The organism is Methylobacterium sp. AC690, from assembly GCF_979256535.1.
On record NZ_CEEDOX010000006.1, the window covers coordinates 56,720 to 169,076 of the forward strand.

General features: G+C 69.1%; 109 protein-coding genes (2 of these 109 cut by a window edge). 35 read left to right on the top strand and 74 right to left on the bottom strand.

From position 1 onward, the window contains the following. On the bottom strand, positions 1-421 hold the 5' portion of the coding sequence (locus AC0IY1_RS08690; protein ID WP_471769155.1) for a DUF488 domain-containing protein. It extends 11 nt beyond the left edge of the window; only the first 421 of its 432 coding nucleotides appear in the window; its start codon is at positions 419-421; the stop codon falls past the left edge of the window. Between the two features lie 215 nt (positions 422-636). On the opposite strand from AC0IY1_RS08690, the gene AC0IY1_RS08695 reads away from it, so the two are divergent. Next, positions 637-1,506 carry a glycoside hydrolase family 25 protein gene (locus tag AC0IY1_RS08695; protein ID WP_055953202.1) on the top strand — a complete coding sequence of 290 codons (870 nt, stop codon included), beginning with the start codon at positions 637-639 and terminating at the stop codon, positions 1,504-1,506. A gap of 72 nt (positions 1,507-1,578) precedes the next feature. Here the strand turns inward: AC0IY1_RS08695 and trhA are convergent, their stop codons facing one another. The 7 genes from trhA to AC0IY1_RS08730 all read right to left on the bottom strand — a co-directional run bounded on the left by trhA (position 1,579) and on the right by AC0IY1_RS08730 (position 6,695). Continuing rightward, positions 1,579-2,259: a PAQR family membrane homeostasis protein TrhA gene (trhA, locus tag AC0IY1_RS08700; protein ID WP_103709241.1), complete on the bottom strand. Its 681-nt coding sequence runs from the start codon at positions 2,257-2,259 to the stop codon at positions 1,579-1,581. Positions 2,260-2,365: 106 nt separating this feature from the next. Next, positions 2,366-2,572, bottom strand: coding sequence for a hypothetical protein (locus AC0IY1_RS08705; RefSeq protein WP_055953196.1), 207 nt, complete (start codon positions 2,570-2,572; stop codon positions 2,366-2,368). Between the two features lie 221 nt (positions 2,573-2,793). Beyond that, positions 2,794-3,921: a COX15/CtaA family protein gene (locus tag AC0IY1_RS08710; RefSeq protein ID WP_471768946.1), complete on the bottom strand. Its 1,128-nt coding sequence runs from the start codon at positions 3,919-3,921 to the stop codon at positions 2,794-2,796. A gap of 55 nt (positions 3,922-3,976) precedes the next feature. Then, complete coding sequence (locus tag AC0IY1_RS08715; protein ID WP_156375676.1) at positions 3,977-4,129, bottom strand: hypothetical protein; 153 nt, start codon at positions 4,127-4,129, stop codon at positions 3,977-3,979. A 79-nt stretch (positions 4,130-4,208) separates the two neighbouring features. After that, positions 4,209-4,490 (bottom strand): hypothetical protein, encoded by a 282-nt coding sequence (locus AC0IY1_RS08720; protein ID WP_471769157.1) that lies wholly within the window; start codon positions 4,488-4,490, stop codon positions 4,209-4,211. Beyond that, the gene (locus AC0IY1_RS08725; protein ID WP_103709243.1) at positions 4,487-4,672 is read right to left on the bottom strand and encodes a hypothetical protein; all 186 of its coding nucleotides are present in this window, start codon (positions 4,670-4,672) and stop codon (positions 4,487-4,489) included. The genes AC0IY1_RS08720 and AC0IY1_RS08725 overlap by 4 nt, the downstream gene beginning before the upstream one ends. Before the next feature lie 214 nt (positions 4,673-4,886). Further along, positions 4,887-6,695: an adenine deaminase C-terminal domain-containing protein gene (locus tag AC0IY1_RS08730; RefSeq protein ID WP_471768948.1), complete on the bottom strand. Its 1,809-nt coding sequence runs from the start codon at positions 6,693-6,695 to the stop codon at positions 4,887-4,889. A gap of 348 nt (positions 6,696-7,043) precedes the next feature. Here AC0IY1_RS08730 and AC0IY1_RS08735 point away from each other — a divergent pair, with 348 nt between their 5' ends. Further along, positions 7,044-7,298, top strand: coding sequence for a hypothetical protein (locus tag AC0IY1_RS08735; protein WP_055953825.1), 255 nt, complete (start codon positions 7,044-7,046; stop codon positions 7,296-7,298). 70 nt (positions 7,299-7,368) lie between these two features. Here AC0IY1_RS08735 and AC0IY1_RS08740 read toward each other — a convergent pair whose 3' ends face one another. The 9 genes from AC0IY1_RS08740 to AC0IY1_RS08780 all read right to left on the bottom strand — a co-directional run bounded on the left by AC0IY1_RS08740 (position 7,369) and on the right by AC0IY1_RS08780 (position 15,918). Beyond that, positions 7,369-7,584 (bottom strand): alkylphosphonate utilization protein, encoded by a 216-nt coding sequence (locus AC0IY1_RS08740; RefSeq protein ID WP_055953181.1) that lies wholly within the window; start codon positions 7,582-7,584, stop codon positions 7,369-7,371. Positions 7,585-7,595: 11 nt separating this feature from the next. Next, positions 7,596-7,799: a hypothetical protein gene (locus tag AC0IY1_RS08745; RefSeq protein WP_055953178.1), complete on the bottom strand. Its 204-nt coding sequence runs from the start codon at positions 7,797-7,799 to the stop codon at positions 7,596-7,598. Between the two features lie 93 nt (positions 7,800-7,892). Beyond that, the gene (locus tag AC0IY1_RS08750) at positions 7,893-8,657 is read right to left on the bottom strand and encodes an SOS response-associated peptidase (RefSeq protein WP_471768950.1); all 765 of its coding nucleotides are present in this window, start codon (positions 8,655-8,657) and stop codon (positions 7,893-7,895) included. A gap of 145 nt (positions 8,658-8,802) precedes the next feature. After that, on the bottom strand, positions 8,803-10,491 hold the full coding sequence (locus AC0IY1_RS08755; RefSeq protein ID WP_471768952.1) for a methyl-accepting chemotaxis protein: 1,689 nt from the start codon (positions 10,489-10,491) through the stop codon (positions 8,803-8,805). Positions 10,492-10,584: 93 nt separating this feature from the next. Further along, positions 10,585-11,589 carry a magnesium transporter CorA family protein gene (locus AC0IY1_RS08760; protein ID WP_055953169.1) on the bottom strand — a complete coding sequence of 335 codons (1,005 nt, stop codon included), beginning with the start codon at positions 11,587-11,589 and terminating at the stop codon, positions 10,585-10,587. 10 nt (positions 11,590-11,599) lie between these two features. Next, positions 11,600-12,460, bottom strand: a complete 861-nt coding sequence (locus AC0IY1_RS08765) for an SDR family oxidoreductase (protein WP_055953166.1) — start codon at positions 12,458-12,460, stop codon at positions 11,600-11,602. A 3-nt stretch (positions 12,461-12,463) separates the two neighbouring features. Next, entirely contained in the window at positions 12,464-13,282 is an 819-nt protein-coding gene (locus tag AC0IY1_RS08770) for an SDR family NAD(P)-dependent oxidoreductase (protein ID WP_471768954.1), read from the bottom strand. Between the two features lie 53 nt (positions 13,283-13,335). After that, a complete protein-coding gene (locus AC0IY1_RS08775) occupies positions 13,336-14,094 on the bottom strand; it encodes an enoyl-CoA hydratase-related protein (RefSeq protein ID WP_471768956.1) in 759 nt (252 codons plus the stop codon). Positions 14,095-14,154: 60 nt separating this feature from the next. Beyond that, positions 14,155-15,918 carry an acyl-CoA dehydrogenase gene (locus AC0IY1_RS08780; protein ID WP_471768958.1) on the bottom strand — a complete coding sequence of 588 codons (1,764 nt, stop codon included), beginning with the start codon at positions 15,916-15,918 and terminating at the stop codon, positions 14,155-14,157. 123 nt (positions 15,919-16,041) lie between these two features. Between AC0IY1_RS08780 and AC0IY1_RS08785 the strand changes: the two genes are divergently transcribed. Continuing rightward, positions 16,042-17,055 carry an L-threonylcarbamoyladenylate synthase gene (locus AC0IY1_RS08785; RefSeq protein ID WP_471768959.1) on the top strand — a complete coding sequence of 338 codons (1,014 nt, stop codon included), beginning with the start codon at positions 16,042-16,044 and terminating at the stop codon, positions 17,053-17,055. Between the two features lie 199 nt (positions 17,056-17,254). On the opposite strand, the gene greA is transcribed toward AC0IY1_RS08785, so the two are convergent. From greA to AC0IY1_RS08825, 8 genes are all read right to left on the bottom strand, one after another. Continuing rightward, positions 17,255-17,716, bottom strand: coding sequence for a transcription elongation factor GreA (gene greA, locus AC0IY1_RS08790; protein WP_471768961.1), 462 nt, complete (start codon positions 17,714-17,716; stop codon positions 17,255-17,257). Positions 17,717-17,758: 42 nt separating this feature from the next. Further along, complete coding sequence (gene acuI, locus AC0IY1_RS08795; RefSeq protein WP_471768963.1) at positions 17,759-18,745, bottom strand: acrylyl-CoA reductase (NADPH); 987 nt, start codon at positions 18,743-18,745, stop codon at positions 17,759-17,761. Between the two features lie 106 nt (positions 18,746-18,851). Beyond that, a complete protein-coding gene (locus AC0IY1_RS08800) occupies positions 18,852-19,439 on the bottom strand; it encodes a hypothetical protein (protein WP_471768965.1) in 588 nt (195 codons plus the stop codon). 193 nt (positions 19,440-19,632) lie between these two features. Then, complete coding sequence (locus AC0IY1_RS08805) at positions 19,633-20,640, bottom strand: cell wall hydrolase (RefSeq protein WP_471768967.1); 1,008 nt, start codon at positions 20,638-20,640, stop codon at positions 19,633-19,635. Positions 20,641-20,810: 170 nt separating this feature from the next. Beyond that, positions 20,811-21,074: a hypothetical protein gene (locus AC0IY1_RS08810; protein WP_055953142.1), complete on the bottom strand. Its 264-nt coding sequence runs from the start codon at positions 21,072-21,074 to the stop codon at positions 20,811-20,813. Positions 21,075-21,301: 227 nt separating this feature from the next. After that, positions 21,302-23,974 (bottom strand): pyruvate, phosphate dikinase, encoded by a 2,673-nt coding sequence (ppdK, locus tag AC0IY1_RS08815; RefSeq protein WP_103709255.1) that lies wholly within the window; start codon positions 23,972-23,974, stop codon positions 21,302-21,304. A gap of 147 nt (positions 23,975-24,121) precedes the next feature. Then, positions 24,122-24,274, bottom strand: coding sequence for a DUF3096 domain-containing protein (locus AC0IY1_RS08820; RefSeq protein ID WP_471768969.1), 153 nt, complete (start codon positions 24,272-24,274; stop codon positions 24,122-24,124). 49 nt (positions 24,275-24,323) lie between these two features. Continuing rightward, a complete protein-coding gene (locus tag AC0IY1_RS08825) occupies positions 24,324-24,965 on the bottom strand; it encodes a L,D-transpeptidase (RefSeq protein ID WP_055953136.1) in 642 nt (213 codons plus the stop codon). A 247-nt stretch (positions 24,966-25,212) separates the two neighbouring features. Between AC0IY1_RS08825 and AC0IY1_RS08830 the strand changes: the two genes are divergently transcribed. After that, the gene (locus AC0IY1_RS08830; RefSeq protein ID WP_055953133.1) at positions 25,213-25,659 is read left to right on the top strand and encodes a VOC family protein; all 447 of its coding nucleotides are present in this window, start codon (positions 25,213-25,215) and stop codon (positions 25,657-25,659) included. A gap of 26 nt (positions 25,660-25,685) precedes the next feature. On the opposite strand, the gene AC0IY1_RS08835 is transcribed toward AC0IY1_RS08830, so the two are convergent. Continuing rightward, positions 25,686-26,129: a cyclic nucleotide-binding domain-containing protein gene (locus AC0IY1_RS08835; protein ID WP_055953129.1), complete on the bottom strand. Its 444-nt coding sequence runs from the start codon at positions 26,127-26,129 to the stop codon at positions 25,686-25,688. 293 nt (positions 26,130-26,422) lie between these two features. On the opposite strand from AC0IY1_RS08835, the gene AC0IY1_RS08840 reads away from it, so the two are divergent. After that, a complete protein-coding gene (locus AC0IY1_RS08840; protein ID WP_055953126.1) occupies positions 26,423-26,617 on the top strand; it encodes a con-10 family general stress protein in 195 nt (64 codons plus the stop codon). A gap of 125 nt (positions 26,618-26,742) precedes the next feature. On the opposite strand, the gene AC0IY1_RS08845 is transcribed toward AC0IY1_RS08840, so the two are convergent. Both AC0IY1_RS08845 and AC0IY1_RS08850 read right to left on the bottom strand, forming a co-directional pair. Further along, complete coding sequence (locus AC0IY1_RS08845) at positions 26,743-27,054, bottom strand: hypothetical protein (RefSeq protein ID WP_471768972.1); 312 nt, start codon at positions 27,052-27,054, stop codon at positions 26,743-26,745. Positions 27,055-27,563: 509 nt separating this feature from the next. After that, the gene (locus AC0IY1_RS08850; RefSeq protein WP_055953119.1) at positions 27,564-28,367 is read right to left on the bottom strand and encodes a response regulator; all 804 of its coding nucleotides are present in this window, start codon (positions 28,365-28,367) and stop codon (positions 27,564-27,566) included. Between the two features lie 180 nt (positions 28,368-28,547). Between AC0IY1_RS08850 and AC0IY1_RS08855 the strand changes: the two genes are divergently transcribed. After that, positions 28,548-28,772, top strand: coding sequence for a NepR family anti-sigma factor (locus tag AC0IY1_RS08855; protein ID WP_146056345.1), 225 nt, complete (start codon positions 28,548-28,550; stop codon positions 28,770-28,772). A 143-nt stretch (positions 28,773-28,915) separates the two neighbouring features. Here the strand turns inward: AC0IY1_RS08855 and AC0IY1_RS08860 are convergent, their stop codons facing one another. From AC0IY1_RS08860 to AC0IY1_RS08900, 9 genes are all read right to left on the bottom strand, one after another. Then, positions 28,916-29,092: a DUF1328 domain-containing protein gene (locus AC0IY1_RS08860; protein ID WP_003599466.1), complete on the bottom strand. Its 177-nt coding sequence runs from the start codon at positions 29,090-29,092 to the stop codon at positions 28,916-28,918. Positions 29,093-29,272: 180 nt separating this feature from the next. Further along, positions 29,273-29,473 (bottom strand): hypothetical protein, encoded by a 201-nt coding sequence (locus AC0IY1_RS08865; RefSeq protein WP_471768974.1) that lies wholly within the window; start codon positions 29,471-29,473, stop codon positions 29,273-29,275. Positions 29,474-29,587: 114 nt separating this feature from the next. After that, complete coding sequence (locus AC0IY1_RS08870; protein ID WP_471768975.1) at positions 29,588-30,784, bottom strand: dienelactone hydrolase family protein; 1,197 nt, start codon at positions 30,782-30,784, stop codon at positions 29,588-29,590. 139 nt (positions 30,785-30,923) lie between these two features. After that, a complete protein-coding gene (locus AC0IY1_RS08875; RefSeq protein WP_471768977.1) occupies positions 30,924-31,127 on the bottom strand; it encodes a hypothetical protein in 204 nt (67 codons plus the stop codon). Between the two features lie 91 nt (positions 31,128-31,218). Next, positions 31,219-31,659 (bottom strand): response regulator, encoded by a 441-nt coding sequence (locus AC0IY1_RS08880; RefSeq protein WP_471768979.1) that lies wholly within the window; start codon positions 31,657-31,659, stop codon positions 31,219-31,221. A gap of 154 nt (positions 31,660-31,813) precedes the next feature. After that, positions 31,814-32,617: a dienelactone hydrolase family protein gene (locus tag AC0IY1_RS08885; RefSeq protein ID WP_471768981.1), complete on the bottom strand. Its 804-nt coding sequence runs from the start codon at positions 32,615-32,617 to the stop codon at positions 31,814-31,816. A gap of 190 nt (positions 32,618-32,807) precedes the next feature. Beyond that, a complete protein-coding gene (locus AC0IY1_RS08890; RefSeq protein WP_471768983.1) occupies positions 32,808-33,338 on the bottom strand; it encodes a hypothetical protein in 531 nt (176 codons plus the stop codon). Between the two features lie 137 nt (positions 33,339-33,475). Further along, the gene (locus tag AC0IY1_RS08895; RefSeq protein ID WP_471768984.1) at positions 33,476-33,973 is read right to left on the bottom strand and encodes a DUF192 domain-containing protein; all 498 of its coding nucleotides are present in this window, start codon (positions 33,971-33,973) and stop codon (positions 33,476-33,478) included. An 11-nt stretch (positions 33,974-33,984) separates the two neighbouring features. After that, positions 33,985-34,602 carry a cold-shock protein gene (locus AC0IY1_RS08900; RefSeq protein ID WP_471768986.1) on the bottom strand — a complete coding sequence of 206 codons (618 nt, stop codon included), beginning with the start codon at positions 34,600-34,602 and terminating at the stop codon, positions 33,985-33,987. 301 nt (positions 34,603-34,903) lie between these two features. Between AC0IY1_RS08900 and AC0IY1_RS08905 the strand changes: the two genes are divergently transcribed. Then, positions 34,904-35,893 (top strand): acetyltransferase domain-containing protein, encoded by a 990-nt coding sequence (locus tag AC0IY1_RS08905; RefSeq protein WP_471768988.1) that lies wholly within the window; start codon positions 34,904-34,906, stop codon positions 35,891-35,893. A gap of 25 nt (positions 35,894-35,918) precedes the next feature. Here the strand turns inward: AC0IY1_RS08905 and efp are convergent, their stop codons facing one another. Next, positions 35,919-36,485 carry an elongation factor P gene (gene efp, locus AC0IY1_RS08910; RefSeq protein ID WP_055953091.1) on the bottom strand — a complete coding sequence of 189 codons (567 nt, stop codon included), beginning with the start codon at positions 36,483-36,485 and terminating at the stop codon, positions 35,919-35,921. Between the two features lie 182 nt (positions 36,486-36,667). Between efp and epmA the strand changes: the two genes are divergently transcribed. The 3 genes from epmA to AC0IY1_RS08925 all read left to right on the top strand — a co-directional run bounded on the left by epmA (position 36,668) and on the right by AC0IY1_RS08925 (position 39,334). Beyond that, positions 36,668-37,720, top strand: coding sequence for an EF-P lysine aminoacylase EpmA (gene epmA, locus AC0IY1_RS08915; protein ID WP_471768990.1), 1,053 nt, complete (start codon positions 36,668-36,670; stop codon positions 37,718-37,720). Further along, positions 37,717-38,769 (top strand): lysine-2,3-aminomutase-like protein, encoded by a 1,053-nt coding sequence (locus tag AC0IY1_RS08920; RefSeq protein ID WP_471768991.1) that lies wholly within the window; start codon positions 37,717-37,719, stop codon positions 38,767-38,769. Before epmA ends, AC0IY1_RS08920 begins: the two co-directional genes overlap by 4 nt. 115 nt (positions 38,770-38,884) lie before the next feature. Beyond that, positions 38,885-39,334 (top strand): Tellurite resistance protein TerB, encoded by a 450-nt coding sequence (locus AC0IY1_RS08925; protein WP_471768993.1) that lies wholly within the window; start codon positions 38,885-38,887, stop codon positions 39,332-39,334. A gap of 3 nt (positions 39,335-39,337) precedes the next feature. Here AC0IY1_RS08925 and AC0IY1_RS08930 read toward each other — a convergent pair whose 3' ends face one another. Further along, entirely contained in the window at positions 39,338-39,730 is a 393-nt protein-coding gene (locus AC0IY1_RS08930) for a phage holin family protein (RefSeq protein WP_471768995.1), read from the bottom strand. A 104-nt stretch (positions 39,731-39,834) separates the two neighbouring features. Beyond that, complete coding sequence (locus tag AC0IY1_RS08935) at positions 39,835-41,259, bottom strand: DEAD/DEAH box helicase family protein (protein WP_471768997.1); 1,425 nt, start codon at positions 41,257-41,259, stop codon at positions 39,835-39,837. Positions 41,260-41,441: 182 nt separating this feature from the next. Here AC0IY1_RS08935 and AC0IY1_RS08940 point away from each other — a divergent pair, with 182 nt between their 5' ends. After that, positions 41,442-42,083, top strand: a complete 642-nt coding sequence (locus AC0IY1_RS08940; RefSeq protein ID WP_471768998.1) for a hypothetical protein — start codon at positions 41,442-41,444, stop codon at positions 42,081-42,083. A gap of 6 nt (positions 42,084-42,089) precedes the next feature. On the opposite strand, the gene AC0IY1_RS08945 is transcribed toward AC0IY1_RS08940, so the two are convergent. Further along, on the bottom strand, positions 42,090-44,144 hold the full coding sequence (locus AC0IY1_RS08945) for a methyl-accepting chemotaxis protein (protein WP_471769000.1): 2,055 nt from the start codon (positions 44,142-44,144) through the stop codon (positions 42,090-42,092). A gap of 505 nt (positions 44,145-44,649) precedes the next feature. On the opposite strand from AC0IY1_RS08945, the gene uvrA reads away from it, so the two are divergent. The 3 genes from uvrA to AC0IY1_RS08960 all read left to right on the top strand — a co-directional run bounded on the left by uvrA (position 44,650) and on the right by AC0IY1_RS08960 (position 49,930). After that, positions 44,650-47,625, top strand: a complete 2,976-nt coding sequence (uvrA, locus tag AC0IY1_RS08950) for an excinuclease ABC subunit UvrA (protein ID WP_471769002.1) — start codon at positions 44,650-44,652, stop codon at positions 47,623-47,625. Between the two features lie 511 nt (positions 47,626-48,136). Continuing rightward, positions 48,137-49,096, top strand: coding sequence for a transporter family protein (locus AC0IY1_RS08955; RefSeq protein ID WP_055953068.1), 960 nt, complete (start codon positions 48,137-48,139; stop codon positions 49,094-49,096). A 255-nt stretch (positions 49,097-49,351) separates the two neighbouring features. Beyond that, positions 49,352-49,930, top strand: coding sequence for a fasciclin domain-containing protein (locus AC0IY1_RS08960; RefSeq protein WP_055953065.1), 579 nt, complete (start codon positions 49,352-49,354; stop codon positions 49,928-49,930). A gap of 94 nt (positions 49,931-50,024) precedes the next feature. Here the strand turns inward: AC0IY1_RS08960 and hflX are convergent, their stop codons facing one another. From hflX to AC0IY1_RS08980, 4 genes are all read right to left on the bottom strand, one after another. Next, entirely contained in the window at positions 50,025-51,440 is a 1,416-nt protein-coding gene (hflX, locus tag AC0IY1_RS08965; protein ID WP_471769004.1) for a GTPase HflX, read from the bottom strand. 113 nt (positions 51,441-51,553) lie between these two features. Further along, positions 51,554-51,808 carry an RNA chaperone Hfq gene (hfq, locus tag AC0IY1_RS08970; RefSeq protein ID WP_003600267.1) on the bottom strand — a complete coding sequence of 85 codons (255 nt, stop codon included), beginning with the start codon at positions 51,806-51,808 and terminating at the stop codon, positions 51,554-51,556. 154 nt (positions 51,809-51,962) lie between these two features. Next, positions 51,963-53,333, bottom strand: coding sequence for a nitrogen assimilation response regulator NtrX (gene ntrX, locus AC0IY1_RS08975; RefSeq protein ID WP_471769005.1), 1,371 nt, complete (start codon positions 53,331-53,333; stop codon positions 51,963-51,965). Beyond that, a complete protein-coding gene (locus AC0IY1_RS08980) occupies positions 53,330-55,600 on the bottom strand; it encodes a sensor histidine kinase NtrY-like (protein ID WP_471769159.1) in 2,271 nt (756 codons plus the stop codon). Before AC0IY1_RS08980 ends, ntrX begins: the two co-directional genes overlap by 4 nt. A gap of 310 nt (positions 55,601-55,910) precedes the next feature. Between AC0IY1_RS08980 and AC0IY1_RS08985 the strand changes: the two genes are divergently transcribed. Both AC0IY1_RS08985 and oxlT read left to right on the top strand, forming a co-directional pair. Continuing rightward, a complete protein-coding gene (locus AC0IY1_RS08985; protein ID WP_471769007.1) occupies positions 55,911-57,509 on the top strand; it encodes a gamma-glutamyltransferase family protein in 1,599 nt (532 codons plus the stop codon). Positions 57,510-57,608: 99 nt separating this feature from the next. Then, complete coding sequence (gene oxlT, locus AC0IY1_RS08990; RefSeq protein WP_471769009.1) at positions 57,609-58,883, top strand: oxalate/formate MFS antiporter; 1,275 nt, start codon at positions 57,609-57,611, stop codon at positions 58,881-58,883. A gap of 198 nt (positions 58,884-59,081) precedes the next feature. Here the strand turns inward: oxlT and AC0IY1_RS08995 are convergent, their stop codons facing one another. After that, positions 59,082-59,975 (bottom strand): LysR family transcriptional regulator, encoded by an 894-nt coding sequence (locus AC0IY1_RS08995; protein ID WP_471769011.1) that lies wholly within the window; start codon positions 59,973-59,975, stop codon positions 59,082-59,084. Between the two features lie 219 nt (positions 59,976-60,194). On the opposite strand from AC0IY1_RS08995, the gene AC0IY1_RS09000 reads away from it, so the two are divergent. Both AC0IY1_RS09000 and AC0IY1_RS09005 read left to right on the top strand, forming a co-directional pair. Continuing rightward, entirely contained in the window at positions 60,195-60,665 is a 471-nt protein-coding gene (locus AC0IY1_RS09000; RefSeq protein ID WP_103709360.1) for a 2,4'-dihydroxyacetophenone dioxygenase family protein, read from the top strand. Between the two features lie 382 nt (positions 60,666-61,047). Continuing rightward, a complete protein-coding gene (locus tag AC0IY1_RS09005) occupies positions 61,048-62,391 on the top strand; it encodes an MFS transporter (protein WP_471769013.1) in 1,344 nt (447 codons plus the stop codon). Between the two features lie 5 nt (positions 62,392-62,396). Here the strand turns inward: AC0IY1_RS09005 and AC0IY1_RS09010 are convergent, their stop codons facing one another. Genes AC0IY1_RS09010 through dusB form a run of 4 tightly spaced genes read right to left on the bottom strand, consistent with a single transcriptional unit; the run spans position 62,397 to position 66,723 of the window. Next, entirely contained in the window at positions 62,397-63,008 is a 612-nt protein-coding gene (locus AC0IY1_RS09010; protein WP_471769015.1) for a DUF6886 family protein, read from the bottom strand. A 26-nt stretch (positions 63,009-63,034) separates the two neighbouring features. Then, positions 63,035-64,498: a nitrogen regulation protein NR(I) gene (gene ntrC, locus AC0IY1_RS09015; protein ID WP_471769017.1), complete on the bottom strand. Its 1,464-nt coding sequence runs from the start codon at positions 64,496-64,498 to the stop codon at positions 63,035-63,037. A gap of 9 nt (positions 64,499-64,507) precedes the next feature. Then, positions 64,508-65,662 carry a two-component system sensor histidine kinase NtrB gene (locus AC0IY1_RS09020; protein ID WP_245436047.1) on the bottom strand — a complete coding sequence of 385 codons (1,155 nt, stop codon included), beginning with the start codon at positions 65,660-65,662 and terminating at the stop codon, positions 64,508-64,510. After that, positions 65,659-66,723: a tRNA dihydrouridine synthase DusB gene (dusB, locus tag AC0IY1_RS09025; RefSeq protein ID WP_471769019.1), complete on the bottom strand. Its 1,065-nt coding sequence runs from the start codon at positions 66,721-66,723 to the stop codon at positions 65,659-65,661. Before dusB ends, AC0IY1_RS09020 begins: the two co-directional genes overlap by 4 nt. 182 nt (positions 66,724-66,905) lie before the next feature. Here dusB and AC0IY1_RS09030 point away from each other — a divergent pair, with 182 nt between their 5' ends. From AC0IY1_RS09030 to AC0IY1_RS09040, 3 genes are all read left to right on the top strand, one after another. Further along, complete coding sequence (locus AC0IY1_RS09030; RefSeq protein ID WP_471769021.1) at positions 66,906-68,201, top strand: bifunctional 2-C-methyl-D-erythritol 4-phosphate cytidylyltransferase/2-C-methyl-D-erythritol 2,4-cyclodiphosphate synthase; 1,296 nt, start codon at positions 66,906-66,908, stop codon at positions 68,199-68,201. Continuing rightward, positions 68,198-68,701 (top strand): CinA family protein, encoded by a 504-nt coding sequence (locus AC0IY1_RS09035; RefSeq protein WP_471769023.1) that lies wholly within the window; start codon positions 68,198-68,200, stop codon positions 68,699-68,701. Before AC0IY1_RS09030 ends, AC0IY1_RS09035 begins: the two co-directional genes overlap by 4 nt. A 261-nt stretch (positions 68,702-68,962) precedes the next feature. Continuing rightward, a complete protein-coding gene (locus AC0IY1_RS09040) occupies positions 68,963-70,750 on the top strand; it encodes an ABC transporter ATP-binding protein (protein ID WP_471769025.1) in 1,788 nt (595 codons plus the stop codon). 19 nt (positions 70,751-70,769) lie between these two features. On the opposite strand, the gene AC0IY1_RS09045 is transcribed toward AC0IY1_RS09040, so the two are convergent. The 9 genes from AC0IY1_RS09045 to AC0IY1_RS09085 form a co-directional block, all read right to left on the bottom strand. Continuing rightward, positions 70,770-71,225 (bottom strand): type II toxin-antitoxin system RatA family toxin, encoded by a 456-nt coding sequence (locus AC0IY1_RS09045; RefSeq protein ID WP_471769027.1) that lies wholly within the window; start codon positions 71,223-71,225, stop codon positions 70,770-70,772. Between the two features lie 7 nt (positions 71,226-71,232). Next, positions 71,233-72,195, bottom strand: coding sequence for a lipoyl synthase (gene lipA, locus AC0IY1_RS09050; RefSeq protein ID WP_055953027.1), 963 nt, complete (start codon positions 72,193-72,195; stop codon positions 71,233-71,235). A 130-nt stretch (positions 72,196-72,325) separates the two neighbouring features. Continuing rightward, positions 72,326-72,610, bottom strand: coding sequence for a GlsB/YeaQ/YmgE family stress response membrane protein (locus tag AC0IY1_RS09055; protein ID WP_471769029.1), 285 nt, complete (start codon positions 72,608-72,610; stop codon positions 72,326-72,328). A gap of 137 nt (positions 72,611-72,747) precedes the next feature. Further along, positions 72,748-74,187, bottom strand: a complete 1,440-nt coding sequence (gene lpdA, locus AC0IY1_RS09060; RefSeq protein WP_471769031.1) for a dihydrolipoyl dehydrogenase — start codon at positions 74,185-74,187, stop codon at positions 72,748-72,750. 86 nt (positions 74,188-74,273) lie between these two features. Then, positions 74,274-75,710, bottom strand: a complete 1,437-nt coding sequence (locus tag AC0IY1_RS09065; protein ID WP_471769033.1) for a pyruvate dehydrogenase complex dihydrolipoamide acetyltransferase — start codon at positions 75,708-75,710, stop codon at positions 74,274-74,276. A gap of 46 nt (positions 75,711-75,756) precedes the next feature. Further along, entirely contained in the window at positions 75,757-76,038 is a 282-nt protein-coding gene (locus AC0IY1_RS09070; protein ID WP_055953798.1) for a DUF5076 domain-containing protein, read from the bottom strand. A 59-nt stretch (positions 76,039-76,097) separates the two neighbouring features. Then, positions 76,098-77,540: a pyruvate dehydrogenase complex E1 component subunit beta gene (locus tag AC0IY1_RS09075; protein WP_471769035.1), complete on the bottom strand. Its 1,443-nt coding sequence runs from the start codon at positions 77,538-77,540 to the stop codon at positions 76,098-76,100. A 100-nt stretch (positions 77,541-77,640) separates the two neighbouring features. Further along, positions 77,641-78,735 (bottom strand): pyruvate dehydrogenase (acetyl-transferring) E1 component subunit alpha, encoded by a 1,095-nt coding sequence (pdhA, locus tag AC0IY1_RS09080; protein WP_082513052.1) that lies wholly within the window; start codon positions 78,733-78,735, stop codon positions 77,641-77,643. Between the two features lie 143 nt (positions 78,736-78,878). Beyond that, the gene (locus tag AC0IY1_RS09085; protein ID WP_055953008.1) at positions 78,879-79,190 is read right to left on the bottom strand and encodes an FtsB family cell division protein; all 312 of its coding nucleotides are present in this window, start codon (positions 79,188-79,190) and stop codon (positions 78,879-78,881) included. An 80-nt stretch (positions 79,191-79,270) separates the two neighbouring features. Between AC0IY1_RS09085 and AC0IY1_RS09090 the strand changes: the two genes are divergently transcribed. Further along, positions 79,271-80,158, top strand: a complete 888-nt coding sequence (locus tag AC0IY1_RS09090) for a LysR substrate-binding domain-containing protein (RefSeq protein WP_245436049.1) — start codon at positions 79,271-79,273, stop codon at positions 80,156-80,158. Positions 80,159-80,264: 106 nt separating this feature from the next. Next, positions 80,265-80,717: a manganese-binding transcriptional regulator MntR gene (mntR, locus tag AC0IY1_RS09095; RefSeq protein ID WP_471769037.1), complete on the top strand. Its 453-nt coding sequence runs from the start codon at positions 80,265-80,267 to the stop codon at positions 80,715-80,717. A gap of 28 nt (positions 80,718-80,745) precedes the next feature. On the opposite strand, the gene AC0IY1_RS09100 is transcribed toward mntR, so the two are convergent. The 3 genes from AC0IY1_RS09100 to AC0IY1_RS09110 are packed head-to-tail and all read right to left on the bottom strand — an operon-like array spanning position 80,746 to position 87,460. Then, a complete protein-coding gene (locus AC0IY1_RS09100; RefSeq protein WP_471769039.1) occupies positions 80,746-81,663 on the bottom strand; it encodes a transglutaminase family protein in 918 nt (305 codons plus the stop codon). After that, positions 81,660-84,179: a circularly permuted type 2 ATP-grasp protein gene (locus AC0IY1_RS09105; RefSeq protein ID WP_471769041.1), complete on the bottom strand. Its 2,520-nt coding sequence runs from the start codon at positions 84,177-84,179 to the stop codon at positions 81,660-81,662. The genes AC0IY1_RS09100 and AC0IY1_RS09105 overlap by 4 nt, the downstream gene beginning before the upstream one ends. Further along, positions 84,176-87,460, bottom strand: coding sequence for a transglutaminase family protein (locus AC0IY1_RS09110; protein WP_471769042.1), 3,285 nt, complete (start codon positions 87,458-87,460; stop codon positions 84,176-84,178). Before AC0IY1_RS09110 ends, AC0IY1_RS09105 begins: the two co-directional genes overlap by 4 nt. A 403-nt stretch (positions 87,461-87,863) precedes the next feature. Here AC0IY1_RS09110 and AC0IY1_RS09115 point away from each other — a divergent pair, with 403 nt between their 5' ends. Then, a complete protein-coding gene (locus tag AC0IY1_RS09115) occupies positions 87,864-89,012 on the top strand; it encodes a zinc-binding metallopeptidase family protein (RefSeq protein ID WP_103709290.1) in 1,149 nt (382 codons plus the stop codon). Positions 89,013-89,040: 28 nt separating this feature from the next. Here the strand turns inward: AC0IY1_RS09115 and AC0IY1_RS09120 are convergent, their stop codons facing one another. From AC0IY1_RS09120 to AC0IY1_RS09140, 5 genes are all read right to left on the bottom strand, one after another. After that, the gene (locus AC0IY1_RS09120) at positions 89,041-89,436 is read right to left on the bottom strand and encodes an acyl-CoA thioesterase (protein ID WP_103709365.1); all 396 of its coding nucleotides are present in this window, start codon (positions 89,434-89,436) and stop codon (positions 89,041-89,043) included. A gap of 79 nt (positions 89,437-89,515) precedes the next feature. Then, on the bottom strand, positions 89,516-89,644 hold the full coding sequence (locus AC0IY1_RS09125) for a hypothetical protein (RefSeq protein WP_280137543.1): 129 nt from the start codon (positions 89,642-89,644) through the stop codon (positions 89,516-89,518). A gap of 189 nt (positions 89,645-89,833) precedes the next feature. Then, entirely contained in the window at positions 89,834-90,130 is a 297-nt protein-coding gene (locus tag AC0IY1_RS09130) for a hypothetical protein (RefSeq protein ID WP_055952987.1), read from the bottom strand. A gap of 150 nt (positions 90,131-90,280) precedes the next feature. Beyond that, positions 90,281-90,466 (bottom strand): YegP family protein, encoded by a 186-nt coding sequence (locus AC0IY1_RS09135; RefSeq protein WP_471769043.1) that lies wholly within the window; start codon positions 90,464-90,466, stop codon positions 90,281-90,283. 144 nt (positions 90,467-90,610) lie between these two features. Then, positions 90,611-92,098, bottom strand: a complete 1,488-nt coding sequence (locus AC0IY1_RS09140) for a DEAD/DEAH box helicase (protein WP_055952981.1) — start codon at positions 92,096-92,098, stop codon at positions 90,611-90,613. Positions 92,099-92,498: 400 nt separating this feature from the next. On the opposite strand from AC0IY1_RS09140, the gene AC0IY1_RS09145 reads away from it, so the two are divergent. Both AC0IY1_RS09145 and AC0IY1_RS09150 read left to right on the top strand, forming a co-directional pair. Continuing rightward, the gene (locus AC0IY1_RS09145; RefSeq protein ID WP_471769045.1) at positions 92,499-93,917 is read left to right on the top strand and encodes a lipopolysaccharide biosynthesis protein; all 1,419 of its coding nucleotides are present in this window, start codon (positions 92,499-92,501) and stop codon (positions 93,915-93,917) included. Further along, a complete protein-coding gene (locus AC0IY1_RS09150; RefSeq protein ID WP_471769047.1) occupies positions 93,914-95,137 on the top strand; it encodes a GNAT family N-acetyltransferase in 1,224 nt (407 codons plus the stop codon). The genes AC0IY1_RS09145 and AC0IY1_RS09150 overlap by 4 nt, the downstream gene beginning before the upstream one ends. Before the next feature lie 16 nt (positions 95,138-95,153). On the opposite strand, the gene AC0IY1_RS09155 is transcribed toward AC0IY1_RS09150, so the two are convergent. The 5 genes from AC0IY1_RS09155 to AC0IY1_RS09175 all read right to left on the bottom strand — a co-directional run bounded on the left by AC0IY1_RS09155 (position 95,154) and on the right by AC0IY1_RS09175 (position 97,614). Further along, positions 95,154-95,930: a prephenate dehydrogenase/arogenate dehydrogenase family protein gene (locus AC0IY1_RS09155; RefSeq protein ID WP_471769049.1), complete on the bottom strand. Its 777-nt coding sequence runs from the start codon at positions 95,928-95,930 to the stop codon at positions 95,154-95,156. Between the two features lie 216 nt (positions 95,931-96,146). Further along, positions 96,147-96,536: a tautomerase family protein gene (locus tag AC0IY1_RS09160; RefSeq protein WP_471769050.1), complete on the bottom strand. Its 390-nt coding sequence runs from the start codon at positions 96,534-96,536 to the stop codon at positions 96,147-96,149. 38 nt (positions 96,537-96,574) lie between these two features. Then, positions 96,575-96,928 (bottom strand): hypothetical protein, encoded by a 354-nt coding sequence (locus AC0IY1_RS09165; protein WP_471769052.1) that lies wholly within the window; start codon positions 96,926-96,928, stop codon positions 96,575-96,577. 15 nt (positions 96,929-96,943) lie between these two features. Next, a complete protein-coding gene (locus AC0IY1_RS09170) occupies positions 96,944-97,198 on the bottom strand; it encodes a hypothetical protein (RefSeq protein WP_471769054.1) in 255 nt (84 codons plus the stop codon). A gap of 134 nt (positions 97,199-97,332) precedes the next feature. After that, complete coding sequence (locus tag AC0IY1_RS09175) at positions 97,333-97,614, bottom strand: hypothetical protein (RefSeq protein WP_471769056.1); 282 nt, start codon at positions 97,612-97,614, stop codon at positions 97,333-97,335. A 199-nt stretch (positions 97,615-97,813) separates the two neighbouring features. On the opposite strand from AC0IY1_RS09175, the gene sseA reads away from it, so the two are divergent. The 9 genes from sseA to AC0IY1_RS09220 all read left to right on the top strand — a co-directional run bounded on the left by sseA (position 97,814) and on the right by AC0IY1_RS09220 (position 109,032). Then, on the top strand, positions 97,814-98,662 hold the full coding sequence (sseA, locus tag AC0IY1_RS09180; RefSeq protein ID WP_471769058.1) for a 3-mercaptopyruvate sulfurtransferase: 849 nt from the start codon (positions 97,814-97,816) through the stop codon (positions 98,660-98,662). Between the two features lie 9 nt (positions 98,663-98,671). After that, a complete protein-coding gene (locus tag AC0IY1_RS09185) occupies positions 98,672-99,526 on the top strand; it encodes an urease accessory protein UreD (protein ID WP_471769059.1) in 855 nt (284 codons plus the stop codon). A gap of 250 nt (positions 99,527-99,776) precedes the next feature. Next, positions 99,777-101,582: an allophanate hydrolase gene (gene atzF / locus AC0IY1_RS09190; protein ID WP_471769061.1), complete on the top strand. Its 1,806-nt coding sequence runs from the start codon at positions 99,777-99,779 to the stop codon at positions 101,580-101,582. A gap of 92 nt (positions 101,583-101,674) precedes the next feature. Beyond that, positions 101,675-103,900, top strand: coding sequence for a glycosyltransferase family 2 protein (locus tag AC0IY1_RS09195; protein ID WP_471769062.1), 2,226 nt, complete (start codon positions 101,675-101,677; stop codon positions 103,898-103,900). Positions 103,901-104,000: 100 nt separating this feature from the next. Beyond that, complete coding sequence (locus tag AC0IY1_RS09200) at positions 104,001-105,323, top strand: SLC13 family permease (protein ID WP_471769064.1); 1,323 nt, start codon at positions 104,001-104,003, stop codon at positions 105,321-105,323. Positions 105,324-105,488: 165 nt separating this feature from the next. Then, entirely contained in the window at positions 105,489-105,890 is a 402-nt protein-coding gene (gene sdhC / locus AC0IY1_RS09205) for a succinate dehydrogenase, cytochrome b556 subunit (protein ID WP_055952945.1), read from the top strand. Between the two features lie 12 nt (positions 105,891-105,902). After that, positions 105,903-106,316, top strand: a complete 414-nt coding sequence (gene sdhD / locus AC0IY1_RS09210) for a succinate dehydrogenase, hydrophobic membrane anchor protein (protein WP_055952942.1) — start codon at positions 105,903-105,905, stop codon at positions 106,314-106,316. A gap of 29 nt (positions 106,317-106,345) precedes the next feature. Continuing rightward, positions 106,346-108,166, top strand: coding sequence for a succinate dehydrogenase flavoprotein subunit (gene sdhA, locus AC0IY1_RS09215; protein WP_471769066.1), 1,821 nt, complete (start codon positions 106,346-106,348; stop codon positions 108,164-108,166). Between the two features lie 62 nt (positions 108,167-108,228). Further along, positions 108,229-109,032 carry a succinate dehydrogenase iron-sulfur subunit gene (locus AC0IY1_RS09220; protein ID WP_055952937.1) on the top strand — a complete coding sequence of 268 codons (804 nt, stop codon included), beginning with the start codon at positions 108,229-108,231 and terminating at the stop codon, positions 109,030-109,032. A 149-nt stretch (positions 109,033-109,181) separates the two neighbouring features. Here AC0IY1_RS09220 and AC0IY1_RS09225 read toward each other — a convergent pair whose 3' ends face one another. Further along, entirely contained in the window at positions 109,182-112,346 is a 3,165-nt protein-coding gene (locus AC0IY1_RS09225; RefSeq protein ID WP_471769068.1) for a multidrug efflux RND transporter permease subunit, read from the bottom strand. Between the two features lie 3 nt (positions 112,347-112,349). Continuing rightward, positions 112,350-112,357, bottom strand: the 3' end of a protein-coding gene (locus tag AC0IY1_RS09230) for an efflux RND transporter periplasmic adaptor subunit (RefSeq protein WP_471769161.1). The gene runs 1,291 nt beyond the window's last position; 8 of the gene's 1,299 nt are visible here — the last part of the coding sequence; its start codon lies beyond the right edge, outside the window — the gene reads right to left on this strand; the stop codon is at positions 112,350-112,352.

Sequence of the window (112,357 nt, forward strand, 5' to 3'; positions counted from 1 at the left end):
GGTCCACGGTCGCGAAGCCCCGCGCCTGCATCCGCTCGGCGAGGACGCGGCGATGGCAGCGTGCCGGCTCACGCTCGAAGCAGAGCAGGCAGATCGGCGTGCGGTCGGCCAGGGTACAGAGTTCGTCGAGGGCGAGTCCGCCATCGGCGGTGTCGAGCACCTCCTCGCAATAAATGCGCCGCATCAGGGCCGCGTCGTCGGCGCGTGCCGCCTGGCGCCCGGCCTTCGGCGTGCCGAGGCTGCGGGCATGGGCGTAGCTGATGCCGGCGTCCTCCAGGCTGATGCGCAGGGCATTCTTTGAAAAGCCGCGCTTGCGGGAATTCGCCACGGCGCGGACATCCGCCAGGGTCCCCACCTGCGCATCCCGCAGGGCGGCGATCAGGCGCTCGGAATCGAGGCCTTCGTACCCGATGGTGAACAGAACCTTCACGGCACTCTCCTGTGTCCCAAACCCGCAGGCACGGCCTGCACTTAGGGGGTGGAGACCGTGGGGGCCAGGGTGGACGTCCACCGGCTATGTGGCGCGCCCGACACGGCTTCCGGAAATCCGCCGCATTGCCGTCAAAGGTCTGTTAACCGCGCCCGGGCCATCCCTTAGCCATTGGTAGCGCGTAGAAGCTGGTGGGTCGGGCAACGATGCGGCTGTGGAACGGGACTGCCCCGGCACGTCAGAACGAGCGTGCGCCGCTGACCGCTTGGCGCGCCGGATTGCGGCGCGGCGCGGCGGTGGCCGTGCTGTCCGCCCTGGCGGCCTGCTCGGGCACCACGGATTTCTATCCGACCAAGGGCGATGCCAAGCCCCATCCCGGCGTTGCGCGGGCCAAGCAGCACCCGGTCCAGGGCATCGACATCTCGAAGTGGCAGGGTCCCGTCGATTGGATGTCGGTGCGCGCGGCCGGCACCCAGTTCGCCTTCATCAAGGCGACCGAGGGGGGCGACCACGTCGATGAGCGGTTCCGCACGAACTGGGACGGGGCCGCGCAGGCCGGCGTGCCGCGGGGCGCCTATCACTTCGTGTTCTGGTGCCGCTCGCCGCAGGACCAGATGGCCTGGTTCAAGAAGAACGTCCCCAACGACCCGACCGCCCTCCCCCCCGTGCTCGACGTGGAGTGGAACGGCCATTCGCAGCTCTGCCCGAAGAAGCTGCCCAAGGCCCAGGCCCTGTCGATGATCCGCTACATGCTCGATGAGATGGAGCGCTACACCGGCAAGCGGCCGATCATCTACACCGACATCACCTTCCACAAGGACGTCCTCGAGGACGAACTGCCGGACTACCCGCACTGGGTCCGCTCCACGGCCGCCGAGCCGGAGCAGCGCTACGTCAAGCGCAAGTGGATGTTGTGGCAGTTCACCTCCACCGGGCGGGTGCCGGGCGTGCGCGGCGACGTGGACCGCAACGCCTTCTACGGCACCCCCGCCGAGTGGGCCTCGTTCCTGTCGACGGATTGCGATCCGCGCGAGCACCGCAACCTCGCCGACCGTGGCCTCTGCACGGACAAGTGAGGCCCAGAGGCAAGGGGCGCCGGTCGTGTCCCGTCGACGCGCGATGCCCCTGCCCCGGGACCGGGGCGCCCGTCAGGCGCCCGCGTTCATCACGGTCGCCATCACCGTTCCATAGTGACAGGCCGTGGCGGCGAGCACGAACGCGTGCCAGATCGCATTCTGGTACGGCAGGCTGCGCCAGACGTGGAAGATCACCCCGAGGGAGTAGAGGATGCCGCCGAACGCGAGCATCCAGAGCGCATCGCTGCTGAGCCGGCCGATCACCGCGTCGTAGGCGACGACCCCGCTCCAGCCGAGGGTGAGGTAGAGCCCGATCGACGCCCGATCGTAGCGGCCGGGCAGAAGCAGCTTGAGGGCGATGCCGATCGCCGCCACCAGCCAGACCGTGCCGAGCAGGCTCCAGGCCGGCAGACCGTCACCGACCAGGGCCACCAGGGGCGTGTAGGTGCCGGCGATCATCAGGTAGATCAGGGCATGGTCGGCCCGCCGCAGCAGCCACTTGCGCCGCGAGACCGGCCACATGTTGTAGGTGGCCGAGACGCCGAGCATCGAGACGAGGCCGGCCGCGTAGATCGTGACGCCGGCGCGCTCGAGAAGTGAGAGCGGCGAGAGCGCGGCGATCACCACGATGGCGATGGCACCCGCGACGCCGAGGGCGACACCCACGACGTGCACGGCGCCATCCGCCAGGATTTCTTTCCGGGTATAGTTCCAGGTCACTCCCGATGGGCGTCCGTCGTCCGCTAAAAGCATCGCCGACCTCCGGTATTTGCGTAGAGGCTACGCTTCAACCTGTTGCCGCGTTCCCAGCGACAACTACCGAGTTGGAGCCATCAACAGGAATCTCTTCGGGCGAGGACTAGCCCGGAAGGATGTGCGGATAGCGGTTGGCAATGGCGACGGCCCAGACGGCGCCGAGCAATCCCGTCAGGCCGAGGGCCAGCCAGGCATGCTTGCCATGGCGGCGCGTCGCAGGGGTCGGGTTCGGACGGGCGGCGGGGGGTATCCGGGTCTCGGGGGTGGTCCGCTCGGATGCGGGCGTGCGCCGGGTCTCGGTATCCTGCATGCAGGGGTCGTCCTCTCGCGGTTCAGGGGCGCCAGACACGGGGAGGCCGCGGGCCTCCGGCCGCGTCGTGACGGGGGTCGAACGTGCGGGGACCAGAGTGGTTCGTTGCAGTGCGGTCGCGATGTGGTGATCCGCACATGGCGGGCCGCGACGGCGGATGGGGCACTGGCGCGAGGCGCCGAGCCGGTCGCGCGCTCCGCCCGATCAGGCCGCCGTGTCGATCACGCCGTCCTGCCTGTGAGCGATTCGTAGCCGAAGGGGGTCGACGGACGCCCGAGGGGCGCCGCGACGTCGGAATGGGCCGCCCGTCGGGCATGAACGGTCGCCATCGTCAGCACCGCCATGGCGAAGACCTGATGGGCGAGCGCGGCCCAGAGGGGTACGGCCAGCAACAGGGTGGTGATGCCGAGGACGGCTTGGGTGAGGACGAGGGCGGCGATGCCGGTCGCCCGGCGCGCCATGCCGGAGCCCGGGCGCGTTCGGCGGGCATCGAACGCATGAACGAAGGCGACCGCCAGGAGCAGATAGGCGGTGAGGCGGTGGTTCACCTGCACCAGGGCGAGGTTGTCGACGAAATTCTCGATCCAGGGCGTTCCGGCGAAGAGGTCCGCGACCGGAGGGATGAGGTGCCCGTCCATGGTCGGCCAGGTGTTGTAGAGGAGGCCGGCCTTCGAGCCCGCCACGAGGCCGCCGAGGAAGATCTGCACGACGACGAGGGCCATGATGGCCAGGGCCGTGCGGCGCAGGCGGGATGGATCGGCTTCGACGGCGGTGTCCGGCGCCCGCAATCCGGCCGCGAGCCAGACCAGGCCAGCCAGGATCAGGCTCGCGGTGGTGAGATGCAGGGCGAGCTTGAGGGGCGCCACGGCCGTCATGCCGGGCTGCAGGCCGGAGGCGACCATGATCCAGCCGATCGCGCCCTGGAGTCCGCCCAGGACGCCGAGCCCGAGGAGGCCGAGGCCGAGGCGCCGGGTCAGGGCGCCGCGCCACCAGAACCAGAGCAGCGGCAGGAAGAAGACCAGGCCGACGATGCGGCCCAGGAGGCGGTGGCCCCATTCCCAGGCGTACAGGACCTTGAAGTCCGACAGCCCCATGCCCTGGTTCAGGATGCGGTACTGGGGCGTATCGCGGTATTTCTCGAACTCCGCCGCCCAGGCCTCGGGCGAGACGGGCGGGATCGCCCCGGTGACCGGCCGCCACTCGGTGATTGAGAGCCCGGAGCCGGTGAGGCGCGTGGCGCCGCCGACGGCCACCATACCGACGACAAGGGCGGCCAGGACGTAGAGCCAGATCCGCACGCCCCGCTGTCCGGGAAACACGCCGGTCGCCTGTTCGCCTGCTCGCACCACGTCGTTCCTCGCATCCCGCACGGGCGCCGGACGGCGCGCCTCGGATGGATGCGGGTTAAGCGAGGTAGGCGCTGTGGGCAACGCTCAGCGACGACGCACCGCCGGGGGCCAGGGTCTCGGCATCCAGGTCGCGCTGGCGGCTGAGCGACAGCATCTCGAGCACGGCGATGACGATCCAGGGCCCCGCGATCCCGATGAAGAACGACATGCCTGCGAATCCTCCTGCGCGCCGCGCGCCACACCGAGAATAGGTGACGCACGGGGTTCGGCAAGACGAAACGCTGCCGTCAGAGGGCGGTGCGCGCCAGCTTCCAGACCAGGAAGGCCAGGACGCCCGCGCCGAGGCAGCGCCGCCAGGGATTCACGCCGCGCACGATCTCGTCGACGGCCCACCACGCCAGGGCTGCCGCACCGAGCCCGCGGAGGTAGGGGCCGATCCGGCCGCCGGGACCGTCGAGCCACCCGAGCACCGCGCAGCCGATGAAGATCAGCAGCGGGGCGTTCGGCCATTGCCCGATGGTGATCGCACCGGTTCGCCGGTTGCGAAAGAACCAGTCGATCGCGTTCAGGTCGGCACCCCGCTCTCGGCCTTGCGGGCCGGGGCGCAGATCTGCGGCGACACCTTGTCGAGATGCTCGCAGGCATTGCGCAGGTACCAGGCCCGCAGGTCGGGCTGGCCTGGAGCCACGTACATGCCGACGAGCACGAAGGCGACCGCGCCGACGATGATGAGGGTGAGAAGACTACGCATCGGAGCAACTCCCAGGAGCGGTCTGGCGCCCCTTCCGTCCACCCTGCCGTCCGGGCGATCCCCGGATCGGGTGAGCCCTGGACAAAGAAACAGCCCGCGCGCCGATCACGGCATGCAGGCTGTGTAAGCTTGGGAGGATCGAGAGGCTGTTGAGACCTGCCTGACAACGGGCGGATCCCGCCGGGGTTCCCGTCCTCGGAGTCGGAAAAAAGCGTCAGGCCGCCTCGAACAGCGGCACGATGCGCATCCCCGGCACCAGGACGAGCCCCTTGTCGGTGATGCGGATCTCCGGGATCACCGAGAGCGGGATCAGGTTGAAGCCCATATACGGGATGGTGCAGCCCGCCCGCATCCAGGCCTCCTTCAGAACCCGCACCTCCTCGGCCACGGCGGTGACGCGCTTGTCCGACAGCAGCCCCGCCACCGGCAGCGGCACCAGGGCGACCACGGCTCCGTCCTCGACCACGCAGACACCGCCCTGGATCGCGCTGAGCGCAGCGAGGGCGACGCGCATGTCGGCCTCGTTCAGACCCGCGACGATGACGTTGTGCGAATCGTGGCCGACGCTGCTCGCCACCGCGCCCCGCCTCAGTCCGAAGGCCCGCAGCAGCCCGTGGGCGACGTTGCCGGCGCGGCCGTGGCGCTCGATCACCGTCACGAAACAGAGGTCATTGGCCGCCAGCGTCGCGGGCCAGTCGGGCCCGGGCACGAGGTCGACGACCTCGTGGGTGAGCTCGATGCCCGGCAGCGTGGTGCGGATCGCGTTGATCCGACAAAGGCCCGTCGGGAGGTCCGGGATCAGGGCCGGCAGCGGATCGGGCAGGTGCATGGTGGCGTAGGCCGGTGCCGGATAGCGGTAGGGACGCGACAGGGCGGCGTCGAGCAGGGGCGTGATCCGGCGGTTCTCGACCACCAGCGCGCCGCCGTACCAGGTGGACTGGGGGACGAGGTCGTCGTCGAGGAGGACGAGGTCGGCCCGGCGCCCGCCGCCGAAGCCGCCGATCTCGCCGTCGAGGCCGTAGCGGGTGGCGGGGTGCAGCGAGCCCATCGACCAGGCCTGGACCTTCGGAATGCCCATGCGCACCGCCTCGCGCACGACCCAGTCGAGGCCGAAGGCGAGGAGGTCCTGCGCGTCGCGATCGTCGGTGCAGACGCAGATCCTCTTGGCCGCGGCGCCGTAGTCCAGGATGGTGCCGATGGCTTTCGGCAGGCTGTGCCAGGGCGTGGTCGGCGGGCCGCCGCGCAGGTAGATCCAGACGCCGGCCTCCAGGAGGTCGTCGGCGATGTCGCGATCGATCGCCTCATGGGTATCGGTGACACCGCTGGCGGCGTAGGCCGCCACGAAGTCGCGCCCGTAGATATGCCCCGAGACCGGGCGTCCGCGCTCCAGGGCGGCCCGGATGATGGCGTGGGCGCGGGGATCGCCCTCGCAGACCGCGACGAAGTCCATCTTCTCGCCGAGGCCGATCGCCTCCGGCCAGGCATCGAACAGGCCGGCGATCTTGGCGGCATCGAGGTCGCCGCCCGCGGTCTCCAGCTCGGGCGAGGTCGCCGGCACGGTGCTCGGCACCGTCAGGTAGATGTTCAGGGGCGCCGCGCGGGCATCCTCCAGCATCCAGGCGATGCCGTCGGTGTCGAGGACGTTGCCGATCTCGTGGCTGTCGCAGACGATCGTGGTGGTGCCGTTGAGGAGCGCGGCCTCGGCATAGGCACAGGCCGTGACCATGCTGCTCTCGATGTGCAGGTGCGGGTCGACGAGGCCCGGGGCCAGGAGACCCCCGCCGAGGTCGCGCCGCGGCGCGCCGCCCCGGTAGGTTCCGGCCGGCTTCACCGCCGCGATCCGCCCGCCGGCGATCCAGACTTCGCGATCCGGCAGGATGCGCTCCGAGTAGGTCGAGAGCAGGCGGGCGCCGGTGAGGACACGGTCGGGCTCCGCCCGGCCCGAGGCCACCGCGGAGAGGTGTCGCGTCATCCGGCTCAACGGTTCGACGGAGAAGCGCGTCAGCGGTCGCGTGTCGGTCATGCGATCTCCCGGGTCCTGGGACTTGGCGTGCACCGGCGCCGCTCTGCCGGCCCAGCCGCCTCGGCGGCGCACGCATCGTGCCAGACGGCGTGCGTGCCGGACAGGCGCCGCGGCTCGGCGAACAGGCGCCGCGGCTCGGCGAACAGGCGCCGCGGCTCGGTGAAACGGGTTGCCAAGCGGGAGCGGTGGCACCATCTAGGAGACACACCGATCGCGACCCCGCGTCGCTCGATCGGAGACGGCCACGAGGCCGGGCCTGGGTGACGCCGGATGTACGCGCACCTGCCCCGCCCATTCGTGGCTGTCGGCGTCTCTTCCCCACCCCTGCAGTTCGAGCATCGTCCCGTCATGGCCAAGCGTACCAAGTCGAAACCGCAGGAGCGCGGCTCCGTCCTGTTCGACGTCGTCTATGACGACGAGTCCCGCGCCTCCAACCGGCGCGTCCCCATGGAGATCCTCGGCGGCCTCGACGGCGACGAGCCGGCCCGCCAGCTCATCGAGGATCAGGACCGTGCCATCTCGGAGAAGTCCGGCCGGCCCCTGCGGGCGATCCGCAGCCTGACCCGCTCGCCCGCCCGCGTCTCCACGGCCACGGACGAGTAGGCCCGCGCCGCACCGGCCTGTGGCGCGGGGCCGGCGAGGCCCCGCCGCAGGCCGGCTTGGGCAACCCGCCTCAGGCCTTCTTGAGGAATTCGGCCCGCAGCACGAGGCCCTTCACCTTCTCGGCGTTGCACTCGATCTCGGACGGGTCGTCGGTCAAGCGGATGTTCTTGATCAGCGTGCCGCGTTTCAGGGTCGTCGAGGTGCCCTTCACCTTCAGGTCCTTGATCAGCGTCACCGCATCGCCCTCGGCGAGCTTGGTGCCGTTCGCGTCCCGGGTCTCGTCCATGGTCCGCGCCCTCAGTTCTCGGGACGCATGTAGGGCCGGCCGGCATCCACCAGGGCCCGGTCCACGGCCTCGATCGCGAGGAGGATCCGGGTGAGATCCTCGGCTGCCGAGGGGGCCGCGACCTCGCTGCTGCCGATCCGGCGGGCGAGCGCACCGCGCTGACGGGCCAGGCTGTCCCGCGCCCGGTTCATCTGGTCGATCTCTTCCGCCGTCATGCTGTGCTCCCCTGAACGGCCCGGCAGGGCCGCGGGAGCGATGCGACCTTTGGGAGCCGAACGCAAGACGCCGTCGTCCCGCGGGGTCCGTCCTCAGAACAGGGCGCCCTGCGCATCCTCGTCGCTGGAACGCGGCTGCTCGGCGGGCGGCGCCGATCGCTCCGCCTCGCCCCCCTGCGGTCGGGCCAGGGGTTCGATCAGGTCCGGCGCGTCGATGCGGGCGTTGTTGACCCGCGCGCTGACGGGATCGAGGGTGAGCCAGTCGTCGGCACAGGGACGACACAGCCTCATCGCCTCGTCCGGCTCCGTACCGCGTGTGTCGAGCCAGGGGCCGATCTGATCCGGCGCCAGGATCACGGGCATGCGGTCGTGCACGGCGGCCATGGTGCCGTTGGCATCGGTGGTGACGATGGCGGCGGTGTCGACCTCCGAGCCGTCGGCGCCGAGCCAGTCCTCCCAGAGGCCCGCGAGTGCCATCGGCGCCCGGTCGGCACGGCGGATCATGAAGGGGGTCTTCGTTGCCGCCTTGCCCGTTCCTTCCCGGCGCCACTCGTAGAAGCCGTCGGCGAGGAAGACGCAGCGGCGGTGGCGCAGGGCGCCGCGGAAGGTCGGCTTCTCCCGCAGGGTTTCGGACCGGGCGTTGATGACGAGGGGGAAGTCCTTCGGGTCCTTGACCCAGCTCGGCCAGAAGCCCCAGCGCACCAGCCGGAACTGGCGTCGGCCGCCCGCGGACAAGACCACCGGTACCGGCTGCGTCGGTGCCACGTTGTACCGGGGCGGAAAGTTCGGCACCTCGGGATAGCCGTAGAAGGCCCGGAAGATCTCCGGGGCCTGGGCGATGAAGAAGCGTCCACACATCCGCGGACGATCCGCAAATTCGACCCGATGGGCAAGGGACTCGTGCGGCGCGAGGGGCCTGCCGGGGTCGACGGCTCGGCGGGCGGCCGGGGGTCCTGAGGTCGAGGCGCCCGGGAGAGGGATCCCCCGGGGTGTGACGCCGGTCTCAGGCGGCGCGGACGCTCGCGAGGAAGCGGCCGACCTCCTGGCCGAGATGGTCGGACTGGCGCGAGAGGGCCGAGGCGGAGGCGAGGACCTGGCTCGCCGCGGCACCGGTCTCCTCGGCCGCCCCCGCCACACCTGCGATGTTGGCCGTGACCTCGCCCGTACCGGTAGAGGCCTGCGCGACGTTGCGGACGATCTCCTGGGTCGCCGCGCCCTGCTCCTCGACGGCCGCCGCGATGGTGGTCGCCACGGCGCTGATCTCGTCGATCCGTCCACGGATGGCGTCGATGGCATGTACGCTCTCGGCGGTGGCGCCCTGGATCCGGGCGATCTGCGTGCTGATCTCGTCGGTGGCCCGGGCCGTCTGCCCGGCGAGTTCCTTCACCTCCGTCGCCACCACGGCGAAGCCGCGCCCCGCCTCGCCGGCCCGGGCCGCCTCGATGGTGGCGTTGAGGGCCAGGAGGTTGGTCTGGCCTGCGATGTCGGAGATCAGCTTGACCACGTCGCCGATCCGCGCCGTCGCGCCGCTGAGTTCCTGCACCAGGGCGGCGGTCGTGCCGGCCTCGCGCACGGCGGCGCCGGCGAGCTCGGCCGAGCCCTGAACCTGGCGGCCGATCTCCTGCACGGAAGAGCCGAGCTCCTCGGCCGCCGCCGCCACCGTCTCGACGTTCGAGGCTGCCTCCTCGGCGGCGGCCGCCACCGATATGGAACGCCCGGCGGTCTCGCTCGCGGTGCCGCTCATGGCCTGGGCGGTGGCCTGCAACTCGCCCGCGGCCTTGCCCACGGAGGCGACGATACCGCCCACGGCACGCTCGAAGCCGTCGGCCATCTCCTGCATCGCCCGTCGGCGCTGGGCCTCGGCCCCGGCCCGGGCCAAGGCGGTCTCGTCCTCCAGGGCCTTCATGCGGACCAGGCTCTCCTTGAAGACCTGGACGGCGTCGGCGATGCGGCCGATCTCGGTGCCGGTGCCCTGGTGCGGGACCGTGACGGCGAGATCGCCTGCGGTGAGCGCCGTCATGGGACGCACGACCGAGTCGATGCCGCGGGTGACGCTGCGGATGATCAGGGTCGCCAGCAGGACCGCGAGCACGACAGCCAGGGCGAGGGCCGCCAGAGCGATCGCTTGCGTCCGGGCCGTGAGGGCGACGCCCTTCGCCTCGGCCTGCGCAGCACCCGCGTCGTTGATCTCGATGAGCTTCTCCAGGGCGGTGGAGGCCCGCCGCCGCGGCTCGACGCCGTCGGAGAGGTAGAGTTTGTAGGCCTCGCCCTTCGGGGCCGTGTGCGCGGTGGAGACGATCCGGTCGGCCATGCCGAAGAAGGTGGTCACCTCCCGCTGGAAGACCTGGAAATGGCCACGCTCCGCGTCCGAACTGATCAGGCGCTCGTAGGATTTCGACAGGGCCCCGATCTGCTCCCGCCGCTTGGTCATGTCGGCTTCGATCTTGGCCTGGTCGGCGGCATCCGTGGTCTGCGTCACGCGCAGCAGGCTCGTGGTGTAACGGGCCAGGGCGACGTCGATGCGACCGCTCGCCTGCACGCTCGGGAGCCAATTGGTCTGGACCGCGGTCAGTAGATCATTGATCCGTCCGACACCGGACATTCCGAGCCAGCCGATTGCAACGATGAAAACTGTAATGATCGCGAAGCTGGCTACCAACCGAGTGCGGATGGTCATGGTCTTCAAGGTCATGGAACCGCTCCAAGAGCATGCATCCGCCTTCCGGATCATGCCAAGCGCGGTTACATTGCATGAGCATCCTTAACAGGTTGCATCGAATACTCGCTACAGCCAGCGCTTCCAGCGGAAGAAAACGTACGGTAGCACGGCCGCGACGACCATCATGACGACCGCCATCGGGTATCCGAACCCCCAATCCAGTTCGGGCATGGCCTTGAAGTTCATGCCGTAGATCGAGGCGATGAGGGTCGGCGGCATGAAGACCACCGCCATGACCGAGAACAGCTTGATGATGTTGTTCTGCTCCAGGTTCACCAGCCCGAGGGTGGCGTCGAGGAGGAACTGGATCTTCGAGGACAGGAAGGTGGCGTGCTCCTCCAGGGACTGCAGGTCGCGCAGGGTGGAGCGGACGTCCTCGCGCAGTTCGCGCGGTGCCTTGGCGGTGCGGTAGGTCGCCGAGAGGGAGAGCAGGATGCGCTCCATCGAGACCAGGCTCTCGCGCTGCTTCGAGATGAGGTCGCCGTGGCGCCCCAGGGCCCGGAGGGTGTCCTGCAGGGCGGTGTTGCGGGCGCTCGGGTCCTCCTTCTCCTCGAAGATCTTGCCGGAGAGGCGATCGATGCGCTCGCCCTGGAGCTGGAGCACGTCGGCCGCGCGGTCGATCACCGTCTCGATCAACCCGGCCAGGATGGTCTCGCCCGAGGGCACCGCCGACGGGCCGTTGCCCGTGGAGCGGCCGGCCCGCTGGGTATACATCCGGAAGGCCTGGGGCTCCTCGTAGCGCACCGTCACGAGGCGGTTGCCGCGCAGGATGAAGGTGATGCCGGCGAGGCCCGGCTCCTCGGACTCGCTGACCTTGCTCAGCACCCGGCCGGTCATGTAGCGCGCCCCGTCCTCGACGTAGAGGAGTTCGGAGGGCTCGATGTCCTTCATCTCCTCGCGGGTCGGCACCGAGATGCCCATGAAGACCTCGACCTTTAGGTCCTCCTCCCGGCTCGGCCGCACCATGTCGAGCCAGACGGTGTCGTCGGGGATCGGCTCCTGCAATTCGAGGGAACGGCGCTCGAGCAGGGTCTGCCCGGCGCCGGCGACCGGCTGGTGGATGAAGATCACGCGGGATGTCTCAGGCGAAGGCCCCGGGAGGCGGTGTGCTCGCATCCGGCACGAAGAAGTCCGGCGCAAGAGGGATGCCGGGTGTGACGCGGTATTTTGAAAAGTCCGTGACACCCTGCTCAGCCAGGAAGCTGTCGTCGATGAGGAAGCGGCCGGACACCGCCCGGGCGGGCAGGCAGAACAGCGCGTGGGCGGCATCGGCCAGGATCTCGGGCGTGCGGCTCGCCTGCATCAGCGCCTCGCCGCCCAGCAGGTTCTTCACCGCCGCCGTGGCGATGGTGGTGCGAGGCCAGAGGGCGTTCACCGCGATGCCCTGGCGCCGCAACTCGCCGGCGAGCCCGAGCACGCAGAGCGACATGCCGTACTTGGCGATGGAATAGGCCAGGTGCGGGGCGAACCACTGCTCGGTCATGTCGAGGGGCGGCGAGAGCATGACGATGTGCGGGTTCTCGGCCTTGGCGAGATGCGGGATCGCGTACTTGCTGACCATGTAGGTCCCGCGCGTGTTGATGCCGTGCATCAGGTCGAAGCGCTTCATCTCGGTCTCGGGCGTCCGGGTCAGCGAGATCGCGCTGGCGTTGTTCACCACGATGTCGATGCCGCCGAAGGTCTCGGCCGTGCGGGCGATCGCCGAGGCGACGCTGTCCTCGTCGCGGACATCCACCAGGAGCGGCAGGGCCCGGCCGCCCGCCGCCTCGACGGCGGCGGCGGCGGTGTGGATCGTGCCCTCCAGCTTCGGATGCGGCGTGTCCGTCTTGGCGGCGATGGCGATGTTCGCGCCGTCGCGGGCCGCCCGCAGGGCGATCGCGAGGCCGATTCCGCGGGAGGCCCCGGTGATGAACAGGGTCTTACCGTTCAGCGATCCGCTCATGTCTCAGGTCTCCTCGGCGTTGATCTGGAACCGGGGCGGCTGTGTGCCGTCCGCATCGGTGAAGCCGTACGCGGCGGCAAGATCGCCCGCATGGAGGATCTGCCCGGCCCGGGCCGCGACCGCGGGGTCGGCGGCCAGGGCGGCGAGGGCCCGGCCGGCATAGAGCGGGCTCTCCGTCGCCCGGTCGGCGTGGCCGATGTCGACGGCGCGCTCGGTGCGCACGAAGCCGGGCGAGAGCCCCAGCGCCGTGACGCCGTGCGGCGCCAGTTCCTGGGCGCAGGCGAAGGCGAGCCGGTTCGTGGCCGCCTTGGTCAGGTCGTAGAAGATGTCGCCGAGATAGCCCGGCGCGGTGTCGAAGGAGACGAAGGCGACGAGCCCGGATCTCGCCGAGACCATCGCGGGGGCGATGGCGCGGGCGAGCAGCAGGGCCGGATAGGGGCCGCTCCCGAAGAACTCCGAGAACGGCTCGGCCGAGCGGCGCCAGAACGGCGTGCCCCAGGCGGCACCGTCGGCGTAGCGCTCGCCGTCATAGCCCTCGTTGCCGCCCCAGACGCTGGCGACGGCGACGTCGATGCGCCCGAACCGGCGCAGGATCCAGTGGACCAACGCGTCCACCGCGCGCTCGCTGGTGTGGTCGCAGAGATAGTGGTGGCCCTCGCCCCCGGCGGCATCGACGGCGCGGGCCGTATCCTCCACGACCTCCGGCCGTCCCTCCGTGCGCGGCCCCGTCTCGCTGGACCGGGCCGTGACGATGACGGTGCCGCCCGCCTCGCCCAGGCCCCGGGCGATCCCCCGCCCCACCCCGCGCGAGGCTCCGGCCACGAGACAGATCTTTCCGCGCAGATCGGGGTTCGGCGCGAGAACCGGGCCCGCACTCACGCCGGTTTGGCCCGGCCGAGAAAGCGCGCGAAGGCCGCCTGGGCTTCGGGCGCCCGCAGGCGCTCCTCGAAGGCGACGGCCTCGGCCTCGAGGGCGGCTTCCAGGGCGGCCTGGTCACCGCGGATCAGCGCCCGCGTCGCCTGCACGGCCCCCCGCGGAAGCCCGGCGAGGCGCGCACCCTGGGCCTGGGCATGATCGAGGAGCAGGCCAGCCGGCATCACCGCGTTGACGAGGCCGAGGCCGAGCGCGTCGTCGGCGTCGAAGCCTTGGCTGAGGAGCAGCATCTCGGTGGCCTTCAGGAGCCCGACCCGGCGCGGCAGCAGGTAGCTCGACGCCGCCTCCGGCACGAGGCCGAGTTCCACGAAGGGCATGCGGAAGCGGGCGGCCGGGCTGGCATAGACGAGGTCGCAATGCAGGGTCAGCGTCGTGCCGATCCCCACCGCGATCCCGTCCACGGCCGCGATCATCGGCGTGCGGGTGCGGGCGAGCTGGCGGATGAACTGCAGGGCCGGCGCCTCGCGGAACGGCTTGCCCGCGCCCGCGACGAAGTCGGCGAGGTCGTTGCCGGCGCTGAAGGCGCCCGGCACCCCGGCGAACACCACGGCCCCGATCGCATCCTGCTCATCGGCCTCCGCCAGGGCGGCGCGCAGGGCATCGTACATGGCGCCCGTCAGCGCGTTCTTCTTCTCGGGCCGATCGATGCGGATGAGGCGGACGCCGTCGGCCGTATCCGCGATGGCGATGTGCTCGCTCATGGTGCCCTCCCCCGATGATGGTCGATCGTTGCGCGGCGGCCTCTCCGCAGGCCGCCCTCCTCAGCTCGCCAGGGCGAGCGCGGCGTCCTCGGTGAAGTGCCCGCCCGCGAGGATGCTCGCCTCGAGCCCCTCGGCCGCGGTGAGCAGGTTGTCGGCGAAGAAGCGCGCCAGGGCGATCCGGCCGGCATGGGCCGGGTCGGTCTCCCCCGTCTTCAGTGCGGCGTTGGCGGCGAGCGCCTGGCGGCCGAGGCAGGCGCCGCCCTGGACGAGGCCGAACAGGCGCAGGTAGGGCGTCGCCCCGGCCAGCGCCGCCTCGGGCCGGTTCGAGGCCAGCACCTTGAGCTGGAAGCTCGTCGCCCGGTCCAGGCTCGCGATCCCCGCCCGCAGCCGGGCGCCGATGTTGCCGAAGGCCGGGTCGGGATCCTTGAGGAAGCCCTCGGCGGTCCGGCGCAGGCTGGCGATCTGTGCCCGCACCGTGGCGCCCCCGTTCAGCGGGAGCTTGCGCGCGACGAGGTCGATGGCCTGGATGCCGTTGGTGCCCTCGTAGATGCCGAGGATGCGGGCGTCGCGCATGTGCTGCGCGGCGCCGGTCTCCTCCACGAAGCCCATGCCGCCATGCACCTGGACGCCCAGCGAGGTCACCTCGTTGGCGATGTCGGTGGAGAAGGCCTTGGCGACGGGGGTCAGCAGGGAGGCGCGGTCGTGAGCCGCCTGCCCCTCCGGGCCCTCCGCTGCGTCCAGGGCCGCGGCGGTGAGGTAGCAGATGCCGCGGGCGGCCTGGGTGAAGGCCTTCATGGTCAGCAGCATGCGCTGCACGTCCGCATGGGCGAGGATGGGGCTCGTCTCGGGGGCGCCCGGGGCCTTGCCCTGGCGCCGGTCGCGGGCATAGCCCAGCGCCTGCTGGTAGGCGCGCTCCGCGATGCCGACACCCTGCAGGCCGACATTGAGCCGGGCCGAGTTCATCATCGTGAACATGCAGGCGAGGCCACGATTCTCTTCACCGATGAGCCAGCCGATGGCGCCACCGTCGTCGCCGAAGGCCATGGAGCAGGTGGGGGAGCCGTGGATGCCGAGCTTGTGCTCGATGCCGGAGCAACGCAGGTCGTTGCGGCTGCCGTCCGGCAACACCTTCGGGACGAGGAACAGCGAGATGCCGCGGGTGCCGGCCGGCGCATCCTTGAGCCGGGCCAGCACGAGGTGGACGATGTTGTCGGTCAGGTCGTGCTCGCCGTAGGTGATGTAGATCTTGGCGCCGACGATGCCGTAGCGGCCGTCCCCGAGGGGCTCGGCGCGGCTGCGCAAGAGGGCCAGATCGGAGCCGGCCTGCGGCTCGGTCAGGTTCATGGTCGCGGTCCATTCCCCCGAGACCAGCTTGTCGAGGTAGCGCGTCTTGAGGTCGGCCGAGCCGTGCTGGGCCAGGGCCTCGATGCCGCCCGCCGTGAGGAGCGGACAGAGACCGAAGGCGATGCTGGCCGCATTCCACATCTCGTTGCAGGCGGCGTTGAGCACGAGGGGCAGGCCCTGCCCACCATGATCGGGGTCGGCGCTGAGGCCGTTCCAGCCGCCCGCGATCCAGGTCTGGTAGGCCTCGAGCCAGCCCGGCGGCGTCGTGATGGCACCGTCCCTGAGCGGCGTGCCGTGACGGTCGCCCACCCGGTTGAGGGGGGCGATGACGGATTCGGCGACCTTGCCGGCCTCGGCCAGGACCGCTTCCGCGTCGTCGACGGCGAGGTCGCCATGCAGGCCGGCCGCCAGGGCTGCGTCGAGCCCGGCCACGTGGCGCAGGGCGAACAGCATGTCAGCCACCGGAGCGCGATAGGTCATGATGCTTCCTCCCGCGCCTTGATTGAATCGACGCGTGTCGCCCCGTGTTTGACGCATGGCCCGGCCGGGCGCTAGGCCCAAGGCTCTCCCCGGCAAAGGGGTGCCAGCGCAGATAGTTTAGATATGAACGATCTCTGGTCAATCCCCGACGATGCGATCCCGGCCATAACGACCGCCCGGCTTTCCGAGGCGGCCGACGGGATCGCGGCGGCCGCCTCTCTGCTCCGAGCTGGGCAGGTCGTGGCCTTCCCCACCGAGACGGTCTACGGCCTCGGGGCCGATGCCACCGATCCGGTGGCGGTGGCACGAATCTTTGCCGCCAAGCAGCGGCCGCGCTTCAACCCGCTGATCGCGCATCTCGCCGACCCGGCGTCGGCCTTCGCCGAGGGCGTCTTCGATGAGGCGGCGCGCAGCCTCGCCGAAGCGTTCTGGCCCGGTCCCCTGACCCTGGTGGTGCCGGCCGCCCCGGACTGCCGCGTCTGCGACCTTGCGCGGGCCGGCCTGCCGAGCGTCGCCCTGCGGGTGCCGGCGCCCGCCCTGACCCGGGCCCTGCTGGCGCGGGTCGGTCGGCCCGTCGCCGCGCCCTCCGCCAACCGTTCGGGACGCGTCAGCCCGACCAGCGCCGACCACGTCCTGGCGGATCTCGAGGGCCGGATCGCCGCGGTGTTGGATGGCGGCGAGACGCCGGTCGGGGTCGAATCCAGCGTAATTGCCTGCCTCGGCGGGCCGCCCCGGCTGCTGCGGCCGGGCGGTCTCACGCGGGAAGCGCTGGAGGCGCGCCTCGGCTACGCCCTGGCCGGTCCGGAGAGCGGGGACACCGCCCATCCGGTCGGTCCCGGACTGCTCGCGTCCCACTACGCCCCTCGGGCGCAAGTCCGCCTCGAGGCGATCTCCGCTTCATCGGACGAGGCGGTGTTGCTGTTCGGCCCGGAAACCCTTCCGGGAGCGAATGCCGCGCGGGCGCGCCTCAACCTCAGTCCCGCGGGCGATCTCGCCGAAGCCGCGGCTCACCTGTTTTCCGCCCTGCGCCAACTCGACGGCGTCGGAGCGCGGGTGATCGCGGTGGCATCCATTCCCGAGCGCGGTCTGGGCGAAGCCATCAACGACCGGCTTCGGCGAGCCGCGGCGCCGCGCTAAATTTTTTCTGAGATCCGTTGGAACCAAGCTGCCGGGGGCGTGTTCATCCTGTACGAAGGCCAGTTCAGCCCCCAATGGCCTTTTCCCTTCTCGGGCTCGGAGCAATCCGAGCCTGTTTTCTTGTTCGATCATCCCGTGTGGCCGTTGATCGTGCTCGAGGCGTTCTGAACATCGCTGTCAGGGGATGCAGGAGCCCCGGTCAGGCGATCTCCAGAATTTCGCTCTCGTGTCCGTTCACCTCGACGACGTCGCCGACGACCTTGCCGGTCAGCGCGCGCGCCATCGGTGAGACGTAGGAGATCGTGCCCTGGGCCGGATCGGACTCGTCTTCGCCCACGATCCGGTAGGTTCGGCGGCTGTCGTCCTCGGCCAGGATCGTCACCGTCGAGCCGAAGCGGACCACGTCGCCCGGTTCCGCCTCCACCAGCTGCGCCGAGCTGCGTCGCGCGGTCCAGTAAGCCAGGTCGCGGTTCACCCGGGCGACGTCGGCCTGCGCCTCGGGCGTCAGGGCCGAGAACGCCGCCTGGAGGCGCGCGACCTCAGCCTCGATCTGGGCCAGGCCCTCCGGGGTGACGAAATTCGGGTGCGGCGAGAGCGTGCGTTCGGGAAGATCCTCGAACACCGCTTCACCCTCACGCTCGCGAACGAATGCTTGGCTCATGGAGGTCGAAACGTCCGGCTCCTGCCCGACGTTCCGTAAAGCTCAGGCCACCTCCACCACCGTCCGTCCGCGGACCCGACCTTCGAGGATCGCCTGCGCCACCGTATCGACGCCGGGTAGCGGCACCGTCTGGGTCATCGCCGCAAGCTTGTCGTGATCGAGCTCCCGGGCGAGCCGGTCCCAGGCCGCCCGGCGCTTGGGTTGCGGCGTCGTCACGCTGTTGATGCCGAGCAACGAGACTCCGCGCAGGATGAAGGGAGCGACCGAGGTCGGCAGGTCCATGCCCTGCGCCAGTCCGCAGGCCGCGACCGCGCCATCCGCCTTCGTTCCCGCCAGAACGTTGGCGAGGGTGACCGATCCGACGGCATCGACGGCCGCCGCCCAGCGCTCCTTGGCCAGGGGTTTGCCGGGCTGGCTCAGTTCCGCGCGGTCGAGAATTTCAGCGGCGCCGAGGCCGCGCAGGTAGTCGGCTTCCGCATCGCGACCGGTGGAGGCGATGACGTGCCAGCCGGCCCGCGCCAGCACGGCTACCGCCACGGATCCGACCCCGCCGGAGGCCCCGGTGACCAGAACCGGCCCCTGGGCGGGGGCCACGCCGTGATGGTCGAGCGCCATCAGGCAGAGCATCGCGGTATAGCCGGCGGTGCCGATCGCCATGGCCTGGGCGGCGCTCAGGCCCTTGGGGAGCGGTACGAGCCAGTCGCCCTTGACCCGTGCGCGCTGCGCGTAGGCCCCCAGATGGGTCTCGCCGACGCCCCAGCCGGTGAGGACCACCGCGTCGCCCATCTTGTAGTCGGGATGGTCCGAGCTCTCGACGATGCCGGCGAAATCGATGCCGGGGATCATGGGGAAGCGCCGCACCACCGGCGATTGGCCGGTCATCGCCAGCCCGTCCTTGTAGTTCACCGTGGAGTGGGTGATCCGGACCGTGACGTCGCCGGGCATCAGGTCGGCGTCGTCGAAATCCTTGAAGGTGAGCGATTGCCCCGTCTCGGTCTTCTCGACGACCCAAGCCTTGAACTGACCCATGGCATACCTCCGCTGACCGGTCTGAGGTGTGGCACGGACGGTCCGAATCAAGCGGCCCCGGACGCGGCGGGCGTCCGGGGCCGGAGACGGAGCCGCGCCGAAGGGCTCAGTAGCCGTCGTAGATGCTGCCGGAGGAGAAGCCGAGGCCGACGCCGATATCGGCCGAACTGGCCCCCGTGACGCCGAAGGCGTCCGGGATCGAGCCGACGGCGAGGCTTGGGCCGAAGGCACCCGGATAGCCGCCCTGGCCGTAATTGGCCGGCACCCAGCCCGACCGGGCGGGCTGCACCAGCACCCGGCGGCGGACGCTGGCGTATTGCGGCGGGATGGTCTCCGGAACTGTCTGCACGGGCTGCACGAGGATGCGGCGGCGGCGGACGGCGTATTGCGGCGGCACGTCCACCCAGCACCCGATCAACGCGCCATAGGCATCCCGACGGGTCTGCCAGACCCGGCCGCCGGGCGCCACGAGAACGCGCTCCGAGACGGTCTCGTAGACGGGGGGAATGGTGCGGTAGACGGTCTCGGCCGGGCGGACGAGGACCTGCTCGGAGACTGCGCCGTAGACCGGAGGGGTGTTGACGTGGCGGTAACACTCGGCGCCACCGCAGCCGCCGGCCTGGGCGGAGGACAGGGTGATGACGGCGCCGGCGATGGCGGCGAGACTGATACGGGCTGCGACCGGCGTGGTCATGACGGGTTCCTCGGCTCGAGACGCTGTACAGGACGGGATGGCGCGCGAAGTCCGCGCGCATCTCGACGTTCCAGAGGCCGCCAAGTTGCCGCTCGATCAAGCTGTATCGAGACTCAAGGTAAAATTAACCCAAGCTTAGGACTACTTAGAAGTTTCACTGCTTAGGTAAAAACGCGGGGAACTGCTTAGAAAATCAGGTCTGACCGCGCTTGAGCTGGTAGAAGATGTGCCGTCCGATGACGTCCATCTTCTTCAGGCGCCGCGACCAGCCGGGTTTCACGTAGTCCGCATGGTAATGGGTCGCCCCCCCGACTTCGCTGAGGTAGGTGCGCCCGTCGATGACCGCGCTGGCGATCCGGGTGGCGGTCTGCCAGGACGGCCCGTCTGCGATGCGCAGGGACTTGCCTTCGCAGGCGAAGGAGAACTGGCAGCCCATGTAGCGGTGACGGTTCTGATAGACGACGCCGCAGACGTTGCTGGGATAGAGGCCGCTCTTCACCCGATTGAGGACGACTTGGGCGACGGCCGCTTGGCCCTCCTCGGATTCGCTGCGCGCCTCGAAGTACACGGCTTCGGCCAGGCAGCGCTGCTCGCGGTCCATGGCGTCGGGCCCGATCAGGTCGGCGTAGCGGTGGCGTGCGACGTCCGGGGGCGCCGCCGCACCCGGCGTGGCGCCATCCGCCTGGGATCCCCGCGGCGACAGGCCCGGGAAGACGAGGCTCGCCGCGGCGATCTCGATCGGGGTCGCGTCGGCCGGGGCCGGGGTGGTCGAAGAGAGCGCCTCCGCGCGGGGAATGGCGGGGGTCGCCCCGTCCTCCACGACGATCACCGATCCGTCCCCCTCCCCGTTCTGATCGAGGCCGAGATCCGGCGCGGGCACGAAGCCGGCATCGAGGTCGGGATTCCAGGCGGCCGAGCCGGCCTGCAGCAATCCGCTCGCGGGCTCGGAGAGGCTGGTCCTGACGACCAGGGCATCGCCCCGGCCCTCGATCCCGGACAGGCCTTCGGGTGTGCCGCGGCTGTAGACCCGGTGCGGAGCGTGCGAGCGGGTCTCGGTTCCGCCAAGGCGGGCGCCCGGCGAGGCCGTCGCCAGGAGACGGTCCGTGCCCGTCGCCCGTCCGACGGCACCCGGCGCCATGTCCGTACCCGCCGTGGCGGTAAAGGAGACGAGCAGGCCGATGCCGGCCACCCAGGGAGTCATCGCAGCGCTGAGCCAGCGCAGATGCGACGCGCGCCGTACCTGTTTCCTACCCACGCAACCGACTCGCACCAGGATGCCAAACGCTCAGCCCGCCGGTCCCGGGAGGACACCGAACGGCCGTTGCGTTCAACTATCGTGCGGTATGGTTGCGGAGCGGTTAAGCCCGGCGGTCAGAGCGCGCCAGGGCGCCCATGCATCGCCGCCAAGGTGCCGACCAGCGTCGAGAGGCTCGAGCGTCCGCTCTCCTGGGCACCCGCGATTCGCTCGGCATCGGCTCCGCTCTGCGTGGCGATGGCGAAGACGAACAGCGCGACGGTGGCGAGGCCGCCGAGGCCTGCCACGACCCAGAGATAGGCCTGCTGCATCACGCGGGGCAGCGGGACGGCGACGGGATTTTCATTGAGAAACAGGGGGGGTGGGCTGGTGTCGTTCATGCCGGCGATCCCACGCGTTGGCTGCCGCCCTTGTGAGCAGGGTTGCCTGCGCGCAACGGTTTGGCACTAGCACTGAACGTGCCCGCGCGGAATCGGTTCGCCGCGTTTTCGACAATTTGTTGAACGGTTCGTTTATCGGGTGGACCGGGACGGCGCGTGGCCGTCCCGGTCCATGAGCGTTGGGGCGCGGCGACCCCGCTGGAGTCGCCGCCGTCCTCGACGCGCTCCTACTTGGCGGCCTTGGCGGCGAGGGCCGCCTGGGCAGCCGCGAGACGGGCGATCGGTACCCGGTAGGGTGAGCACGACACGTAGTCGAGGCCGACCTCCTGGCAGAATGCCACCGAAGCCGGGTCGCCGCCGTGCTCGCCGCAGATGCCGAGCTTGATGTCGGGACGGACCGCCCGGCCGCGCTCGACGCCGATGCGAACGAGCTCGCCGACGCCCTCCTGGTCGATGCTGATGAACGGATCCGCCGCCAGGATGCCCTTCTGGGTGTAGGCGCCCAGGAAGGTCGCGGCATCGTCACGGGAGATGCCGAGGGCGGTCTGCGTCAGGTCGTTGGTGCCGAAGGAGAAGAACTCCGCCGTCTCGGCGATGTCGCCAGCCCGGAGCGCGGCCCGGGGCAGCTCGATCATCGTGCCGACCTGATAATCAACCGTGCTGCCCGTTTCGGCAGCGACGGCCTTCGCCATGGCATCGATGCGCGCCTTGACGATGTCGAACTCCATCTTGGTGAAGACGAGCGGCACCATCACCTCGGGGGTGACGGGCGATCCCGTCTCCTTGGCGGCCTGGACGGCCGCCTCGAAGATCGCCCGAGCCTGCATCTCGGCGATCTCCGGGAAGGCGATCGCGAGGCGGCAGCCGCGGAAGCCGAGCATCGGGTTGAACTCGTGCAGCTCCGTCATGCGGCGGCGCAGCTTGTCCTCGGAGACGCCCGTGCTGGTGGCGACGTCGCGGACCTCCTCGTCGGTGTGCGGCAGGAATTCGTGCAGCGGCGGATCGAGCAGGCGGATCGTGACGGGCAGGCCCGACATAATCGTGAACAGCTCGACGAAGTCCTGGCGCTGGTAGGGCAGGATCTTGGCGAGCGCCGCGCGGCGGCCCTCGACGTCGTCGGCGAGGATCATCTCGCGCACGGCGACGATGCGGTCACCCTCGAAGAACATGTGCTCGGTGCGGCACAGGCCGATGCCCTCGGCGCCGAAGTTCCGAGCAGCGCGCGCGTCGGTCGGGGTGTCGGCGTTGGTGCGGACCTTCATGGTGCGCACCTTGTCGGCCCAGCCCATCAGGGTGGCGAACTCGCCCGACAGGGACGGCTCCAGCATCGCCACCTCGCCCAGGAGCACCTGGCCCGTCGAGCCGTCGATGGTGATCTTGTCGCCGGCCTTCAGGGTGGTTCCGGCCACGGAGAGGGTGCCGGCCTTGTAGTCGACGCGGATCGAGCCGACGCCGGAGACGCAGGGTTTGCCCATGCCGCGGGCCACCACGGCCGCGTGACTGGTCATGCCGCCGCGTGTGGTGAGGATGCCCTCGGAGGCGTGCATGCCGTGGATGTCTTCCGGCGAGGTCTCCACGCGCACCAGGATACACTTGCGCTCGGCCTTGCGGGCGGCCTCGGCATCCTCGGAATTAAAGACGATCTCGCCGGTGGCGGCGCCCGGCGAAGCGGGCAGGCCGGCGGCGATGACCTTGCGCTCGGCCTTCGGGTCGATGGTCGGATGCAGGAGTTGGTCGAGGGCGGCGGGCTCGACGCGGCCGATGGCCTCCTCCTCGGTGATCAGGCCTTCGGCGGCAAGATCGACGGCGATCCGCAGGGCCGCCTTGGCGGTGCGCTTGCCGTTGCGGGTCTGGAGCATCCAGAGCTTTCCGCTCTCGATGGTGAACTCCATGTCCTGCATGTCGCGGTAGTGGTTCTCGAGGAGGCCGTAGATCCGCACCAACTCGGCGTAGGAGTCGGGCATGGCCAGCTCCATCGACGGACGATCGGACTTGGCCTCGATGCGGGCCTTCTCGGTGATGTCCTGCGGGGTGCGGATGCCCGCCACCACGTCCTCGCCCTGGGCGTTGATCAGGAACTCGCCGTAGAGGGCGCGCTCACCGGTGGACGGGTTGCGGGTGAAGGCGACGCCGGTGGCCGAGGTATCGCCCATGTTGCCGAACACCATGGCCTGAACGTTGACGGCCGTGCCCCAGCTCTCCGGAATGCTGTTCAGCTCACGGTACTTCTTGGCGCGCGGGATCATCCAGGAATCGAACACCGCACCGATGGCGCCCCAGAGCTGATCCTCGGGGGCCTGCGGGAAGTCGGAGCCGTGCTCGGCCTTCACGATGGCCTTGTACTTCCCGACGAGGTGCTTCCAGTCCTCGGCCCCGAGTTCGGTGTCGAGGCTGACGCCCTTGCCTTCCTTGTAGTGCTCCAGCGCCTCCTCGAAGGCGTGATGCTCCACGCCGAGGACGACGTTCGAGTACATGGTGATGAAGCGGCGGTAGGAATCGTAGGCGAAGCGCGGATCGCCGGCGCCCTGCGCCAGGGCCTCGACGGTGCGGTCATTGAGGCCGAGGTTGAGCACCGTGTCCATCATGCCCGGCATCGAGGCGCGGGCGCCCGAGCGGACCGAAACGAGGAGCGGGTTCTCCGGATCGCCGAAGCCGCGTCCGGTGAGCGCACCGACGGCGTCGAGGGCGGCCTTGACCTGGCCCTTCAGCTCTTCCGGATACTGCTGTCCGTGATCGTAGTAGTAGGTACAGACTTCGGTCGTGATGGTAAAACCGGGTGGCACCGGAAGACCGAGATTCGACATCTCTGCGAGGTTCGCGCCCTTCCCGCCCAGCAGGTTGCGCATGGACGACTGGCCCTCGGCCTTGCCGTCACCGAAGGAGTAGACCCACTTGCCCATCTGTATCCGTCCGCTTGCAGGAGTGAAAACTGCCCCATGCCTAACACGGCGGGTTGGACCATCTTCTGCTGCAACGCAAGATGAACGGCTCGTCCAGGCGATGACAGCGTGACGCTTCGGGCCCGCTGTAACGGAGCCGTTGCCGGATCAGCCGAGCGACCGGAAGACACCGAGGCCGATCAAGCCGACCAGGATCAGGTAGATCGCCACGATGTAGTTCAGCAGCCGCGGGACGATCAGGATCAGCACCCCGGCGGCCAGGGCGATGATGGGCTGAAGGCTGGAAATCGTAATGGTCATGGGTCGCGCTCCGGCACGCCATTGGGACTTGTCTGCGCCGCCCGGCACCTCAGACGCGGTACTTTCCGTTGCGCTTGATCAGCACCTGCGTGCCGACCGGCACCCGCTCGTAGAGGTCGACGATGTCCTCGTTGAGCATGCGCACGCAGCCGGACGACATCTGCTCGCCGATGCTCCAGGGTTCGTTGGTGCCGTGGATGCGGAAGAGGATGTCGCGGTTGCCCTGGTAGAGATACAGGGCACGGGCGCCGAGGGGGTTGTCGACGCCACCCTTCCGGGTGCGCGGCAGGTCGGGGTTGAGGGAGACCATGGTGGTGGTGGGGCTCCAGTCCGGCCAGACGCCCTTGCGTCCGACCCGCGCCTGGCCCTTCCAGGAGAAGCCGAGCTTGCCGACGCCGACGCCGTACTGCACCGCCGTCCCGTCCTCCTGCACCAGGGCGAGCTGCCGGTTGTCGATATCGACGACGATCGTGCCGGGTTTCTCGGGCCCGGTGTAGCGCACCACCTGCCGGCGATACTTCGGATCGAGCCGGGACTTGTCGACCAGGGGGACGTCGTAGGGCTTGTCCGGCATCGTGCCGGTGTACCAAGCTGCCTCGTCGTCCTGCGCCAGGTTCACGGGGCCACGGGACTGGCACGCCGCGAGGGGCGCGATCAGGATCAGGCCGAGGATGAGACGGCGGGACGGCATGGACAGCTCCACGTTTCGACGCGTCGGAGGACGGCTCTGTCCCCTGACTACCGCTCCCGGACCTCCGACGTTGTGTCATTCCCGCCGCAGGTCGGATGTTGCGTGCGCGGTTCATCGTGCGGCGGAGGGGGCCGAGGCCGGACGAGGCCGGGACGCCCGGGCGGCCTTGCGCCCCGCGCATTGCATCGCGCGAACGAGACTTTCATGATGGCTCCGGGCCGCCGCCGGCCCCGGAGCACAGGTGACGATGGTCGAGACGCAGGTGCTTTCCGAGATCGATGCCGACGCTCCACTGGCCGACCTCGCCCCCGCCGTTCATCTCGATCACTGCGTCATCCACGTCACGGACTGGGAGCGCTCGAACGCGTTCTATCGGGACGTGATGGGGGCCGAGATCATTCCGCGCGGCTCGGCCTTCGCGTATCGCTTCGGCGGCGTTCAGCTGAACGTGCACGGGCCGGGCGTGGACGCGACGCCTTTGGCCAGGATTCCCGTGCAGCCGGGAAACAGCGACCTGTGCTTTCGCTGGTCGGGCTCGATCGAGCAGGCCGCCGCCCACCTCGCCTCGCTGGGCGTGACGGTCGAGCTCGGACCCGTGGAGCGCAACGGCGCCGCCGGCGCCGGGGTCAGCCTCTATTTTCGAGACCCTGACGGATCCCTGATGGAGTTCATCACCTATCCGCCCTCTCCGTAGTACGCGGTCCGGCTCGACCGTCGGCCTCAGCCTCGACTTTGGGCGAGCTGTTGGTTGGTCTGTTCGAGGCGGAGTGCCAATTCGCGCATCACCGCGATGGCGATGGGCGGGAACTGCGCCAGCAACTCCAGGAAGACGGTCCGGTCGATTCGCAGGACGGTGGCCGGATCGACGGCGGCGACGGTGGCCGAGCGTGGCTGGTCGGCGAGGATGCCCATCTCGCCCACGAGAGCGTTTGCCCCCAGCAACGCCAAGCGAAAGGGCCCCTGCGGTCCGTCGATCGAGACCTCCGCCGAGCCTTCCAGAAGGAGATACGCCGCGTCGGCCGCGTCGCCCTGGGCGAAGAGCTGCTGGCCCGCTTCGAAATGGACGCGCTCGCTGGTGAAGGCGAGGAGCTTCAGGCGCGACGGCTCGACACCACGGAACAAGGGCACCTGGCGAAGAGACGAAACCTCGGTCTCGAGGGTCATTGAGTCAGGCTCCCGTGACGCGACGTCCCTCTTGGGGCGGCACGATCCTGGCGCATCCAATGCGGCTCCGTGCCAATTTGTCCAGACCCCATCGCCCCACGGACCGCGACGCCCCCAGCGGACACGATGCGTGCTGCGCCACCGCCCACCAGTCCAACCGTTCGATCTAACGGTTAAGCTTAAATTAATCGCCAATCCTTGGCGCATGGACTGCTCACGCCGTGATCAGATGAGGAACCATCGATATTGGCAAAGGTTGTCCTGGCAGTGAACGCAAAGCTGAGGAGGCGCTGATGGCATCAGGAAATTCCACCTCGAAGCGAGGTTTCGCATCGATGGACCTCGAACGGCAGCGGGAAATCGCGAGCAAGGGTGGCCGCAGCGTGCCGGCCGAGAAGCGCTCGTTCTCGCAGGACCGCGAGCTGGCCTCGAATGCGGGCCGCAAGGGCGGACAGTCGAGCGGCTCCGGTCGTCCCGGAGACGAGTAAGACGCATTATGGCGCGTGGCTCTTGGGAGTCGCGCGCCTTTTCTTTGCTTCGCGTCTACCAACAAAAACGCCCCGTCCATAGGGAACGGGGCGTTTTTGTTGGACTGTGAATGTCCAGCATCTCGTCAGGTCATGCAGCGTCCCGGAACCATGCGACGCGCTTCCGGTCCGGCCAGTGAGCTGATCGCCCGCTCGCAGCCTTCCTGCAGCGGCTTGCGCAAGCGAGGCATCTCCTTGTCGCTGGCGGTGCGACCCAGGGCGGGTGCAACCGGCTCCGAGCGCGGGGCGGTGTTCGGGACGGAAGCAAGATGGATCTGTCCAGCTGTCGCAGGAACGACACGGATCTCAGGGATCTCCTGCTGAACCATCGACAGGACCGGCTTGGCGGATGGCGCCCACTGATCGGCAGCCTGGCGGACGGTCGGTTGGATCAGCATCGCCAGGACAGCGGCCGGTCCACTCACGCTGAGGAAGAAGCCAGACCGAGACATTGCCGTAATCTCCGCGCAGAGCTTGACAGGTTGTCAGTTCAACGCAGTTCGAAAACAACGGTTCCTTAACCCTTTTGATCTGGATATCCAGTCCTTAAGGCGATGCATCGCATTGTCTTGATTGCCACCGCCGCGGCTCCCTGCCTCGCGCCGCCCGTGGCGATTTTGCATCGCCGTCGAGAAAAATCACACGTCGTAGACCGGGATCGGAACCCTCGCGGTCGAACTTCGTTGTTCCAGCACCCGGCCGCCTGGTCCTCCCCCGCATTCCCCTTGTGCATTGGCCGGAACCTTTCGACGGGTCGGAGTTAATCCGACCCGTTTTTTTGTGTCCGTATCGCCGGCCGCAGAGGCCCTTGGCGGACGGCATGAAAAAACCCCGGTCGTTCGACCGGGGTTCGTTCAGCTGTTCCCCCACGAATTCAGAGCCCAGCGGTCGCTCCCATGCGGAGCGATCAGGCCGACTTCGCCTCACGGCGACGGGCGCTCTGCTGGAAGAACAGGGCCTGGCTGATCACCGCCGAGACGTTGGCAGGTTGGAAGGGCTTGGCAATCAGAAACGCCGGCTCGGGGCGCTCGCCGGTGAGGAAGCGCTCGGGGTAGGCCGTGATGAAGATCACCGGAACCTCGAAGGTCTTCAGGAGGTCGTTCACGGCGTCGAGGCCGGAGCTGCCATCGGCGAGCTGGATGTCAGCCAGGATCAGGCCTGGGCGCGTGCCCCCGGAGGCGATCTTGATCGCCTCGGTGCGGGTACGTGCAACGCCGATTACGTTGTGGCCGAGGCCTTCCACGAGCGCCTCGAGATCCATCGCGATCAGAGGCTCGTCCTCGATGATGAGGATCTCGGTGGCCATGTCGGCTGCAAGCTCGCGTCCGGCTTCATCGACGAGGTCGCGGACCTGGCTGACGTCGACGTCGAGGATGATCGCGGCATCCTCCTCCGAGAAGCCCTCGAGGCAGGAGAGCAGGAAGGCCTGGCGCGGCAGCGGCGTGATCTGGCCGAGGCGGACTTCCGCCGGCAGATCGTGCTGAACCTGCTCGCTCTGGCCATTCACCGACAGCGAATTCCAGATGCGGGTGAAGACGCGGAACAGATCGGCCTTCACGTTGGAGCTGCGACCGAGCGTCTCCGGCTCGTTCACGAGAGTTTCCAGGGTGGCGGCCACGTAGGCGTCGCCAGCAACCTGGCTGCCGGTCAGCGCCCGCGCGTAACGGCGCAGGTACGGCAGATGCTGAACGACGAGTTGAGCTGTCGACATTATATCCCCTTGGCTTTGCCGTTCTATCGGGCGCCTCCGCCACAACGCGGAATGCAGGGCTCCGTTCCGCCGGGCGGGAACCGATTGTTCACACCAGCGTTGCAGGTGCAGCCATGGCCTATGTGAAGCCGCAAAACAATCGCGGCGATGTCGCTTGTCGACATCCAAGGGGACCGACGTATGGACGATAACGGACCGGGTGCCGGCCCCTCACCCGAGGGAGTCGACCCGAAGACAGGCGACGCTGTGCCCGGGCAGGGCCTGAGTGATCATACCCAGAAGCGGATCGGGCACCACCTCCGGGCCATGTACGACACCATCGTGCAGCAACCGGTCCCCGATCGATTCCGCGACCTCATCGCCAAGCTCGACGCGTCGACCCCCAATTCGGACACTCAGGGCTGAAGCCACCCGCGTCGCAGTTGCGAGAGATCGTCGGAAACGAAGGCCCGGGTCTTGAACTCTCACCCGTCGCGAAAAAGGGCCGCTCGTTGCGAGCGGCCCTTTTCACGTCTTTCAGTGCTCCGGCGCCACCGCGCCGAGAGGCATCAGAGCGTCGGCGAACGACCGCGCATCAGGCCGATCACGGCCGAGATGGCGAACAGCACGATGGCGACGAAGAACACGAGTTTCGCGGCTTCCATCGCCGTGCCGGCGATTCCACCGAAGCCGAGCAGCGCCGCGACGAGGGCGACGACCAAGAACGTAACGGCCCATCCGAGCATGTGACTCTACCCTTCATCAAGTACGGTGCAGCATCGGCTGCGACCTCATGACAGCATAACGCCAAGTTAGCGGGACGGTTCCTGGGTTCGCCACAGGTTCGCCACGTTTTCCACCGGTGGCGCGCAAAGCCTTTCACGCGGTTCTTCGCTGCTGCCGATGCACGGACACACCGAACGCCGTCACAGAGCGTTGCGGCGAACCGCACGGCGCCAAACGATGCCGGACACAACGAGCGCGAGGCCGTATTGGCCGAAGCCGTTCTCCGCGAGATCGCCGACGGAGCCATGGATCTGAAGCAGAAGGTGCGTCAGACCGTTCAGCACGATGACGGTGGCACAAAACAACGCGGACGCGGCAAGGACAGCGATGAAGTCGGGCATGGCGGTGCATCCGGTTGACCCGGATGTCCTCACGCAAAGCTTGCGCCAGCCCGTCGCGATCGCACGACGGAGGGGGTGCGCGTTTCGCTCGACCAGCGGGACTGTCAGCGCGCGTCAGGGACGCCGCGATGCGGCCGGCTTGGGACGGGCGCCCGTCGACGCCGGGGTCGGCGTGGCGACGGCCGGCTGGACCGCCGGCGGACGGGGTGTTTCCACCACGAGGCGCTTGACCGGCCAGCCGTCGGCCCACCGCTCCATGTCGCTGAAGCGCGGATTGGCCTTGAGGCCCGCGGCGTCCGTTCCGCCGAACGCCGCAGCGGCAGCGAGGTCGAAGGTCTTCCAGTAGGCCAGGTAGTCGAGGCTGTCGGCGCGAGAATTGTTGATCTGAGAAACCAGCGTCGTCTGCTCGCCCGTGAGGGCCATATCGGGCGACCATTTGAAGGGCGGAGCCGGCTGCTTCGGGTCGCGGGGCGGCTCCGGCGGCAGCTTGATGGCCGATCCGTCATAGGCGGCATCCACGCCGGCCGGCGACGTGAGCGTGGCGGCCAGAGCGGGAAACCCGTGGTCGTCCGAGAGCGCGCGCACGAACAGCTTGCGCTCGCTCGGCACGGCGCTGGCCTCCCGCAGGAGGCGTCGTCCGGCCAAATCGGCGGCCCGCGCGTCGCGGTCGCCGATCACCGTGATGACCAGGGTCTCAGGGGCGATCCGGGCGAGATCGTGCAGGACGATCCCTCGAGCGCGCGCGTCGCTGGCGATACCGCCCGGCATGATCGCGAACACGAGGCGCGGAATGGGCAGTCCCTGCTCGGCCGCGTCGGCGGCGATGTTGGCGGCGATTGGTGCGCCGGCGAGGTGCCCGATCACCGCGACCCGCTTCACGTCGGGTTTTGCGTCGGCATCACTGGCGAGGTCGGACAGCGTCGACTTCAGGATGCGCTCGGCGATCGCGCTCGCCTCCGATGGACGCGTTCGATTGAGGTCCTGGAAGCGTGGAAAGACGACGAGGGAGCCGCTCCGGGCGAGGTGATCGATCCAACTGCCGTAGGCCTGCGGATTGGGGGCGCCCCAGGCATGCAGGAAGACGACGACGGGGCGACCCTCGGTGGGTGCGGCGCCTGCCTTGTAGAAGACGAAGCTGCCGGAGCCGGCCTTGCCGAGACCGCGCTTCACGATGGCCCCGGCGCGATCGCCGATCCCGCCGGGGCCCTCTGCGGGCTGGTTCGGCGGGGCGGCGGCGATGGCCGGAGCAGCCGCCGCCAGCAACGCGGCGAGGCCCAGAGCGGCGACGCCGAGGCTCAGTGTGGAACGCATGGACAGTCCGATGACGCAGCCCGTGAGCCTCGAAGGCCAGTCCTCGCGAAGCACGGATCAAATGTGGGCCGAACCATACGGCAATCCGCACCGCGTGAGTGCGGTATTCCCGCCGCACTTGCCCAGCGGAATTTGGGGCTCAGCGCTTGGTCTGACCGCGTCGGTCGTCGATCATTGCGGCGAGCCGCATCAGATCGCTGGGCTGAACTGCGTCGGTGACGGCTTGATAGACATCGCGAAGATTGCTTCCGAGTGTCGCCATCAGGCGATCTTCGGGCAAGCCGGTCAGGGACGACCACGCTTCATCCGGACGCTGGGCGTTGACCGATTGGGCAAAGTTCATCGTCGGCTTCCGGGCCATCGCGCGGCCTCTCGATTGCGGGAACCCGTTCAACGGCTCCGCGACCCGATGTTTCCGTTGATCTATGATAAATTTAATTGCCGCGCAGGGGAGAGCCGATGACGTCCGGCCCGGAAGCGGAGCCGTCGGTGCGTCCGGCCGCCTCCTCGACCCAGGCCAGGATGTCGGCGGCGCGCCAAGGCTTCGGGATGAAGGTCGCCGAGACACGCAGGTCGCTGGGCTGGTCACCTGCATCGCCGGAGGTCAACAGCACCCGAACGCGCGGCCAGGTGACGCCGATAATGCGGGCCAGTTCGAAACCACCGATCGGCCCCGGGGTCCGAACGTCCGAGAAGACGACGCTGACTTCGTCGCCCCGATCGTTGAGAATCGCCAGGGCGCGTTCGGCCGTCTCGGCTTCGATGACCCGGAAGCCCGTCTCTTCGAGAAGCTCGGCCGCAAGGAACCGCTCATCTGGCTCGTCCTCGACGACGAGGATCACGGGACGTGCGTCAGATGGGGTCACAGCACTCATGGGTCCGGTACGCTCTTCGGGCCAGAACGGCGGGCCAAGTGCAATCTTGCGCCACGGAGGCGCGAAGCTGTCAATGTGGCGGAACCGACCAATAACCCTGAATGAGCGCCACGTGGGACCGTTGTGCTTTCAATGCCACGCTTTCGCGAGGTTTTTAGCCAACACCGTGAGATTTGAGAAAGGCTAGAGCGCGCGCCCAACCATCTTTCGCATCCGCTTCATGATAGCTCGGCCGGTAATCCGCGTGGAATCCGTGCGGGGCATCCGGATACACGACGAGTTCTACCGACTTTCCGGCCGCTTTGGCCTTGTCCCGCGCCGCCTCCACGGCCGCGACGGGAATGCCGGTATCCGCACCGCCGTAGAGGCACAGGAGCGGTGCATTGAGCTCAGCCGCCAGGTCGGTGGCCGTGCGTGGCTGGATCTCCGTACGCTCGCCGCCGACGGGACCGTACCACGCGACACCCGCCTTCAGATCCTTCCGGTGAGCGGCATAGAGCCAGACGCCGCGCCCACCGCGGCACCAGCCCATCGTTCCGATCCGTGACGGATCCCCATGCGAGGCCGAGACCGCCCAGCTTGCGGCGGCATCCAGATCGGCGATCCATTGGGCGTCCGGGGTCTTCGAGATGATGTCGCGGATGATCACCTTCGCATCCGTCATCGTCGAGAGATCGCCCTGGCGGGCATAGAGCTCGGGTGCCACCGCGCAGTATCCAACCTTGGCGAGCCGGCGGCAGATATCCTTGATGTAGTCGTGCACGCCGAAGATTTCTTCGATGACGAGGATGATGGGAAACGGCCCCTCCCCCTTCGGCATGGCCCGATATCCGGGCATCGGACCATCGGCGGCGGGGATCTTGACCTCACTGGCTTCGATGCCCTCGGCATCGGTCCTGATCACCTGGGCCTCGACGGAACTCGTCGCCAGGGTCAGTCCCGTCATCAGGCTCGTCATGACGAAGCCGCGTCGGGAAAAGGGCGGCGTCAGGAGGCCGTCGAGACCCTCGAGCGGCGTGGCGTCTGCGCGGTGATCCGACGTGTTCGACATGATGATCCCGGGGCGATCTGGGAGAAGCGATCTCGTCGGACGAAGACATCCTGGATCGCAGCCAGGAAATTAGGGCTCGACGCCGGGCCGAACAGTCTCAGAGAGCGACGCGCTGGCGTGCCGCCTCGCCCGTCCGCGAATCCACCGGCGCGCCAACGCGCCGCGTCGCCAGCCGAGCCTCGCTGGTCGGGTTGCGCTTCCGGGCCGCCCCGGAACCCGCGGGCTTCGGACGAACGAGATCGCCCAGCGCCACGAAGCCCGCCTCGCCCCGTCGCGTTCCGGTGCCGGCGACCAGCCCGAAGGCCATGGCGAAGGATTGCGAGAGGCCCAAGTCCGTCTCGAACCCGAACGCCGTTACGGCGGCAAGGAACGCCTCACGGAAGCTGCGCGGCGTGCACCAGCTCTTCTCGGCGAGATGCATCGGCCATTCCCAGAGATCGCCCCGCCGTTGGGCGATGGTTTCCCGCGCGATGAAGTAGCCGCTCCCGCGATGCTCCAGGCCGTCGGCGGCGACACGCCAGTCGGCGTTCTCGAACAGGACCGCGACCGGCTCGCACCCAGCGCTGGGCAACAGGTCGTCCTGGGTGAAGTCGTCTAGAGGCAAGTCGTCCAAAGGCAGGTCGAACATGATGTCCCCTCGTCGCCAAGTTCGGAGCCGCCGCGTGGCCGTCCCGAAATGGATCAGAACATTGAGAGAACAGTGGGGATAAATCGCCCGGGCGTCAAGCCTTTGTTCTTGGTGTGTTCGGGTGGGCGACGATAACCCTAGCGTGGCTTCCGCGCGAACAGCGCATGCTCCACGCGATCGCCGGCATGGATCCTGAGGCGCGCGGCGGTACCGGCATTCAGCTCCAGCACGGAGAGGACAGCCTCGTTCGAGGGGATCACCTTGGTGGAAAGCGGCTCTGTATCGGCCGCAATCTTCGCGATGGTGCCGTCGGCACGAATGAACAGCATGTCGAGCGGCAGGTAGGTATTCTTCATCCACATCGCCACGGGCGCAGAGGCTTCGAAATCGAACAGCATGCCGTGATCGGGCGCCATCGTGCGCCGGTACATCAATCCTCGCGAGCGCTCCGCGTCCGTTCGCATCACCTCGACCGTGAAGACGTGCCGTCCCTCGCGACCGACGATGCTGAGCGGTTCTGTCGGCCCGGAGGCCGCATCCTGCGCGACTGCGTGACCGAGGATCAGCCCGAACAGGGCGAGGGCGAGGAGCGCGCGAAACCCATCGCGCCAATCGATCAAACGTCGCGTGACCACCGGACCATCCGTCAGTGTGAGGCGGGCAGCGCACCGTCGAGCAGCCGGACTTCGGCGGCCATCTTGCCCTTGGAACCATCGCCGTAGCGGACGAGAACGGTCTCGCCCGGCTTGAGTTCGGCGATTCCGTAACGGCGGAGCGTCTCCATGTGAACGAAGATGTCCGGCGTCCCGTCGCCGCGGCTGAGGAATCCGAAGCCGCGCAGGCGGTTGAACCACTTCACCACGGCGGTTTCGAGGCCGCTGGTCGGCGTGACCGTAACGTGGGTGCGCGGCAGAGGCAGTTCGGAGGGGTGAAGCGCGGTCGACTGATCGAGGGAGATGACCCGAAAGGCCTGCCAGCCGCGAGGCCGCTCCGTAGCCTCCACCACCACGCGAGCGCCCTCGCTGGCACTCTGATGCCCGTCCCGGCGCAGACAGGTGATGTGGACGAGCACGTCGGCCGAGCCGTCGTCCGGCACGATGAAGCCGAAACCCTTTGCCACGTCGAACCACTTGATCCGGCCCGAGACCTCCGTGAGGTCGAGCGGTCGCTGCGCCTCAGCGCCCTGACCCTCGAGGGCGCGGGTGTCGTCCTGCTCGCCCGACGAACGCTGCCCGAAGGGGCCTGAACCGAAATCGTCAGACATGTAAGCAACCCACACCGAATCACGTCTCGCGACCCGCACCAGAGATTAACAAAGTCATGACTCGGCGGAAGCCCGTTTGGCGATCCGCGCTGGACTTCAATGCCGCATTGTTCGGCAGGGCGGTGCGAAGGCAACAGCCCGCCCCCACCGACTGAACCCTAAGCCCTGGCCAAGCTTTAGTATTTTTAGGCTTTGCGTGTGGGTGATCAAAATTTGTTAAGCACCGGAGCGGAAGAGCATAGAGTCTGTGATCCAGGCCCGGCCGTCGCGACCGTGCGGGATCGATGCTAGGGCCTGCGCGATGATGCGCCCGCTCCTCTCTTCCGCTTCACCCCGGTTCCGGTACGCGGCCCTCGACGTCGCGCGTGGCATCGCCCTCGTGGCGATGGCGCTCTATCACGCCACCTGGGATCTCGGGGCTCTGCGGCTCACGCCCGAAAACTACGCGTTGACACCGTCGGGCAGGCTCGCCGCGCACGGGATCGCCGGAAGCTTCCTGATCCTGGTCGGGATCGGTCTCGTGCTGATGAACGGCGAGCGCTTCGCGGCGCGGCCGTTCGTCCTGCGGCTGGCTCGGATCGCCGGTGCGGCGCTGCTCGTGACCGTCGCGACCCTCATCACCGATCCGTCGAGCTACATCTTCTTCGGCATCCTGCACTGCATCGCCGTCTCGAGCGTGCTGGCGCTCCCCTTCGTCAGGAGACTGCCACGCTGGGCTTCGGTACTTGCCGCGGCGCTCGTCCTCGCGGGACCGCACCTGATCGCGGGGGAGATCCTCGACACGCCGTTGCTGTCCTTCCTCGGCCTCGGTCGCACCATGCCGCAGACCAACGATTACGTGCCGCTGTTTCCCTGGTTCGGGATGGTTCTCGCCGGTGTCGCGATGGCCCTGTACGGGCTGGCCACCGTCCGCCGCTCGCGGCTCGCGACCTGGAAGGCCTCCGGCCGCCTCGCGCGAGGGCTGGCCTGGGCCGGGCGTCACAGCCTGGCGATCTACCTGATCCACCAGCCGATCCTGATGGGACTCTTCACGGGCATCGTCAGCGTGACGGGCCCGCACCCGCAGGCGGGGGTGGCGGAGTTCCGGGCGCTCTACGTGCGCAACTGCCTCGCGACGGGGGGCCAGACCCAAGCCTGTACCCGGGCGGCGGCCTGCGTCTCGGACGCGTTTCGCCGGGAAAACCTCTGGGCGGACCGGCCGCGCAGCTTCACCGCCGAGGAGCGCCTGCGGGCCCAGGGGCTGTCGCAGGGCTGCTACGAGGCGGCGGAGGGATCGGCGCCGGCTCCGTGAGGCCGGCGCGCGATCCCGGGGGCGCTCAGTCCTTGGCACGCTCCACGTAGGAGCCGTCCTCGGTCATGATCACCACGCGGGTGCCGACGGCGATGTGCGGCGGCACGGCGGTGCGGACGCCGTTGGAGAGGATCGCGGGCTTGTAGGACGAGGAGGCTGTCTGACCCTTCATCGCCGGCTCGGTCTCGGTGACTTCGAGGACGACGCGCTGCGGCAGGTCGAGGGTCAGCGCCACACCGTTATGGGTGGAGACCATGACGGCCATGCCTTCCTGCAGGTACGGCGCGGCGCTGCCGACGACGTCCTTGGGGATCGCGACCTGGTCGTAATTCTCGGGGTTCATGAAGTGGAAGCCCTCGCCGTCCTCGTAGAGGAAGGTGTGCTCCCGGTCCTCGACGAAGGCGCGCTCGACCGATTCCGTGGTGCGGTAGCGCTCGGACACCTTCACGCCGTCGGTGATACGGCGCATGTCGAGCTGGGTCACCGGGGTCCCCTTGCCGGGGTGGATGTTCTCGACCGTCAGGATGACGTAGAGCTTGCCATCCTTGTCGACGACGTTGCCCTTGCGGAGCGTAGAGGCGATCACCTTCACGGGGTCTGGTCCTGCTGTGTTCGTTGAGAGAAACGACTCGGCGCCCCGACGCGGATCTCTCCGCGGGAGCGACATCTTGGCTCCGCCACTAACCTATCCGCGCCACCGTTGCCAGTCGCTCCGCGAGACGCCACTCCCGGGATGTCGATTTCAGATCTGAAGCAGGTCGCAAAGCTCGCCGCATGAACACCCCCTCCCCCTGGTGGGCGCCCCATCGCCACGCCGACCGCCGGCCGGCCCTGATGGTGCGCAACCGTATCGTCGCGGCGTTCCGGGCGCATTTCGCGGCGGCCGACTTCGTCGAGGTCGAGGCCGCCGCGCTGCAGGTGTCGCCCGGCAACGAGGCCCACCTCTCGGCCTTCGCCACCGAGTCCCTGGGGCCGGACGGCGCGCGGCGGGCGCTCTACCTGCACACCTCGCCGGAATTCGCCTGCAAGAAGCTCCTGGCCGCCGGCGAGCCGCGCCTCGTCAGCTTCGCCCGCGTCTATCGCAACCGCGAGCGCGGGCCCTTGCACCACCCGGAATTCACGATGCTCGAATGGTACCGGGTCGGGGCGGACTATACCGCGCTGATGCACGACGGGGCCGAGCTCCTGGCGCTCGCCGCCGAGACGGCGGGGGTCCCGACGCTGCGCCATCGCGGCCGCGCGGCCGATCCCTTCGCGGAGCCCGATCGCGTCACCCTGGCGGAGGCCTTCGCCGCGCGTGCCGGCATCGACCTCCTCGCCACCATCGATACCGACGGGACCACCGACCGGGCGGCGCTCGCGGCGGCCGTGGCCGGGGCGGGGCTCCGGGTCGCCGAGGACGACACCTGGGCCGACCTGTTCAGCCGGGTCCTGGTGGCGCGGATCGAACCGCATCTCGGGCTCGGGCGCCCGACGATCCTGTGCGAGTACCCCGTGAGCGAGGCCGCCCTGGCCCGGCCGAGCCCGCGCGACCCGCGCGTGGCCGAGCGGTTCGAGCTCTATGCCTGCGGCGTCGAACTCGCCAACGCCTTCGGCGAACTCACCGATGCCGACGAGCAGCGCCGGCGTTTCACCCTGGAAATGGCCGAGAAGGCGCGCGTCTACGGCGAGACCTACCCGATCGACGAGGACTTCCTCGACGCCCTGGCGATCATGCCGGAGGCGAGCGGAATCGCCCTCGGCCTCGACCGCCTCGTCATGCTGGCGACCGATGCCCGCCACATCGAGGACGTGCTCTGGACGCCGGTGGCGGGGCCGGCGCGATGAGGGCGTCCCTGCGCCGGCCGGCCGACCTCGCCCGTGCGGGGCTCGTGGCCCCCACCGACCTTCCGGCCCTGGAGGCCGTGGCGGCCCGCTATGCCGTTTCCGTTACGGCCGACATGGCCGACTTGATCGACCCGCACGATCCGGCGGATCCGATCGCCCGCCAGTTCCTGCCCCGGGCCGAGGAGTTGGACACGCAGGCCGAGGAGCAGGCCGATCCCATCGGCGACGGGGCCCACAGCCCCTTGCCCGGCCTGGTCCATCGCTACCCGGACCGGGTGCTCCTGAAGCCGCTGCACGTGTGCCCGGTCTATTGCCGCTTCTGTTTTCGGCGCGAGATGGTCGGGCCGGAAGGGCTCGGCACCTTGAGCGAGGCCGATCTCGCCCGGGCCTTCGCCTATATCGCGGAACGGCCCGAGATCTGGGAGGTGGTGGTCACCGGCGGCGACCCCTTCGCCCTGGCGCCGCGCCGGCTCGCCCAGATCGCCGCGTCGCTCGCGGCAATCCCGCACGTGCGGGTGCTGCGCTTCCACACCCGGGTCCCGGTCGTGGAGCCGGGCACCGTCGGGCCCGACCTCATCGCGGCCCTGAAGCGCTTCGACGGCGCGGTCTTCGTCGCCCTGCACGCCAACCACCCCCGCGAGTTCACCCCGGCGGCCTGCGCGGCGGTGGCGCGCCTCGTCGATGCCGGCATCCCGATGGTGAGCCAGACCGTGCTGCTTGCCGGGATCAACGACGATCCGGAGACGCTCGCCCTCTTGATGCGCCGTTTCGTCGAAAATCGGATCAAGCCGTACTACCTGCATCACGGCGACCTCGCGCCCGGGACCGGGCACCTCCGGACCGACCTCGCCGCGGGCCGCGACCTCGTCCGGTCCTTGCGGGGACGCCTCTCGGGCCTCGCTCAGCCCCTCTACGTCCTCGATATCCCGGGCGGGCACGGCAAGGTCCCGGCCGGGCCGGATTATCTCGCCGCAAGCGGCACCGGCTGGCGGGTGACCGATCCGCAGGGGGACGTCCACGATTATCCGCCCAAGGCGCCCGAGCCGTGAGGCAGGGACTGCGTTGACACGCCTCCGGCGCCAAGCTCTTGATGCAAAAATCTTGTCATGGGACGGCCCGGCCGGATCCGGGTACCGCCCAGTGTGAACGTCTTCGGGGAAGCGGATGGGTGTGTTTCAGGACTTCGTCGGACGCTTCTCCCAGACCATGGGCGCCTATCTCGGCGACCGTGCGCTGATGGAGGCCGCGGTCTCGGCCTCGGCCAACGTCATCCTGGCGGATTACGAGATCGACGAGGAGGAGATCGAGGTCGCACTCGCCGGTATGCGGGCCAACCCGATCCTCGAGCGGGGCTACGACACCTTGAAGCTGGAGGCCGAGCTGTTCGAGGGGATCGCCCGCGCCCGCACTCGCGCCGGACGCGCCGAGAACCTGCACTTCGTCGCTGCCATCGCGGAGCGCGAGATTGCGCAGCGCACCAGCGTATTTCTAATTGCTGCAGACGTCGCCGATCAGGCGGGGATCAGCGAGCCTGAGCACGCTGCCCTGGCCGAGATCGCGGCGGCGCTCGGCGTCGACAAGGAAGCGTTGCTCGGCACCATCCAGAAGGCCTGAGGCTCAGTCGGCGACGCGGCCGGTCACCAGGGCGGCGTCCTTCTCGACCTGGCGCTCGAAGCGGCGCGGCAGCAGGTTGGAACGGTCCATCCGTCGCAGGCCGAGCATCATCAGGACGAGGGCGATCCCGGCGAAGGGCGCCCCGACGATCAGCGCCGCCAGGATTTCGGATCCGATCAGGGCGGCGATCCCTTTCACCAGCGCGACGAACAGCATCACCAGGGCGGCGACCACGAGGGTGAGCGCGGTGCCGAACCGGGCGACGAGGCCGAGGATCGCGCGGATGTTCCCATCCGTCTCGCGCCGCATCAGCTCGAGTTCCTGGCCGACGAGATCGCCGCCATGGCGCAGGCCCTCGCTGATGAGGCGGGCAAGGCTCGGCGTCGGTGGTGCCATCGGGGCGGTCCTCGTTTCGTCGCGTGCGGGTCGTCTGCGGAGACGGGGCCCTGATGGCCACAACCGTGGCGGTTCGATCCCGTTCCAGCGAAAGGCGGTCCCGCTCAGGCGGCCGTGCCGCTCTGCACCTCGGCGATGGCCTGGGCGATCGCGTCGATGAGCGCGGTGTCCTCGCCGGCCATGGCGTCCATCGAGGCCATGCGCCCGACGACGGTCGCGGCGATGCTCTCCTCCACCGTGCCCTCGGCCAGGGCGTAGTAGATCGTCGCCTGCTGTCCGTCCCGATGGCAGCGGCCCTCGATCTGCGTCAGCTGGATCGCGCTGTGACGCAGGTCGTGAACGATGAGTGCGCGGGGCTTCTCGCCCCCCGGCATCTCGTGGGCGTGCAGCGAGATCGATTCCGTCACCGTGAAGACGACGGCGTCGAGCGCGCCGGTCTGGAAGGCGAGCCGCACCGCCTCGTTCGCCTCGCCCGACTGCGTGCCGGTGATCGCGTCGGCTCGCCAGCCCGCCGCCCGGAGGGCCTCCACCAGCGCGGCGGCCGTCTCCAGGAAAGCCACCGAGATCGCAACCGCGTGGCCGTCCTCCATCAGGAGATCGGCGAAGGCGGTGGTACCCGAGACCCGGAGCAGGCTCGCCTTCTGGCGGAAGCGCAGGTCCGCCGCCCATCCGGCCGGCTTGCGGGTGCTGCCGCCGAGAAGGCCCCACTCCCGGCGGAACTCGCGCCAGGTGGCGTCGTAGAGGCGGCGTTCGGACGGTGTGAGAGCGACCGCACTGAGGGCGCGTTGCACCTCAGGCCAGCCGGCGATGTCGCCGGGGCGCCGACGCAGGCCGATCGCCCGATCCCCCTTGAACAGCAGATCGGCCATCACCGTACAATCGCGCGGGTTCGCGTCCCAGGACCAGTTGGTCCAGCGGCCCTTGGCCCGGCCGATTCCGAGACGCTGCATGAGCCCCCGGAATTCTGCCAGGGTCGTGGTGGGCTGGCCCGCGGCCTCCCCCAGCAGGCGCCCGAGATAGGAGAGCTCGTGCGGGGCCTGGCCGGCCGTGGCGCTGAGATAAATCGTGAAGGCGGCCGTCTCCGCGATCTGCCGACAGACGAGGCTCTGCTGGGCGTACGGGTTTCGGATGCGGTGGCTTTCGTCGAAGATCACGAGGGGCCAGGTCCGCTTCGGTGTGCCGTGCCGGGCGAGCGCATTGTTCTTCGCGCGGGTCGAGCGTCGGTTGCTGGGGGGTGGCGGTGCCATCAGCGTCTTGGTGCGCTCGTAGTTGGTCAGCGTCACCGCCTTCTCGCCCAGACCTGACAAAGCGATCGTGCGCCGCCACTGGGGCATGGCGCCCTTGGGGCAGACGATGAGCACCTCGCGCTCGGGCATGGCCGCGACCGCACTCCAGACCGACAGGGTCTTGCCGAGGCCGGTCGTGTCGCCGAGCAGAAATCCCGTCCGGCCTGCCGCGCGGGCAGCCAGCATCGCATCGCGTGCCGATCGCTGATGCGGCCGTGGAATCAGATGTTCGCTGGCGACCATCAGGCGGTCGGTCCAAGGACGCGGTCCGCAGCGGATTTTATTCTCTTCGCGGCTCTGAAAGCATGCTCGCGAAGTCTTGGCGCAGCCCTCACCATCTTTTGAAAACCTTGGAACTGTTCAGGTTGTGCTTTTGTTAAGGGGTCATCTCGACGCGCAGTCGGGCGCCCCACTCGGAGACATCGATGCCGACGATTCCGCTCTCCGCAGCCTCGCGCGCTGTGGCCGCCCCCGTTTTCGGACTGATGATGCTCACGGTGCCGGCGAGCGCCCAGAGCGCCGATGGGAACCTGTTCGACCTGCTCTTTGCGCCCGCACGGCCGGCGCAGCAAGTGGCACCCACGCCGACGGCCGATCCCGGCTTCGACTACCAGCAGGCCCGGCGCTCGATCCGGAAGGCCACGCGTCAGCGTCCGAAGATCCGCTACGCTGCGCTTCCGAAGTCCGAGCCCCTGCAGATCAAGGTTACGGATCGCCAGACGCCCCTCGATATGAAGGCCGGCCCCGCGGCCGCCTTCATGAAGGACGAGACCCTGCGTCCGGGCGACATCGTGGTGATGAAGGACGGTCCGAAGGTCTTCACCGGGCGGCGTGACGACCAGCACACCGCCCGCGATTTCGAGAGCATCGGCCGCTCCGACTTCGTCGATCGGCGAACCCGCAACCAGCTTACCGCGATGATGCTCCCCATCGGCGCCCTCCCCGCCGATCAGGCCCGCAAGATGATGGTACAGGCGCGTAAGGTGATGCCCGCCAGCGTCGACTCGTCCGTGAAACCGGAGCAGACGGCGATGCGCATCATCAATCCTTGGAAAACCACTCCGTAGGGCAGATCAGGCGGCCCGGACCGTCACCAGGAAGCCGTCGACTTCCCGGCGCAGGGCCGTCGCCTGACGGGCGAGATCGCTCGCGGCATTGAGCACCTGGGCCGATCCGCTCCGGGCGGATTCCGCCGCGTTACGGACACCGACGATGTGGCCGGATACCGCCCGGGTGCCCTCGGACGTCAGCACGGTATTCCGAGCGATCTCCTGCGTCGCGGCTTCCTGTTGGTCCACGGCCGCCGAGATGTCCCCCGAGATCCGGCTCAGGCGCTGGATGACATCGGTGATGCCGCCGATGGCCGTCACGGACGCGTCGGTCGATTGGGCGATCTCGCCGACCTTCGCGGCGATTTCCTCTGTTGCCCGCGCCGTCTGGGTCGCCAGGCTCTTCACCTCCGCGGCGACGACCGCGAAGCCGCGCCCCGCCTCGCCGGCCCGGGCCGCCTCGATGGTGGCGTTCAGGGCCAGGAGGTTGGTCTGTGCCGCGATGCTGGTGATCAGGCCGACGATCTCGCCGATGCTGTTCGCCGCCTGGGCGAGACGATGGACATCCCCCGCCATCCGCGCCGCATCGCGCTCCGCTTCGCTGGCGACCGCGGTCGAGGCTTCGACGCGGTTGCCGATCTCCCGCACCGAGGCGCTCAGCTCCTCCGTCGCTGCCGCGACGGTGTCGGCCGTGGCCGCGGTTTCTGCCGAGGCGGCGGCGACGGACCCGCTCAGGGATGAGGTGTCGCTCGCGGCCTGGGTCAGGGCATAGGCCGCCGTCTCGAGCTGGCTCGCGGCAGCCGAGACCGCCTCGACGATCCCGCTGGCTTGCGCCTCGAAGCGATCGGCCAACGCCACCATCTCGGCACGGCGGGCAGCCGCGGCATTGGCGGTGAGATGGTCGGCCTCCGCGGCGATACGCCGGCGCTCGGCGACGCTGGCCTGGAAGTCGACAGCCGCCGCCGCGATGGCGCGGACCTCGCGGGCGCCGTGCTGCGGAATCGGCCCAGACTCCTCGCCCCGGCCGATGGCCGTGAGGGAGGCGGCGATGCGGGTGAGCGGACGGGCGATGGCGGTGCCGAAGGCGAAGGCCAGGCCGCAGGAGAGGACCAAGGTCGCGAGGCCGACGGCCATCCAGACCATGACGCTCTGTTCGGCGTCGGCCCGGGCGGCACCGGCCGCGGCGCCGAGATCCGCGGTGAGCCGGTCCTCGATCGTCTTCAGGGTATCGATGCGTTGGGTGGCGAGGCCGAACCAGGCGGGCGCATCGGTGAAGGCGAGCGGAGTGCCCGGGGGCGTGTCGAGGACGAGGCGGCGCAGACGATCGACCTCCCGGGCCGCGGGCGCCGCCTTGCCGGCATCGAGAAGGGCGGCTTGCTCCGGTACGGCCCCGAGCCGGAACAGAGATTCGTAGGTGCTCTGGCCCGCGCTGAGACCGGCCAGACGCTCGTGGCCAGCGAGATCGATCTGACCGGCACCGAAGATCGCCGAGGCCGCCGCTCGCTCCTGGCCCGCCAACTCCTTGAGCGCGAGGAACGACGAGTAGGAATTGATGCGGGCGGCGAGATCCGCGCTGGCCGCGACTTGGGAGACCTCGCGCACGAGGTCGAGCGCGTTGGCGATCAAGCCCGAATACAGCGCCATGTTCTGGGCCGGCGTACGACCGAGCCCGTCGACGGCCGTGCGGTGGGGGTCGATCGACGCCAATTGCTCGGTCAGGGTCGCATTCCGCCGGGCGACGCCGGCCCCGAAGGCGGCGAGGTCGAGGCCGGTCCGGCCCGCGTCCAGGGCCGCCCGGGCCACATCGGTCCGCGCACGCTGCGCATCGAGCTCGGACCGGAACTTGTTCCCCTTGGCGGCCAGATACAGGCTCGATGCCCCGCGCTCGCGCTGGGCTTCGTGCACCAGGGCACTGATCTGGCCCGCCATGCCGACGAGCTCCTGCACATGGACCATCCGGGTCCGAGCGCTCATCCGCTCAGTAATGGCAAGTCCAACGACCATCGTAAACGCAAGGCACGGAGCGAGCGCAACTAAGAGAATCCGAAAGCGCAGCGATGAGAAGAGACCGGCGGACATCACATGAAACCTGCTTGGAAACGTTGCAGCACTGTGAGAGCAGCCGGTAAAGGTTGTGTTTCAAAATTAGCCTATGATCAATTTTTAATCATTGTCTGCCATTTCTAAGCTGGATAGGCGGGGAGTTTTCCCGGAACGTCCAGTTGTTCCGCGATCCTGCTTCCGTCGCGGCTCCCCGTGCCTGGACGCATGATTGGTGCACGACAAAGCTGTGCTCCGCATCGGAGGGAGCGGCAGGCACATGCCCAATCGCGAGGCAGGATCCGCGTAGCGCCATGGCTTCCACCCATCAGCGTCAGTTCCCGCCAGATCAATCGGCGAGGCCCCAGGTTCTGAAACCTCGGCCAAGCGCCCACGATATTGTCCGCGTACGCTTTTTGTTCTAGCTGAGGAGCGGATATGCGTGGCGCGTGCCTTGCCCGATGCGGTGGCGCGCCCGACATGCCGCGGGGGCTCTGGTCGAGTCCTGCCGCGTTCCGCGCTGAAGACGTTCCGAAGAGACTCCATGGCCAAAGCCAAAGCCGCTGCCAAGAAATCGCAAGCCGAGGCCGAGCGGGTCGAAGCCAAGATCGAGGCGTTGTTCGACGGCGCGCGCGATGCCCGGGTCATCTCGGTGCGCGGCGCGCGCGAGCACAACCTGAAGAACATCGACCTGACGATTCCCCGCGATCGCCTCGTGGTCTTCACGGGTCTGTCCGGCTCCGGCAAGTCGTCGCTCGCCTTCGACACCATCTACGCCGAGGGCCAGCGCCGCTACGTCGAATCCCTTTCGGCCTACGCGCGCCAGTTCCTCGAGATGATGTCGAAGCCCGACGTCGACCAGATCGACGGGCTCTCGCCGGCGATCTCGATCGAGCAGAAGACCACCTCGAAGAACCCGCGCTCGACGGTGGGCACCGTCACCGAGATCTACGACTACATGCGCCTGCTCTGGGCGCGGGTGGGCATACCCTACTCGCCCGCGACCGGACTGCCGATCGAGAGCCAGACGGTCAGCCAGATGGTGGACCGTGTACTCGCCCTGCCGGAGAAGAGCCGGCTCTACCTCCTAGCCCCTGTGATCCGCGGCCGGAAGGGCGAGTACCGCAAGGAGATCGCCGAGTTCCAGAAGAAGGGCTTCCAGCGCCTGCGGATCGACGGCGAGTACTATGCCATCGACGACGTGCCGAAGCTCGACAAGAAGCTGAAGCACGACATCGACGTGGTGGTGGACCGGATCGTAGTGCGGGCGGACATCGCGGCGCGGCTGGCGGATTCCTTCGAGACCGCCCTGGAGCTCGCCGACGGCATCGCCCTGATCGAATTCGCCGATACGCCCGAGGGCGAGGCGCCGCGCGAGGCCATCACCTTCTCGTCGCGCTTCGCCTGCCCCGTCTCCGGTTTCACCATCGCGGAGATCGAGCCGCGGCTCTTCTCGTTCAACAATCCCTTCGGCGCCTGTCCGACCTGCGGTGGTATCGGCCACGAGATGCGGATCGACCCCGAACTCGTGATCTCGGATGCCAAGCTCAGCCTGAAGCGCGGGGCTGTCGGTCCCTGGGCGAAGTCGACCTCTCCGTATTATGGCCAGACCCTCGACGCCCTCGCCCGCCACTACGGCTTCAAGACGACCGTTGCGTGGTCCGACCTGTCCGCGAAGGCCCGGGACGTCGTCCTGTACGGAACCGGCCCGGACGCGGTCCGCTTCGCCTACGACGATGGAATGCGCGCTTACGAGGTGAACAAGCCCTTCGAGGGCGTCATCCCGAACCTGGAGCGGCGCTACAAGGAGACGGAGAGCGACAGCTCCCGCGAGGAGATTGCCCGCTTCATGAGCGAGACGCCCTGCGCCAGCTGTGGCGGCAAGCGCCTGAAGCTCGAAGCGCTCTCGGTCAAGGTCGCGATGGAGGATGTGGGCGAGATCACCGCCCTCTCGGTCCGGGACGCCCATGCGTGGTTCTCGGCGCTTCCGGGCAAGCTCACCGACAAGCAGAACGAGATCGCCTACCGGATCCTCAAGGAGATCCGCGACCGGCTGACCTTCCTGATCGATGTGGGGCTCGAGTACCTGACGCTGGCGCGCGGCTCCGGCTCACTCTCGGGCGGCGAGAGCCAGCGCATCCGCCTCGCCTCGCAGATCGGTTCCGGGCTGACGGGCGTGCTCTACGTCCTCGACGAGCCGTCCATCGGCCTGCACCAGCGCGACAACGAGCGCCTGCTCGGCACGCTGAAGCGCCTGCGCGACCTCGGGAACTCGGTGATCGTGGTCGAGCACGACGAGGACGCGATCCTGCAGGCTGACTATGTCGTCGACGTCGGCCCCGGTGCGGGCATCCATGGCGGGCAGATCATCGCCCAGGGCACCCCGGAAGAGGTGCTGAAGAACCCGGCCTCGCTCACTGCCAAGTACCTCACCGGCGAGATGAGCGTTCGGGTCCCGACCGCCCGCCGCAAGGGCCGCAAGGGCAAGCTCAGCCTCGTCGGTGCCCGAGGCAACAACCTGAAGAACGTGTCGGTGGATATCCCGCTCGGGACTTTCACCTGCATCTCGGGCGTCTCCGGCGGTGGCAAGTCGACCCTGATCATCGACACGCTCTACAAGGCGGTGGCGAAATCCCTGAACGGCGCCCTCGAGCACCCGGCGCCCTTCGAGAGGCTCGACGGGCTGGAGCATCTCGACAAGGTCATCGACATCGACCAGTCGCCGATCGGACGAACCCCGCGCTCCAACCCCGCGACCTATACCGGCGCCTTCACGCCGATCCGCGACTGGTTCGCCGGGCTGCCCGAGGCCAAGGCCCGTGGCTATCAGGCGGGCCGGTTCTCGTTCAACGTGAAGGGCGGTCGCTGCGAGGCCTGCTCGGGCGACGGCGTCATCAAGATCGAGATGCACTTCCTGCCGGACGTCTACGTCACTTGCGACGTTTGCAAGGGGCGTCGCTACGACCGCGAGACCCTGGAGGTGAAGTACCGCGAGCACTCCATCGCCGACGTCCTCGACATGACCGTCGAGGAGGCCGCCGACCTGTTCAAGGCGGTACCCACCATTCGGGAGAAGATGGAGACCCTGGCCCGGGTCGGCCTCGGCTACGTCAAGGTCGGGCAGCAGGCGACCACCCTGTCGGGTGGCGAGGCGCAGCGGGTGAAGCTCTCGAAAGAACTTTCGAAGCGTGCCACCGGTCGCACGCTCTACATTCTCGACGAACCGACCACTGGCCTTCACTTCCACGACGTCGCCAAGCTCATGGAGGTGCTCCACGAGCTCGTCGATCAGGGCAACACCGTGGTGGTGATCGAGCACAACCTCGAAGTCATCAAGACCGCCGACTGGGTGATCGATATGGGTCCCGAAGGCGGCGACGGTGGTGGTGTCGTCGTGGCCGAAGGAACCCCGGAGCAGATCGCCAAGTCACGCGCCAGCCATACCGGCCGATTCCTACGCGACGTCCTCGCGCGACGGCCGGCTTCGGCGCCTGCCAAGGGCCGCGCCGCAGCCGAATAGCGCCTCGCGGCGTTGCGATACCCGGCGATTCGCCGGGTCGAGCGCTCCGAGCATGTGGCGCGGCGCATCAACATGCCGACCGGGAGCCCGATCCGGGCCGGTCGAGAGCGCCGGACTGCGCAATGGTCCGAGGGCGCTTGCCGGATCGTCCCAGAGCGGAACCGTAACCATAACAGCTTGAGTGTTCAGCGGTATTTTGCCGTTCTGCTGCGTGGTTGGGGCACAAGGACGCCCGCCAACCTGCTCAAAAGGTTAACAAATCCTTCCGCTGCACTGCACCGAAAATGCGACTTTTGCGCAACGGTCGGATCCGAACTGCCCCGTTTCCAAGCATTCCGCTGTCCTTCCGCGGCGTCCTGTAGAATAGTTCTCGACGTTGAGACTTGAGAACGGGCCGCAAGGGGGGCCGCCGAACCAACTGCAAACAAGCTGCGAACAAGCGGCGCATCGGCAGAATGGTTCGGACGGCTGCGTGGCGGACGCCTGAAATCCTTGGGAAGGAAGAGTAAAAATGTCGAAGAACTGGCTCGTTGCCGGAGCGCTCGCGCTCACGGTCGGCATGACCGCCACCGCATCCTACGCGCAGACCACGACGGTTCCGGGCGAGCAGGTCGGCCTGGCCACCGGCGCCCCGCTGCCCGAGGGCATCTACGCGCTGAACACGTTCGTCTATCAAAATCGCGACCGGCCGTCGGCTGTCGACGTTGGCATCAACGTTCCGGTGCTGGTCTGGTCGACCCCGTTCGTCCCCTTCGGAGGCCGCGTCGAGCTCCTCGTCGCTCCCCCGACCGTGTTCGTCTTCGGTAAGAGCGGCGGCCCCACCGGCGTGCGTGATCTGTCGATCAACGTCGGTACCTTCGTCGGCGGCATCTGGGCCTTCGATCTGGGCGGCGGCTTCGGCGTCAGCTTGCTCGGCGGTGTCTACCTGAACGAGCTGAACGGCGACCGCGGCGTTCTGGTGCAGAACAACGGTGTCCTCGGCGGCGGCGCCGTGCTGCCCCAGCTCTCGTCGAACACCTACCGCGCCGGCATCGCTGCGAGCTACACGGCCGACGGCTATAACATCACGGCTAATCTGACCGGCAACTTCTACGATTCGCCGTCGTCGTTCGGTGGTGGCCGGAACTTCGGTCAGGTCTACACCCTGTCGGACTCGCTCAACCTCGACCTGACCGCGACCAAGAAGTTCGGCAAGTTCGAGATCGGCGCCATTGCCTACGGCACGGTTAACCTCAACACCGGCCTGGGTCGTGCTGGTACTATCAACGCCGCCTTCAACGATCGTGGCCGGTTCCTGATGGGCGGCCTCGTCGGCTACGACTTCGGGCCCGTCACCGCGCAGGTCTACGTCGCCCGCACCGTCGCGACCACCAGCTTCGACAGCACCGAGATCTCGGGCCGCCTGATCGTGCCGCTGTACTCGCCGACCCCGGTCGCCGCTGCTCCCGCGCCGATCATCCGCAAGTACTGATCTGACATTCGGCGGCGGGGCCTTGTCCCGCCGCAGATGGGATCAAGCAAAGCCCGTCCGACCACGTGTCGGGCGGGCTTTCGCATGTTTGGCCGCCTGCGCGTTCCGGGGGTGAATCCGGTTCGGTGCCTCGCGGGCGAGAGCCGCCGCGTTCGCCCCCCACGCAATCCGCCTGCCGCTGAAACTTTTCCCGAACATCCTCCGTAACGGACGATGACCCCCACGAAGGGGCAATCGTTCCTAAGGATGCGCTCCATGATCACTCGTCACGCCCGTCGCCCGGTGGCTTCCAAGATCGCCGCCGTCGTCCTCGCCTTCTCCGTCGGCGCCGCCTTCCCGGTCGCGGCCTTCGCCAAGAACCCGATGGTCGGCGGTGCGCCGATGTACGCCTCGAAGAACATTGTCGAGAACGCGGTGAACTCGAAGGATCACACCACCCTCGTCGCCGCCGTGAAGGCCGCCGGCCTCGTCGACACCCTCGCCAGCCCCGGCCCGTTCACGGTGTTCGCACCCACCAACGCCGCCTTCGCCAAGCTGCCGGCCGGTACGGTCGAGACCCTGGTGAAGCCCGAGAACAAGGCGACCCTCACCAAGATCCTGACCTACCACGTGGTCCCCGGCACCTACACGGCCAAGGACCTGATGAAGCTCGCCAAGGATGGCGGCGGCGAAGCGCAGCTGAAGACGGTCGAGGGCGAGCCGCTGACCGTTCAGACCAAGGGCAAGAAGGTCTACGTGACCGATGCCAAGGGCAGCACCGCCACGGTCACCACGGCCAACGTGATGCAGTCGAACGGCGTCATCCACGTCATCAACGGCGTGCTCCAGCCCTGATCGTATCGGGCCCTTCGCTCGGCTGACGGAAACGCCCGCGATCCTGCAGGATCGCGGGCGTCACGCGTTTCGGGCTAGGTGATCGTCGCGGTCGTCAGCTCACCCGGTTGAGGCGGCGCGCGCCCTCGAAGCGGTTCAGGAAGCGTGGCTCCTTCTCCGGGGCGATGCGGATGGCGAGGTGCATGGTGCCCCCCTCCTCCTCACGCCTGTCGAGCACCTCGGCGTTTTCATAGAGCCAGTGCAGCGCGGCGCCGTCCTCCGGCGGCAGGATCACCGCGAAGGTCGAGCGCTGGCGCGCGATCCGCGCCTCGATCCGCGCCGTCAGGACTCCGAGTCCCTCACCCGTCACGGCCGAGACCAGCACCGGGGCATCGCTGTCCCGATCGCTGCGCCCCTGTCCGCTGAGGTTGAGGAGGCGCGTGCGCTCATCCGCATCGAGGAGATCGGCCTTGTTCCAGACCTCGATGATGCGCGCGGCCGAGGTCTCGATCCCGAGCTCACGCAGCACCGAACCCACATCCTCGGCCTGGGCGGCACTGTCGACGTGAGACACGTCGCGGACATGGAGCAGGATGTCGGCGTGGATCACGTCCTCCAGGGTCGCCCGGAAGGCGGCGATCAGGGAGGTCGGAAGCTCCGAGATGAAGCCTACCGTGTCGGAGAGGATGACGGTCTCGCCGTGCGGCAGCTTCGTCGCCCGCGCCGTCGGATCCAGGGTGGCGAACAGCATGTCCTGCGCCATCACCTGGGCCTTGGTGAGGGTGTTGAACAGCGTCGACTTGCCGGCATTGGTGTAGCCTACGAGGGCGACGATCGGGTACGGCACCCGCGCCCGGCTCTGTCGGTGCAGGCCGCGGGTGCGGGTGACGCTGTCGAGCTCGCGCTCGATCTTCGTCATCCGCTCCTGGATCATGCGCCGGTCGGCCTCGATCTGCGTCTCGCCGGGACCGCCGAGGAAGCCGAAGCCGCCGCGCTGACGCTCCAGGTGGGTCCAGGACCGGACAAGACGGCTCTTCTGATAGGCGAGATGCGCGTGCTCGACCTGCAGCGTGCCCTCACGGGTCGAGGCGCGGCGTCCGAAGATCTCCAGGATGAGGCCGGTGCGGTCGATGACCTTGCAGCCGAAGGCTTTCTCGAGGTTGCGCTGCTGCACCGGCGACAGGGCACAGTCCATCACCACGAGACCGATCTCGCGGGCGCGAATCACACCGGTCAGCTCCTCGACGCGTCCCTTGCCGAGATAGGTGGACGGGCGGATCCGCTGCACCGGCGCGACGATGGCCTCGACCACGTCGAGCTCGATGGCGGCCGCGAGGCCGGCCGCCTCGTCGAGCCGCGCCTCGGTGGAGCGCAAGGCCTCGGGGCTGCCGTTGGTGTTGCCTCTGGCCGCAGCGGCAGCGCGGCCGAGATAGGGTCCGACGACGAGGGTGTGGGTTGCCGCCGCGATGTCACCCTCGGGGGCGGCCATCGCTTGGAGCCGGGCTTCGCCGGGCGTCATCGGTTCAGTCATGAAGTTCTTTGTTCAACCCTGTCCTGCGTGTCTTCAGGACAATGGGCGCTTGCCGGCCCTAGACAAGGGCGCGGCAAACCTTTCCAGCCGGTCCGACGCAGTTTTCCGGGTGCTCAGGCCTTTTCCGGCGCAGTCTCGTCGGGTTCGAACAGCTGGACCGGGTGCCCTGGCATGATCGTCGAGATCGCATGCTTGTAGACGAGTTGCGAATGGCCATCCCGCCGCAGGAGCACGCAGAAATTGTCGAACCACGTCACGACGCCCTGAAGCTTGACGCCATTGACGAGGAAGATCGTGAGCGGAATCTTGTTCTTGCGAACATGGTTCAGGAACGTGTCCTGGAGGTTCTGAGCGCGCTCGCCCGCCATTTTTTCTTATCCTTGGTTCGCATCGCCGCCCGCCGTAATGACGGGTTCTCGTCCGTTGGTCTCGCATGCCCCGACGCACTGCGCCTCAGCGCTCCGGGACGGGAACATTACACGTGTATCCCGGCCGCGATGCAAGTGCATCGCCGCCGTGTTCTCAGGGGCCGATGCCGAGCGACTTGAGTTTTCGGTGGAGCGCCGAGCGCTCCATGCCGATGAACTCCGCGGTGCGGGAGATGTTGCCGGAGAACCGGGCGATCTGCGCAATCAGGTACTCGCGCTCGAAGATCTCGCGGGCCTCGCGGAGCGCCAGGCTCATCAGCTTCTCGCCGCCCGAGCCGTTCGGCGTGGTCGGCACCAGGGCGCCGATCTCGGTCGGCAGCATCTCGGAGGTCACGTCCTGATCCGGATCGGTGTGGGTCAGGATCATCAGGCGCTCGACGTTGTTGCGGAGCTGACGGACGTTGCCGGGCCAGTCGTGGGACTGGAGGACCGCCATGGCGTCCTCGGCGATGCGCCGGCGCGGCAGTCCGGTGGCGCCCGAGATCTGCTCCATGAAGAAGGTGATCAGCTCGGGCACGTCCTCCCGCCGCTCGGACAGGGACGGCACCCGGATCGGAACCACCGAGAGACGGTGGAACAGGTCCTCCCGGAAGCGGCCCGCAGCGATCTCCTCGGAGAGGTCACGCGACGAGGACGAGATGATGCGGACATCCACGTGCACCCGCGTGGTTCCGCCGACCCGCTGGAAGTTCTGATCGACGAGGACCCGCAGGATGCGGTTCTGCGTCTCGCGCGGCATGTCGGCGACTTCATCGATGTAGAGCGAGCCGCCATGAGCCTCCTCGAGGGCACCGACCCGGCGCGCCCGGCCTTCGCCGGCCTCGACGCCGAACAGCTCGGCCTCCATCGTGTCCGGCGTGATCGTGGCGGCGTTGATGACCACGAAGGGCCCGTTCGCCCGGGCCGACATGGCGTGCAGGGTGCGCGCCGAGAGCTCCTTGCCCGAGCCCGGTGCTCCGAGGATCATGACGCGGGCATTGGTCGGCGCCACCCGCTCCACGGTCTGGCGCAGCTGGTTGACCACCACCGAGGCGCCGACGAGCCGGCTCGCCTGGCCCGACCGGGCCTTGAGGTCGCGGACCTCGCGCTTGAGGCGCGACGCTTCGAGGGCACGCTCGGCCACGAGGATCAGGCGGTCGGCCTTGAACGGCTTCTCGATGAAGTCGTAGGCGCCGGCCTTGATCGCCGCGACGGCCGTCTCGATGTTGCCGTGTCCCGAGATCATCACCACCGGAAGGTCCGGGTGTCCGGCCTTGATCTGGTCGAGCACCTGCAGGCCGTCGAGGCGCGAGCCCTGCAGCCAGATGTCGAGGAAGACGAGGTGGGGCCGGCGCGACTCGATGGCCGCCAGGGCTTCGTCCGAGCCGCCGGCCGTGCGGGTGCGATGGCCCTCGTCGTCGAGGATGCCGGCCACGAGGTCGCGGATGTCGGCTTCGTCGTCGACGATCAGGATGTCGGCGCTCATGAATGGATCTCCGCGATTGGGGGGGCCGTCCGCGCGGCGCCCTTCTCGTCCTGCGCAGAGGGTTTGCCCTCCGGCGGCGTGTGGTTGGCTGAGTCTCGGACGGGGGCGACGCTGGTGTCGCGCGGGACGCGCAGACGCACGCGCCCTCCCCGACCTTCCGGATTGTCGTTCAATTCGATCCCGCCGCCATGCTCTTCGAGGACTTTGCTCACGATGGCCAGCCCCAGGCCGGTGCCACCCTCGCGCGTGGTCATATAGGGCTCCAGCAGCCGCTGGCGCCCCTCGGTGGGAAATCCCTTGCCGTTATCCGTGACTTCGATGATCACGAATCCCTCTTCGAGGACGAGGCGCACGTCGACCTTCCCCTTGCCGAGCTCGGCCTCCGGGACCGCCTGCACCGCCTCGACGGCGTTCTTCAGGATGTTGGTGATCGCCTGGGACAGGAGGCGAATGTCGAACGCTGCCAGGATCCGCTGATCGCCGTCCTCGCCGAACGAGAAGTCCATGTCGGGATGCGCCACCCGCATCATGAACAGGTTCTGGCGGGTGATCTCGCTGAGGTCGTTCTGCGCGATGGCGGGCTTGGGCATCCGCGCGAAGGATGAGAACTCGTCGACCATGCGCTTGATCTCGTCGACCTGACGCACGATCGTCGCCGTACACTGATCGAACACCTCCTTGTCGGTGGTGATGACCTTGCCGTACTTGCGCCGGATGCGCTCGGCCGAGAGCTGGATCGGCGTCAGCGGGTTCTTGATCTCATGGGCGATGCGCCGGGCCACATCCGCCCAGGCCGAGGTGCGCTGGGCCGAGACGAGGTCGGTGATGTCGTCGAGAGTGACCACGAAGCCGCGGGCGCCGCCCTGGGCCTGCTCGCTCGTCACCCGAACGGTCACGGTGCGCTCGCGGCCATCCCGCGTGAGCTGGATCTGCTGCTGCATCGTGCGCAGGCGCGCCTCGCCGCCTTCCGGGAACAAGGCCTGTAACTCGGGCACCACCTGGGTGAGGGGTTTGCCGACGATCTCGTCGGCCGCGAGTCCGAGGGTCCGCTCCACCGACGGATTGGCGATGGTGACGTGCCCCGCCGCGTCGACGCCGAGGACGCCGGGCGAGACACCGGCCAGCACGGCCTCGGTGAACCGACGGCGCCGGTCGATGAGGTCGCTGGCCGCCGTCAGCCCGTCATGCTGGCGGCGCAACTCCTGCGTCATCTTGTTGAAGCTCTCCGACAGGTGCGCAAGGTCGCCGTCGCTCTTTCGGGCCGGGACCTGGGCGTAAAAGTTGCCCGAGGCAACCTGGTCGGCGGCATTGATCAGGCGCCGGATCGGCGCGACGAAGCGGTTGGCGAAGTTGAGGCCGAACCACACCGCAGAGAGCAGGGCGATTAGGGCTATCAGCACGAAGACCGAGGCGAAGCTGATCTGGATCGAACGCTTCAGCGAGTCGTAGGTCAGGTACTCGGCGGCGGCCGCCCGCGACACACCCGGGAACTCCACCGCCAACTGGCTGACCTCCCGCTGCACCAGCAGCACGGCGCCGTCATAGGCGGGCATGCGCAGGAGAGCGGCGAAGATGCGGCCCTCGCTCGGCACCAGGCAGATCGGATCGGTCGATTTCGCCGCGTCCTCGAAGGCGGCCGCCGAGGGCAGGCGGCGCTCCTTCAGGGCGTCGATCTTGGCCCGCGCCACCACCTCGTTGGGGCCGCGCATGATCTCCGCCACCGGTAGGCCGAGGGCCGTGGCACGGGTGGTCAGGAAGCTTTCGAACCAGGCGCGGTTGACGTCGAAGTTCGGTCGCGCCCGGGTGAGGTCGTCGGCCAGGATGCGGATCTCGCGCGCCAGGCTCTGGCACTGGTTCTCTTGATAGGCATCCGCGACCTCGACGGATTTGAGCACCACGTCGCGGACCCGATCGGTGAAGCCGAGCGATAGGCCACGATCAATCGTGACCGCCGCCACCACCGCAAGAAGCACGGTCGGCAAGATGGCGATCAGGCTAAACAGGCCGACGATGCGGGTGTGCAGGCGCGCCACGGCGGCATTCGTCCGCCGCGCGTAGAGGAAGACCCGCGCCTCCCAGGCGATGATCACGACGAGGCCGAGAACGAGGAAGACGTTGATGCCGAGGAGGGTCAGTCCCACCGCCGGGGTCGGCGTGACGCGGATCACGCCGGCCAGGATCAGGAAGGTGGTGATGGCCGAGACCAGCGCCGTGATGACCACCAGCGCACCAACGAGGCCCGGGCCTCGGGGCGGCGGACGCACCATCGGCACCTTCACGGGTGCTGGGCCGGCCCCAGCGGTCTCCGCCTCATCGGCGGAGCGTGAACCCTCCTGGGAGGCCTTGGAGGTGTCGGACGAGCGGAGCCACGGCATCGCTGATGCGTCGCCACAACAGTGTGGCGAAATTAATACGAATCGGGCGCGGGCCTACGTCGGAACCACGTCGCATGCCGAGTGCGGTGGGAACCTGCCGACGTCATCTTGGCCGCTCGTTCCGGTGCCCCAGCGGTTCGGGATCGATCGACGCGACGAGAAAATACATTATCCTTCCGCCCTTCCTCACGCAGAGATCAACATGTCCAACACCCCCGTCTTCGCCTCGGCCGCCGTCGCGGCGCCCCACCGCCTCGCCGCCCAGGCCGGGCAGCATATCCTGGCGCAGGGGGGCAACGCGATCGAGGCGATGACGGCCATGGCGGCGGCCATCGCGGTGGTCTACCCGCACATGAACGGCATCGGCGGCGACGGCTTCTGGCTGGTGCGCGAGCGCAGTGGGCGGGTACGCGGCATCGAGGCCTGCGGCCCGGCAGGACGGAACGCTACGATCCAGCGCTATCGCGAGAAGGGCTACGAGGTCCTCCCATCGCGGGGCCCGGATGCGGCGCTCACCGTCGCGGGCGCCATCGGCGGCTGGCGCCTCGCCCTCGAGCTGTCGAAGGCGCTGGGTGGCCGTCTGCCTCTCTCGACCCTGCTCGCCGATGCGATCCGCCATGCCCGCGACGGCGTCGCGGTCTCGCCCTCGGAGGCGCGCTACGTTCCGAAGGAGCTCGATACGCTCCATGACCAGCCGCACTTCGCAGAGACCTTCCTCGACGGCGGCAGGCCCTTCGCGGCCGGCGCCCTCCGCAAGCTGCCGGCGCTCGCCGGCACCCTGGAGCAACTGGCCCATGCGGGCCTCGACGACTTCTACACGGGCGACCTCGGGCGCGAGATCGCCGCCGACCTGGACCGCCTGGGGACGCCCGTCACCCGGGCCGACCTCGAAGCCTATGCGCCCCGCGAGCGCGCGCCGCTCTCGATCCGCCGGCGGGATGCCACGCTCTACAACTTCCCGCCGCCCACCCAGGGCATTGCGGCACTGCTGATCCTCGGCATCTTCGACCGCCTCAGAATCGACCGGCCCGAGACCACCGCGCACTACCACGGGCTGATCGAAGCGACGAAGCGCGCCTTCGCGATCCGCGACCGGATCGTGACCGACTACGATCGGCTGGCGGTCGACCCCGCCAGCTTCCTGACGCCGGAGCGCCTGGACCGCGAGGCGGCACAGATCGACATGCGTCGGGCCGCGAGTGTGCCCTTACGCAACCCCGGCGAGGGCGACACCGTCTGGATGGGTGCCATCGATCGCGACGGCCTCGCGGTGTCCTACATCCAGTCGATCTACTGGGAATACGGCTCCGGCATCGTGCTGCCGAAGACCGGTATTCACTGGCAGAACCGCGGGACTTCGTTCTCTCTCGACGCCAAGGCGGTGAACCCGCTGGAGCCCGGCCGCCGGCCGTTCCACACGTTGATTCCGGCGCTGGCCTGCTTCGACGACGGCCGTGTGATGTCCTACGGCAGCATGGGCGGTGACGGGCAGCCGCAGTTCCAGTCGCAGATCTTCGCGCGCTACGCCGATTACGGCATGGACCCGGGGGCGGCCGTCGATGCCCCGCGCCTGCTCTACGGCCGCACCTGGGGTGCCGAATCCCTCACCGTGAAGGTCGAGGACCGCTTCGATCCCGCCTGCATCGCCGAACTGCGCAAGCTCGGTCACGAGATCGAGGAACTCGGCGGTGCCTACATCGACTCCCTCGGTCATGCGGGCATGCTCATCCGCCACCCAAGCAACGGCGCCATTGCGGCGGTCCATGATCCGCGATCCGACGGTGGTTCGGAGGGGCTGTAACTTGACCTGATCTTCGCGGCTGAGTTGCGCGATTAGGACAGGCGGAACAACGACTTGGCACCATCCTTGCGACGGCCCTTCCGCCGCAAGGAGCGAATAATGGATACGACCCTCTCCCGCCAACGTTGGCTGCAACTCGGCCTCGGGCTGATCGCCATGATGGCGATCTCCAGTCCGCAATACGTCTGGACGCTCTTCACCAAACCGCTGATCGCGACGACCGGCTCGACGCTGCCGCAGATCCAGTGGACCTTCACGATCCTGATCGTGCTGCAGACCTTCTTCTCGCCGGTCCAGGGCTACCTGATCGACCGGTTCAGCCCCAAGCTGATGATCGCGCTGGGCGCTGCCCTTTCCGGCCTCGGCTGGGTTCTGGCTGCTCGGGTGGACACCCTGCTGGGCGTCTATGCGACCTATGGACTGTTCTGCGGCCTCGGTACCGGCATCGTCTACGTCGGCATCGTCGGCCTGATGGTGAAGTGGTTTCCCGACCGGCGCGGCTTCGCCGTCGGCGTGGTTGCCGCCGGCTACGGCATGGGCGCCATGCTGAGCACCTTCCCGATCAGCGACATGCTCGCGGCCGACGGCTACCGCCATACGCTCACGGTGTTCGGCATCGTGCTCGGGGTGATCGGCGCCCTGGCGGCCCTTGGCCTGCGCGCGCCCCGGGCCGGCGAGGTGCTGCCGGCACCGGCCGTCAACCTCTCGACCTGCGTGCACGACACGCCCCCGAAGGTGATGCTGCGGACGCCGCTGTTCTGGCTGATGTTCGTCATGATGACGATGATGTCGACGGGCGGCCTGATGGTGGTGGCCAACTTCGCCTCCTTCGCCCGTGACTTCGGTGTCGCCGACGCGATCATCTTCGGCTTCGTCGCCCTGCCCTTCGCCCTCACGTTCGATCGCATCACCAATGGCCTGACCCGTCCGTTCTTCGGCTGGGTCTCCGACAAGATCGGACGCGAGAACACGATGGGCATCGCCTTCGCGGCGGAGGCGGCGGCGATCGCGCTGCTTCTCGTCTTCCGCGAGAACGCCTACGCCTTCGCCCTCCTCTCCGGCGTGGTGTTCTTCGCCTGGGGCGAGATCTTCTCGCTGTTCCCCTCGATCCTCACGGACACGTTCGGGACCAAGCACGCGACGACGAACTACGGCTTCCTCTACATGGCCCAGGGTATCGGTTCGCTGTTCGGCGGTCCGATCGCGGCCTGGATCTACGCCGCGCAGGGCTCCTGGCTGCCGGTCTTCGCGATCATCATCACCCTCGACGTGCTGACCGCGATCCTCGCCTACTTCGTGCTGAAGCCGATGCGTCGGCGCTGGCTCGACGGAAGCACCGAACCGGTCCTCATGACCAAGCCGGCCATGGCCTGACGGGCGACGCAGCGCTCGTGCGCCGGCGACGCGGACGGGGCAACCCGTCCGCGTTTCGCTTTGAAGCGGCACCAATTCGGGGTTGGGAGTTCGGAACTCGGACAGCCTCGCGCCGGCGCGAACCGCCGGGACATGCTGGCAGCGGGCGATGCCCCGGTGCCGCCCGCGCCCCCCCAGGATGGCCGTCCCGCGGGCCGCTCAGGCCGGACGGGACCCGTACCGCCACGGCGTGTCCGCGAAGGCGCGTTCCACGAAATCGACGAACGCCCGGATCCGCGGGCTGAGGTTCCGCCGCTCCTGGTAAAGGACGTAGATCGGCTCCTCGGTCTGATCCTGCTCGTCCGGGAAGAGTTGAACGAGGCGTCCGGACCGCAGGTCTTCGCTGATATGGAACTCGGCGAGGCGTACGATCCCGGCTCCTGCTCGCGCCAGGGCCAGCAGCATGTCGCCCTGATTGGCCACGATGCCGCCCTCGGCGTTGGGCGTGCCAACGACCGACGACCACGAATTCCATTTCGTCTGCATCGAAAAGTTGAGGCACTCGTGACGTCCGAGATCCGCCGGCGATGCCGGGGAACCCCGCTCTGCGAGATAGCCGGGAGACGCGCAGATGACCCAGCGGCTGCTGGCGATGCGCCGGGCAATCAGGCTCGAATTCGGAAGGTCGCCACTCGCGATCGCCACATCCGCCTGATCGTCCAGGGATGCGGTTCGCTCGTTGCTGAGAACGAACGCGATGCGCAGGCGCGGGTAGAGGCGACGGAACGCCGGAATGATCGGGGCGAGTTGGTAGCGCGCGAAGGTCGGCACGCACCGAATCCGCAGCGTGCCGACCGGGATCGCGGAGCCGATGGCTTTTGCCTCCTCCACCGCGCCGAGGACCCGGCGAGCCGCCTCCAGGAAGTTCTCGCCCTCCGGCGTCAAGCGCATCGCGCGCGAGGAGCGCTGCAGCAGGCGCCGGCCAAGGCCATCTTCGAGGCGCGCGATCGTCTTGCTGACCCCGGAGGGCGTCAAGCCCAGGCTACGTGCCGTCGCCGAGAAATCGCCCTCCTCCGCGACCCTTACGAAGGTCGCCAGATCCTTGAACTCCACGTCGCGGTCCGCCTCATCTGTGAACCTGGGTCATAGGAACTCTGAATCCAGCTGCATAGATCCGAGACCAGTATTCGGCACATTATCTCCGGACCGAAGCCAAGCAATCCGGAGTTCAGGATGACCGTTCTCGATCAGGTCCGGCCACAGGTCGCCATGATGGAAAAGCCCCGGCTGGATACCAGCAAGATCGCCTTCCAACTGCCCCAACCCACCGGCATGATGGACGACATCTTCATCGGAGGGGCCCTTGATCTCGACACCGACGAGCGTCACTGGATCCCCCAGTCCGACGATGTCGCGTTCAAGCCGCTCGTCCTCAGCGTCAGCCAGGGCTACTACGTCAATATCCTGCGCGTCCGCTCATCCGGCATCCTGTCCCGCCACCGCCACAACGGGCCGGTGCATGCCCTGACGCTGCGCGGGAAGTGGCACTACCTCGAGCATGACTGGGTGGCGACCGCCGGGGACTACGCCTTCGAGCCGCCGGGGGAGACCCACACGCTGGTGGTGCCCGAGGACGTGACGGAGATGGCGACACTCTTCCATGTCACCGGCGGCTACGTCTACGTGGATCCCTACGGCAAACCCCTGGGCTACGAGGACGTCTTCACCAAGCTCGAGAACGTTCGTCAGCACTATGAGCGGATCGGCCTCGGCGCGAGTTACGCCGATCGCTTCCTGCGCTGACGGTTCGGCCGCGCCGCCGCCATCGATCCCACGGACCACTTGGATCCTTCGCAACGGTCGGCGCACGGGCGCCGAAGGGCTCGCTCACGCCTTCGAGGCCTCAAGAGTCGCGGGGACGTCAAGCTGGGACCGGCCGCCTGCGAAGGCGGTGACGGCCAAATGTGAGCGGATCGCCGATGGGGCGGCCTGCACAGACCGGGCGTGACGGCTGCGCGGCCGTCCGCCCCGCGATCCGCCTTGCGTCATGGGACAGCATGCCTGCGTCCAGGTGCACGCCGGCCGGAGTCGATCAGTGTATCGGCCGCGGGAAAGCTTACGGTCAGACCGTAAAAATCAGCATTCATACAAGAATCAAAAATGAAAAATCGTTGGAGGAAAAGTCATGCATGCAACAGCTCTCGATACCGATCATGAGGTGAGTGACCGGATTTCATCGAAACCGGCGGCCGTCTATGCCAAGATTACCTGGCGACTGGTTCCCATCCTGTTCGTCTGCTACGTCCTGGCATATCTGGACCGGATCAACGTCGGCTTCGCCCAGCTCCAGATGAAAAGCGATCTCGGGTTTAGCGACGCGGTGTACGGGTTCGGAGCCGGGATCTTCTTCCTCGGCTACTTCGCGTTCGAAGTGCCGAGCAACCTGCTCCTCGAAAAGATCGGAGCCCGGAGGACGATCGCCCGGATCATGGTCATCTGGGGCATGGTCTCCGCCCTCATGGCCTTCGTCCATGCGCCCTGGGCCTTCTATGGCCTGCGCTTTCTCCTCGGCGTCTTCGAGGCCGGCTTCTTCCCGGGGATCATCCTGTATTTCACCTATTGGTATCCTGGCGCGTACCGGGCGCGCATCATTGCCATCTTCATGAGCGGTATCGCCGTCGCCGGCGCCCTCGGCGGCCCGATCTCCGGTTGGATCATGAACGACATGGCGGGGATCTGGGGCCTGAAGGGCTGGCAGTGGATGTTCGTCCTCGAGGGCCTGCCCACCACCCTCCTCGGGCTGGTAATCTTCCTCTACCTCGACGACAAACCCGACACGGCGAAGTGGCTCTCCTCCGATGAGAAGGCCCTGATCCGCCAGAACCTCGCCCTGGAGCGGAACGGCTCCGATTCGGAGCCGCACGGTCTGCACGCCTTCTTCGCCGCCTTCCGGGATCCCCGGATCTACGTCCTGTCCTTCGCCTATTTCTGCTTCATCGCCGGCACCTACCTGATCACCTTCTGGCTGCCGACGATGATCAAGGAGATGGGCTACGCGAACCCGCTCCAGATCGGCCTCCTGGCCGCGATCCCCTACGGGATAACCGCTGTCGGCATGGTCGTCATCGGGGCCCACTCGGACCGGACCCTGGAGCGGCGCTGGCACCTGGCGCTGACGGCCTTCGGTTCGGCCCTGGCGCTGATCGGCTTGATCTATTCGAGCGGAAGCGTGGTGCTGTCCTTCGTCTTCATCACCCTGGCGGCGCTCGGCATCATCACCACGATGCCGTTGTTCTGGTCGATCCCCACCGGTTACATCAAAGGGTCGGCCGCCGCCGGGGGGATCGCCTTGATCAACAGCCTGGGCCTGACCGGCGGCTTCGTCAGCCCCTTCATCCTCGGCTGGATCAAGACCAGCACGGGGAGCCTGACCCTCGGTTTCTGGCTGATCGCCGCGGCGATGGCGGCCGGCGGGCTGGTCATCCTCCTGGCGGTACGGCCGGAGATGCTGCGCGAGACGCAGGTCTGAACCCGTCAGAGCCGGCGCTGCCGTTGCGGCGCCGGTTCGGTATCCGAGACCGCGTACGGCCTCGGTGGGCCGTCGGCCGGCGTCACCCAGTCCTGCGCATTGCGCAGGCGCAGACCGCTGGCCTGGAGCGTCGATCGCCAGACCGATGCAAGGGGGGTGAGGCGCGGCAGGGCGCGGAGTTCCAGACCCTCCGCGGCCATCGCGCCGGGCAGATCCTTGAGCGTGTCGCGGCCTGAGGGAACGACGGAATAGCGCGACACCCAGGCTCCCGGCTCGCCGATGGCCTCGAAGGTCTCCGGCGGCATGCCGTAGCGGTGGAGCGTTCCCGATCGGATCCGGTCCATCCAGGCATCCTCCACATAGGCGACGGCCCGGCCCGTGACATCACCGAACCAGGTCCGTCGGTCCTCCGGCGAGGTCTCACCGGTCGGCCAGATCACGATCCGGGGGCAGTCGCGCGGGAAGAGGTAGAGCCGACTGTGGACGGCATCGATCGCCCAGACCAGGGGGTCGTTCAGCCAAACGCGGTCCGGGCCGCGATCGATGGCGACCCGGACGGGACGCGGCACGAAGACCCGGATCGACGGATCTTCGCTGAAGTGGAAAAGCCCTGACACGCACGCCTCGGCGTCGCCCGCGACGGTCACCGCGCGTTGCGGAAGACCTGCAGGTCGAGGTCGCGAACCTTCTTGCGCAAGGTGTTGCGATTCACGCCCAGCAGCTCCGCCGCCCGGATCTGGTTGCCGCGCGTGGCGGCGAGGGCCGCGCCGATCAGTGGCCCTTCGATCTCGCGCAGGATCCGGTGATACAGGCCCGGCGGAGGCAGCGTATCGCGATACCCACCGAAATACTCGGCGAGGTGGCGCTCCACCGCTCCCGACAGGGTCTCGGCCTCGCCGCCCGCCTTGCGGGCGCCGGGAGCGCCGGACGGCTGGTTCTGCGCCAATGGCAGGGTGTCGAGTTCGGCCTCGATGACCGGTCCGGTGATCGTCTCCTGCGGGTAGAGCGCGGCAAGCCGCCGGACGAGGTTCTCCAACTCGCGGACATTGCCGGGCCAGCGATAGCGCTTCAATCGCTCCATCGCCTCGCCGTCGAGCTGCTTGCGGCTCAGGCCCTCGCGCTCCACCAGGATGAAGAAGTGGCGGATGAGGTCGGGCACGTCCTCGGAGCGCTCGCGCAGGGCGGGCAGGCGCAGGGGTACCACGTTCAGGCGGAAGAACAGGTCCTCGCGGAAGATACCCTGCTGGATCGAGACCCGCAGGTCCTTGTTCGTCGCCGCGATGATGCGGACATTGGTCTTGATCGGGACCCGGCCGCCGACGGTGGTGTACTCGCCCTGCTGCAGCACGCGCAGGAGGCGGGTCTGCGCCTCCATCGGCATGTCGCCGATCTCGTCGAGGAACAGCGTGCCGCCCTCGGCCTGCTCGAACCGGCCGGCCGAGCGCGACAGTGCCCCTGTAAACGCCCCCTTCTCGTGGCCGAACAGCTCGGATTCGATGAGGTCGCGCGGGATGGCGGCCATGTTCACGGGCACGAACGGGCCGGTCCGGCGCCGGCCGTAATCGTGCAGGGCCCGGGCGACCAGCTCCTTGCCGGTGCCGGACTCGCCGGTGATCATTACGGTGAGATCGGTCGGCATCAGCCGGGCCAGGGCCCGATAGATCTCCTGCATGGCCGGCGAGCGTCCGACCAGGGGGATGTCCTCGTTGCCCGGGTCCGTCCCGGTGGGCGCGGTGCCGCGTGGGCGGGACAGGGCGCGCCCGACGATGGCGATCAGCTCCTTCAGGTCGAAGGGCTTGGGCAGGTACTCGTAGGCCCCGCGCTCGGAAGCGCGGATCGCCGTCATGAAGGTGTTCTGCGCACTCATGACGATGATCGGCAGCTCCGGCCGCACGCGCTTGATGCGCGGCAGCAGGTCGAAGACGTTCTCGTCGGGCATCACCACGTCGGTGATGACGAGGTCCCCCGCGCCCTCGGCGACCCAGCGCCAGAGGGTGGCGCAGTTGCCGGTCGAGCGGACCTCGTACCCAGCCCGCGACAGCGCCTGGTTGAGGACGGTGCGGATGGCGGCGTCGTCATCCGCGACGATGATGTGTCCGTTGGGCATGACGCGACTCTACAGTTCCGCGGACGATTCGCGCCCGTCGCGGGCGCTCGACATGGGGAGAAGAAGGCGGAAGGTGGTTCGGCGGGGGACCGGATCGCACTCGACGATTCCACCATGGTCGCCGATGATCTTGGCGACCAATGCAAGTCCGAGGCCGGAGCCCTGCGCCTTCGTGGTGACGAAGGGATCGAACAGGTCGGGCAGCAGGTCTGCCGAGACGCCGGGGCCGTTGTCCCGTACCGCCACCTCGATCGGCAGGCTGACGCGCTCACGCGAGCCGGGGACCTGCAGGCGCAGGCCGGTGCGGAAGGCCGTCGACAGCGTGATTTCCCCGTCGACCGCGTCGGCTCCGATGGCCTCGGAGGCGTTCTTCACGAGGTTCAGGATCACCTGCACGAGCTGATCGCGGTTGCCCAGCACGGGCGGCAGGGAAGGATCGTAGGTCTCGACGAAGCGGATGTGGCGGGCGAACCCCGACTGCGCCGAGCGCTTCACCTGGTCGAGCACACCATGCACGTTGACCGAGCCGCGCTCCACCGGGCGCTCGTCGCCGAACAGCTCCATGCGCTCGACGATGCGCACGATCCGGTCGGATTCATCGCAGATCAGCCGGGTCAGGAGACGGTCGTCCTCATTGCCCGACTGCTCGAGAAGCTGGGCCGCGCCGCGGATGCCCGCGAGGGGGTTCTTGATCTCGTGGGCCAGCATGGCGCCCAGCGCCACCATGGAGCGGGCGGCGCCCCGGTGCGTCAGCTGGCGGTTCATCTTGTCGGCGATGGTGCGTTCCTGGAGCATCAGGACCACGGCCTCCTCGTCGTCGCCCAGCGGCGTCGCGAAGACGTCGACGCTGCGCTCCAGGCCCGAGCGCGGCTGCACCAGCTCCACTCCGTACTCGCTGACGCTCGCGCGGCGGCGCCGCACCTCCGCCACCAAGGCGATGATCGGCGAGGCGAAGGGGATGATGTCCGAGAGACGCCGCCGCTGCATCAGTCGGGCGGAATGGTCGAAGAAGGTCTCGCCAGCATGGTTGACGTGGAGGATGTGGTCGTCCGCCCCAACCGTCAGGACCGGCAGCGGCAGGGCGTTGATCACCGCCTCGTTGGTCGGAATGGCGTCGGGTCGCGGTGCGCTGCTGCGGCCCGATATCGGCTTGTCCGAGCTCATGCGGCCTCCCCGATGGCGTGCGGCAGCGTCTCGCCGATGTTCTCGCCGATGTTTTCGCCGAAGGCCTGGGCCAGGAGCGTGGTGGCGATCGCCGGGTCCGTGGTGGTGAGGAGACGCATCCGGTCCTCGGCCGAGAGGCCGCCGCCGGCCTCCGCATAGGCTGCCAGGTGCTTGCGGGCGTGGCGCACGCCCATGCGCAGGCCGTAGAGGGCGAGGAGCCCCTGGTAATGTTCCACCGCCAGGGCGGCCTTCTCGGCTCCCGACAGCACGGGGACGGCTCGGCCCGCGAGACCGGCCGCGAGGGCGCCGACGAGCCAGGGCCGACCCACCGCCGCCCGCCCGACCATCAGGCCGGCGGCCCCGGAGCGCGCGAGGCAGGTTTGCGCCTGGGCCAGGGTGGTGATGTCGCCGTTCGCGATGACGGGGATCGCGACCGCCTCGACGACGGCACGGATCGCGCCCCAATCGGCTTGGTCCTTGTAAAATTGCTGCCGGGTCCGGCCATGCACCGTCACGGCGTTCAGCCCGAGCCCTTCGGCCCGACGCGCCAGGTCCGGGGCGTTGAGGTTGGCATGGTCCCAGCCGAGGCGCATCTTCACCGTGACGGGGATCTGCACCGCTCCTCGCACCGCGGCGAGGATGCGGGTCGCCCCCTCGATGTCGCGCATCAGCGCCGAGCCCGAGGCGACGCCGGTCACGACCTTGGCCGGGCAGCCCATGTTGATGTCGATCACGTCCGCCCCGTTCGCCTCGGCGATGCGCGCGGCTTCCGCCATCGGCTCCGGCGCACAGCCGGCGAGCTGAACGATGTGCGGATCGACGCCGCTGCCCTCGGCGCGCAGCTGAGCTTCCTGGTCGCCGCGGGCCAGTTCGGCGGCGGCCACCATCTCGGAGACGACCGCGCTCGCCCCCAGGCGTCGCGCGATGCGTCGGACATGCAGATCGGTGACGCCGGACAGCGGCGCCAGAAGAACCGGGACAGGCCTCGTGCCACCCCGAGCCGCGGGGCCGCCATCGGTCTCCGTCCGACGAAGAAAGCTCAAATAATCATCAGCGCACATTGTGCTCAACAAATAGACAAAACCGCCCGAGGCGCAAGCGATTCGACGGATTTGATTTCAGCTTCTCCCGCGCTTAAACGACAAACCGCCCATCGGTCGGTCGCCAAGGCCTTCGCATCGCGGACGCGCGGTGACCGGCGGATGCGCGGAATCTCACACCCCCGAAGCGCGGGAGCATACGCATGTCCGGCACCGCGTGGAATGCGGCAGCGGTGGTCGTCGCCGCCGGTCGCGGCATCCGCATCGGGGGCGACACCCCGAAGCAGTACCGCCGCGTCGGCGGTCAGGCCGTGTTGACCCGGACATTGGCGGCCCTTGCGGCCCATCCGGGCATCGCTCGCATCCAGCCCGTGATCGCGCCGGACGCCGCCGACTTCTACCGGGCCTGCCTCGACGACCTCGACGCCGCCACCCGGGGCAAGCTTGCGGAGCCCGTGCCCGGCGGCGCGACCCGCCAGCAATCGGTCCGTGCCGGGCTCGAGGCCCTGGACGGCGCCGACGCACCGGACCTCGTTCTCGTTCACGACGCCGCCCGTCCACACGTGGACGTGGCCCTGATCGAGCGCGCCCTCAAGGCGGGGCGCGACCACCGCGCCGCCGTTCCGGGCATTGCGGTGACCGACACAATCAAGGTGGTGGAGGACCTCGGCGACGGCACGGGTCGGGTCCGCGAGACGCCGCAGCGCGAGGGCCTGCGCGCCGTGCAGACGCCGCAATCCTTCGCCTACGGGCCCCTGCGCGACGCCCATCGCCGCGCGGCCGAGGCCGACCTGCACGCCTTCACCGACGACGGAGCCCTCGCCGAGTGGGCCGGCCTGGCCGTAGTCGTCTTCGAGGGCGACCCGCGCAATCGCAAGATCACCCAGCCGGCCGACTTGATCGAGGCCGATCGCGGCTTCTCCGGCCAACACCCCACCGCCCAGAACGAGGCTCATCCCATGACCACCTACGTCACCCGCCTCGGCACCGGCTTCGATGTCCACGCCTTCACGGACGGCGACCATGTCTGGCTCGGCGGCGTGAAGATCCCCGCCGACCGTGGCGTCCTCGCGCACTCGGACGGCGACGTCGCCCTCCACGCCCTCACCGATGCGCTCCTGGGCGCGATCGCGGACGGCGACATCGGCACCCACTTCCCGCCGAGCGACGAGCAGTGGCGCGGCGCCGCGTCCGACCGCTTCCTCGCCCATGCGGTGGACCTGGTGCGGGCGCGCGGCGGAAAGATCGACCACCTGGATATCACCGTCCTGGCCGAGGCCCCCCGCATCGGCGCCCATCGCGAGGCCATCCGCGCCCGCATCGCCGAGATCGCGGGTGTGCCGCTGAGTTCCGTCTCGATCAAGGCGACCACCACCGAGAAGCTCGGCTTCGTCGGTCGCGCCGAGGGCCTCGCCGCGCAGGCCGCCGCCACCGTGCGGCTGCCCGAGGTGACGGCCGAACTCGACGCTGCCGACGAGACGGCCGAGCGCCGCTCGTGATCGACGATCCCGCCCTGCTGGCCCGGGCGGAGGCGCTCGTCGCCGCCTACGCAGCGGCGGGGCTGACGGTCGCCACGGCCGAATCCTGCACCGGCGGCCTCGTCGCCGGGCTGCTCACCGCGATCCCGGGCTCCTCGGCCGTGGTGGAGGGCGGCTTCGTCACCTACTCGAACGCGGCGAAGTCCGAGAGCATCGGCGTACCGGCCGACCTCATCGCCGCCTACGGCGCAGTGAGTGCGCCGGTGGCCCGGGCCATGGCCGAGGGCGCCCTCGCGCGGGCCCGCACCAGCGTCGCCGTCGCGATCACCGGCATCGCCGGACCCGGTGGCGGCAGCGCCGACAAACCGGTCGGCCTCGTGCATTTCGGCCTCGCGGCCGCGGGCGGCGCCGTGCGCCACCTGGAGCGGCGCTACGGCGATCTCGGCCGCACCGAGATCCGCCGTCAGGCGGTGGGCGATGCGATGGGCCTCCTCGAATCGGCCCTCGCACCGACGTCTTGAAACCGACACGCTCGCCTGAGAGGGTACGGCTCGCGGGGCATTCGCGCCGCGTTCGACCGTGAACCCATGGGGAGGCTGCATGATCTCGGTATCGTTCGCCGCCCCGGCCCGCCCGCGCCGCGTGCGCCTGCCGGTCTGACGACGCCGCGCGCCTGAGCGCGCCATCGCGTCCCCGTCTCGTCCTCTTCCTTCTCCGGCCGGTCGCTGTGGCGCCCGTGCCGTCCACGGAGTCGGCGCACGTCCCGCGCCGTGATCGCGTCCATGATCCTCGATCGCCTGAAAGGCGCGGAGGCCTATCGGGCCGTCCTCGCGTTCCTCGTCCGCCAATGGCGCAGCCGACTCCCCCTCCTCGGCGGCGTCGTCGCGGCGATCGTCGGCTCGACTCTGGCCGACGTGTTCCTGCCCCTGTTCGCCGGCCGGCTGGTCGATGCGCTCTCGGCCGTCGACCGCGCTGCGGCCCGCTGGGATGCCCTCGTCGCTTTCGCGGCGATGGGCGGCCTGGGGCTCGTCACCCTGGGGCTACGCCACGTGGCCTGGTCACTGGTGGTGCCGCTGACCCTCTCGACCATGCAGGCCGTGGCGCAGGCCGGTTTCCACCGGGTCCAGCGCCTCTCCACCGACTGGCACGCCAACAGCTTCTCGGGCTCCACCGTGCGCAAAGTCTCTCGGGGGATGTGGGCCCTCGAGGGGCTGAACGACACGCTGTTGCTGGAACTGCTGCCGGCTTTCGTGGTGCTCGTCGGCACCATGCTGCTGCTCGGCCTGCAATGGCCCGTGATGGGTCTGGTGATCGGCCTCGGCTCGCTGGTTTATCTCGGTCTCGTCGTGACCCTGGCCACGCGGATCATCGCGCCGGCGGCCCAGCTCTCGAACGTGTGGGATTCCCGGCTCGGCGGCGCCCTGAGCGATGCCGTCGGGGCCAACGCGGTGGTGAAAGCCTTCGGTGCCGAGGCCCGCGAGGATGCGCGTCTCGCGCGGCTCCTCGGCAAGTGGAACCGACGGACGCACCGCACCTGGATGCGGATCACCTGGAGCATCACGGCGCAGTTCGCGCTGCTGCTCCTGCTGCGCACGGCGATCGTCGGCACGGCCCTGTGGCTGTGGTGGACGGGGGCGGCGACCCCCGGCGACGTGGCCTACGTGCTGACCACCTACTTCGTGGTGCACGGCTACCTGCGGGACATCGGCGGTCACATCAACCAGGTGCAGCGGGGCGTGAACGAGATGGAGGAACTCGTCGCCCTCGAGGTCGAACCCTACGGCGTGGCGGACCGGCCAGATGCCGCGGCGCTGGTCGCACAGCGCGGCGACCTGCGCTTCGACCGCGTCACCTTCCACTATGCGGGGCACGCGACGCCGCTCTACCGCGACCTCTCCCTGCAGATCCCCGCCGGGCAGCGGGTCGGCCTCGTCGGCCGCTCGGGCTCCGGGAAGACGACCTTCGTCAAGCTGGTGCAGCGCCTCTACGATGTCACCGGCGGCCGCGTCTGCATCGACGGGCAGAACGTTGCCGGTGTGACGCAGGCGTCCCTGCGCGCGCACATCGCCATCGTGCCGCAGGAGCCGGTCCTGTTCCACCGGTCCCTGGCGGAGAACATCGCCTATGCGCGACCGGGGGCCTCCGCGGATGAGATCGCCCGCGCGGCGCGCCTCGCCAATGCGCACGACTTCATCGCCCGCTTGCCCCAGGGCTACGCCACCCTGGTGGGCGAGCGCGGCGTCAAGCTCTCGGGCGGCGAACGCCAGCGCGTGGCGCTGGCCCGCGCCTTCCTGGCCGACGCGCCGATCCTCATCCTCGACGAGGCCACGTCCAGCCTCGACTCGGAATCGGAGGCGCTGATCCAGGAGGCGATGGAGCGGCTGATGCGCGGGCGCACGGCCATCGTGATCGCGCACCGGCTCTCCACCGTGCGGTCTCTCGACCGCATCCTCGTCTTCGACGGCGGCCGCATCGTCGAGGACGGCACCCACGACGATCTGCTGGTTCGCCCGGAGGGACGCTATCGTGCCTTGTTTGAGCGTCAGGCCGGTGGTGTGGTGGCGGCGTGATCGTGGATCTCGGCGCGGATCAGGCCGCGCCGTAGACCCGGTTCGCCCGTGCCTCGAAGGCGTCGGTGAACTTGCGGAAGGCGCGGTCGAACATCGTGCCCATGAGCATCCCGAGCGTCCGGCTCTTGAACTCGTAGGTGATGAAGAAGTCGACCGTGCAGCCACCGCCCTCGGCCTCCTTGAAGACCCAGCGGTTCTCGAGGTGGCGGAACGGGCCGTCGATGTACTCGGCGACGATGCGCCGGTTCTCGGGATCCAGGGTGACGCTCGTGGTGAAGCGCTCACGGATCGCCTTGTAGCCGACCCCCATCTCGGCCACGAGCACCTCCGTGCCGTCCGCTCCCGGCTGACGCCGGAGGACTCGCAAGGATTCGCAGAGGGGCAGGAAGTCCGGGTAGCGCTCCACGTCGGCGACGAGGTCGTACATCTGACGCGGTGAGTGCCGCACCGCGCGGTTGATCCGGAATGAGGGCATCGAGACTCTAGGCGTTGGCGATGCGGGCGAGACGGGCCGCCTTCAGCTTTGCGAAATCCTCTCCGGCGTGATGGGAGGAGCGGGTCAGGGGCGTCGCCGAGACGAGGAGGAAGCCCTTGGTGTAGGCGGTGGTCTCCAGACCCTTGAATTCGTCCGGCGGCACGAAGCGCACCACCTCGTGGTGCTTCTTGGTGGGCTGGAGGTACTGGCCGATGGTGAGGAAGTCGACATCGGCCGAGCGCAGGTCGTCCATGAGCTGGACCACTTCGTTCCGCTCCTCGCCGAGGCCGACCATGATGCCGGATTTGGTGAAGATGGTCGGGTCGAGCTCCTTCACCCGCTGCAGCAGGCGCACCGAGTGGAAGTAGCGCGCGCCGGGGCGGACTGTGAGGTAGTTGCCCGGCACGGTTTCCATGTTGTGGTTGAATACGTCGGGCCGGGCCGCGACCACGACTTCGAGGGCCCCGGCTTTCCGCAGGAAGTCCGGGGTCAGCACCTCGATGGTGGTGGCGGGGCTGCGCGCGCGGATCGCCCGGATGGTGCGGGCGAAGTGCTCGGCGCCGCCGTCTGCGAGATCGTCGCGGTCGACCGAGGTGATGACGACGTGGTGGAGGCCGAGCTTGGCGACGGAATCCGCAACCTTGTCGGGTTCGCCCGCGTCGAGGCCCTCCGGCAGGCCGGTGCGCACGTTGCAGAAGGCGCAGGCCCGCGTGCAGGTGTCGCCCATGATCATGAAGGTGGCGTGCTTCTTCTCCCAGCACTCACCGATGTTCGGGCAGCCGGCTTCCTCGCAGACCGTGACGAGGCCGTGCTCGTGGACGATCTTGCGGGTGTCCTCCCAGCCCTTGGAACCGGGTGCCTTCACGCGGATCCAGTCCGGCTTGCGCTGGATCGGCTTATCGGGCCGGTGCGCCTTCTCGGGGTGGCGCGGGCGCTGATCGTTGCGAAGGAGGTCGAGGACGACGGCCATGACAATCCACGGGATTCGCCCGCGAGACGCCGGCGCGTGTCCCGGACTTAAGGTGTGACGCCTCCGACCGCAAACCCGCCGCGGCGGAACGGCGCGACAGGGGCCGTCGTTCGTCAGCAGCGCCGCCGGCTCAATACCGGCGTCCGGCCGCCGCCCGGTAGATCGTGATGATGAGGATGGCGCCGAGCGTCGCCGAGATCAGGTTGCGCCAGAACCCGAAGATCGGAATGTGGAACTTGTGGGCGAGGTAGTTGCCCAGCAGGCCCCCGAGAATGCCCATCACGATATTGGCGATGAGACCCATATTCGCCGCGGTGAACCGCTCGGCGAGCCATCCCGCCAGCGCCCCGATGACGATCGCCATGAGCAACCCGACGCCGGGCTGCCCCAGGGCGCCGTACACGTGTCCGTCCATCGTCGGTCCTCCTCCCCGCGCCACGCCAACCGTTCCCGTCGACGGGCGCTCAGGTGCCCTTCCGGCAAGCGGCTTTCAAGCCGGGCGTTCGGCTGTCAGCGACATCGCCGCCTTGCCGCCCGGGCTGCGGCGCCGGATCAGGTGTGGATCACCTTCCCATACGCATCCAGCACGCTCTCGTGCATCATCTCGCTGAGCGTCGGGTGCGGGAAGACCGTGTGCATCAGGTCTTCCTCGGTGGTCTCCAGGTTCATGGCGACGACGTAGCCCTGGATCAGCTCGGTGACTTCGGCGCCGACCATGTGGGCGCCGAGGAGCTGGCCCGTCTTGGCGTCGAAGACGGTCTTCACGAGGCCGTCCGGCTCGCCGAGGGCGATGGCCTTGCCGTTGCCCGCGAAGGGGAAGCGGCCGACCTTCACGGCAAAGCCCAGTTCCTTGGCCTTGGCCTCGGTGAGGCCCACGGAGGCGATCTGCGGCTGGCAGTAGGTACAGCCGGGGATCTTGGCCTTGTCCATGGCGTGGGTGTGCAGGCCCTTGATCGTCTCCACGCAGAGCACGCCCTCGTGCTCGGCCTTGTGGGCGAGCATGGGCGGGCCGGCGACGTCCCCGATGGCGTAGACGCCCGGCACGTTGGTGCGGCCGAGGCCGTCGGTGACCACGATGCCGCGTTCGATGGTGACGCCGAGCTTGTCGAGGCCGATGCCCTCGATGTTGCCGACGACGCCCACCGCGGAGATCAGCTTCTCCGCCGTCAGCTGCTGGGTCTTGCCGTCCCCCGTCTCGATCGTCGCCGTGACCGCGTCGGTCGATTTCTCCACCTTCGTCACCTTGGCGCCGGTGAGGATCTTGATGCCCTGTTTCTCGAAGCGCTTGCGGGCGAGGCCGGCGATCTCGGCATCCTCCACGGGCAGGATCTGCGGCAGGAGCTCGATCACCGTGACCTCGGCGCCCATGGTGCGGTAGAACGAGGCGAACTCGATCCCGATGGCGCCCGAGCCCATGACGAGGAGGCTCTTGGGCATCGTCTCCGGCACCATGGCCTCGTAGTAGGTCCAGATCTGCTTCTTGTCGGGCTCGATGCCCGGAATCGCACGGGGCCGTGCGCCGGTGGCGACGATGATGTGCTTGGCGGAGTAGGATCCCGCCGCCAGGGCACCCTTCGGGGCCGGCGCGCGAGCGGTCTCCTTCACGGTCACCTCGCCCGGCTGGTTGCCCTTGGCGGCCGCCGTGATGGTCGCCTCGCCCCAGATCACGTCGACCTTGTTCTTCTTCAGCAGCATGCCGACGCCGCCGTTCAGCCGGGTCGAGACCCCGCGCGAGCGCTTGACGATGGCGGCCGTGTCGAAGCCGACCTTCTCGGCCGACAGGCCGTAATCGGAGGCGTGCTGCATGTAGTGGTAGATCTCGGCCGAGCGCAGCAGCGCCTTGGTGGGGATGCAGCCCCAGTTCAGGCAGATGCCACCGAGATGTTCGCGGTCCACCACGGCGGTCTTGAAGCCGAGCTGCGCCGCCCGGATCGCCGCCACATAGCCGCCGGGGCCGGCGCCGATGATGAGGATGTCATAGGTGTCGGCCATGTGAGGGCTCCTGCTGCCCTCCCGGATCTGGGGAGGGGCCGGGTGTGGGGACTTGCCGGGCTCGGGAACGGGTCAACGCGCTCCGGTCAGACCAGCATCCCCATGGGGTTCTCGATCAGCGCCTTGAAGGCCGAGATCAGCTCGGCGCCCAGCGCCCCGTCGAGGACGCGGTGGTCGCAGGACAGGGTGGTGGTCATCACCTGGGCGACGGCCGGAGCGCCGTCGCGCACCACGATGCGCTTCTCGCCGGCGCCCACGGCGAGGATCGAGGATTGGGGCGGGTTGATCACCGCCGTGAAGTGCTTGATGCCGAACATGCCGAGGTTCGAGACCGACGTGACGCCGCCCTGGTATTCCTCGGGCTTCAACTTCTTGGCCCGCGCCCGCGCGGCGAAGTCCTTCATCTCGTTGGAGATGGTGGAGAGCGTCTTCTGGTCGGCCCGGCGGATCACGGGCGTGTACAGGCCACCGTCGATGGCCACCGCCACGCCGACCTCGGCGTTGTCGAAGCGCAGGATCCGATCCTCGGCCCAGACGGCATTGGCCGTCGGCACCCGCATCAGGGCGAGGCCCATCGCCTTGATGACGAAGTCGTTCACCGAGAGCTTGAACAGCGGCTTGCCGTCCTTGGTTGTGCCCGCGCTCTTGTTGAGCTGCTCGCGCAGGGCCATCAGCGCGTCAAGTTCGCAATCCACCGTGAGGTAGAAGTGCGGTGCCACCTGCATCGCCTCGGTCAGGCGCTTGGCGATGGTCTTGCGCATGCCGTCGAGGGGCACCTCCTCGAAGGTACCCTTCGGATAGAAGCCGCGCACCTGGTCCGCGGTGAGGCCGGCGGGTGCCGCCGCCTTGGCGGGGGTCGGTGCGGCCTGGACAGGCGCCGCCTGCGGGGCCTCGGCGGGCCTCGCCGCAGGGGCTGAGGCAGCCTTGCCGGTGCCGTCTGCCAGCGCCGCGCGGACATCGCGCTCGATCACCCGGCCGCGGGGACCGGAGCCCGTCACCGCCGCGAGATCGACGCCCTCCTGCTTGGCGATGCGGCGGGCCAGCGGCGAGGCGAAGACGCGTCCGCCCTCGGCCGAGGGCGCGGCGCCGGTGCTCGCGCTCGCACGCGTGCCTCCCGCGGGCGTCGCACCGTCGGGAGCCTCGTTGACGCGGGCGTAGGACATCGTTCCGCCGCCGGGCGTGGCATTCTCGGCGGGTGCCGCGGGCTTGGCCTCGGCCTGAGGCGCTTCCGCCTTCGGCGCCGCACCGCCGCCGGGGGCCTGGACGCTGGCCGGGTCCTCGCCGTCCGCCGCGATGATGGCGATAAGGTCGTTCACCGGCACGTCGGCGGTGCCCTCGGCCACGAGGATCTTGGCGAGCACGCCCTCGTCGATGGCCTCAACCTCCATGGTCGCCTTGTCGGTCTCGATCTCGGCGAGCACGTCGCCGGATTTCACCGCGTCCCCCTCCTTCTTCAGCCACTTGGCGAGGTTGCCCTTCTCCATCGTGGGCGACAGGGCGGGCATCAGGACGTTGATCGGCATGGGGAAAAATCCTGATCGTCAGCGGGCGGTATCGGGGGAGCGGCGGTCAGTTCAGAATCGGCGCGTCGGGGTCGAGGCTCTCGGCTTCGAAGCCGGCGCGAATGCGCGCGAAGGCGTCTTCCTCCGACATCTCGGTCTCCAGCGCGTAGACCCGCGCCGCCTGGCGGGCGAGGTCGGCGAGGAGGCGGCCCCAGGTGGCCGCGTCGTCGAAGGAGCGCCGCAGGGCGATGCTCACGGCCCCGTCGACGACGCTGGCGCGAAGGACCTCGATGCCACCGTTCTCGATGGCATCCGGTGGGGCGGACAGTTCTTCGAATTTGTCGGTCATCATCTCGTCTCCGATCTCTCCCCGGGCCGGGAAGAGTGGGAGGTGAACGCGCGCGGCCCTCAGCGGTAGCAGACCGCCTTCACGGCCTCGATCACCTCGGCGACGTTGGGAAGCGCCAGCTTCTCGAGATTGGCGGCGTAGGGCATCGGCACGTCCTTCCCAGTGACGCGCAGGACGGGGGCGTCGAGGTAGTCGAAGGCATCGACCATCAGGCGGGCCGAGATCTCGGCGCCGATGCCCGATTGCGGGAAGCCTTCCTCCACGGCGACGCAACGGCCGGTCTTCTTCACCGATTCCACCACCGTGGCGGTGTCCATCGGGCGCAAAGTCCGGAGATCGATCACCTCGGCCTCGATGCCCTCCTCCGCCAGCGCCTGCGCTGCCTTCAAGGCGTAGGTCATGCCGATGGAGAACGATACGATGGTCACGTCGGTGCCGGGGCGGTGGATCCGTGCCTTGCCGATGGGCAGCACGAAGTCGTCGAGCTTCGGCACCGGGAAGGTCTGGCCGTAGAGGATCTCGTTCTCGAGGAAGATGATCGGGTTGGGGTCGCGGATGGCCGCCTTGAGCAGGCCCTTGGCATCCGATGCGGTGTAGGGCGCGATGACCTTCAGGCCGGGCACGTTGGAGTACCAGGCCGAATAGTCGTGGCTGTGCTGGGCACCGACGCGGGCGGCCGCGCCGTTGGGACCGCGGAACACGATCGGGCAGCCGAGCTGACCGCCGGACATGTAGAGGGTCTTGGCCGCCGAGTTGATGATGTGGTCGATCGCCTGCATGGCGAAGTTGAAGGTCATGAACTCGACGATGGGGCGCAGGCCCGTGAAGGCGGCGCCGACGCCGATGCCGGCGAAGCCGTGCTCGGTGATCGGGGTGTCGACCACCCGGCGGGCGCCGAACTCCTGCAGCAGCCCTTGCGTGATCTTGTAGGCGCCCTGGTATTCGGCGACCTCCTCACCCATCACGAAGACGGCGTCGTCCTTGCGCATCTCCTCGGCCATGGCGTCGCGCAGGGCTTCCCGGACTGTCGTGGAGACCATCTCGGTGCCCTCGGGGAATTCCTCCATCACGGGCGCGGGCGCCTTGTTGGTGATGGTCGCGGGGGCAGCCGGGGCCTTCGGCGCGTCGTCGCCGGTCTTGGCGCTGGGGGCCGGCGTGTCGGCCTGGCCTTCGGCCTGCATGTCGGGCGCCGGAGCGGGCTGAGCGGAAGCCTCGGGCTTCGAAGCGCCGCCACCTGCGGCGGCGGCCGAAACGTCCTCACCCTCGGCGGCGATGATGGCGATCGGCGTGTTGACCTTCACGCCCTCGGTGCCCTCCTCGACGAGGATCTTGGCGAGCACGCCCTCATCGATGGCCTCGACCTCCATGGTCGCCTTGTCGGTCTCGATCTCGGCCAGCACGTCGCCGGATTTGACCGGATCACCCGCCTTCTTCAGCCACTTCGAGAGCTTGCCCTCTTCCATGGTGGGGGAGAGGGCGGGCATCAGGATGTCGGTCGCCATGAAATACTCGTCGATCGAGGATGAGGCGGTCAGCCCTTCGAAGGCAGGGACGCGGCCGCGGGCGCGGCGTGCGGCCCCCGTCTCCGGCACAGGAGAGGGGTCAGGCGCGGGCTTCCAGCAGGATATCGGTCCACAGCTCGGCGGGATCCGGCTCCGGATCGTGCGTCGCGAACTCGGCGGATTCGTTCACGGTCTCGCGCACCTTGGCGTCTGTGGCCTTGAGCTCGGCCTCGGGCACCCCGTGCATCTCGATCAGGCGCTTGCGCACCATCTCGATCGGATCGTGCTCCTCGCGCATCTTCGAGACCTCGTCCTTCGTCCGGTACTTGGCCGGGTCGGACATCGAGTGGCCGCGGTAGCGGTAGGTCTGCATCTCGAGGATGTAGGGGCCCTCGCCCGAGCGTGCGTGCTCGATCGCCCGGGTCGCGGCCTCCCGCACGGTGCGGACGTCCATGCCGTCCACCTGCTCGCCGGGAATGCCGAAGGAGATGCCACGTTTGGAGAAGTCGGTCTGCGCGGAGGCGCGGGCTACCGAGGTGCCCATGGCATAGCGGTTGTTCTCGATCACGTAGACCACGGGCAGCTTCCACAGCTGCGCCATGTTGAAGCTCTCGTAGACCTGGCCCTGGTTGGCCGCGCCGTCACCCATGTAGGTCAGGCTGACATTGCCGTTCTTCTTGTAGGCGTCGGCGAAGGCCAGGCCGGTGCCGAGGCTGACCTGGGCGCCGACGATGCCGTGCCCGCCGAAGAACTGCTTCTCGCGGGAGAACATGTGCATCGAGCCGCCCTTGCCGCGGCTGTAGCCGCCGCGGCGACCGGTGAGCTCGGCCATCACGCCCTTTGGATCCATGCCGCAGGCGAGCATGTGGCCGTGGTCGCGGTAACCGGTGATCACCTGGTCGCCGTCGACCGAGGCCATCTGCATGCCGATGACGACGGCTTCCTGGCCGATATAGAGGTGGCAGAAGCCGCCGATCAGGCCCATGCCGTAGAGCTGGCCGGCCTTCTCCTCGAAGCGCCGGATCAGCAGCATCTCGTGATAGGCGTGGAGGTCTTCCTCGCGGGTGAACTGCGGCGCGTTCGGGGCCGGCGCGTGGGTCGCGGCCGCGCCCGTGGGCATCGCCCCCCCGGATCGCTGAGCCTCCGCCCGGCTTGTGTCGGAGGCGGCTTGGCCTGCATCCTTCGCGGCATCCATCGGCAACTCCCCGGGACCATCTGTTCACCCGGGGTTCTAGGGCACGCCCGGAGTGAAAGCGAGGCCGCCGACCCGACAGAAGCGGGAAGTTGTCAGCGACGAAGCGCCTGCGCAGGCGAAAGGTTTCGCGGTTCCGCGACCGCTCAGGGATCGATGATCACCACGTCGTTGGCGTGGACACGGCCGAGCATGACGCGGGCGCGCTCCTCCAGCAGATCGCGATCGATCTGGTCGCTGCGCAGGAGGGCCACCCGGTGTTCCCAGATCGCCCGGTCCGCCTTGGCGGCGTTGAGCTCCTGGTTGAGCGCCCGGGCCTGGACCTTCAGGGCGCGCTTGGCCTCGAGGCCGCGGTTGCCGCTCTCGGCCTGATGCACGAAGAAGCCCACGACGAGGCCCGACACGGCGTAGAGGCCGAGGGGCATCAGAACAGCACGGACGCGACGACGGACCACCATGCGGGCACGATGCGCGCACAGGGTTAAGGAAGTCCTGACGCTCCGACGAAGATCACCATGCGGAGGGAGCCGCACAGCCGATGATGCGCTTCGATCTGGTCGATCTCTCGCTGTTCCGGCACGTGGTGGAGGCGGGCTCGATCACCCACGGCGCGGCGCGCGCCAACCTTGCCCTCGCCGCCGCCTCCGTGCGCATCCGCGCCATGGAGGAGACCCTCGGGGCCGCCCTGCTGACGCGGGGGCGCCAGGGCGTGGTGCCGACGCCCGCGGGGCGGTCGCTCCTCGCCCATGCCCGTGGGCTCCTCGACCGGATCGAGCGGATGCAGGAGGACCTCGCCGCCTTCTCGGGCGGTACGGTCGGGCAGATCCGCCTCGTCTCGAACACCAACGCCCTCACTGAATTCCTGCCCGAGGTCCTGAGTGCCTTCCTGGCCCGTCAGACCGGCGTCAGCGTCGACATCGAGGAGCGGACTTCGGACGAGATCGTCGGGCTGGTGGCCGAAGGCTCGGCCGATCTCGGCATCGTCGCCGGCACCGTCGATACCGGCGCCCTGGAGACCTATCCGTTCCGGCAGGACCGCTTCGTCATGGTGGCGGCCACCGCGCACCCCCTGGCGGCGCGGGCCTCCGTCGCCTTCGCGGAGGTGATCGAGCATCCCCTGGTCGGCCTGGACCGGACCAGCGCCCTCACCCGCTTCCTCGCCGACAAGGCCGCGCGCACGGGCCGGCCGCCGATGCGCCTCCGCGTGCAATTGCGCAGCTTCGACGCGATCTGCCGGCTGGTCGCCTGCGATGTCGGGCTCGGCATCGTGCCCGAGACTACCGCGGCCCGGGCCGCCCGCACCATGGCCCTCGCGATCGTGCCCCTGGAGGATGCCTGGGCCCTCCGCGACCTCACGATCTGCCTGCGCTCGCTGGCCGATCTGCCCCGGTTCACGCGGGATTTTGTGGCCCACCTGCGCGGTTGAGGCGGCTTTCGGACCCCGGGGGCTCCCATCCGGGGCGCGGCTTCGGTACAAACCGGCTTGGGCCCCCATTCGGGGGCACCATCGTTCGGGGGAGTTCGCCGGCCACATGCAGGATTCGACTTCCTCCGCGCCCGACACCTCCCTGGTCGATCCCGACGTCCACGTGGAGAGCTTCCGGCAGGCCCGCGAGGCCCGCCGGCTGGAACTCGTGGAGGATTACGTGGAGCTCATCGCCGACCTGATCGGCGATGGCGGCGAGGCGCGGCAAGTGGATATCGCCGCGCGCCTCGGCGTGGCCCAGCCGACGGTCGCCAAGATGCTCAAGCGCCTCGCCGAGGACGGCCTCGTGCAGCAGCGCCCCTATCGGGGCGTTTTCCTCACGGAAGCCGGGCTCGCTCTGGCCGTGCAGAGCCGCGAGCGCCACCGGATCGTCGAGCAGTTCCTCTGCGCGCTCGGGGTGAGCCCCGAGATCGCCCGCCGCGACGCCGAGGGCATCGAGCATCACGTCAGCGCCGAGACCCTGGAAGCCTTCCGCCTGTTCACGGCCCGATCCGCCTAGGGCCACCCTCGGAATCTGGTGCGACCTGTCAGGCCGGGGTGGCCTGGAGCGGGGCCGCAGGCTCGGGCATCGGCTCGCCGTCCGGCACCACATCCACCTCGACCTTGAGCTTCTGCGGGCCCGAGGAAGACACGATGCCGTCGATGGGGGAGACGTCGGTGTAGTCGCGGCCGCGGGCCACGACGATGTGATCGTCGCACATGCCGATGCCGTTGGTGGGATCCAGGCCGATCCAGCCGTCCCCGCACCAGACCGAGACCCAGGCATGGCTCGCATCGGCGCCGCGCAGGCGCGGGCGCCCGACGGGCGGGATCGTCCGGAGGTAGCCGCTGACATAGGCAGCCGGCAGGCCGAGGCCGCGCAGGGCCGCGATCATGATGTGGGTGAAGTCCTGGCAGACGCCGGCTCGGAGCGCGAAGGCCTCGGCGAGGGGCGTGTGCACGGTGGTGGCCTTGGCGTCGAAGGTGAAGTCCGTCCGGATGCGCTGCATCAGGTCGAAGGCACCGCCAAAGGCGCTTCGGCCCGGGGGAAAGCTCGCCCGGGCATAATCCGTCACCTCCGGCACCAGCGGCACCCGCAGGCTCGGAAACTGGAAGTGAACCGGACGGTCCGGACTGAGGCCGCGCCCGTTCACCGCCTCGTCGCGCACCTGCTCCCAAGGGGCGCCGGATTCCAGCGCCGGCAGCGGATCGCGCTCGACCCGGACCCGCGACAGGGCCTCGACCCGCAACTCGGTATGGGGCGCGTCGATCGTGACCGCAGTGGCGTCGAGGCCGAAATAGTCGCGCCGGACGATGCGGGTCCGTGGATCGGGCGTGATCGTGAGGCTGCTCTCCAACACCGTCTGACCCTCCCCGTCGCGCGGGCGCAGGCGCAGGGTGCAGCGGGCGAAGCGCACGGGGCGGGCATAGCGGTAGGTGGTGAGGTGGCGCAGCGTATAGATCACGCGAGCCCCACGAGCTTTTCCGGCCGCAGGGCATGCGGCCCGTTGGGGAAGTAGCGGGTGGCCACGGCGTCGGCCAGGCCCTCAACCTCATTCTCCAGGCGCATCAGCGCGGCGCCGTCGAACTCCGCCGCCTCACCGGTGGCGAACTCGGCCGCGAGCCTGGCGGCGATGCGCTGATGCGGCTCGGGCAATCCGTCGGCCCGCAGAACGGGAAGCTGGCCGAGATGCTGGGTGATCGCCTCCAGCTGGAAGGCGACCGAGCGCGGATTGAACGGATCGAGGAGCACCATGTCGCGCACGGGGTCGAGGGCCACCCCCTGAAGATAGCGCGCGCCGAACGAGACGTGCGAATCGCACAGGGACAGCATCACGCCGAGGTCCTCGGCGGTGGCACCGTCCCCGGCGAAGCGGGTGGCGAAGGTCAGGGTGTTGATGGCGCGCTCGATCCGGCGACCGAGATCGACGAAGTGCCAGCCGGTGGTGCGGTTCATGTTCTCCTGGGCGAGCCCCGAAAGCGCCGCGATGTGGCTGAGGGCCCGCTCGGCGAGGCCGAGGAGGTGCGCCTCCGGCAGGGCCCGCCCGGCCTCGATCTCCAGGACCTCCTTCAGGTCCGCGAGCGCCCGCCAGGCCTCGCCGGAGAGACGCTCGCGCAGGGTGGCGGCGTTGATCCGCGCGGACAGGCTGTGGCGCAGGGCCGAGCCGTAAGTCTCTTGGCCGCCGAGGGCCTGCTGCGCCAAGGCGGCGGTGGGCAGGTCGGGCGCCGCGATCGCCCCCCACTCGTCGAGGAGCGCCCGGATCCGCAGCGCGGTGGGCGCCTTCGCGTCGCCCGCCCGGTCGGCGATCACCCCGGACCCGACATTGCCGAGATGCGCCAGGACGAGACGGATCACCGCCTCGGCCCGCTCGACGTAGCGCCCGAACCAGAACAGGTTGTCGGCGGCCCGCGACGGCAGGTGACCGGCGATCCGGCGCACCCGCGCCGGCCCGGTCTGGATCAGGGAGACCGCCTCCACCGGATCGCGCGACAGGATCCAGACATCGGCCGACTTGATGCCGGCGCGCATCTCCAGAGGCTCGACGTCGGGCCGCTCCGAGATGCGGCAGAAGCCGCCCGGCATCACGCGCCAGCCCTCCGGCGTCGCTGCCGCGAAGACCCGCAGCACGAAGGGACGCGGCACCAGGCGCAGGGAGCCGCCGGTGGATTCCCAGCCCGGCATGGTGGCGAGGGGCATCGTCTCCTGGGCGACGTAGTCGAAGGGCCGGTCGCGCAGGGCCGCACCGAGGCGATCACGCGCGGCATCGAGAGCGTGCGGGGCCAGGATCGCGTCGCGCACAGCCCCTTTCGGCGGCGTCGCCACCGGGCGCAGGCTCAGGCCGGCGAGGCTGTCGCGGATCTCGGCCAGGGCTTGCGGATCGCCGCACCACCAGGTCTTCGGCCCGTCGAGTTTGAGGCCACGTCCGAGGAAATGCCGCGCGATGCCGGGCAGGTAGGCCGCGAGCGCGCCGGATTCGAGGATGCCGGAGCCCGGCATGTTGCCGACCACCAGGTTGCCGTTGCGCAGGGCTTCCACCAGACCCGGGACGCCGAGGCGAGAGGCCGGGTTGAGCTCCAGGGGGTCGAGGTAATCGGAGTCGATGCGCCGCCAGAGCACGTCCGCCCGCTTGAGGCCGGAGACCGTCCGGATGTGCAGGGCCCCGTCCTGCATCACGAGGTCGTCGCCCTCCACCAGGAGCAGCCCGAGGTAGCGGGCGAGCGCGGCCTGCTCGACGTAGGTCGAGCTGAAGACGCCCGAGGTCAGCAGGCAGATGCGCGGATCGCTGCGCTGCGCACCCACCGCGAGACCATCGCGGAAAGCCTGGAAGAACGAGGCCAGCCGCTCGACCTGCAGGTCGGCGTGAAGGTCCGGGAAGGCGCGGGTGAGGACGAGCCGGTTCTCCAGGGCGTAGCCGGGCCCGGAGGGCGATTGCGTCCGGTCGGCCAGCACCCGCCAGCGCCCGTCGGGTCCGCGCGTCACGTCGGCGGCATAAAGCTTGAGGAAGCGGCCGCCGGGCGGCGTGACGCCGACGAGGGGACGCATGAATTCCGGGCTGCCCGCCACCACCGCGGCCGGCAGCAGGCCTTCGGCCACGAGGCGCTCCGGTCCGTAGATGTCGGAGAGGATCGTCTCCATGAGCTCGGCACGCTCGACGATGCCGGCGCTCAGTGTCTCCCAATCCGCCTGCTCCAGGACGAGCGGGAGCGAGCCCAGCGGCCAGGCATGCTCGCGCTTGTCGCCGTAGATCCGGTAGGAGATTCCAGTGTCGCGGATGCGCCGGACCGCCGAGATGAAGCGGGCGCCGATCTCGACCTCGTCCATGCCGCCGAGCTGGTCGAGGAACCGCGGCCAGGCTCCCTTCGGGCGGCCGTCCGCGTCCATCAGCTCGTCGGGAACGCCCTGGTGCGGCCGGTATGCGGAGGTCCAGCGCGCGAGGCGCTCGGCCCGTCCCTGACTCTCCGCTGCGGCCGCTGCGCTCATGGGGACGTGAAGCCCGGGGGTGCGGGAGTCCGGAGGTCGAGCGTCATCGGGAACTCGCGGTTGGTTTCCTCGGGTGGCATCGCGATCTTGCCCGGCGTGTGGCCGTGGGCCTGGAAGCGCGCGAGGCGACGCCCCTCCGCCTCGTAAGTGTTCACCGGGAAGGTCTCGTAGTTGCGTCCGCCCGGGTGGCTGACATGGTAGCGGCAGCCGCCCAGCGACCGGCCGCTCCAGGCGTCGAGGATGTCGAGGGTGAGCGGCGAGTGCGCCGGAATCGTCGGGTGCATCGACGAGGCCGGCTGCCAAGCCTTGAAGCGCAGGCCCGCCACCGCCTCACCGGCGGTCCCGGTGCCGGTCATGGGCAGTCGCCGGCCGTTGCAGGCGATGATGTGCCGACCGGGCACGTAGCCCTCGACCTTCACCTGCAGCCGCTCCACCGACGAGTCCACGTACCGCACCGTTCCCCCGATCGCGCCCTCCTCGCCCAGCACGTGCCAGGGTTCGAGGGCCTGGCGGAGCTCCAGCTTCACGCCGCCCTGCTCCACCGTCCCGAAGACCGGGAAGCGGAACTCGCGCTGCGCCACGAAGGCCGCCGGGTCGAAGTCGTAGCCGGCTGCCCGAAGGTCTTCCAGCACGCCGAGGAAGTCGGCCCACAGGAAGTGGGGCAGCATGAATCGATCGTGCAGGCCCGTGCCCCAGCGGACACAGCCACCCTCCTGCGGTTCGCGCCAGAGCCAGGCGACGATCGCCCGCAGCAGCAGTTGCTGCGCCAGGCTCATGCGCGGATCCGGCGGCATCTCGAACGAACGAAACTCGAGGAGCCCGAGGCGGCCGGTCGGTCCGTCCGGCGAGTAGAGCTTGTCGATGCAGATCTCGGAGCGATGGGTGTTGCCCGTGACGTCCACGAGGATGTTGCGGAAGATGCGGTCCACGAGCCAGCGCGGGATGTTGGGCTCCTCGGGCTTGGGCACCTGGGCCATCGCGATCTCGAGCTCGTAGAGTCCGTCGTGGCGCGCCTCGTCCATGCGCGGCGCCTGGCTCGTCGGGCCGATATAGAGGCCGGAGAACAGGTAGGACATGGCCGGGTGGCGCTGCCAGTACAGCACCAGGCTCTTCAGGAGGTCGGGCCGCCGCAGGAACGGCGAGTCGTCGGGGGTCGCACCGCCCAGCACCACGTGGTTGCCGCCGCCCGTACCGGTGTGGCGGCCGTCGGTCATGAACTTCTGCGCGCCGAGGCGGATCTGCCGGGCATCCTCGTAGAGGTCCGTCGTGATCCGCACGGCGTCGCGCCAGCCCGCGGCGGGATGCACGTTGACCTCGATCACGCCCGGATCGGGGGTGACCTTGATGACGTTGAGGCGCGGATCGAAGGGCGGCTCGTAGCCTTCGATGTGGAGCGGCTGTTTCAGCTCGGCGGCCGTCGCCTCGAGATGGCCCAGGAGCTCCAGGTACTCGTCCACCCGCTGCAGCGGCGGCATGAAGACGTGCAGGATGCCGTCGCGCGGCTCCACCGCGAAGGCGGTGCGCACGGCGACGCCCATCACGCCGGAGCCGTTGACGGTCTTGGTGCCGGGATGACCCTCGGGGAGCGGATCGCGGGCCTCCAGCGTGTCCTGCGGCTGGTAGTACGGGTAGTGCTCCGGCGGCACGAACGGCAGCGAGGACAGGGGCAAACGGTAGCCCACGGGCGAGTCGCCCGGCGTCAGGAAGGCGTGGCCGCGGCGGAACTCCCAGGGCTCCGAGATCCAGAGCCGGTCGGAATCGCTCTCCTTGCCGGTGGGCAGGCTCGCCAGCGGCAAGGCGTAGCCCGCGGCCTCGCCGAGACCGCGCGCGAAGACTCGCGCCATGCGGGCATTGGTTTCCGGGTTCGGATAGTGCGGCTCCGCCGTCGTGACGTTGGGGGGCAGCTCGTCGCGCTTGTCGTACCAGTAGACCGGGTCTTCGAAGGCCGGGAAGACGTAGGCCCCGAGCCCCAGGCGCTTGGCGACGCCGTCGATGAGGGCCTTGGCCCTGTGGATGTTGGCGTCGCGCGGGCCGTCCTCCGGGGCGATCAGGCCGGCATCCTTCCAGATCGGCACGCCGTCCCGGCGCCAGTACAGGGCGAAGGCCCAGCGCGGCAGGCTCTCGCCCGGATACCACTTGCCCTGGCCGTAATGCAGCATGCCGCCGGCGGCGAAGCGATCCCGCAGGCGGCGGATCAGCTTGTCGGCGAGGCCGCGCTTGGTCGGGCCGACGGCGGCGGCGTTCCACTCGGGCGATTCGAAGTCGTCGATGGAGACGAAGGTCGGCTCTCCGCCCATAGTCAGGCGCACGTCCTGCTCGGCGAGGTCGGTGTCGATGCGGTCGCCGAGGGCGTCCATCGCCGACCAGACCTCTTCGGAGAATGGCTTGGTGATGCGGGGCGCCTCGGCCACGCGGGTCACCGTCATCTCGAAGCCGAACTCGACGCCCGCGGGCTCGGCCAGGCCGGAGATCGGCGCCGCGGAGGCGTAGTGCGGGGTTGCTGCCAGCGGGATGTGACCCTCGCCGCAGAGGAGGCCGGAGGTGGCGTCGAGGCCGATCCAGCCGGCGCCGGGCAGATAGACCTCGGCCCAGGCGTGGAGGTCGGTGAAATCCGTGGTGGTGCCGGCCGGCCCGTCGACCGCGGTGGTGTCGGGGATGAGCTGGATCAGGTAGCCGGAGACGAAGCGGGCCGCCATGCCGAGGCGGCGCAGGATCTGCACCATCAGCCAAGCCGAGTCGCGGCAGGAGCCGCTCTTCAGGGTCAGGGTCTCGGCGGCGGTCTGGACGCCGGGCTCCATGCGGACGCCGTAGGTGATCGCCTGCGCCACCTGGGCGTTCAGGGCGACGAGGAACAGAACCGTGTTCTGCTCGGCCGGCAGGTGCTCCAGGAAGGCGTCCACCTCCGGCGCCATGGCGTCGTCGAGGACGAGGTAGGGCTTGAGCTCGGCCGTGAGGTCGTCCGCGTAGGTGAAGCCGCGGGTCTGGGCATAATCCTCGACGAAGAAGTCGAACGGATTGATCACCGACATGTCGGCGGTGAGGTCGACCTCGATCTTCAGCTCGGTGGTCTTCTCCGGAAAGACCAGCCGGGCGAGCCAGTTGCCGTTCGGATCCTGCTGCCAGTTGATGAAGTGGTTCTCGGGCAGAACCTTCAGCGAATAGGCCGGGACGGCGGTCCGCGTATGCGGTGCCGGGCGCAGGCGGATGACCTGAGGCCCCAGCGTGATCGGCCGATCGTAGGTGTAGTGGGTGACGTGGTGCAGGGCGGCTTTGATCGACACGGGGGCTCCCGCTGTGACTGGACAGGGCGCCGGGCGGGCAAAGCGGCACGCGCCGGCGGCGGAGGGACGGGGCACCACCCTGCGGTGCTCCGAAGAAAGCTTCACCAGAGACATACGCCAACGGAGACCCGCAAGCGATGCCCTTGCGCGCGGGAACCCGGAAGGTCACCCGGCGACGGCCCCGTCCGCGCGCCGGCGGATGGCCAGGACGGGGATGTCTCGTGGTGGCCTGCAAGTTTCGTGCTCCGGCGGTTCCGCGATCCCGGCCGGGCCTGGGAGCCGGAACTTCGGTCTTCCCCCACGCTTTGCCACCCTATTGCGTGCGGATAGGCTAAGAAGGTTCCTTCACGGGCGGTATGCGACGCTCCGTGGGCGGACAGGAAAGGCGTCTCCCGACGGCTCCATGAAAATCTTCCAGTGCCAGGCTTGCGACCAGCCGATCAGCTTCGAGAGCACCCATTGCGAGAGCTGCGAGCGCCGGCTGGGCTATGTCTGCGACGTCCACGAAATGTCGGCGGTGGAACCGGTCGGCGGCCTCTGGCACGCCTATGCCAATCCGGGCCGCAAGTACCGCTTCTGCGCCAACGCCGATCACGACGCCTGCAATTGGCTGATTCCCGAGGATTCTCCGAACCGCTACTGCATCACCTGCCGGCACAACCACGTGGTGCCGGACCTCTCCATCGCCTGGAACCTGACCCGCTGGCGCCAGATCGAGGCCGCCAAGCACCGGCTGTTCTACTCGCTCCTGCGCCTCGACCTTCCGCTGATGACCCGGGACGAGAACCCCACCACGGGTCTGGCCTTCGATTTCCTGGTCGACCCCTCCGAGAGCTATCAGATCGGGCCGCCGGTCCTCACGGGCCATCGCAGCGGCCTCATCACCCTCAACATCGCGGAGGCCGACGACGTCGAGCGCGAGCGCCGGCGAATGCTGTTCGGCGAGTATTACCGCACCCTGCTTGGGCATTTCCGTCATGAGATCGGACATTACTTCTGGAACGTCCTGGTGCGCTTCGACCAGAGCCTGTGGACATTCCGATCCCTGTTCGGGGACGAGCGACTGAACTATTCCGGCGCCCTGCAGCGCCACTACGCGCACGGAGCTCCCCCGGACTGGGAGGAGAGTTACGTCAGCGCCTACGCCACCGCGCATCCCTGGGAGGATTTCGCAGAGACGTGGGCACAGTATCTCCACATCGTCGACACGCTGGAGACCGCCAGCACCTTCGAGATGCACGTGCGCCCGCGCCTGCGCCACGGCTCGTCCGAGCCGGTGGTGATCGACTTCGATCCCTACCGGACGACGGATTTCAGCCGGATCGTGGAGGCGTGGCTGCCCCTGACCTATGCGGTGAACTCGCTGAGTCGCAGCATGGGCCAGCCGGCCCTGTTCCCGTTCAAGCTGACGCCAGCGGTGATCGCCAAGCTGTCCTTCGTGCACGAACGGATCGAATCGGTCCGCTGCATGGGCAGCCCCGATGCCGATACGGCTGTCCTGAAGGCCGTCATCACGGGCTTGCGCCAGAAGGTGGCGGCCCCCAACGCCTGAGGGACCAGTACCGACCGGATCCGAGCGATCAGGCCGGCTCGATGGTGCGGGGCCGGCCCTCGTCGTCGATGGCCACGAAGGTGAAGGTCGCTTCCGTCACCTGCTCGCGGAACTGGGTGCGGAAGCGTCGCGCCCAGGCCTCGACCTCGATCTTCATGGAGCTTCGCCCCACCCGGTCGATCCGGGTGTAGACGCAGAGGACGTCGCCGACCCGTACGGGGCGGATGAAGGTCATCGCATTCACCGCGACCGTGACCGCCCGGCCCTGCGATCGCTCGACGGCGGCGATGCCGCCGGCCTGATCCATCTGCGACATGACCCAGCCGCCGAAGATGTCGCCGTTGGCGTTCGTGTCGGCCGGCATCGCGATGGTGCGCACCGTCAGGTCACCACTCGGGCGCCGCGCCTCGTCCGTCTCCGCCATGATCCCGCTCATCTCCCACCCTCAACCGCCCGCACTGTAGGCCGATGCCGGGCCCGTTGCCGAGGCATCGCGACCGCCTTCAGGGCATCACCTCGGCATATTTCAGGGCACCGGCCAGGATGATCGCGCCGGCAGACAGGAAGACCTCGAGAGGGATCGACTCCCAGAGCGCGCGCGCCTCGGCGCGGCGGGCTGCAAGGACGTTCATGGCGTAACCTCCAATGCGCGCCGATCCGACGCCGGCCGTCATCTGTTGCGGCAACTTATCGCCTGTTGCGGGTCGTTCACAGCCATCGAGGTGAAATTTACTGCTGAAAACGCAAACGGCCCGTCCCCCGCCGAAACGGGAGCCGGGCCGTCCTGGGCGGCGCGTCCGTCACCGGACGCGACCGAATTCTTAGTAGTAGAACCGGCGCGGGCCGTAGAAGCGACGCGGACCGTAGAACCGACGCGGGCCATAGAAGCGGCGCGGGCCATAGTAACGCCGGCCGTAGAACGGACGCGGGCCATAGAAGCGACGCGGGCCATAGAAGCGGCGACCATAGCCATAATACTGGACCGTCTGCACCGCGGCCGGGGCAGCCTCGCTCTGCAGGGCAAGGGCAGGACCGACGGGGGCGGCCGAAGCGCCCTGTGGCGCGGTGGCGGCAAAGCCTAGGGCCAGCAGCGCGGCCAGCACGAGTTTCCTCAGCACGTTCTCAACTCCCTGAATTCTGTCGAGTCTCGACTCCCCGGCATCCCTCGTCACGAGGCCCGGATGCAGCAAACGCACGAGGGGCGAAAGCGTTTCCCTCTGCCCCCCAAGCGTTGCCGTGATGGTCAACGAAGCCCTGCGCGGCGTTCGTCAGGCGATCTTCAGGGTCATGTCGACAGTTGGGGCGGCAGCACTGCCCTTCACCAGGGCGATACCGTGCTCGCAATCCTCACGACGCACATAGGCCTCGGCCGAATCTGCGACGACGTTTCCGTTCTGTGACCGCAGGCGCCAGCGCCAACCGCCAGCGGGATCCCGGTAGAGTTCAAACCGCATCGCCGAAGCCTCCGAAGACGCCGGGCCTGCCGCCCGGCTCCTGTGATGTGGCCCCGCGCCGCGCCTTGGCAATGCCTCGGGGACCGGACGCGAAAACGCCGCCCCGGAAGCCGGGACGGCGCTCTCAAACGTCAGGCGGAGGGATCAGGAGCGCGGGCCGCGATCCAGCCAGCCGATGGCGCGACCCTCGCCGCTGCCCTGCGGGCGGGGAGCCCGGGGGCGCTCGCCGCGCGGCTCGGTGCGGGCTTCGCCCTGGGCAGCCGGTCGACGATCGCCACGGCCGTCCTGCGGACGGGCGGCGCCGTCGGAACGGCTCGGGCGTCCGGACCCGCCACGGTTCTCACCGCCGCGACCTTCGAAGCCACGCCCCTGGCCGGGACGGCCACCCGGGCGGCTGCTCGGGCGCTGGCCCTGGCGCTGACCGGGACGCTGGCCGTTCGGCGCCGGGCGGCGCTCCTCGGCCTGGGCAGTGTCGGCCGCTTCCTGTCGCGACGGCGGGCTGAAGCCCTCGGGGAAGCCGGCCACGGGGATCTTCTGGCGCGTGGTGCGCTCGATGTCCCGCAGGTAGGCCTTCTCCTCGTCGTTGCAGAACGAGATCGCGAGCCCGTTCGCCCCGGCGCGCGCGGTGCGGCCGATGCGGTGGACGTAGCTCTCCGGCACGTTCGGCAGGTCGTAGTTGATGACGTGGCTCACCGCCTCGACGTCGATGCCGCGGGCGGCGATGTCGGTGGCGACGAGCACCCGGCACGAACCGTCCTTGAAGGCGGCCAGCGCCCGCTCGCGCTGCGGCTGGGACTTGTTGCCGTGGATCGCCGATGCGTTGATCCCGACTTTTTCCAGGCCGCGGACGACGCGGTCGGCGCCGTGCTTGGTCCGGGTGAAGACGAGGACGCGCTCGATCGCCGGATCGCGCAGGATGTGGTTCAGGAGGGCCTGCTTCGCGCCGGTATGGGCGAAGATGACCTCCTGGGTCACCCGCTCGGCCGTGGTGGCCACCGGGGTCACGGCGACCTGGACGGGATCGCGCAGGTACTGGTCGGCGAGGCTGGCGATGTTCTTCGGCATGGTGGCCGAGAAAAACAGGCTCTGGCGCTCGCGCGGCAGCATCTTCACGATGCGCTTGAGGGCATGGATGAAGCCGAGGTCGAGCATCTGGTCGGCCTCGTCGAGGACGAGGATCTCGACGGCCTCGAGGGTCAGGGCGCGACGCTCGATCAGATCCATCAGGCGGCCGGGGGTCGCCACCAGGATGTCGACGCCGTTGGCCAGCGCCTTCTCCTGGCGGGAGATGGTGACGCCGCCGAACACCACGGTGTTGGTGAACGAGAGGTATTTTCCGTAATCGGAGAAGTTCTCGGCGATCTGGTTGGCGAGCTCGCGGGTCGGCGACAGCACGAGTACGCGGCAGCCGCGGCGGATCGGCCGGCGCGGGGTCTCGGCGAGGCGGTGCAGGATCGGGAGCGCGAAGGCCGCGGTCTTTCCGGTACCCGTCTGGGCGATGCCGCAGAGGTCGCGGCCCTGCATGGCGGGGGCGATGGCCTGGGCCTGGATCGGGGTCGGGCTCTTATAGCCCGCCTCTTCCAGGGCGCGCAGCACGGGCTGGGCGAGGCCGAAATCGGTAAATTGGGTCAAGGAGTAACTTTCAGGCAGCGGGACCGTGCCGGACGCCCTCGTGGGGAGGGGAATCGTCGAAAGAGGTGGTCGGTCCGTTGAGCTGGAGCCGCCCGCGTGCTGGGGCAGTCCGGGTGCATGCACGTTGAAGAGAGGGGCTCAGGTCGCGCGGGGCCCGCAGAAGCGATCCGGCAATCCGTCACGCAGCCCTCTCAAGCGGAACCATGAAGGCCGCTGACGCTGCACCTGCGATATGATCCTTCGCGGTTGCGAAGTCAATGGCCACGCCGCCGACGATGGAACCGGTCCGCGTCCACCGCCGGCCAAAGGGCGGAATGGCCAGAGAACGGATTGACGCGGCGGCAACACTGGCGTGTTACCTCATCCCACGCGCCGGACCGCCCGGCGCTTCAGGGGCCGGATGATCGCGCGTCACACCCTCACCTATGTCGGCTCGCGGGGTGTCGCCGCGGCCCTGAACATGGGCGCCCTCGCGGTGTTCACCCGGCTCGCATCCACGGACGTGTTCGGGCTCTACCTGCTCATCCTGTCCTGGGCGCTGGTGCTCTACAGCGCCACCTGCCAATGGCCGAAATTCTCGTTCTTCGCGCTCTATGCCGAGGATCGCGCGATCCTGCAGGTCGGCACCGTGGTGCGGCTCCTCGGCGCGATGGTGGCGCTCGCCGCCCTGATCGCGGCGTGCGCGGCCGGGCTCGGGCTGTTCGAGCCGCACGCCGCCCTCGCGATCTTCGCCGCCGTCTTCGGCATGATGGCCTTCGAGGGCGCCGCCGAGATCGCGCGGACGCGGCTGGAGGTCGGCGCGGTCGCCCTGTCGGTGGTGCTGCGCGCCGTGCTGGTCCTGGCCCTCGGCAGCAGCGCCCTCCTCCTCGGCGGCGGCGCGATCCCCCTGCTCCTCGCCACCGCGGGCGCCAACATCATCGCGGCCCTGCCCACGCTCTACGTCATCCGCAGCCTTCTGCGGGGCGGCGGCAGCTGGACGGAGGCGCGGCGCCTCCTCGCCTACGGCTGGCCCCTGGTGCTCTCCTTCGGAGCCGCCGCCCTGGCGCAGACCGCCGACCGGCTCGTCATCGGCGCCAGCATCGGCGTCTCGGAACTCGGGGCCTACGGCGCCTTCGCCGATTTCCTGCGCCAGAGCTTCGTCGTCTTCGGCGACAGCGTCGCCCTGGCGCTGATCTCGATCGCCAAGCGCGACGCCCGCGACGGCGGCATCGCCGCCGCCCGACCGGTGCTGGAGGACGCCATCCGCCTCCTCACCTTGATCGCGGCCTTCGGCGCGGTGTTCTTCCTCGCCTTCGACGGCCTGCTCGTGACCCTGCTGCTCGGGCCGGATTACCGCGAGACGGCCCTGCGGGTGGCGCCGCTTCTGGTGGCGGCCAGCATCCTGCAGATGTTCCGGTCGTATTATTTCGGGCAGGTCATCTACTTCACCCAGAAGAGCCAGCTCGATGCGGTCGCATCGCTGACGCTGCTCGTGGCGATTGGCGGGCTCTCGGCCCTGCTCATCCCGCGCTACGGCGTCGAGGGGGCGGCCATCGCCATGGCGACCGGCCAGGCCCTGGCCTGCCTCGTCTTCATCCTCGGCTCGCGCGAGCGCTTCCGCATGCCGGTGCCCCTGCGCGACCTCGCGGTGATCGGCGGCCTCGCCCTCGCCTGCGCTGTCGCGATCGCCGGGCTCGACCGACTCCCCCTGGATCCGGGCCTCGCCCTCGGCCTGCGGCTCACCTGCCTCGCCGCCGTCTCCGCCGGGACCGCCTGGGCGTTCAATATCCTGGGCATCGCCGATTTCGCGACCCGCCGGTTCGGACGCGCCGCCTCATGAGCCGCTCCGCCCGGCGACAGGTCGCGACCCCCGACGGCCTCGTGGTCGCCCTGCGCCCCCTGGCGGCCGACGCGCCCTGGATCGCGGCCTGGCACGATCTCAGCCGCCGGCCCCTCGTCGACAACCTGTTCTACGATCCCGATTACGCCCTGCCTGCCGCCGACGCCTTCGGCCGCGGCGTACAGGTCGCCCTGGTCGGTGACCGCGCTCCCGAGGAGCCCGGCCTCCGCCTCGTTGCAGCCTGGCCCCTGCGGGTGAAACGCTGGCGCTGGGGTCTGCCGCTCCTGCTGGCCATGGGCTGGATGCATGATTTCGGCATCTTCGGCGCCCCGCTCCTCGACGGCGCCGAGCCGGGGCGCGCCCTCGACGCCCTGGTCTTCGGCCTGCGCCGCCTGATCGGCCCGCGCCTGATGCTGACCCACGTCCCGACCTCTGGCCCCTTCGCGGACCTGCTCTCGGACTGGCTCAGCCGCAACCGCCTGCGCCACGCCCGCTTCTGGGCGCACGAGCGCGCCTTCCTCGACCTGACCGGCCGGGACGCAGCGACGCGCGCCGCCTATCTCGGGCATCTCTCGTCCCGCAAACAGCGCAAGCTGCGACAGGCCTGGGACCGCCTGAGCGCGGACGGCCCGGTCACCTTCGAGACGATCCGCGAGCCGGCCGCTCTGTCGGCGGCCATCGACGACTACATCGCCCTGGAGGGCGCCGGCTGGAAGGGGGCGCGCGGCACCGCCATCGCGGGCGACGCGGTCCAGACCCGGATGATGCGCGCCTTCGTCGCCCGCCTCGGCGCGCGCGGGTCAGTCCGCATTGACCGCCTGCGCCGGGACGGGCGCACGCTGGCCGCCGTGGTCAGCTTCACGACGCGCGGACAGCTCTGGAGCCTCAAGATCTCCTACGATTCCGCCGTTGCCCGGCACTCGCCCGGGGCCCTGGCCTTCCACCGCCTGACCCAGGCCATCCTCACCGAACCGGCCCTGATCACGGCGGATTCCTGCGCCCCGCCGGACTATCCCCTCGCCGAGACCTTCTGGACCGAGCGGCTGGCCCTCGCCCATATCCTGGTCGAGGCGCAGGGCGGTGACCGGTTGTTTCCCCTCGCCGTCCGCCTGGAGGGCTGGCGGGCCCGGGCCAATCTGTGCCTGAAGGCGTGGCGCGATCGCCGGCGGACCCGCCTGTCCAGCGCTGCCGCGGCGCGGGCGCCCGATCCCGAGGCCTGACGGCGCCCCACACGCGTCAGGCCGCCCGGACCGCCGGCTCCGGCGCGTCCGACAGGTCGTGGGTGAGTTCGACCGCCTCGGCGATGAAGCGGCGGCGGACCGCGCCGGCATAGGGGTTGGCCCGCTCGATGGCGTCGAAGACCTCCGGCGCGTCGTGGCGCACCATCTCCACCGCCTGCATCAGCAGGTCGAAACTCCGAGTGGTTAGGCGGGTCGGAAGCGGCGCCATGCGCACCATCACCTTGGCGATGAGGTGGGTCAGGCCCTGGACGGTCGCCGCGTCCCGATCGTGCGCTTCCGGCGTCGTCAGAATGACGTCGAGTCCGAGCCGTCGGCGCAGGAACGCGGCGACCTGTCGGGTCCGGCCGCCCCGCACTTCGCAGAGCGCGATCTTCAGTCCCCGGAGACCGTCGCGGGCACTCTGCGGCCCGAACAGCGGATGGGTGGCGACGATGGCGACGTGCGCCGGCAGCCCGTCGCGCATCGCCGCCGCGGAAACGGCTTTCACCGAGCCGACATCGAGGACGAGGGCGCCCGGGCGGAGATGCGGACCGATGGCCGCCACGATGCCGGGGATCGCCGGAACCGGCGCCGCCAGGATCACGACCGGGCAATCCGCCGCGGCGCGCAAGGAGCCAGGCACCACGTCGGGCCCGGGCTCGGCCGGCATTGCCGGATCGTAGGCGTGGATGAGGACGTAGGGTGCGAGGTGGCGCGCCACCAGGCGGCCGAAGGCGCCAAAGCCGATCAGGCCCAGGCGGGGACGGGAATTCTCAGGGGATTCGAATGGCACGGACGTGACCTCGGTGAAGGCCGGGCCGTCGACATGTGGTCCTGGAAAGAGATCAACCGCCGACGACGCAGCGATTGAGACATGACGAGCCCCGCGCCGCTAAGGATGCGGCGCCGGATACGACAGGGAGCGAACGGTGGTCGTCATGGTGGCGCGTGTCTAAGGGCGCACCGGCTGTCGCGTCAATGCCCGCGCCACGGGCCCGCGCGTGGACCGTCAGGCCGGCGCGTACTGCATCGCGCCGTTGCCGAAGGACCAGTTCTCCTTCACCACCTCGACGAGGTTGATGACGACGTCCTCGCGGCGGATGCCGGCCCGTGCGGCGATGCCGTCGGCGATCTGCCGGTACAGGGCGCGCTTGATTTCGACGGAGCGCCCGGCGTTCCAGGTGATCTGGATCATGACGAGGTCGTCCGTGTAGGTCACGCCGAGGTAGCCGGCCTCGGGCGCTACGATCTCCCCGGCCTCATGGCGGGTGATGATCTGAAATTTGTCGTTCTCGGGGACGTTCGCCGCCGCACGCAGCGCTGCATAGACCACGTCACCGATGATGTGGGCGCGGTCCGGCGGTGCAGCGCGGTTCAGGTTGATGCGGACGAGGGGCATGGCGATCTCCCGGTTGGCTTGCGTCTCTGGAGGCGGTCTCACCAGCCGAAGCGGGCGATCTCGCCGAGGCGCGCCTGTACGGCGGCCTCGTCGCGCCCGAGGGCGGCGGCGCGCTGGGAGAGAGCGTAGCACGTCGTGCAGAAGCCGACTTGCATCAGCGGGATGCCGTCCGCCCGGGCCCGCGACACCGACCCGATCAGACAGGCGATGACCGAGTCGCCTGCGGGGAGGCCGAGACAGTCAGCCCGCGGGCTACCGAAGAATGGCCGGTTCGGCCAGGCCAGCGACACGGTGGTGCCGCCGCGCCGGTCCGGCGCCGGAGGCACCGTGTAGCTGCGGACGAACAAGGCGGCGAACAGCAGCGCCAGGCCGGGCAGGATGAGGGCGCGCATGGCGAGGCCGCTCCGTCAGGCCGGCTCGTCGAAGCGGCTCCAGCGGAACACCTCCGTGCCGGCGCCGTCGATGACCCGCACGGCCTCGGCGGGCGCGCCGCTGCGCTGGGGCGCCAGAGCCCGGGCGAACAGGGTCAGGGCCCGTTCCTTGGCCGCCTCGACGGTGTAGGTGCGCACGGAGATGCGCTGGCTGACGGGATCTTCGCCGCGCGCACCGGCCTCGTCCTCCGAGGCGAGGACTTCGATGTGGTAGGTCTCGCGCGGATTCACGGCGGCTCCATCACGCTGGCACGACCCGCCATCCATAACCGCAGCGGCCGGGCGTTGGCACCACGGTTGAGTCGGCTGCGACGAAAAAGGCCGGGCCTCGCGGCCCGGCCCCGGGTCTGGATCGTGACGGGGCCTCAGCGCGCGGCAGCGCCGGGGGGCGGGGCGCTCGGTCCACCCGTGCCCGGCGCGATGGCACCGCCGGCGCTCGGAAGCGGGGCGGCATTCGGGTTGCGGACGGCGCCAGCGCCGGGAGCGGTCCCGGTGGTTGCGGGTGCGCGAGCGGTGCCGCCGCCGATGCTCGTCCCGGAGTTGCTGATCGTACTCTGACCGGAACCGGTCACCGAGGATTGCGCCTGGGCTGCACCCGAGAGGACGAGGCCGAGAGTGGCGTCGAGAGCGAGGGCCGGGATGCGCATGGCGGTGGTTCCTGGGCAGAGGCGGGATCGATCAGGGTCGACTTGAGTGTGCAACGCGGCCCGGGAACCGCGGGTTCAGATCGCAAAGCCGCCCGGGACGGGTGCAACCGGCTGCTGGATGTGGTTTGGTGGCCCCTCCCGATCACCCTCCTGGCGAGGCCGGCCGGACGCGTTCCGGCCCATAGACACAGAGAAAACCATGCCGACGACGCCCTTTGTCACGGCCGACTGGCTCCATGCCCGTCTCGGCGCGCCCGACATCGTGATCCTCGACGGGTCCTGGTACCTCCCCGCTCAGGGACGCGATGCCCGGGCCGAGTATCTGGCCGGTCACATCCCCGGTGCGATCCGGTTCGACATCGACACGATGAGCGACGAGACCGCGGCCCTGCCCCACATGCTGCCGCGCCCCGAGGTCTTCGCCTCCCGCATGCGGGCGCTGGGGATCGGCGATGGCGCCCACATCGTGGTCTATGACGGGATGGGCCTGTTCTCGGCGCCGCGGGTGCGCTGGATGCTGCAGACCTACGGACTCCGCGACGTGGAGATCTTGGAGGGCGGTCTCCCGGCCTGGGTGGCGGCGGGCTACCCCCTGGAGGACGGCGAGGGCCGCCCGCGCGCCCGGCGCCACTTCACCGCGCGCCTCGACCACGGCGCCGTGGCGGATGCCTCCGACATCGCCCGTGCCCTCGAAACGGGCAGCGCCCAGGTGGTCGATGCCCGCTCGGGGGCGCGCTTCCGCGGCGAGGAGGCGGAGCCCCGTCCCGGTGTCCGGCCCGGGCACATGCCCGGCGCCCGTAACGTCCACTACGCCGCGCTCCAGAGCGGGGGGCGCCTGAAGGACGAGGCGGCTCTGCGCGCGGTCTTCGCGGAGAACGGCGTCGATGTGGGCAAGCCCGTGGTCACCACCTGCGGGTCGGGTGTCACGGCCGCCATCGTCGGACTCGCGCTGGAGACCCTGGGGCGGCCGCCCCGCGCCCTCTACGACGGCTCCTGGTCGGAATGGGGCTCGGATCCCGCGCGTCCCGTCGCCACCGGCCCGGCCTAACGGGCCACCTTGCTGAACCCCGACCCTCCGGCGGTCCGTGACGCTGCGCCGGAGCGCCAACGCTCGCAGGGCCGCATCCACCTGCACGTCGCCTGCGCGGACGGACACGACACCCGCATCCTCGACATCGCCGAGGGCGGACCGTTGCGCCTGCGCCTGCCGCGACGTCCGAAGGGCCCGTGCGAGGCGGTGCTGCTCAACACGGCCGGCGGCATCGCCTGCGGCGATGCCTTTCGGGTCACCGCCGAGGTCGGAGCGGGGGCCGACCTCGCCCTGACCACGACGGCGGCGGAGAAGGTCTATCGCTCGGACGGTCCGGTGAGCCGGATCGCCACCGCGGTGATTGTGGGGCCCGCGGGTCGCCTCGCGCACCTGCCGCAGGAAACGATCCTCTTCGACCGCGCCGCCCTGGCGCGGCGCTTCGAGGCGGATCTGGCGCCGGGCGCCCACCTCCTCGCGTTCGAGGCCATCACCTTCGGGCGCACGGCCCGCAACGAGGCGATGACGCGGGGCTCCCTCTCCGACACCTGGCGCATCCGCCGCGACGGACGCCTCGTCTATGCCGACACCCTGCGCCTCGACGGTGCGCTCTCGGACCAGCTCGCCCGCACGGCGATCGGCAACGGCGCTCGGGCGATGGCGACGCTGCTCGACGTCTCGCCCGAGGCGGAGGGCCGGCTGGACGAGACGCGCACCCTCCTCGACGCGAATGCTGCGGACGGCGTCGCCGCGGCGGCCAGCGCCTGGAACGGGCATCTCGTGGTACGCCTCCTCGGCCGCGATCCGGACGCCCTGCGGGCCATGGCCCAGCGCCTCCTCACCGCCTATCGCGGGCGGCCCCTGCCCCGCGTCTGGCAGAGCTGAGCGTTCGGCTCCGGCGACCGCCATCGCGGCGGGCCGATGCCGGAGACGATCTCGTGCATCGAGCGACAAGGCTGTCTCGGACGGCACGAAGGATGCAGTGTCGGCGCGGATGCCGGGCCATGTCCGCGGGTTTCGGGGTGCCCCGGCGGCGGACCTCGTGCGGGACATCCCTGCTGCGCCGCGTCCGATTTCACGCGGTGGCGAGCTTGTCGGACCGATGTTGTTGCGTTGATCTTGGAGACCCGAACCCATGCTGCCCACGATCCTGGATCTCGCGACCCTGCGCGCGGCCTTCGCCTCCGGCAGCCTCGACCCGGTCGGCCTTGCCGAGATCGTTGCCGACCGGATGGCGGCCTCGTCGGACCCGGCGGTCTTCATCACGCCGGTGCCGCGCGCCGACCTCGTCGCGGCCGCCCGCGCCCTGCTGGCGGCGCATCCGGTGCCGAACTCCCTGCCGCTCTGGGGCCTGCCCTTCGCCGTGAAGGACAACATCGACGTGGCCGGCCTGCCCACCACCGCCGCCTGCCCGGCCTTCGCTTCTACGCCGGGGCGGGACGCCGTGGTGGTGGCCCGGCTGAAAGCGGCCGGCGCCCTCGTGATCGGCAAGACGAACCTCGACCAGTTCGCCACCGGCCTCAACGGCACGCGCTCGCCCTACGGCGCCCCGCGCAGTGTCTTCGACGCCGACTACGTCTCGGGCGGATCGAGCTCCGGCTCGGCCGTGGCCGTCGCCGCCGGGCTCGCCTGCTTCAGCCTCGGCACCGACACCGCCGGTTCCGGCCGCGTGCCGGCGGCCTTCAACAACCTCGTGGGGATCAAGCCGACGCCGGGGGCGCTGAGCACCACCGGTCTCGTTCCGGCCTGCCGGAGCCTCGACTGCATCACGGTCTTTGCGAGCACCGTCGGCGACGGCATCGCCGTACGCCGGATCGCCGAGGGCTTCGATCCCGCCGACCCGTATTCGCGCCCGGCGATCCCGCATCCGCTTCCGGCGGCGGGCCTGCGCTTCGGCGTTCTGGCCCCGGCCGAGCGCGAGTTCTACGGTGACACCGAGACGGCGGCCCTCTACGACGCCGCCATCGCGCGGCTGGAGCGCCTCGGCGGCGTCGCCGTGCCGTTCGACTACGCGCCGTTCCGGGAGATCGCCGCGCTTCTGTATGACGGTCCGTGGGTGGCCGAGCGGCTGGCGGCCGTCGAGGCCTTCCACGCCGACCATGCCGCCAAAATGGACCCGAGCGTGCGCGCCATCCTCGATTCGGCCCGTGCTTACAGCGCCGTCGACGCCTTCCGGGGCCGCTACGCCTTCGAGGCCCTGAAGCGCCGCACCGACGCGATCCTCGCCGGTCTCGACGTGCTGCTGCTGCCGACCGCGCCGACGATCTATACGGTCGCCGAGATGGCGGCGGAGCCCATCGTCCGGAACAGCCATTTCGGGCGCTATACCAATTTCGCCAACCTGCTCGGAATGGCCGCCATCGCGGTGCCGGCCGGGTTCCGCCGGGATGGCCTGCCGGCGGGCGTGATGCTGGTGGGACCCGGCTTCAGCGACGAGGCCCTGGCACCCTGGGCCGATGCCCTGCATCGCGACCTCGAGGGCGGCATGGGCGTCGACCGTGCCCGCGCGCTCCCCGACGAGAGCCGTGTGCCTCCCCTGCCCGCCGGGCAGATCCCCCTGGTGGTGGTGGGGGCCCATCTCACCGGGCTCGCCCTCAATCACCAGCTCCAGGAACTCGGGGCGACGTTCCTGCGCGCGACCCGGACGGCGCCCGACTACCGGCTCTACGCCCTGCCCGGCACGGTTCCGCCGAAGCCCGGCCTCGTGCGCGCGCCCGGGTTCGAGGGCCCCGGGCTGGAAGTCGAGGTCTGGGCGCTCGACCCGGCGGCCTTCGGGCGCTTTGCCGCCGCGATCCCCGCGCCGCTGGGCATCGGCAAGATCGCGCTGGCCGATGGCGAGTCCGCCTCGGGATTCCTCTGCGAGGCCCACGCCGTCGCGGATGCGCCGGAGATCACCCGGCACGGGGGCTGGCGCGCCTACCTCGCCGCGGGGCGCGCCTGAGGCGAGGGGGCCTGCCCTTGCGAGGGCCGGCGGCCTTGCCCTAAACCCCGGGGCACGGCAGGCCCTGCGCCCGCATCGAAGAGGATCCGGGTTTGCCGCGCACCCTACGCTGTCGCCTCGACGCCGTCAGCCAGATCGTGGCCGAGGGAACGCCCGACACGTGGCGCGCGACCGGGTCCGACCCACATTTCCGCCTCTGGCCTCCGGAGGGCCGCCGGCGCCATCGCGGCGGCTGGGTCCGCCTCCGCGCCGACGTCACCGCCCTCGACCGCACGAAGCTCGTCCCGATCCTCTACGTCGACGACGGCAAGGGGTTTCGCGAGACGCTGACCATTCCGCTGGAGGCCGATTCCAGCGGCGTCGACAATCTCGTGCGCCTGCCGCGCCGGGTCCGCGGCCTGCGCCTCGACCCGATGAGCGGCACCGGACGCTTCCGCCTCGCCGACGTCTCCCTGACCTATCTCGGCCCTGTGGGTGCGATCGCCGAGACCGCTCGCCGCCGCGTGCAGGCGCTGCCCGAAGCGGAGCGCGCGCCGACCCGCCTCCTCGCCCGCATCCACGCCGCCTGGCGCGAGAAGGGGGCCGCCGAACTCTGGCGCGATTTCCGGACGAGCGCCCGGCCGCGCCCGGTGCCGGCCTCCTACACGGCCTGGATCGACAAAGTGGAGACGCCGGCTCGCCTCGGTGTGGCGGCGATGCGCGCCGAGATCGAGGGCTTTCGCCTGCGCCCGCGCATCTCCATCGTCATGCCGGTCTACAACACTCCTCGGCGCTGGCTGGAAGCCGCCATCGCCTCGGTGCAGGCCCAGGCCTATCCGGACTGGGAACTCTGCCTCTGCGACGACAACTCGCCGAACCCGCAGATCTGGCCGCGGCTCCAGGCCTTCGCGGCTGCCGACCCGCGCATCAAGTTGCATCGCCGGACCACGAACGGACGCATCTCGGCCGCCTCGAACGACGCCATGGCGCTGGCGACCGGCGCCTACCTGACCCTGATGGACCACGACGACGCGATCCCCGACAACGCCCTGTACGAGTTCGTCCGCATCCTGAACGCCGACGACAGCGTCGACTTCATCTACTCGGACGAGGACAAGATCTCGATCGACGGGGTGCGCTACGAGCCGTTCTTCAAGCCGGACTGGTCGCCCGAAGCCCTCGAATCCTGCATGTATACGGCGCATCTGGCGCTCTACCGGATGGATATCGTCCGGCGGATCGGCGGCTTTCGCGACGAATGCAACGGCGCGCAGGATTACGACTTCGCCCTCCGCTACACCGAGCATGTCCGCAACGTCGTCCACGTGCCGAAGGTGCTCTACCATTGGCGGGCGATTCCGGGCTCCACGGCTCAGACCATGGACAACAAGGACTACGTCATCGCCGCGGCGATCCGTGGCCTGGAGGACCGGGCCCGGCGCACCGGTGAACTCGACTTCGCCCGCGCGAGCGCGTTCAAGGGCTGCTTCGAGATGCGGCGCAAGCTGACGGCGCGCCCCCGCGTCTCCATCGTGATTCCCACCGCCGGCCGCGACAGCCTCGTGGGCGGCCGCACCGTGGACCTCCTGGCTGCCTGCCTCGACAGCGTCGCCGCGAAGAGCACCTATCCCGACATCGAGTCCGTGGTGGTCGATAACGGCGATCTGCGCCCAAGCACCGAGGCGGCCCTGGCTCGCCACGGCGCCCGACGCGTGACCTGGTCGGAGCCGGTCTTCAACGTGGCCGCCAAGATGAATCTCGGCGCCGCCGCGGCGAGCGGCGAGGTTCTGGTCTTCCTCAACGACGACATCGCGGTCATCACGCCCGACTGGATCGAGGCGTTGTTGGCGCAGCTGCAGATTCCCGGCGTCGGCGCCGTCGGCCCCAAGCTCCTGTTCGAGACCGGCGAGATCCAGCATGCCGGCGTGTCGATCATCGACGCCACCCCCGACCATGTCCGGCGCGGCTATCCCGGCGACGATCCCGGGCACTACTTCTCCACCGTCGGCAGCCGGAACTACCTCGCGGTCACCGGGGCCTGCGTGATGGTGCGGCGGTCGGACTTCGACGCCATCGGCGGCTTCGATGCGGGTTTCGCCGTCAATTACAACGACGTCGATCTGTGTCTGCGGCTGCGCGAGCGTGGCCTGCGCAGCGTCTACTGCGCCCAGGCCAGCCTCTACCACTACGAGAGCCGCAACAGAGCCCGCACCGTCGATCCGGACGAGCACCGGCGGTTTCGCGATCGCTGGGCGGCGAAACTTCCCCACGATCCCTATTACGGCGCCTGGTTCGAGGCGCTGCCCCCGACCTTCGAACTCGACCCAGCGCGTTTCTAAGGCTTCGCGGCCGGCGAAGGCTGGATCGGAAAACCCCGAATTGCGAACCGCTCCAAGGTAGGATCATTGTCCCGCCGGACACGACGGGGTGGACCGAGGCATGCCAGCAGGGGCGTTCATGGGCGGGGAGGCGACGGTCGCGGTGACCGCGCTCCTGCTCGTGCTCTGCATGGGCCTCTGGGCGAGTGGCCTGATCGCCGAGATCATCACCGCGATGCTGTTCTTCGCCGGGGCGATGCTGTTCCACCTCGCGCCCCCCGCGACGGTGTTCTCGGGCTTCGCCTCCTCGGCGTTCTGGCTCGTCCTGAGCGGCATGGTGGTCGGTCTGGCCATGACGCGCTCGGGGCTCGGCGACCGCTTGGCGCGAAGCCTGTCGGGGCATCTCTCCACCTCCTACCCGGCCTTCATCGCCGGGATCGTCGCCCTGTCCTTCGCCGTCGCCTTCGTGATGCCGTCGAATCTGGGGCGGATCGCCCTGCTGGTTCCGGTGGTGCTGGCGTTGTGCGACGCCTTCGGCCTCGCGGGCGGGCGCCCCGGCCGCCACGGTGCGGTCCTGGCGGTGGGGCTCGCCACGCCGATCCTCTCCGCCGCGATCCTGCCCGCGAACGTGCCGAATCTCGTGATGGCGGGGACGGCGGAGACGCAGTACGGCCTCCACATCGCCTACCTGCCCTACCTCCTGCTGCACGCGCCGGTCCTGGCCCTGGCGAAGGGCGTCCTGCTGGTCCTGGCGATTCTCTGGATCTTTCCCGACCGGCTCGACCATGGCGAGAACGGGGCCGCCCTGGTGAAGGAGCCCCTGCGCCCCGAGGCGCGCCGCCTCGCGGTGATCCTCGCTGGAACCCTTGCGCTCTGGGTCACGGACAGCCTGCACCACATCGCCCCCGCCTGGGTCGGCCTCGTCGCCGCGATCCTCTGTCTGATGCCCCGCATCGGCGTCCTGCCCGCCGAGGCCTTCGGCGCGGTGAACCTGCGGACCTGCTTCTACGTGGCCGCGCTCCTCGGCCTCGTGGCCACCGTGAACGAGACCGGTCTCGGCGCCCGCCTGGGCCATGCCCTCCTCCACGTCGCGCCCCTCACCCCCGATGCGCCCGGCTACAATTTCGGGATTTTGACAGGTCTGGCGGCGATCCTGACCCTGGCGGTGACGGCCAACGGCGCCCCGGCACTCTACACGGCGCTCGCGGGCGAGATGGCCCGGGCCAGCGGCCTCGACCTGGCGGCCGTGGTGATGATCCAGGTGGTCGGCTACTCGACCCTGTTCCTGCCCTACCAGGCGCCACCGATCGTGCTCGCCGTCGATCTCGGCAAGGTGCCGCTGCGGGCGGCGACGAAGCTCACGCTGACGACGGGGCTCGTGTCCCTCCTCGTGATCGCGCCCCTGGATTATCTGTGGTGGCGCGCGCTCGGATGGCTGCCGTGAGGCGATTCGGACCGAATGACGATTTGGCGGTTGTGTCGCATGTGCACTGCGGCAAACTCGGGTTGCGCATTGGCGCCTGCCCGCTAGCACTTTAGAGACGATCCAAATTTTTCTTGGTGCGCCTTCAAATCCGGGTGCGCCGCCCAGTCGAGGACCTTCCGCACGATGGCTCCCACCGTCCGTCCCACGGTCGCCCAGCCGCTCTCGCCCCACCTCCAGATCTATCGCTGGACCTGGACCATGGCGATGTCGGTGTTCCATCGCATCACCGGCACCGCACTCTATGGCGGCTCGGCTCTGGTGGCGATCTGGCTGGTGGCCCTCGCCTCGGGTCCGGGCGCCTACGGCACCGTATCGTGGTTCTTCGGCTCGATCGTCGGGCGCCTGGTGCTGTTCGTCTACACCTGGATCCTGATGCACCACATGCTGGGCGGGCTGCGCCACTTCATCTGGGATCTCGGCTACGGCTTCGACCGCGCCCAGCGCATGGGCCTCGCCCGCGCCACCCTGATCGGCTCCGTCATCCTGACCGTCCTGATCTGGGCGCTCGCCCTGACCCTGCGCTGAGGAGGCGGACCGATGGTCGACAATCGCCAGAACACCAACGTCACCATGCGCACGCCCCGCGCCCGGGTGAAGGGCCTCGGGGCCTCGGGCCACGGCGCGGGCCATTTCTGGATCCAGCGCCTGACCGCCGCCGCCAACGCGCCGCTCATGCTGGCCTTCGTGGTGATCGTCGCCCTGATGGCGAACCGGCCCTACCCGGAGGCCATCGCGCTGATGTCGCACCCGGTGGTGGCGCTCATCCTGATCCTCGCCGTGATCTCGGTCACGGCCCATATGAGGATCGGCATGCAAGTCGTGATCGAAGACTACGTCCACGACAGGACGCTCAAGCTCTTGAGCCTGCTTGCGAACAATTTCTACGCGGTCATCGTCGCCGTGGCCTGCCTGTACGCGATCCTGCGCGTCAGCCTCGGCAAGCTCGTCTGACCCGCACCCCGAACCCGAAGGATCAGCCCATGGCCACCAACGGAACCAACGGCAACGGCACCCCCGCCTACACGATCAACGACCACACCTTCGACGTGGTGGTGGTGGGTGCGGGCGGCGCCGGCCTCCGCGCCACCGTGGGCTGCTCCCAGGCCGGCCTGCGCACCGCCTGCATCTCGAAGGTGTTCCCCACCCGCTCGCACACGGTGGCGGCGCAGGGCGGCATCTCGGCCTCCCTCGGCAACATGGGTCCCGACGATTGGCGCTGGCACATGTACGACACCGTGAAGGGGTCGGACTGGCTCGGCGACCAGGACGCGATCGAGTACCTCGTGCGCAACGCACCGGCGGCCGTCTACGAACTCGAGCATTGGGGCGTGCCCTTCTCGCGCACCGAAGAGGGCAAGATCTACCAGCGGCCGTTCGGCGGCATGACCACCGATTACGGCAAGGGCACCGCCCAGCGCACCTGCGCGGCGGCGGATCGCACCGGCCACGCCATGCTGCACACCCTCTACGGGCAGGCGGTGAAGAACCACACCAACTTCTTCATCGAGTACTTCGCCCTCGACCTCATCATGGATGAGGAGGGCCGCTGCCTCGGCGTCATCGCCATCGACCAGGCGTCCGGCGAGATCCACCGCTTCCGCGCCCAGATGACGATCCTGGCCACCGGCGGCTACGGGCGCTCGTACTTCTCGGCCACCTCGGCCCATACCTGCACCGGCGACGGCAACGCCATGGTGCTGCGCGCCGGCCTGCCCCTGCAGGACATGGAGTTCGTGCAGTTCCACCCGACCGGCATCTACGGCGCCGGCTGCCTGATCACCGAGGGCGCGCGCGGCGAGGGTGGCTATCTCACCAATTCCGAGGGCGAGCGCTTCATGGAGCGCTACGCTCCGTCAGCCAAGGACCTCGCCTCGCGCGACGTGGTCTCCCGCTCGATGACCATGGAGATCCGGGCCGGTCGGGGCGTCGGCAAGTCCAACGACCACATCTACCTGCACCTCGACCACCTCGATCCGGCCATCCTGCACCAGCGCCTTCCCGGCATCTCGGAATCGGCCAAGATCTTCGCCGGCGTCGACGTCACCAAGGAGCCGATCCCGGTGCTGCCGACCGTGCACTACAACATGGGCGGCATCCCCACGAACTATCACGGCGAGGTGCTGACCCTGCGCAACGGCAACCCCGACACCGTGGTGCCGGGCCTGATGGCGCTGGGCGAGGCGGCCTGCGTCTCGGTGCACGGGGCCAACCGCCTCGGCTCGAACTCGTTGATCGACCTCGTGGTCTTCGGCCGGGCCGCGGGCCTGCGCTGCGCCGAGATCGTCGAGCCGGGCGCCCGACAGATGGAGCTGCCGAAGGACTCCGCCGACAAGGCCCTCGGGCGGCTCGACCGCTTCCGCTACGCCAGCGGCGGCACGCCGACGGCGCAGCTGCGCGCCGAGATGCAGAAGACCATGCAGAACAACTGCGCCGTCTTCCGCACCGGCGAGGTCCTGGAAGAGGGCAAGACCCTGATCCACAAGGTCGCCGCCGGCATCCCGGACATCCACGTCAACGACCGCTCGCTGATCTGGAACACCGATCTCCTCGAGACCCTGGAATTCGACAACCTCATCGGCCAGGCCGTCGTCACCATGGAATGCGCTGCCAACCGCAAGGAAAGCCGCGGCGCCCACGCCCGCGAGGACTTCCCGGACCGCGACGACAAGGAGTGGATGAAGCACACCCTGGCCTGGATGGACGACACCTCCAAGCAGGTCAGCATCGATTACCGTCCGGTCCACACCTACACGATGTCGAACGAGATCCAGTACATCGAGCCGAAGGCGCGCGTGTACTGAGGCAACGACGTTCGTCGTTGCTCAGGCTGGTTCTCACGAGACGGATTTAGGCACGCCACACCATGGCTCAGTTCAATCTCCCCAAGAACTCCCAGATCACCGAGGGCAAGACCTGGCCTCGGCCCCAGGGAGCCAACAACCTGCAGGAATTCCGGATCTACCGCTGGAATCCCGATGACGGCAAAAATCCGCGCGTCGACGTCTACCAGGTCGACCGGGACGATTGCGGCCCGATGGTCCTCGACGCCCTGCTGTGGATCAAGAGCAAGGTCGACTCGACCCTGGTCTTCCGCCGCTCCTGCCGCGAGGGCATCTGCGGCTCCTGCGCCATGAACATCGAGGGCCAGAACGCGCTGGCCTGCACCATGGGCATCGACGAGTGCCAGGAGCACGCCAAGGGCAAGAAGACCGGCGCGGTGCGGATCTACCCGCTGCCGCACATGCCGGTGCTGAAGGACCTCGTCCCCGATCTGACGAACTTCTTCGCCCAGCACGCCTCGATCGAGCCCTGGCTCCAGACCGAGACGCCCGCCCCCGAAGGCGAGTGGAAGCAGACGCCGGAGGACCGGGCCCAGCTCGACGGTCTCTACGAGTGCATCCTCTGCGCTTGCTGCACCACCTCGTGCCCGAGCTACTGGTGGAACGGCGACCGCTTCCTCGGCCCCGCGGCCCTGCTCCAGGCCTATCGCTGGTTGATCGACAGCCGCGACGAGAACACCGGCGAGCGTCTCGACGCTCTGCATGATCCCTTCCGGCTGTATCGCTGCCACACGATCATGAACTGCGCCAACACCTGCCCGAAGAGCCTGAACCCGGCGAAAGCCATCGCCGAGATCAAGAAGATGATGATCGCCCGCGAGGTCTGAGGCTCGGCCCCGGTCACGACCGGACGACGTACGAAAAAGGGGCGCGCGGTCGACCGGACCGCCCGCCCCTTTTTCTTGGGCCGGTCTCGCCGGCGCCCGCCCTCGAAGGACACGGGGCTCCCCCGGGGGGGAGAGCCCGCCGCGCCGGCCTACTCGGCCGGGGCGTGATGGGGCACGTGCACGGCGCCCGGCTCCGCCGCGGGCTGGATGCCCTCGGTGGCGTCCTTGCGGCGGAAGAGGCGCATCACCACCACGAAGAACACCGGCACGAAGAGGACCGCCAGGACGGTGGCCGAGATCATGCCGCCGAGCACCCCGGTGCCGATCGCCTGCTGACTCCGCGATGCGGCGCCCGTGGCGATGGCCAGCGGCACGACGCCGAAGATGAAGGCCAGCGAGGTCATGACGATCGGGCGGAAGCGGAGCGTCGCCGCCTCGATGGTCGCGTCCACCAGCGATGTCCCGGGCTTCCAGAGGTCCTTGGCGAATTCCACGATCAGGATCGCGTTCTTGGCCGAGAGACCGATGATCGTGATGATGCCGATCTTGAAGTAGACGTCGTTGGGCATCCCGCGCAGGTACACCGCCGCCACCGAGCCGATCACCCCGAGCGGGATCACGAGCAGCACCGAGAACGGGATCGACCAGCTCTCGTAGAGGGCGGCTAGGCACAGGAACACGATCAGGATCGACAGGCCGAGCAGCAGCGAGGCCTGTGAGCCCGCCTGCTTCTCCTGCAGGGACTGACCGGTCCAGGCATAGCCGAACCCCTTCGGGAGCTGCTCCATCAGCCGCTCCATCTCGTTGAGCGCATCGCCCGAGGTGTAGCCGGCGGCCGGCTCGCCGGTGATGCGGACCGACTGGTAGCCGTTGAAGCCGATGATCTGGGCCGGGCCGACGCCCCATTTCAGGTCGGCGAAGGACGACATCGGCACCATCGTCCCCGAAGCGTTCTTCACCCCGTAGTTCAGGATGTCGGCCGCCTTCAGGCGCTGCGCGTCCTCGGCCTGGACGATCACGCGCTGCATCTTGCCCCGGTTCGGGAAGTCGTTGGTGTAGACCGAGCCGAGATTGACCTGGATGGTGTTGTTGATCTCCTCGAAGTCGACGCCGAGGGCGGCCGCCTTCTCACGGTCGATGACGAGTTCCGCCTGGGGCGCCGGGGGCAGGCCCTCGACATAGACCTTCTGCAGGACGGGGCTCTTGCGGGCGAGCGACAGCAACTGCTCCTGGGCCGCCATCAGGGCGGAGTAGCCCTTCTGCGCGCGGTCCTGGAGGCGGAAGCTGAAGCCGGAGGCGTTGCCGAGATTGTCGATCGGCGGCGGCTCGAGGGCCTGGATCACCGCGTCCTTGTAGGACGCCAACGCCTTGTTGGTGCCCTCGATCAGCTTGGCCGCCGAGTTGTCGGCATCGCGCTCGCCCCAGGGCTTCAGGGTCACGAAGGCCTGCGAGGTCACCTGTCCCTGGCCCGAGAACGAGAAGCCGTTGACGACGGTCACGGTCGCCACGCCGGGCTGGGCGAGAAGGTGTTCCTCGACCTTCTTCACGGCCGCCTCGGTGCGGTTGAAGGAGGAGCCCGGCGGGGTCTGGATGTCGACGGTGAAGAAGCCCTGGTCCTCCACCGGCAGGAAGCCCTCCGGCAGGCGGAGGAAGGCGTAGCCGAGGCCGATGACCAGGGCGAGGTAGACCAGCATGACCCGGCCGGAGCGCTTGATCAGCCCGGCGACGCCGCGCCCGTAGCGGGCGGTCTCGCGGTCCACCACCCGGTTGAACCAGCCGAAGATGCCGCCCTTCGAATGGCCGTGGCCCTTCTCGATGGGCTTCAGCAGGGTCGCGCACAGGGCCGGGGTCAGCGACAGGGCCAGCAGCGCCGAGAAGGCGATCGAGGTCACCATGGCGATGGAGAACTGGCGGTAGATGATGCCGACCGAGCCGGGGAAGAACGCCATCGGGATGAACACCGCGATCAGCACCAGCGTGATGCCGATGATGGCGCCGGTGATCTGGCTCATCGCCTTGCGGGTGGCCTCCTTCGGGGAGAGGCCCTCCTCGTTCATGATGCGCTCGACGTTCTCGACCACCACGATGGCGTCGTCGACGAGGATGCCGATGGCCAGCACCATGCCGAACATGGTGAGCACGTTCACCGAGAAGCCGGCGAGCAGCATCACCGTGCAGGTGCCCATCAGGGCGATCGGGACCACGATGGTGGGGATCAGCGTGTAGCGGATGTTCTGCAGGAAGACGAACATCACGATGAACACCAGCACCACCGCCTCGACGAGGGTGTGGAGCACCTTCTCGATGGAGGCCTCGACCGCCGGGGTGATGTCGTACGGGATGTCCCACTTCACGTTCGACGGGAAGAACTGGGACAGCTCCTCCATCTTGGCGCGGATGGCGGAGGCGGTCTGGAGGGCGTTGCCGTCCGGCGCCAGCGTCACCGAGATGCCCGCCGCCTCGCCGCCGTCGAGGCGGGTGGTGAACTTGTAGTCCTCGCCGCCGAGCTCGATCCGGGCGACGTCGCGCAGGCGCACGTTGGAGCCGTCGGAATTGGCGCGCAGCACGATGGCGCCGAACTCCTCCGGCGCGGTCATCTGGCCCTTCACGATGATGGGGAAGTTGACCGGGTTGCTCTGCGGGCTCGGCATGGCGCCGACGGCGCCGGAGGCGATCTGGACGTTCTGGTTCGAGATCGCCTTCGACACGTCGGAGGCGTTGAGCGACAGGCCGCGCAGCTTGTCGGAATCGATCCAGATGCGCAGGCTGCGCTCGGTGGAGTACAGCGTCGCGCGCCCGACGCCGGGGATGCGGCGGATCTCGTTGATGACGTTGCGGATGAGGAAGTCGCCGAGCGCGATCTCGTCCATCGACTTGTCGGGCGAGACCAGGGTGATGATCTGCAGGGTCGCGGCGGAGGCTTCCTCCACCAGGGTGCCCTGCTGACGCACCTCGGCCGGCAGGCGCGCCTCGACGCGCTTGAGGCGGTTCTGCACCTCGACGCCCGCGAGGCTCGAATCGGTGCCGGGCTGGAACTGCGCGGTGATCTCGACCACGCCGAAAGCGTCGCTGGCCGATTCGAAGCTGAGGATGTTTGCTGCGCCGTTGAGCTCATCCTCGATGAGCCGGGTGGTGCCGGTGTAGAGGTTCTCCACCGAGGCGCCTGGATAGGCGGTCGAGAGCGCGATGGATGGCGGCGCGATCACGGGATACTGCGCCACCGGCAATTGCGGGATCGTGAGCAGGCCGCCCAGGATGATGAAGAGGGCGACGACCCAGGCGAAGACCGGCCGGTCGATGAAGAAGCGAGCCATGGTTCAGCGCA

Coding starts and splice junctions, on each gene's coding strand:
- AC0IY1_RS08695 (WP_055953202.1), top strand. CDS start 637: ATGCGGCTGTGGAACGGGACTGCCCCGGCACGTCAGAACGAGCGTGCG.
- trhA (WP_103709241.1), bottom strand. CDS start 2,259: ATGCTTTTAGCGGACGACGGACGCCCATCGGGAGTGACCTGGAACTAT.
- AC0IY1_RS08705 (WP_055953196.1), bottom strand. CDS start 2,572: ATGCAGGATACCGAGACCCGGCGCACGCCCGCATCCGAGCGGACCACC.
- AC0IY1_RS08715 (WP_156375676.1), bottom strand. CDS start 4,129: ATGTCGTTCTTCATCGGGATCGCGGGGCCCTGGATCGTCATCGCCGTG.
- AC0IY1_RS08725 (WP_103709243.1), bottom strand. CDS start 4,672: ATGCGTAGTCTTCTCACCCTCATCATCGTCGGCGCGGTCGCCTTCGTG.
- AC0IY1_RS08730 (WP_471768948.1), bottom strand. CDS start 6,695: ATGACCGACACGCGACCGCTGACGCGCTTCTCCGTCGAACCGTTGAGC.
- AC0IY1_RS08735 (WP_055953825.1), top strand. CDS start 7,044: ATGGCCAAGCGTACCAAGTCGAAACCGCAGGAGCGCGGCTCCGTCCTG.
- AC0IY1_RS08740 (WP_055953181.1), bottom strand. CDS start 7,584: ATGGACGAGACCCGGGACGCGAACGGCACCAAGCTCGCCGAGGGCGAT.
- AC0IY1_RS08745 (WP_055953178.1), bottom strand. CDS start 7,799: ATGACGGCGGAAGAGATCGACCAGATGAACCGGGCGCGGGACAGCCTG.
- AC0IY1_RS08750 (WP_471768950.1), bottom strand. CDS start 8,657: ATGTGTGGACGCTTCTTCATCGCCCAGGCCCCGGAGATCTTCCGGGCC.
- AC0IY1_RS08755 (WP_471768952.1), bottom strand. CDS start 10,491: ATGACCTTGAAGACCATGACCATCCGCACTCGGTTGGTAGCCAGCTTC.
- AC0IY1_RS08765 (WP_055953166.1), bottom strand. CDS start 12,460: ATGAGCGGATCGCTGAACGGTAAGACCCTGTTCATCACCGGGGCCTCC.
- AC0IY1_RS08775 (WP_471768956.1), bottom strand. CDS start 14,094: ATGAGCGAGCACATCGCCATCGCGGATACGGCCGACGGCGTCCGCCTC.
- AC0IY1_RS08780 (WP_471768958.1), bottom strand. CDS start 15,918: ATGACCTATCGCGCTCCGGTGGCTGACATGCTGTTCGCCCTGCGCCAC.
- AC0IY1_RS08785 (WP_471768959.1), top strand. CDS start 16,042: ATGAACGATCTCTGGTCAATCCCCGACGATGCGATCCCGGCCATAACG.
- greA (WP_471768961.1), bottom strand. CDS start 17,716: ATGAGCCAAGCATTCGTTCGCGAGCGTGAGGGTGAAGCGGTGTTCGAG.
- acuI (WP_471768963.1), bottom strand. CDS start 18,745: ATGGGTCAGTTCAAGGCTTGGGTCGTCGAGAAGACCGAGACGGGGCAA.
- AC0IY1_RS08800 (WP_471768965.1), bottom strand. CDS start 19,439: ATGACCACGCCGGTCGCAGCCCGTATCAGTCTCGCCGCCATCGCCGGC.
- AC0IY1_RS08805 (WP_471768967.1), bottom strand. CDS start 20,640: ATGACTCCCTGGGTGGCCGGCATCGGCCTGCTCGTCTCCTTTACCGCC.
- AC0IY1_RS08810 (WP_055953142.1), bottom strand. CDS start 21,074: ATGAACGACACCAGCCCACCCCCCCTGTTTCTCAATGAAAATCCCGTC.
- ppdK (WP_103709255.1), bottom strand. CDS start 23,974: ATGGGCAAGTGGGTCTACTCCTTCGGTGACGGCAAGGCCGAGGGCCAG.
- AC0IY1_RS08820 (WP_471768969.1), bottom strand. CDS start 24,274: ATGACCATTACGATTTCCAGCCTTCAGCCCATCATCGCCCTGGCCGCC.
- AC0IY1_RS08825 (WP_055953136.1), bottom strand. CDS start 24,965: ATGCCGTCCCGCCGTCTCATCCTCGGCCTGATCCTGATCGCGCCCCTC.
- AC0IY1_RS08830 (WP_055953133.1), top strand. CDS start 25,213: ATGGTCGAGACGCAGGTGCTTTCCGAGATCGATGCCGACGCTCCACTG.
- AC0IY1_RS08835 (WP_055953129.1), bottom strand. CDS start 26,129: ATGACCCTCGAGACCGAGGTTTCGTCTCTTCGCCAGGTGCCCTTGTTC.
- AC0IY1_RS08840 (WP_055953126.1), top strand. CDS start 26,423: ATGGCATCAGGAAATTCCACCTCGAAGCGAGGTTTCGCATCGATGGAC.
- AC0IY1_RS08845 (WP_471768972.1), bottom strand. CDS start 27,054: ATGCTGATCCAACCGACCGTCCGCCAGGCTGCCGATCAGTGGGCGCCA.
- AC0IY1_RS08850 (WP_055953119.1), bottom strand. CDS start 28,367: ATGTCGACAGCTCAACTCGTCGTTCAGCATCTGCCGTACCTGCGCCGT.
- AC0IY1_RS08855 (WP_146056345.1), top strand. CDS start 28,548: ATGGACGATAACGGACCGGGTGCCGGCCCCTCACCCGAGGGAGTCGAC.
- AC0IY1_RS08860 (WP_003599466.1), bottom strand. CDS start 29,092: ATGCTCGGATGGGCCGTTACGTTCTTGGTCGTCGCCCTCGTCGCGGCG.
- AC0IY1_RS08865 (WP_471768974.1), bottom strand. CDS start 29,473: ATGCCCGACTTCATCGCTGTCCTTGCCGCGTCCGCGTTGTTTTGTGCC.
- AC0IY1_RS08870 (WP_471768975.1), bottom strand. CDS start 30,784: ATGCGTTCCACACTGAGCCTCGGCGTCGCCGCTCTGGGCCTCGCCGCG.
- AC0IY1_RS08875 (WP_471768977.1), bottom strand. CDS start 31,127: ATGAACTTTGCCCAATCGGTCAACGCCCAGCGTCCGGATGAAGCGTGG.
- AC0IY1_RS08880 (WP_471768979.1), bottom strand. CDS start 31,659: ATGAGTGCTGTGACCCCATCTGACGCACGTCCCGTGATCCTCGTCGTC.
- AC0IY1_RS08885 (WP_471768981.1), bottom strand. CDS start 32,617: ATGACGAGCCTGATGACGGGACTGACCCTGGCGACGAGTTCCGTCGAG.
- AC0IY1_RS08890 (WP_471768983.1), bottom strand. CDS start 33,338: ATGTTCGACCTGCCTTTGGACGACTTGCCTCTAGACGACTTCACCCAG.
- AC0IY1_RS08900 (WP_471768986.1), bottom strand. CDS start 34,602: ATGTCTGACGATTTCGGTTCAGGCCCCTTCGGGCAGCGTTCGTCGGGC.
- AC0IY1_RS08905 (WP_471768988.1), top strand. CDS start 34,904: ATGATGCGCCCGCTCCTCTCTTCCGCTTCACCCCGGTTCCGGTACGCG.
- epmA (WP_471768990.1), top strand. CDS start 36,668: ATGAACACCCCCTCCCCCTGGTGGGCGCCCCATCGCCACGCCGACCGC.
- AC0IY1_RS08920 (WP_471768991.1), top strand. CDS start 37,717: ATGAGGGCGTCCCTGCGCCGGCCGGCCGACCTCGCCCGTGCGGGGCTC.
- AC0IY1_RS08925 (WP_471768993.1), top strand. CDS start 38,885: ATGGGTGTGTTTCAGGACTTCGTCGGACGCTTCTCCCAGACCATGGGC.
- AC0IY1_RS08930 (WP_471768995.1), bottom strand. CDS start 39,730: ATGGCACCACCGACGCCGAGCCTTGCCCGCCTCATCAGCGAGGGCCTG.
- AC0IY1_RS08935 (WP_471768997.1), bottom strand. CDS start 41,259: ATGGTCGCCAGCGAACATCTGATTCCACGGCCGCATCAGCGATCGGCA.
- AC0IY1_RS08940 (WP_471768998.1), top strand. CDS start 41,442: ATGCCGACGATTCCGCTCTCCGCAGCCTCGCGCGCTGTGGCCGCCCCC.
- AC0IY1_RS08945 (WP_471769000.1), bottom strand. CDS start 44,144: ATGTCCGCCGGTCTCTTCTCATCGCTGCGCTTTCGGATTCTCTTAGTT.
- uvrA (WP_471769002.1), top strand. CDS start 44,650: ATGGCCAAAGCCAAAGCCGCTGCCAAGAAATCGCAAGCCGAGGCCGAG.
- AC0IY1_RS08955 (WP_055953068.1), top strand. CDS start 48,137: ATGTCGAAGAACTGGCTCGTTGCCGGAGCGCTCGCGCTCACGGTCGGC.
- AC0IY1_RS08960 (WP_055953065.1), top strand. CDS start 49,352: ATGATCACTCGTCACGCCCGTCGCCCGGTGGCTTCCAAGATCGCCGCC.
- hflX (WP_471769004.1), bottom strand. CDS start 51,440: ATGACTGAACCGATGACGCCCGGCGAAGCCCGGCTCCAAGCGATGGCC.
- hfq (WP_003600267.1), bottom strand. CDS start 51,808: ATGGCGGGCGAGCGCGCTCAGAACCTCCAGGACACGTTCCTGAACCAT.
- ntrX (WP_471769005.1), bottom strand. CDS start 53,333: ATGAGCGCCGACATCCTGATCGTCGACGACGAAGCCGACATCCGCGAC.
- AC0IY1_RS08980 (WP_471769159.1), bottom strand. CDS start 55,600: ATGGTGCGTCCGCCGCCCCGAGGCCCGGGCCTCGTTGGTGCGCTGGTG.
- AC0IY1_RS08985 (WP_471769007.1), top strand. CDS start 55,911: ATGTCCAACACCCCCGTCTTCGCCTCGGCCGCCGTCGCGGCGCCCCAC.
- oxlT (WP_471769009.1), top strand. CDS start 57,609: ATGGATACGACCCTCTCCCGCCAACGTTGGCTGCAACTCGGCCTCGGG.
- AC0IY1_RS09000 (WP_103709360.1), top strand. CDS start 60,195: ATGATGGACGACATCTTCATCGGAGGGGCCCTTGATCTCGACACCGAC.
- AC0IY1_RS09005 (WP_471769013.1), top strand. CDS start 61,048: ATGCATGCAACAGCTCTCGATACCGATCATGAGGTGAGTGACCGGATT.
- ntrC (WP_471769017.1), bottom strand. CDS start 64,498: ATGCCCAACGGACACATCATCGTCGCGGATGACGACGCCGCCATCCGC.
- AC0IY1_RS09020 (WP_245436047.1), bottom strand. CDS start 65,662: ATGAGCTCGGACAAGCCGATATCGGGCCGCAGCAGCGCACCGCGACCC.
- dusB (WP_471769019.1), bottom strand. CDS start 66,723: ATGTGCGCTGATGATTATTTGAGCTTTCTTCGTCGGACGGAGACCGAT.
- AC0IY1_RS09030 (WP_471769021.1), top strand. CDS start 66,906: ATGTCCGGCACCGCGTGGAATGCGGCAGCGGTGGTCGTCGCCGCCGGT.
- AC0IY1_RS09040 (WP_471769025.1), top strand. CDS start 68,963: ATGATCCTCGATCGCCTGAAAGGCGCGGAGGCCTATCGGGCCGTCCTC.
- AC0IY1_RS09045 (WP_471769027.1), bottom strand. CDS start 71,225: ATGCCCTCATTCCGGATCAACCGCGCGGTGCGGCACTCACCGCGTCAG.
- lipA (WP_055953027.1), bottom strand. CDS start 72,195: ATGGCCGTCGTCCTCGACCTCCTTCGCAACGATCAGCGCCCGCGCCAC.
- AC0IY1_RS09055 (WP_471769029.1), bottom strand. CDS start 72,610: ATGGACGGACACGTGTACGGCGCCCTGGGGCAGCCCGGCGTCGGGTTG.
- lpdA (WP_471769031.1), bottom strand. CDS start 74,187: ATGGCCGACACCTATGACATCCTCATCATCGGCGCCGGCCCCGGCGGC.
- AC0IY1_RS09065 (WP_471769033.1), bottom strand. CDS start 75,710: ATGCCGATCAACGTCCTGATGCCCGCCCTGTCGCCCACGATGGAGAAG.
- AC0IY1_RS09070 (WP_055953798.1), bottom strand. CDS start 76,038: ATGACCGACAAATTCGAAGAACTGTCCGCCCCACCGGATGCCATCGAG.
- AC0IY1_RS09075 (WP_471769035.1), bottom strand. CDS start 77,540: ATGGCGACCGACATCCTGATGCCCGCCCTCTCCCCCACCATGGAAGAG.
- pdhA (WP_082513052.1), bottom strand. CDS start 78,735: ATGGATGCCGCGAAGGATGCAGGCCAAGCCGCCTCCGACACAAGCCGG.
- AC0IY1_RS09085 (WP_055953008.1), bottom strand. CDS start 79,190: ATGGTGGTCCGTCGTCGCGTCCGTGCTGTTCTGATGCCCCTCGGCCTC.
- AC0IY1_RS09090 (WP_245436049.1), top strand. CDS start 79,271: ATGATGCGCTTCGATCTGGTCGATCTCTCGCTGTTCCGGCACGTGGTG.
- mntR (WP_471769037.1), top strand. CDS start 80,265: ATGCAGGATTCGACTTCCTCCGCGCCCGACACCTCCCTGGTCGATCCC.
- AC0IY1_RS09105 (WP_471769041.1), bottom strand. CDS start 84,179: ATGAGCGCAGCGGCCGCAGCGGAGAGTCAGGGACGGGCCGAGCGCCTC.
- AC0IY1_RS09115 (WP_103709290.1), top strand. CDS start 87,864: ATGAAAATCTTCCAGTGCCAGGCTTGCGACCAGCCGATCAGCTTCGAG.
- AC0IY1_RS09120 (WP_103709365.1), bottom strand. CDS start 89,436: ATGGCGGAGACGGACGAGGCGCGGCGCCCGAGTGGTGACCTGACGGTG.
- AC0IY1_RS09125 (WP_280137543.1), bottom strand. CDS start 89,644: ATGAACGTCCTTGCAGCCCGCCGCGCCGAGGCGCGCGCGCTCTGGGAG.
- AC0IY1_RS09135 (WP_471769043.1), bottom strand. CDS start 90,466: ATGCGGTTTGAACTCTACCGGGATCCCGCTGGCGGTTGGCGCTGGCGC.
- AC0IY1_RS09145 (WP_471769045.1), top strand. CDS start 92,499: ATGATCGCGCGTCACACCCTCACCTATGTCGGCTCGCGGGGTGTCGCC.
- AC0IY1_RS09150 (WP_471769047.1), top strand. CDS start 93,914: ATGAGCCGCTCCGCCCGGCGACAGGTCGCGACCCCCGACGGCCTCGTG.
- AC0IY1_RS09160 (WP_471769050.1), bottom strand. CDS start 96,536: ATGCCCCTCGTCCGCATCAACCTGAACCGCGCTGCACCGCCGGACCGC.
- AC0IY1_RS09165 (WP_471769052.1), bottom strand. CDS start 96,928: ATGCGCGCCCTCATCCTGCCCGGCCTGGCGCTGCTGTTCGCCGCCTTG.
- AC0IY1_RS09175 (WP_471769056.1), bottom strand. CDS start 97,614: ATGCGCATCCCGGCCCTCGCTCTCGACGCCACTCTCGGCCTCGTCCTC.
- sseA (WP_471769058.1), top strand. CDS start 97,814: ATGCCGACGACGCCCTTTGTCACGGCCGACTGGCTCCATGCCCGTCTC.
- atzF (WP_471769061.1), top strand. CDS start 99,777: ATGCTGCCCACGATCCTGGATCTCGCGACCCTGCGCGCGGCCTTCGCC.
- AC0IY1_RS09200 (WP_471769064.1), top strand. CDS start 104,001: ATGCCAGCAGGGGCGTTCATGGGCGGGGAGGCGACGGTCGCGGTGACC.
- sdhC (WP_055952945.1), top strand. CDS start 105,489: ATGGCTCCCACCGTCCGTCCCACGGTCGCCCAGCCGCTCTCGCCCCAC.
- sdhD (WP_055952942.1), top strand. CDS start 105,903: ATGGTCGACAATCGCCAGAACACCAACGTCACCATGCGCACGCCCCGC.
- sdhA (WP_471769066.1), top strand. CDS start 106,346: ATGGCCACCAACGGAACCAACGGCAACGGCACCCCCGCCTACACGATC.
- AC0IY1_RS09220 (WP_055952937.1), top strand. CDS start 108,229: ATGGCTCAGTTCAATCTCCCCAAGAACTCCCAGATCACCGAGGGCAAG.
- AC0IY1_RS09225 (WP_471769068.1), bottom strand. CDS start 112,346: ATGGCTCGCTTCTTCATCGACCGGCCGGTCTTCGCCTGGGTCGTCGCC.